Raw genomic sequence first — 101,554 nt, 5'->3', positions numbered from 1 at the left:
AGTACCGCATCGAAGCAGAGTAATCAATCCAGCGGAAAAGGCCCAGCAGTACCTACGCCGCGCTCGACGCGGCCGCGGCATTGAGAGGGCCGGCGCTGTGCTGGTCAATGAGGAAAATATGAGCAAATCACCAAGCGGAGCTTCATCTGCTACTTATCGTAAAGCCGTCAACGGCATTGCTAGCGCAGTAGGTCAAAAGCCGTCTCACTCCAAGTATCCTTCCGAGGATTTCGAAGCTGCACTTGAATTAATTCCAGATGCTCTCAAAGAGAAAGCGCTGGAATGGTACATCCGCGGTATCAAACGCGGGATGGCTAAGGCCACAGATCTGATGGCAGAGGGGACGATTTACGTGCAAGATGGCACGGTCCGAGCTCCCGCTACGATGGAGGTGAAAGTGCGCACAAAACTCCGCGGTGGCGAGTGGGATCGACATTCAGTAGAGGTCCAAGCAAACGAGATCGGCTTCGAATAAGCGGTCACGGAAAACCCGGTGCCCGCGCGGCGCAAAAATCCGGCTGGCGCCGGCGCGAGGGAAAGGATCGCCTACCGTGAACAAATTTGAGTTAAGTGAACCACTAGCGATGGGCACGAAACTGGTCGCTTCGGAAACTAGTTTTGCGTTGCTCGTTCCGACATCTGCGGCGCCGGTTGGTGGTAACGACGGCAACGTTCGGGTCAATTCAGATTTGTTGAAACAACACTTAACAGCGTGGGCCCAGAACTGGAGTACCTGTCAAATCTTGCGGAAATCTATGCCTGGGGTAAGCTTCGCGGTCGCAGGTAAATCTAGCATGCATATCAGTAGTGCTGGAGTTAGCTTTCATAATTTGCGTGTCACTGCTGACTCAGAATTAGCAGCTATTCAGGGAGTGTTGACTTACGCTGGGGAGCGTGGGTTAGATCTGCAGAAAAAAGCACGGGCGATCACGTCCCACACTGGCGCCTCCGGCCATGAGGTACTTGAGCGATTCTCGAAGTTCAAGAGCGGTGCGTACCTCGGTACAAGCCGTAATCCGGCAGTCGTTGCCGAGTTAAGACTCGCCTTGGATTTAGTACGCGCAAAGATAAAGTTGGACATAAATAGCAGCCGTCACCGAGTCAAAGTTTGGTTCGGCAAGCAAGCCGCCGACGAATTTATGAAAGACATCCGGCTGCATGGGCTGGATGTCTTTTGCGAGCAGACAGATTTCGTAATAACCTGGCTTGGACGTGACTGAGCCAAAGTCTAGGAAAAGAACAGCAGTCGTGACTATTGCGACCTGCGGGCAATAGTTAACGTATATTACTTCGCCGCAGTTTTCATTCGGAGGCCCAGATGCGTAGCAAACTTGTGTTGTCGGTTTCATTTGTGCTGTCGGTGTTTTGTGTGTCCGAATCTTTCGCCGCGCCAGGAAGTAAGGGCAAGGATTACGACGAGCAAACGATACGTGTGAAGGATGGCTCAAGCGTCGATGTAATTGGTGTTTGCACGACCAAAAACACTCAGCCTGGAAACACCTCAAGCGTCGTCGTATTCAAAGACGATGTAGAAGTGGGACGGGATGGCGGGGATCGTTACTCTAGCGAATATCGTTTTACGATCGACCAACCTGGGACGTACCGGCTCAAGGCAGTTTGCTCCAACACGCGCGCCGATGCTGATACGTGCAAGTTGAAGATTTCGAAAACGGCGATACCGGTGTATTGAATGAGAGCATCCCGGTCGATGCTCGGCCGGGACGACAAGGAAAAGAGCATGCCGATTACACCTGATGAGATGGCCGCTCGCGCATTGCGACGTGGTGACGAATCACTATTTGACGCTAGCCAGGAATGGCATCGAGCGAACTGGCACGAGGACCCCACGATCAATCCGCCGCCGGCTACCGATTGGGCGCATCGCGCGGCACGGGGAATTGTCCAGGAGCTGAGCGACGACCACGGCGCCTATTTGGAAGAAGCATTTCACATGGAGCGCGTAGGCGAAGAAGATCGCCGGGCAATCATCGAAACGATGGCAGCGATCATCCGTCGCGCTGCTGTCGAGAGTGCTGGGCAATAAGTCAAGGAAAAGCCGCGCAAAGCCCAACGAGTAGATTTGCCACGCACAGAAAAGAACGACTATTGATCCAACTGAAAGTTTCCAAACATAAGTGTTGCAAAATTTCATGCTTCGCCGTTGATGGTTTCAGTCGACTGTCGATAACTGTGGAGGGCAGATTTCATTGAGGCAGTTGCCATTTTGGGCTTTTTATTTGGCGGTGTTCTGTACTTGGCGAAACGTGCAAGAGCGGGAACTCTCGCTTTAAGCGTTACCGGCGCATACGTTTTTGCGATGGAAGCATTTTTTATACTTTCGCCAGAAGAACGGGGTTTGCGACTCATGAGAGCTGCTGTTGATGCTATTTTGTTCGGCGGATGCCTTTTACTCTCGCTAGCTATTCTGGCGCCGCTTGCGCTAACGCTTGAAGAAACGCCGTGAACACCCTGAAAGGAATGGAAAAATATAGCGCACGGGCTAATGCCGTCGCTTGCGAACAGGTGGAAGCTATATTCGATCAGCTGCGAGGAAAATAATGACAAATGCTGAACATGTTGCGATTGGCCTTGACATAGTTGGCTTCTTCCTCGTTACTACAGATCTCTACGGCAGCCGACTTGAAAAGCTGGGAGAGAATTTCCACTCGAGCGAAACGACCCGGTCACTAATTCGGCCAATTACGTTTGGAGGCGCGCTGGCCACTCCGGCATACGGCTTCCTAGGTACTGTAGCCCTCTATATCGCAATCCTGGCCACTGGTGGAACATTCAAACATCTACTGTCTTTGTTTGGTTTCTATTTAGACGATGTGTGGCGCGAACTCGGGTGGCTGCATCGCCTTGCAAATACCGCCGTAATGGGGATAGTGGCTTTCTATGCTTGGCTATTTGCTTTCGGGGCACTTACTGTCGCACTAGGCGTGCCATTAACTCTTTTCTACAAGGCGTCAGAAAGACTCGGTTTCAAGCGTGCGCTCATTGTGTTGGGCGCTTTGTGTTTCGTAGCCTCAAAGGTTCTGACCATTGCAGCTACTTCTCAATAGGTTGAAACAGTTCAAGGAAAATATGAAGAAAAGCAAAGTAGTCCCCCCAGCTTATCTCGGCTCTGGTGGTGAGTTACGCCTGGCGCAAGAAGTGCAAATGAGTGTCACCGGGGAGTTTTAATTCGTCTAGAACGAGGTGGGCAAGTGCCGGGGTGGTCAAGTGCGATGCCTGCTACGGAATTTGCGAAATGTGGGAAAACAATCCAAGACACAGCGTCCTCCGACCTTAAACACTATTTGGCTACGTGAGCGGAAAAGAGTTCAAATGAATATTAAATGGGAACTTTGTTTTGTTCGCCCGTCAGTTACCTCTGGTGCAGAGGTAACTTTCTTTCATCCGCAAGCTGAAAGTTGCAAAAGTTTTCGCAAGCTCAAAGATTTCCTTGCACAGCGAGGTGTGAAGGCTGGAGTTCTCGAAAGTAGTCTCGAAATTCGAGCGATCTCCCTTCTACTGGCTGACGGCTGGGAGCCGTTTGGTGTCGGTGGCGGCGGCGGGAACTGGTCTACAAGCTTTCCGGACGTCGGTGCGACCGGATATGCATTTCGACGGCAACTTGCGGCACAGTGAAAAGGCCAAGGAAAAATGCCTCAGTACGCTGGGAGACTTACTAAAAATGAAAACAAAATCTGAAATTGGCGCGATCATTTTGTGTTGTAGCCTCGCGGTCACGACTGGAATCCTGATTGCAGCAGCCTTGTCTGGCAAGCAAGATCGCCAAAGACAGCAGGACCTCGAGAATGCGGCGAACATTCCTGCTGTCCTCGACAACTCCAAAAGACCAGAGATTGCCGTACACAATGGGGATGTCGCACGATCTAATGCGCAGTTGTCGCCATCTCTTGCCGCTGCGGCCACCGCAAGAACTCAATCCGAGCTTTCAGCAGCGGCAGCTGTGGGGGCAGAAGAGGCGAAGGCTGCAGCTATGGAGGGAAGTACCGGGGTAAACCAATACGGCGTTTCAAAAGCCGAGGTGGCTGCTGCCCGGGCCGAAAGCCTGAAATGGATGACCGAACATTGCGTTCCTCAGCGTAATGTTTGCCGTTGAGTTGTTTAGCATTTGCAGGCTCCGTTAATTCCATGCCCAACATTACGCCTCTCCAAATCGTTTGGGTTTCGGCAACCTGTAAAGAGGCTATGACCATCGAAGGAGCGAATGACCACGTTTTCAAAGAATCTTGGAACGAAGTTCCCATCGTCGAGCGTGCGCTTCCTTACCTCGGTGAAGCAATTTTGGACGTCGAGGGCACGGCAGGCTATCGCGGACAAGTGCACGGACGTTACAGCGCTTGCCTCGGTGGCGCAGCTGGGCTAGTAAGTAAAACCGTGCAGCGCAACGATATAAAAAACTAAAACATGTGAAGGCGCTCGCGTATTCTCAAGCATACGGCTTGCCAATTAGAAATAAGGGAAAATCTTATGTCGCAAACTCTTCCGTCATCGGGTACAACAGCGGAAAGCTTACCCGTGCGCAGAAAGGTCGGGTTACTTGTTCGTGCTCTGGTAGTGTGCTCGGCCATTGGCAACGCAGTGCCAGCGACCGCGGCATCCTGCGTTCCGCCCGACGCCGCTGAGCGCGCCAAAAAGGAGTTTAGCGGCGGCTCCCTGGTGCGACTCCCCGAGCTGTCGAAACGGAAGGTCTTGGGCACGTGGCTGCGGCGTCCGGGCGAAACCACTAGCATCGAGAAGGTAGGCAATCGGTACTTCATGGTTTCTCGCAATCGCTTCTGCGATACTGGCAGCGTAGGCTGGCCACTGACGAAGCATGGCGAGCAGTACCTGGACGAGAACCGCGATCAGTACAGGGTGCTGCGAGATGGCCAGCTCGGCGTTTTCGACGACCAAGGGCCGGTCGAAAAGTACAAAGCCAACGAAGGCGTTTGGCCAAATGGGTGAGAAACGGTCGATTTTGACGGTCGCAGTTCTCACGTGGTTGAGAATTACCGGTTGGCAAGAGCTATCTGCTCCCCAGTGCAGGAATCAGCTGCATGTGCATGGGAAGCTCCATTGTGCATGGGTTTGACGATTGACGGATGACAGTCGCGGAAAACTGGGAGAGGCCCATGTGGAAAATGTCGATGACACTTACGTTAAGCATCGTGGGAACAGTGCCGGTTGTGGCGTTAGCCGATCAGATCCCAGACGGGACGTTGGTGCGTCGGCTGGACGACAATGCCGTCTGGGTGATCCATGACGGACACAAAGAACTCATACCCAACATGGCTGTATTCAACGCGCGCGGATACAGGCCGCAGGACATTCGCCGTCTACCGCCCGAAGAAATTGATCCCATCCCAAGTGTAATTCCGCATAACTCGATTATCAAATATCGCGATGGGACGCGCCCGGATATCTATTGGGTACAGTTGGGCATAAAGCATAAGATCCCTGACATGACAGCGTTTAACGCCCTTAATTTCAAAATAGAGGACGTCGCGCGACTTGCCGACAAAGAGATAGATGCCATCCCGCCCGGGCCAGATGTTGTTGTTCCACCGAAGAAATCAACAACTTGTGGCTACACCGGCTGGCTCTTTAGCATTATTCCGATCCACCAAACTTGCGGGACTGGAGAGGGACCAGTGGGAACCAGCTGCCCATGTGGGCGCGAATGGGGCGAAAGAGAATGATGTGACGGATGCAAACGACGAGGAAGGCCGGTACGATACAGGTCGATTTCGCTCGGAAATCTTCCGGGCGCTGGCGAGTTGGTGCACCACCTAAGTGAACTAGGCAAAACACAAAGGAAAACCGTGATTCGCAAATACTTGATCCCCGTACTTACTGTTACACTCGTCGTCCTCACGGGCTGTGACCAGTCCGACAGTTTGTTCTCCTCGAACGCTGCCAATGCTGCGGCGAGGAAAGCACAAATTGACAAGGATTGTGGGACCTCCGAAGAAGAAACAAAAGCATGGTTTGCGTCACATAAGACAGGCTGGGCCGAGCATGTTGAGGCTGGACTGAAGCGCATTCGTGAGCATCAGTAGCGAGACAAAATCGCGATATCAGCAAAAAAACCTAAGCATTACAAAATAATTATAGGGATGGTGGAATGAAAATACTGAAATGGCTCATGGTAGTGGTCGTAGGAGCACCTTTAGTCCTAATCGGTAGTGCATATATCCGCAACAAAGCTGTTGGACCGGAAGGCTGGGCTATGGATAACACGATAGACAAGCTTCGAGCGCAGATGAAAGACCCAGAGTCAATGGTCATACGCAGTTCGTACATTGTCCATCACGCGGAAGCCAACGGTGACGAGGACGTAATTGCGATCTGCGGCGTGGTTGATGCCAAAAACTCGTTCGGTGGCTATACGGGTGGCACTCGATTTGTTTCACGTAGCGCATCAAACCGGAAGTTTGACACATTCGACACGCACGAGGTCATTCTCGAGAAGCCACAGGAACAGCGCGAGGCTGAAAGTGTTCATATGCTCAGCGGCTTCGATCATGTCTACTGGAACCCGCAGTGTGTTGATGGAGCACACCCTGCGGTGCGGCCTGCGACTTAAGCATGGCTTCTGCGCCGACCTACCTTGGCTGACTGTCAAGACCTCATCCTAAAAGGGATCGGAAAACATTATGGTGCCGTTAGAGGCACACTGACTTGCGGCCAGATGCCGCATCAGGCAACAAAAGTGAGGTATTTCGTGGCAGACCAAAATAAAGCAATCGATACATTGTTAGATTTTATGAAAAGTTCGACGGTCCCGCTTCCAGTACGAGTTGGTGCGGCCGTAGGTTTAGGCTTTGCTGGAGGCGCCGCCGCACGCGCCGCGTTGATTGACTTCGCCAAAAGTTCTACTGCCCCCTTGGAAGTCCGAGTCGCCGCTGCGACTGCACTGGGACACGCAGCGAAATGCTGAGTCATCGGAAAAATTATGGGACAGCATGAACTTACGACTTTCTCGTTCACGTCGCTCACCGCGGAACGTTGGGATAGCTTTCCGGAAACTGCGACGATTTCAAAACAGATTGGTAATGCAATTCTTGCGCAGAGTGAGGTGAACAAGGATAACGTCGGTTTGTACACTCCGCCGGACGAGATTCGAGAGGTAAAGCTAACAATTGCTGCCTTAGATCAAATTAGGTGCATGTGGCATGGACATCGTGAACCTGGACGCCGTTCTCCTCCGACAGTGCCTCTCCGCTACTTCGTAACCGGCTTCGGCCAAGCAAACGGTAAGAGTTGGGCGAACGTGGAAGTGCATCCCGGGATCAATAATTGGGAAGCACCTTAAGGCAGAAAACAATGACTACCATTGCCCGATATATTCGAGTTCTGCAAGAGTCTCGCACGAGCTGCGGGATCGCGTGCGTTGCAACGCTTGCCCGAACCACGCATCAAAGAGTATTCGAGGTCGCAGTGCAGGAGCTTCATTGAAGTGAGGGAGAACGTTCGTTCTACACGAACTTTAAGGCTATGAGACAGCTGCTCGCAGCTTTCGACCTTCAAGCCGGTCGCAAGGTAACAACCCACGACTGGGAACGGCTGCCCGAGAGGGCCATCGCAGCGATCCATCATCGCATCAAGGGTGAGGTGGAGTATTGGCACTGGGTCGTCGCTCTGCGTCTAGGACGAAAAGTGAAAAGATTCTTTGAACCGACTCGGGACGTTCAAGATGAACTCGACGTCTATCTGCGAAGGGTATTCCTAAGCTATTTTGCTGAGACGAACATTCATCCGCATCCTGTGTACGTAAGCTACGACAACAAAGGCGGAAAGGTGACGGCCAGTGTCACGTTGAGGTGGCAGCGCAAGTCAGACTATAAAGATGGTCAACACACCGCACATTTCGACTATCAGGAGACTCGAACGAAAAACGGCCGTGAGTATCACTGGTACTGCACTTCAGGCCTGCCAGGTGGGTAAGCATTCCAAGGAAAACAGTATAAATCGTTTTAATCTGAGCTACCCAGAGTCGATATGGCTCTTCCAGCACGTGACAATGGAGAATCGATCATGAGAAAAATGGCTACGGGATTTACTGACGTTCCGATCAACTGGACATCCAGCGCCTCTCAATCATTCCATGTGCCTATAGCCTGTCTCATGGTTTTGAACTGCGCGGGAGGTGTAGATAAGTATGTCGAACAAGATCGACTTCGTTTGCAAATGTGGTTGAATGGGCCAAGTTTTTCTGGAATGATCTCGCAGGTTTTTGTTCCAAAGCACGGTATTCAAGATGCGAAGGTGGCGGCAGCTGTTTGGGTCATGCCGGGTACCTATGACGTTAGTTTGGTTTGGTGTTCAGAAATCGGCGTAAATGGAAGCGTGTCGTTTGACTTCAAGGGAGGTCCTCTTCTTATCGAGGACAATAATAAGGCGCTGGGATTAAACATGCGGAACGCTGCTGCACGTTGCGAATGTCTACTGCATTTTGCTCAGCCAAGGACAGTCGATGTTAAGAGTCGCTTTATGACTGATTCCCTGACCGACTGGGCAAAGATTGACGTCGATTTTCGAGCGGTTCCGTCTGGGGCCGTGCAACCCTACTCCACTGGCCAAGTTCTGGATGGCGATCTTATTCTAAATTTGACGTCCATACCTTTAGATCAATCTGGCTCTGGCTCAACTATTGTTTCTATTGTGCCCACAAATCATGATGGAGTAGGTCGATTTCTGGAAGTCGACGTATCCTAAAGGAAAAAATGGTCACGCGAAAGCGCTGGGTCCTCAAGTACGTCGCCGGCAACCCCGCGATGTTCACCGGCGTGCGCACTGGCGCTTCTGGCCCGGGTCGACGCAGTGATGTCGTTGAGGCTGCAGAAAAGGTAGCGGCCAATGGTTGGCGAGTTTAGGTCGAGCACGCTGTTACCGGCGAGCGGATCTTCAAAAGCGAAGTTGAGAAGGCCTACAGGCAGTCAGCCCAGTCGGCGGCCTAAACGGGAAACCCATGAGCATCGAAAGTACAGTGATCATCACCAGCGCCGTCGTATGGTTCGCACATGGGTGGTACCTGAATGACCGGCTAGCAAAGGTACACGCGATGCTTGATCGTGTCCTGGAACAATTCCACGGCTTGCGGACCTACCTGTATGATATCGATTCGCAATTTGATGACGAGCGCGAAGTCATTCGAAGACGGAGAATCGATGTTCGCCGGGGCTAATGACATGGAGCTGTTGAGGCGCAAAAAGTCCATCGGTAAGCGCACATTGGACACTCCGTTCGTTGAACCTACTAACTGACCGGAAAAGACACATGACACCGATGACATACCAAGACAGTTTACGTCTTCTTGTATGGGACAAGGCCGCGCTCGCATTGGTTGGAATTTTGTTCGGCGGCCTCCTTACCCATATCTTAAATATGTGCTCCAAATCGCGTGATCGCCACCTATTGGCCATTGATGATTCGGCCCGACGTAAGCGAGAGGCGTCACTTCGAATTATTGATGGACAAATCGATCTTCTCCAGCGCCGACTTGATGAGTTTCTTTGGCCTTTAACGCTGTATCTTATGATCGACGGTGCCGTCTGGAAGAAGGTGCCAGGTCTACATGTGAGTGCCGAGAACATGCCAACTGAAGCTGGTCGGCTCGTTGAGTCACAGTGCTTATTGCCCAATCACTATCGAGCGGTCGAGTTGATTGAGAAGAATTTTCATTTGGTTGCCGGAGAAGATGAGTTGAGAGGCCCCATGATCGACTACGTGCAACACGTAGCGATATTCAGGGCGCTCAGAGAAGCCAACCTTACCTTGAACCCAATAGATGTAGATGAACCGCCCCGGCTTTTGTGGAGGTCGGTTAGTGTGAGTCAGGCCGGGATTGCACTGAAATGTTTGAGGCGCTCCCTAAAGTGGGCCTAGCCTGATCTGGTCAAGGTAGTCCGCCCACCGCTGCATCATCTCTTTACGCGCTGGTAGGTGTGCCGTCCGGTTATACGCGCGCCCGTTCGGATCGATCACCGAGTGCGCTAACTGGTGTTCGATGAGATCAACACGCTCCCCAAGCACTTCGTCAAGTATCGTTCGCGCCATCGCACGAAAGCCATGTGCGGTCATTACTTCGTTCTCGTACCCCATGTTCCGCAGCGCCGCGTTGACGGTGTTTTCGCTCATGCAGCGTTCGTCCGTGCGTATACTTGGTAGGACGTACCTGCCATGGCCTGTCATCGGTTTCAGGCCACGAAGGATCGCGAGGGCCTGCTTCGAAAGGGGGACGATATGATCGAGCCCCATCTTCATCTTCTCACCTGGGATCCGCCATTCAGCCGCATCGAGGTCGACATGCGCCCACTCCGCCGAGCGGAGTTCACCTGGACGAACGAAGAGTAGGGCTGACAGCTTGAGCGCTGCGATTGCATAGGGATGACCGTGATACGCATAGATCGCCGTCATCAGCTTGCGGACGTCCTGCGGTTCAGTAACCGCAGCGTAGTGCTTCGTCTTGATCACCTTGAGGGCGCCCTTCAGATCCACGGTGAAGTCTCGCTCGACCATTCCGCTGGCAACCGCAAAGCGGAAGACCTGGCCGCAGATCTGTTTGACCCGGTGGGTGGACTCTCCGACGCCGCGCGCCTCCATCTTCCGCAAGCACGCGAGCATATCGGTCGCCTTGAGTGAGGAGATCGGGGCGTTGCCGATCGTGGGGAAGATGTTGCGCTTGAGGTAGCCGTGCACTTTATCCTGCGTCGTGGCGGCCCGGCTTGACGCAGTCTTCTCCAGCCATAGTTCGGCGACCTGTTGAAATGTCTGTGCAGCCCTGGCAAGCTTGGTTTGTTTCGCTTTGCGCTTTTCGTCGCCTGGGTCTAGACCGTCTGCGAGCATCGTCCTCGCCTCGCTGCCGCGGCCCCGCGCTTTGGCCAAGGAGGTTTCCGGGTAGGTGCCGAGTGCGAGAGTTTTTCGCTTGCCAAGGAATCGATAGTCCATCCGCCAGTACTTGCCCGCCGAGGTAACGAGCAAGTACATACCGTCACCGTCCGTATACTTAGCCGCCTTGCCGGTCGGTTTGACCGTCCTGACGAATGTGTCCGTGAGTGCCATTCCACCTCCAATCAGTCGTGTGACGGTATACGACTTTACTCATCTGGCGTATACCGTCACAGATACCGTCAAAGCTCTGCGCTGGTCAGCGCTGACCTGAGACAAACTGAACAATAAAAACCCGCCGCGTCATAGGGAAGACGGCAGGTTTGGGGACGGTAGGGAAGGGCGAGAGACGATCTGATGGTGCCCGGAGCCGGGATCGAACCGGCACGCCATTGCTAGCACGGGATTTTAAGTCCCGGGTGTCTACCAGTTTCACCATCCGGGCAGCGCGCAGGATTCTAGCACAGCCAAGGCCTGTCCAGGGTCGAAAATGCAACGTTGACGATCCGGAGAGCGTCAGAAGGAGCGCAACGACCGGTTCGCCGGCGCCGGCCACCGGTCGGCCGAGCCGAACGGTGCGAACAAAACGCTCGCGACGGCCACGACAGGGTGCACGCGCGGCGGGCCGTGGCGGCGCTGCACGGGGCGCGTCAGTACGCGCAGGGCCACGTCGATCGGTACGCCGTCCTCGTGCAGCAGGCGCGCGGCGCGGGCGATGCCATGTTGCGGGCTGGCATCGAGTACGGCGTCGATCAACAGGGCGGAAATGCGGTCGCGGCGGCGGTTCATCGATCCTTCTCCAACAGCTGAGTGCGGATAATTGTGCACCCGTTCGGCCAGCCTTGTCACCGCGCTTGGTGTAGCATGCGGGTCGATACGCGTGCGGCCGTCACCGCGCGCCAGGACTCAAGCAAGGAAAACCATTGGACATCACGATCAACGACGAACTCCGCTCTTTCATCGATCCCCTTACGCCCGTCGAGTACGCGGCGCTCGAACGCAGCCTCCTGGCCGACGGGTGCCGCGATGCGCTCGTGCTGTGGCGCGACGTGCTGATCGACGGCCATAATCGATACGACATCTGCAAGAAGCACGGCATCCCGTTCCGCACCGTCGCCAACGACAAATTCGACTCGCTCGAAGACGTCATGCTGTGGGTGATCGACAATAACCTCGCGCGCCGCAGCGTGTCCGACTTCCAGCGCGGCATGCTGGCGCTGCGCAAAAAAGAGATCGTCGCCGCGCGGGCCGCCCAGCGCGCCGCACAGCAGCCGCCCGACGCCGCGCCGGAACAGGCCGCGCCCGACGCTGCCGACGACCCGTCCGATCCGCCGTGGAGCACGCGCGAGGATGTCGCCAAGGCCGCGCGCGTGTCGGCGAACACGCTGAGCCAGATCGAGCGCATCCGCAAGACGGCCGCGCCGGAACTGGTCGACGCGGTGCGCAGCGGGACCATTTCCGTCAGCGCCGCGGCCAGCGTCGCGTCGCTGCCGCCGGAAGCGCAGGTCGCCGCCGTCGCCGGTGGCCGCAAGGAATTGCAGCAGGCAGCACGCCACGTGCGCGAGCAGAAGGCCGGCGCGAAGCCGAAGAAGGAGACCGTGTCCGATTCGCCGGAAGACCAGGTCAAGGCATTGCGCAGCCAGGTCGGCGAATTGAAGGACCGCGTCGCTACCCTGATGACGGAAAACGAGGTGCTGCGCCAGAAGCTGGCAGCGCTCGGCGCCGCCTGATCCCGGAGTCCCCATGACGATGCCCCGCTTGACGCCGTTTGTTGCCGCCTGCGCCGCGCTGTGCGTGCTGGCTCAGCCCATCCATGCGCAAGCGGCGTCACCGCAACCTGCGGACACCGCGGCGGCCTTCGCGCCCGCGGACCTCGCGCGCATGCGCGCGACGGCGCGGCGCGTGACGATCCTGCGCGACACCTGGGGCATCCCGCACGTGTTCGGCAAGACGGATGCGGACGCCGTGTTCGGCATGCTGTTCGCGCAGGCCGAGGACGATTTCAACCGCGTCGAGCTCAATTACATCAACGCGCTCGGGCGGTTGGCGGAGGTGGAGGGCGAGAAGGAAATCTGGCGCGACCTGCGCATGAAGCTGTACATCGACCCGGTCGAGCTGAAGGCGACCTATGCGGCGAGTCCCGCCTGGCTGAAGGCGCTGATGGATGCGTACGCCGACGCCTTGAACTGGTATCTCGTCACGCATCCGCAGGTCAGACCGAAGCTGATCAGGCGGTTCGAGCCCTGGATGGCGCTTGCGTTCAGCGAGGGCAGCATCGGCGGCGACATCGAGACCATCAGCCTGAAAGGACTGGAGGCGTTCTACGGCAAGGCGCCGCAGCCTGCCGTCGCACGGGCCGACGCCGGGCCTGGGTTCGATCCCGAACCGCGCGGGTCGAACGGGTTCGCCATCGCACCGCGCCGCACGGCGGACGGGCACGCGCTGTTGATGATCAATCCGCACACGTCGTTCTACTTCCGCCCCGAGATCCATATGGTCAGCGAAGAAGGCCTCAATGCGTACGGCGCCGTCACGTGGGGCCAGTTCTTCGTCTACCAGGGTTTCAATGACCGCATCGGCTGGATGCACACGTCGGGCGGCGGCGACGTCATCGACGAATACCTGGAGACGGTGAGCTCGCACGATGGCCGCTGGACCTACCGCTACGGCGGCACAGAACGCGCCGTGCGTGCAAAGACCATCACGCTGCCGTACCGCACGGATAAAGGCATGGCAAGCAGCACCGTCACCGCCTACTTCACGCACCACGGTCCCGTGATCCGCGCGCAGGACGGCAAGTGGGTGTCGGTGAAAATGATGAACGATCCGATGCACGCGCTGATGCAATCGTACGGCCGCACGAAGGCGCGCGACTACGCGGCGTTCTACAAGGTCATGCAGTTGCGGACGAATTCGTCGAACAACACGGTGTACGCGGATGCGGACGGGAATATCGCCTACTTCCACGGGAACTTCATCCCGCGCCGCGACCCGCGCTTCGACTGGACGAAGCCCGTCGACGGCAGCGACCCCGCGACGGAGTGGCAGGGCTTGCACGACGTGGCGGAAACGATCACCGTGTTCAATCCGAAGAGCGGGTACATCTCGAACACGAACAACTGGCCGTGCACGGGCTTCGGTGAGAGCAGCCCCGATTGTTCGAAGTATCCGCCGTACATGTGGTCGCTGCCGCAGAACCCGCGCGGCATCCACGCGGAGCGCGTGCTGCACGACGCGCACGACCTCACGCTCGATGGCCTCATCGCGAAAGCCTACGACAGCTACTTGACGGCGTTCGAGCCCCTCGTGCCGGCCGTCGTGAAGGATTGGGACGCGCTGCCGGACGCCGATCCGCTGAAGGCCCGCCTGGCCGCCCAGGTGGCGCTGCTGCGCGGCTGGGACCTGCGCTTCTCGACGACGTCGGTGCCGACGTCGCTCGCGGTGTACTGGGGACAGGACATGGTGAAGCAGTCGTCGGCCCGCGCGAAGGAGGCCCACATGCCCGTGATCGATTTCGTGCAGACCCGTCTGACGCCGCGCGAGCGCCTGGACGCGCTGGCGCGCGCGAGCGACAAACTGCAGGCGGACTTCGGCGACTGGAGAACGCCGTGGGGCGAGATCAACCGGTACCAAAGGCTGTCCGGCGCCGTGGACCAGCGCTACGACGACAGCAAGCCGAGCCTGCCCGTCGGCTTCACGTCGGCGAACTGGGGTTCATTGGCGTCGTTCGGCATGACGGCGCCGCAGACGACGAAGCGCATCTACGGCGACCGCGGCAACAGTTTCGTCGCGGCCGTCGAATTCGGGACGCGCGTGCGCGCGAAGAGCATCCTCGCGGGCGGCGAGAGCGGCGACCCGGCGTCGCCGCATTTCGCGGACCAGGCGGCGATGTACAGCCGCGGCGAATTCAAGGACGTCCTGTACTACCGGGCGGACATCGAAAAACACCTCGAGCGCACATACCATCCGGGCGACTGAGCCGGCTGGCGCGGGGCCGGGCCGGATTGCTATAATCGCCGGATCGTACAACGGTCATCCGGTCAGGCAAGCAGTGGCAAAACTCTATTTCAGGTATTCGGCGATGAACGCCGGCAAATCGACGTCGCTGCTGCAGGTGGCGCACAACTACGAGGAGCAGGGCCAGAAGGTCCAGTTGTATACGGCCGCCATCGACGACCGCTACGGCGTCGGCCAGATCACGTCGCGCCTCGGACCGCACCGTCAGACCGACGTGTTCGACAAGACCACCAACTTCCTGGAACGGACGCCCGCCGTGGCGTGCGTCCTCGTCGACGAAGCCCAGTTCCTCACGAAAGAGCAGGTCGTGCAGCTGCACCAGGTGGCCCAGGTGCGGGGCGTGCCCGTGATCTGCTACGGCCTGCGCAGCGATTTCCGCGGCGAGCCGTTCCCCGGCTCCGCGTATCTGCTGGCGCTGGCCGACGACATCGAGGAAATCAAGAACATTTGCACGTGCGGCAAGAAGGCGACGATGAACATCCGCGTCGACGCCGAGGGGCGCCGTCTGCGCGAAGGGGAGCAGGTCAGCATCGGCGGCAACGAGAGCTATCGCCAGGCCTGCGGACGCTGCTTCTACCTGGGCTGACGCGGCGCGACCATGTCCTGGCCGGCAATGTGCGCCGCGCATCTGCCCGTCTGGGCCTGCGGCCTGGGCGAGATCGCGCTGTACCTCGCGCCGTCGATGGCGCTCGCGTTCCTCATTTGGCTCGTGACGCGGCTGCATCCCGCGTTCTTCCTGCTCAGCGCCGTCGGCACGTTCTGCCATGAACTCGCGCATTTCGGCGTCGGGCTGCTGCTCGGTGCGGAGCCCGTCGGCTTCACGATCATCCCGCGCGGCAAGGGCCGTACGTGGGAGCTCGGTTCCGTCACGTTCGCCAACCTGCGCTGGTATAACGCGGCGCCGGCGGCGCTCGCGCCATTGCTCGTCCTGTTCGTGCCGCTGGCGGTGGCGTGGTGGCGCACGCGCACGGCATGGCATTTCGGTCCCATCGACCTGGCGCTGACGTTGCTGCTGGCGCCGCAGTTCCTGTCGTTCTGGCCATCGCCCGTGGACTGGAAGCTCGCCGTGCGCAGCTGGCCTTATCTATTGATCATCGGCGCGGTCGGCGCGGCGTTGTACTGGTACCCAGGCACATTGTTTCGATTTGTAAAAGCGTAGGCGTGGCGACCCCTGCCAGACTTAAGCTCGGCTGAAATGGCGTACAAGCCGGCTCTGCGCCGCTGCGCTATCCTGTAGAATGGGTCGCATCCGCCGTTGCGTCGGCGCGATTGCCGGCCCCCCGCCTGGCAATCGCCAATCATTCCCCCGTCCGGAGAACCGAAGTATGAAGAAGCAGATGTTGATGGTCGCGCTGGCGTTTGCCATGTCGGCCCACGTGGTCACGGCGCAGCCCGAAAAGGTTGCGGCTGTCCAGACCGACAAGGCCGCCATCGTCCAGCTCAAGCCATCCGCCGCCCAGACCCAGGCCGCCCTGTGGGCATCGCGCGTGCTGTCGCGCTACCACTACAAGGCATTGCCGCTCGACGACGCGTTGTCCGCGAAGATCTTCGACGCCTATTTCAAGGCGCTCGACAGCGAGAAACTGTACTTCACGCAGGCCGACGTCGACAGCTTCGCGCCCGTCCGGACCAAGCTCGATGATGCGATCAACAACGAAGACCTGACGGTTCCGTTCCAGATCTACAACCTGTACCAGCAGCGCTTCTTCGACCGCATGGCCTATGCCCGCGAGCTGTTGAAGGGCAAGTTCGACTTCACGACGGACGAAACCCTGCAGATCGACCGCGAGAAGGCGCCCTGGGCGAAGAACGAGGACGAAGCGAAAGACCTGTGGCGCCGCCGCGTGAAGAACGACTGGCTGCGCCTGAAGCTGGCCGGCAAGGACGAGAAATCGATCCGCGAGACGCTGGATAAACGCTACGAAGGCTATCAGAACCGCCTCAAGAAGCTGAACAACGAAGACGTGTTCCAGATGTTCATGAACGCGTATGCGATGGCCATCGAGCCGCACACGAACTACCTGGGCCCCCGTTCGGCCGAGAACTTCGACATCGCCATGCGCCTGTCGCTGGACGGCATCGGCGCCGTGCTGCAGTCGCGCGACGACTATACCGTGATCCGCGAAGTCGTCCCCGGCGGCCCGGCCGACAAATCCGGCAAGCTGAAGGTCGGCGACCGCATCGTCGGCGTCGCGCAGGGCAACGGCCCGTTCACGGACGTGATGGGCTGGCGCATCGACGACGTCGTGCAGCTCGTGCGCGGCGAGCGCAACTCGACCGTGCGCCTCGACGTGCTCCCGGCCGACGCCGGCCAGGACGGCAAGCACACGACCGTCTCGATCGTGCGCCAGAAGATCAGCATGGAAGAGCAGTCGGCCAAGAAGAAGATCATCGAAGTCACCGACAACGGCGTCAAGCGTCGCATCGGCGTGATCCAGCTGCCGACGTTCTACCAGGACTTCGAAGCGCGCCGCAAGGGCGACAAGGACTTCAAGAGCGCCACCCGCGACGTCAAGCGCATCCTGGGCGAACTCAAGAAGGAGAAGGTCGACAACGTCCTGATCGACCTCCGCAACAACGGCGGCGGCTCCCTCATCGAGGCCGTCGAGCTGACGGGCCTGTTCATCGACAAGGGCCCGGTCGTGCAGCAGCGCAGCGCCGAAGGCCGCGTCGAAGTCGAGAGCGACTCGGATGCCGGCCTCGCGTGGGACGGCCCGATGGGCGTGCTGATCAACCGTGGTTCGGCGTCGGCGTCGGAAATCTTCGCGGCCGCCATCCAGGACTACGGTCGCGGCCTGATCATCGGTGAGCCGAGCTTCGGCAAGGGCACCGTGCAGACGCTGATCAACCTCGACCGCTTCTCGCAGAACGACAAGGTGAAGTACGGCGAACTGAAGATGACGATTGCCCAGTTCTTCCGCATCAACGGCGGCACGACGCAGCTGCGCGGTGTCACCCCCGACATCAAGTTCCCCGTCACGTCGGACGACGACAACTTTGGCGAATCGTCGTACGAGAACGCGCTGCCGTGGGTGCAGATCAAGCCGGCCATGTACATGCAGGCTGGCGACCTGAAGGAACTGGTCAACCCGCTGCAGAAGAAGCATGACGCCCGCGTCACGAAGGACCGCGACTTCCTCGACATCGAGCAGGACATCGCCGAGGGGCAGAAGCTGCGCAAGGACAACGTCATCTCGCTGAACGAGGCCGTGCGCCGCAAGGAGCGCGAGAACCAGGAAGCGAAGGCCCGCCTGCGCGAAGCGCGCCTGACCGGCAAGGACAATCCGGACGAGCCGGTCGCCGGCCCGGGCAGCAAGGAACAGCGCGGCAAGGTGCCGATGCCCACCGCGCCCCGCAAGACCAACGTGGCGCTGAAAGGCGCGGGCGCCGACGACGGCTTGCAGGGCGACGAGCGCAGCCTCACGGCCGAGCTCGCTGCCGAGAAGGCCGCCAAGAACGCGAAGGACGTCTACCTGCAGGAAGCGGCCCACATCCTGGCCGACGAGTCGGGCATGTTGAAAGCCGACACCCGGCTGGCGTCGCGTGCGATGCCGTACTTGTCAAGTTTGAAATGATTTGCTGGCGTATGAATTGTTAACTATGCAATAAACATTTCCGTCGTTTCATCCGAAACGAATGGCTGAAGACGAGGCTCCCCTAGGGGCCTCGTCTTTTTTTTATGCCGTTCAATTGAAAATTGTGATTTTTACAGCTGTGATACATTGACTCAGCAGTTAAATTAAAAATAACTTTTTAGACTGAGCAAGGAGTTCATTATGGCAATTCGTTATCTCGTCGCGGCGCTCCTCGTCGGGGGCGCATTCAGTGCAAGCGCTGGTGTCCTGCCTCTGGCCGTGGGCAATCCGTCGTATGCATCCACTGCCGGCGGCAACGCCCTGGTGGGCGTCTACAACGGTCGCCGCGTCGCCGTGGCCGGCGGTACGCCGTCCCAAGCGGTCTACACGCCTGCGCCCGCGCCTGTGGTCTACGCGCCCGTGCCTGCAGCCGCAGCGCCCGCACCTGCAGTGACGGCACCTCCGGAGCAGACGTCGGGCGGCAGCCAGGGCAAGGGCGCCATCGTCACGCTGCCGACCGGGGCCGGCAACCAGGGTCCTGCCATCGTGCAGCTGCCGATCCCGGCGCAAGCCGCGCACGGTGGCGGCGACGTGGGTGCGGCCCCGCCGCCGGTGACGCTGCCGTCGGGCCCGACCGCCGCCGTGCCCGAGCCGTCGTCCATCGCGCTGATGATGGCCGGTATGCTGGGTGGGCTCGGCGTCGCCCGCCGTCGCAAGCGCTGATTCGCCGAGATCATGCCTGGGCCGCCTCGTAGAGGGCGGCCTTTTTTTTCGTCCGCTTTTTGCGCCGGTGATTTCGGGTACAATCTTTTGAACGGTCGTGCTTTTTTGGCCGGCATAATAAAGGAGACAAGATGGACCTGACCTATACCGGCGACGATCTGGCATTCCGCGACCAGGTACGCACCTTCCTCGAGGCCGAGCTGCCGGCCGACCTGCGCCACAAGGTGCATCACCACCTGCGCCTGCACAAGGACGACTATGTGCGCTGGCACCGGATCCTCGCACGCCAGGGCTGGGTCGCACCGGGCTGGCCGCGCGAATACGGTGGCCCGGGCTGGACCCCGGTGCAGCGCCACATCTTCGAGGAAGAATGCGCCCGCGCCGGCACGCCGCCCGTGCTGCCGTTCGGCGTGAACATGGTCGCGCCCGTGATCATGGCGTTCGGCAGCCAGGCCCAGAAGGATTACTATTTGCCGCGCATCCTCTCGTGCGAGGACTGGTGGTGCCAGGGCTATTCGGAGCCCGGCGCCGGCTCCGACCTCGCGTCGCTGAAGACCACCGCCGTGCGCGACGGCGATCACTACGTCGTCAACGGCCAGAAGACCTGGACGACGCTCGCCCAGCACGCCGACATGATCTTCTGCCTCGTCCGCACGGACCCAGGTGTGCGCAAGCAGGAGGGCATCTCGTTCCTGCTGATCGACATGCACGCGCCCGGCGTCACCGTGCGCCCCATCATCATGCTGGACGAGGACCACGAGGTGAACGAGGTCTTCTTCGACAACGTGCGTGTGCCCGTGGCGAACCTCGTCGGCCAGGAAAACCGCGGCTGGACGTACGCGAAATACCTGCTGGGCCACGAGCGCACGGGCATTGCCGCCGTCGGGCGCTCGAAGCGGGAACTCGCGCGACTGAAGGCGCTCGCGCTGCGCGAGCACAAGAATGGATTGCCGCTCCTAAACGACCCGCTGTTCGCCGCGAAGGTCGCCGACCTGGAGATCGAGCTGATGGCCCTCGAGATGACGGTGCTGCGCGTGCTGGCGCAAGCGGACAAGGCGCCGGGACCGGAAGCGTCCGTGCTGAAGGTGCGTGGCACGGAGATCCAGCAACGCGTGTCGGAGCTGATGGTCGAAGCGGCGGGCCCGCTGGCGCTGCCGTTCGACCCGGCCTATCTGGAAGGCGAGCGCGAACACAGCATCATCGACGACGACTTCGCCGCGCCGCTGCTGCCGCACTACTTCAATTTCCGCAAGACGTCGATCTACGGCGGGTCGAACGAGATCCAACGCACCATCATCTCCCAGATGATCCTGGGCCTGTGAGGAAAGACATGGACTTCAACTTCAAGGAAGAGCAGCTGCAACTGGCGGACGCGCTCAAGCGCTGGATCGCGCGCGACTACACGTTCGAGGCGCGGCGCGCCATTGTGGGGTCGCCGGCCGGTGTATCGGACGCCGCCTGGGCCACGCTCGCCGAACTCGGCCTGACGGCACTGCCGCTGCCGGAAGCGCAGGGCGGCTTCGATGGTGACGCCGTCGACATGTTCGTCGTCATGCAGGAACTCGGCCGCGGCCTTGTGGTCGAACCGTATTTCGCGACCATGTTCGGCGCCGACTTCCTCCGTCGCGGGCAAGCGCACGACGCGTTGCTCGAACGCGTGGCGGCCGGCGAGCTGAAACTCGCTTGCGCGCTGGGCGAACGCCAGTCGCGCTACGACTTGCGCGACGTCGCCACGCGTGCCGTGCGCGATGGCGACGGCTGGCGCCTGGATGGCGAGAAGAAGGTCGTGCTGCACGGTGCGCAAGCGGGCGTGCTGATCGTGTCGGCCAGGACGGCCGGCGCCCAGCGCGACGAGGACGGCATCACGCTGTTCGCCGTCCCCGCCGATGCACCGGGTGTCACGGTGCGTGACGTGCGCATGCTCGACGGCCAGCGCGCCGCCGACGTGCTGCTGCGCGACGTGCGCGTTGGTGCAGACGCCGCGATCGGTGCGGAAGGGCAGGGCTGGACCATCCTCGAAGCGGCGGCCGACTACGGCGTCGGGCTGCTGTGCGCGGAGGCCGTCGGGGCGATGGATGCGCTGTTCGGCGCCACGCTCGAGTATTTGAAGACGCGCCAGCAGTTCGGCGTCCCGATCGGCAAGTTCCAGGCGCTGCAGCACCGCATGGCCGACATGTACGTGCACCTGGAGCAGGCGCGTTCGATGGCGCTGCTGGCCGCCGTGCGTCTCGCGGACGATGCACGCGGCGGCAGCGCGGCCGAGCGTCGTCGCGCCGTCGCCGCGGCGAAGTACCGCGTGGGGCAGGCCGCCCGCTTCGTCGGGCAGCAGGCGATCCAGCTGCACGGCGGCATGGGCGTGACGGACGAGTTGCCGGCGTCGCATTATTTCAAGCGGCTGTCGACGATCGAGCTCACGCTGGGCGATTGCGACCACCACCTGGCCCGCTTCATCGCACAGCCGGACTTCGCGACCGAGGAGGCGGCATGAAGGCATACTGGTATTTCGAGGATTTCGAGCCCGGCCAGGACATCGACCTGGGCACGTGCACCGTCACGGAAGACGAGATCCTCGCGTTCGCGTGCCGGTACGACCCGCAGCCGTTCCACGTCGACCCGCATGCGGCCGCTGACTCGATCTTCGGCACCGTCATCGCCAGCGGTTGGCACACGTGCGCGATGATGATGCGCCTCGTCGTCGACGGGCTGCTGGGCAAGTCGTCGAGCATGGGGTCGCCCGGCCTGGACGGCGTGCGCTGGCTCGCGCCCGTGCGCGCGGGCGACACGCTGAACGTGCACTACCGGACGGTGCAGGTGAAAGCGTCGGCGTCGAAGCCGGACCGCGGCGTCGTCTGGTCGCAGTGGGTGGCCATCAATCAACACGGCGAGACCGTGTGCACGGTCGACGGCATGGGCATGTTCGGGCGCCGGCCCGGTACGGAGGCACGGGATGTCTGACGCGCTGCACGAAGTGTGCGGGGTCGCGGCGCTGCAAGCCCTCGTCGGCACGCAGCTCGGTCACTCGCGCTGGTTCGAGGTCGGCCAGGACCGTATTTCCACGTTCGCCGACGCCACCGACGACCACCAGTGGATCCACGTCGACCCCGAGCGCGCTTCCCGCGAATCGCCGTTCGGCACGACGGTGGCGCATGGCTTCCTCACCTTGTCGCTGCTGCCGGCTATGCTGGCCGACGTGCTCGTGATGGTCGACGCGAAGCTCGTCGTGAACTATGGCTTGAACAAGGTGCGCTTTCCTGCGCCCGTGCCCGCGGGCAGCCGCGTGCGCGCGGGCATCGTGCTGGCGGCGCTGGAACAGGAAGGGGACGCGAGCCAGCTCACGCTGGAAGTGACGGTGGAACGGGAAGGCGGCACGAAACCCGTGTGCGTGGCTGAATTCCTCGTGCGCCGCTATGCGTGAGCGGCGTGCGCGCCGTCAGGCGACGCAGTCCATGCCGCCTGCGCGGAAGCGGTCGCGCCCCTCGGCCTTGGCCTGGTAGAGCAGGGCGTCGGCCACCTGGATCAGGTCGGCCGGCATGCTGTGTTCGCCGGGCACCATGCAGGCGATGCCCATGCTCGCGGTCAGACGCGCCGCCGTCGGCGACGCGGCGTGTGGAATGGCCATGTGTTCCAGCTCGGCCATCAGGCGGTTCGCGACACCGGTCGCGCCGCGGCCGTCCAGCTGCGGCAGCAGGATCGCGAATTCCTCGCCGCCGTAGCGGGCCACGAGGTCTTGCGTGCGCGCGGCGGCCCGGCGCATCGCCGCCGCGAACTGCACGAGCGTCGCGTCGCCGGCCTGGTGGCCATAGTGGTCGTTGTACAGCTTGAAATGGTCGATGTCGACGAGGACCAGGGCCACCGGCAGCCCGGCGCGTCCGCAGCGGCGCCATTCCGCGTCGAGGCGTTCGTCGAACGCGCGGCGGTTCGCGACCCCGGTCAGCGCGTCGGTCAGGATCAGGGCGCGCAGCGCGTCGCGCTGGCGTTTGACGGTGAGCTGGGTGCGTACGCGCGCGCGCACGACGGCCGCATTCACGGGCTTGCTGATGAAGTCGGCGGCGCCCGCGCCCAGCGCGCGCGTCTCGTCCTCGGGCGATTTCAGTGCCGTCACGAAGATCACGGGGATGTCGCTCGTTTCCGGCGCGGCGAGCAATTCCTTGCAGACGGCGTAACCGTCCATGCCGGGCATGACGGCGTCCAGCAGGATCAGGTCGGGCCGCTGCGTGCGGGCGATCTCGAGCGCGCGCGGGCCGTCCATCGCGAACAGCACCTCGTGCTCGTCCTGCAAGGCGCCGTGCAGGATCTGGATGTTTTCCATCGCATCGTCGACCACGAGGATGCGGCCGTTCACGGCCATGTCGGTCAGGCTCATGCATCCTCCTTCATGTCCAGCAGCGCGCGCACGAGTTGCGCCGCCTGCTCGAAGCGCAGGGTCGCGACTGCGTCGGCCAGCGCCGCCACCTGGTCGGGCGCGACGTTGCCGAGGGCGGTGCGCAGCGTCTCGAACTGGGCCATGGCTTTCATGTTGTTATTGTGGAGTAAATCGAGCAGCTGCGCCAACTCGCGCCGCAAGGTAGCGCTATCTTCCTCCGGGGAGGCCGGCGGCATCGTGTCCGGGCCCGGCGTTGCTGGCGCCGCTTCCGGTGCGGGGAGGTCGCGCGCCGCGTCCAGCACGACGGCCAGCGCGGCCTCCAGGCGCGCGAGGCGCAGCGCGAGCGCCGCCGCGTCCTCGCTGCGCAGCGCCTGTTCCAGCTCCAGCGCCTGACCGGCAACGTCCGTCGCCCCCAGGTTGGCCGCGACGCCGCGCAGACGGTGCGCAGCCTGGCCGGCCCCGGTGCGGTCGCCCGCGTTGAGCAGAGCGCGGATTTCGCCCACGGCGCCGCCCTGTGAACGTTCGAAGCGCTTGAACAGGACGGCAAAGCTGGCGAAATTGCCGCCGAAGCGGGGCAGCGTCGCCTTCAGGTCGATTCCCGGAATGCGCGCGGGGATGGCCATGGCGGCGGCGGGCAGAGGGTGCTCCGCATCGCCCGGCGCCGAGGCCGCGCGGCCCGTCAGGCGGCGCAGCATGGCCACCAGTTCGTCCACGTCGATCGGTTTGGCCAGGTAGTCGTTCATGCCGGCGGTCAGCGCGCGACGGCGGTCCTCGTCCAGCGCATTGGCCGTCATTGCGATCACGGGCAGCCGGTCCAGGCCCAGCGCGCGGATGGCGCGCGTCGCCTCGAAGCCGTCCATCACGGGCATCTGCAAGTCCATCAGCACGGCGTCGTACTGGGCGGCGCCTTCGGCCAGCATGCTGACGGCGACGCGGCCGTTCGCGGCGAAGTCCACGCTGGCGCCCGCGTGCACGAGCACGTAGTTCGCCACTTCCTGGTTGAGGAGATTGTCCTCGACGACGAGCACGCGCATGCCGGCGAGGCGCCCGCTGAGCGGCGCTGGCCGCCCCGGCGCCGGGGCCGGGGCGCCGCTCTGCAATTCCGCCAGTGCGTCGGCCAGCGCGCCCGGCGTGAACGGTTTCGCGAGGACGGCGTCGATACGCAGGTCGGCCGCGAGGGCGTCGAGGCGTTCGCGTTCCGGGTCGGCCGCGAGAAGGGCGCAGCGGGGCAGGGCGATCGCATGGTCGGCCCTGGCCAGCGCGATCACGGACGCGCCGTCCAGGTCCCCGAGGACGCTGTCGATGAAGGCGAGGTCGAACGGGCCGCCGTCGCGCAGCAGTGCGAGCGTGTCGGCGCCGCTGGCGGCCGTCTCGACCCGCCAGCCGCGGCCGCGCAGCGCCTGCGCGAGGGCGAAGCGGCTGCTCGCGTTGTCGTCGGCGACGAGAACACGCAGCGGCGGCGACGCCGTGGCCGCGGCCGGCGCCGGCGCGGCATCCGGCGCGATGCCGAACGGGGCGGCGAAGCGGAACGTGGCGCCGCGCTCCGGCACGCTGTCGACGCGCAGGTCTCCGCCCATCAGCCGGACGAGGCGCCGGCTGATCGCGAGACCCAGCCCCGTGCCGCCGTACTTGCGGCTCGTGGAACTGTCGGCCTGCGAGAACGCCTCGAACATGCGTTGCTGCTGTTCCGGCGGGATGCCGATGCCGGTATCGCGCACGGTGAACGCAAGCGAGACGCTGTCGGCGTCGTGCGCCGCCACCTCGATCGCCAGCACGACTTCGCCCCGCTCCGTGAACTTGATCGCATTGCTGACGAGGTTCAGCAGCACCTGGCCGAGGCGCATCGGATCGCCGACGAGGCGCGCGGGCACGTCCGGGTGCACGGCGAACACGGGCTCGATACCCTTGTTCCAGGCGCTCGTGGCCGACATCGCGGCGATGCTGGCGAGGACGTCGTCCAGCGCGAAGGTCGTCTGCTCGAGCACCAGCTGCCCGGCCTCGACCTTCGAATAATCGAGCAGGTCGTTCAGCATCGACAGCAGCGAGCGCGCGGCCATCTGCATCCGGGCGACGTAGCCCCGCTCGCGCCGTTCCAGGTCGGCCTCCTCGAGCAGGCGCGCGAGGCCCATGATGGCATTCATCGGCGTGCGGATCTCGTGGCTCATATTGGCGAGGAATTCGCCTTTCGCGCTGCTGGCCGCTTCCGCCGCGCGCAGCGCGTCTTCCAGGCGCGATTGCGTGCGCTTCAGTTCCGTGATGTCGGCGTGCAGCATGTAGAAACCCTGCACGCGGCCCTCGGCATCCACGTCGGGGATGTAGCTGCCCCACGCCTGGATCAACTTGCCGGAATGCTTGCGGTACAGGCGGCGTTCGAAGAACTGGCGTTCGCCGCGCAGCACGGCGTCGAGGTGCGGACGCACTTCGTCGATCTGCTCCTCGTCCATGAGTTCCTCCATCGGGTGGCCGATGACATCGGCGGCAGCGCGCCCGAGCCAGTCCAGATAAGGCTTGTTGGCGAAGCGGCAGCGCAGATCCGCGTCCCAGTAGCCGACGAGCGCGGGCAGGTGGTCCGTCACGGTGCGGATCATGCGTTCGCTCTCTTCCAGTCGGCGGCCGGCGGCGCGCAGGGCGGCGGACGTCTCCTCGCGCGCCGTGATGTCGCGGATGGTGCCCTGCACGATGCCGCGCCCGCCGATGTCGACGCTGTTGAGCAGCACGTCGGCGTGGAATTCGCTGCCGTCGCGGCGGCGGTAGATCCATTCGAAGCGGCTGCCGCCCGCGTCCAGCGCACGCCGCATCGCGTCATTCCACAGTTCGTCCGAGCGGCGCCCGTTCTGCTGGAACTCGGGCGAACTGCTCGCGGGCGCCATCGCGAGGAAGTCCTCCACGCTGGCGCAGCCGAACAGGTCGACGGCGGCCTGGTTGGCGCTGAGGAAGCCCGCGCCGTAGGCGATCAGCACGTGGGCGTCGCCCGACCCTTCGAACAGCGTGCGGAACAGTTCCTCGTTGTCGCGGTTGCGCTGTTCCTGGCGCTTGCGCTCCGTGATGTCGAGGACGACGGCGTTGATGCCGACGAGTTCCCGGTCCGGCCCGTACACGGGGTAGTAGCTGCAGATCCAGTGGCGCATGACACCCGGCGCGGCCGGGATGTCGCCGCTGTCCTCCACGTCGATCAGCGGCCGCCCCGTCGCCAGCACCTGACGGTACGGCTTCTCGATGCGGACACCCAGGTCGCCCAGCAGTTCGGGCAGCGTGTGGCCGATGTGCGCGTTGGCCGGCAGGGCATTCACGGCCGCGAGGTAGTCGTTGATCATCACGATTTTCAAGCTGCGGTCGAGGAATGCGAGGCCGACGGGCGCCGTCGCGTACACGGTCGCCAGCATCGCGGAGGAGCGCTGCAGCTCGTTGGTGCGTTCCGCGACGAGCGACTCGAGGCCGGCGCGGTATTGCTGCAGCTCGCCCTCGACCTTGCCCAGCGCGCGCGCGACGGTCGCCGCCTCGCGGATCTCCAGCGGCGGGATGACGAGCGCCTCGCCGCGTCCGAGGGCGGCGGCCGGTTCGGTCAGCGCCCTGACCGAACGGGCGATCGCGTCGCCGATGCGCCAGGCGAGCCCCAGGCTGATGGCCAGCATCAGGGCGATCCATGCGACTGTCGTGGCAGGATCGGGGCCGAGGATCTCGCGCGCCGCGTGGCGCGGGAAGCCGATCGTGACGGCCCAGTCGTGGCCCTGCGTGCGTGCGTAGGCGGCGTACATCCTGTCGGGGCCGTGCGCAACCAGTTCGACGATGCCGACGGGCGTGCGGGCCAGCGCCCGTGCCAGCTCCGGCTGCATCGGGTCGCCGATGCCGTACGGCGTGTGGCCACGGTAGGCGACGAGGCGCCGGTGATTGTCGTAGACGAGGGCGTTCCAGTGCGGCGGCAGGTTTTGATCGGTCAAGAGGTCGGTCAGGCGGCGCGGCCGCAATTCGACGGTCAGCGCGTACGCCACCTTGCCCTCGCGCCAGACCGGGACGGAGATCGAGATGACCCACGGCTGCGTGCCGTCGCCGCGGTGCAGGCCCGACGTGACGGCATCGCCCGTCGCGAACACGTTGCGCACGTCCGCCTCGTTGCCGTGCGCGGGGAGTTCGCTGCCGAACGCGTGGCGCGTATCGAGCAACGTGGTGCCATCCGGCCCGCTGACGGCGACGGCGTACGCGGGAAATTCTGGGCGCAGCAGCCGGCGCGCTGCCGCGTGGAACGATGCCAGGTCGCCGTGCGCGAGGTTCGCCTGGTTCGCCATCGTGCGCGCGGCCGTTTCGCCATTGGCCAGGTCGCGGTCGACGGCGGCCGCGAGCGCGCGCGCGATCATCTCGGCGTCCTCGGCGATGTGCGCCTTCTCGCGCTTGTCGGCGTCCGTCGCGAAGACGAGGTAGCCGAGGAGGATCGGCAGCGCACACGCCAGCACGAGCGTCACGAGCTTGGCGCGTATGGAAGGTAGCGAACGACGTGGTAACAACTGCACTGCAAGCTCCGCGATCGGTGCGCAGCCCAAGCGGCGCCAGGAAACATGGTAGCCCAGCAACCGCTCACGGCAAAGCACCCTAATTCGGGGGCAGAGCACCATATTGCGGATTCGATATTCATAAGTGCCTGTTTTATTGAAGATTTAACGTGACGGTCGGTGAAAACGCGTGCTCTGCCCCCGAATTGGCAACCTTGCTTATGGTTTAGCCATGCCGAATCGTCATGCAGTCGCGTGGGCGATACGTTTTTCCATACGTAAAGTCATTCTCTAGGTTAATTTTTCGTTCCACTGGCATACAATGAAGGACTAGTCCTACGTTGATCGAAGAGGTGGTATGGCGCGGCCCGAAAAAGTCCGACTTGGCGAAATCCTGGTGCAACAAAAGCTGCTGTCCGAGGACCAGCTGAACCAGGCACTGGCCGACCAGAAGCGCACCGGCCGCAAGCTGGGCCGCGTGTTCGTCGAAAGCGGTTTCGTCACCGAGGAGCAGATCTCCGGCGCGCTCGCTCGCCAGCTCGGCATCCCTTACCTCAACCTCAAGTTCTACAACATCAACCAGGACGTCGTGCGCCTGCTGCCGGAAACGCAGGCCCGCCGCTTCCGCGCGCTCGTGCTGGAAGACCGCGGCGAGACGGTGCTCGTCGGCGTGTCCGACCCGACCGACCTGTTTGCCTACGACGAGATCGCACGCCTGCTGAAGAAGGCCGTCGAACTTGCGGTCGTCAACGAGACGGAAGTGCTGCAGGCCATCGACCGCATCTACCGCCGCACGGGCGAGATCACGGGCCTCGCGCGCGAGCTCGAACAGGACCTGGGCGACACGACGTCCGTCGACTTCAACGCGCTGTCCGCGAACTCCGGCCTCGAAGAAGCGCCGGTCGTGAAGCTGCTGCAATCCGTGTTCGACGACGCGGCCCAGGTCCGCGCGTCCGACATCCACATCGAACCGCAGGATGGCCGCCTGCAGATCCGCTTCCGCATCGACGGCGTGCTGCACCTGCAGACGGAAGCCGACATCAAGATCGCCACGCCGCTGGCGCTGCGCCTGAAGCTGATGGCGGACCTCGACATCTCGGAAAAGCGCCTGCCGCAGGACGGCCGCTTTGCCGTCAAGGTGCGCAACCAGCGCATCGACGTCCGTATCTCGACGATGCCCACGCAGTATGGCGAATCCGTCGTCATGCGTCTGCTGAGCCAGGTCGGCACGACCTTGCGCCTGGACGCGATCGGCATGCCGGCCGCACTGGTGGAACGCTTCCGCGCGATCGTCCAGCGCCCGAACGGCCTCGTGCTCGTGACGGGCCCCACGGGTTCCGGCAAGACGACGACGTTGTACAGCGCGCTCGCGGAGCTGAACTCCGTCGAGAAGAAGCTCATCACGGTCGAGGATCCGATCGAATACCGCCTGCCCGGCATCAACCAGGTGCAGGTCAACGACAAGATCGAGCTGAATTTTGCGCGCGTGCTGCGCTCCGCACTGCGGCAAGACCCGGACATCGTGCTCGTCGGCGAGATGCGCGACCAGGAGACGGCGCAGATCGGCCTGCGCGCCGCAATGACGGGCCACCTCGTGCTGTCGACCTTGCACACGAACGATGCGGCATCCACGCCGCTGCGCCTGATGGACATGGGCGTGCCGCGCTACATGGTGAGCGGTTCGCTGCAGGCCGTGCTGGCGCAGCGTCTCGTGCGCGTGATCTGCGAAAGCTGTTCGGAGCCGTATCAACTGCCGGCGCCGGAACGCGCGTGGCTGCGCGCGGAACTGGGCGACCGCGCCGAGACGGTGCCGTTCTTCCACGGGCGCGGCTGCTCGCACTGCAACGGCACCGGCTACCGCGGCCGTACCGGCGTGTACGAACTGCTGGAGATGACGCGCGCCGTCCACGAGGCCGTCAACCACCCGGACCCGTCGCACTTCCTGAAAGTGGCGCATGCCGAGATGCGCGGCGAGACGCTGCGCCGCGGCGGCGTGCGCCTGGCGATCCAGGGCCGCACGACGGTGTCGGAAGCCATGCGCATCAGTAACCAGATGGAAGACTGATAAGCCGCCATGCCGTTTTTCGCTTATAAAGGCCGCAACGCGCGCGGCGAGTTGATGCAGGGCGTGCTGGAAGCCGCCGACAGCGGCGCCTGTGCCGACCAGTTGTTCGGCACGGGCGTGACGCCGCTCGACATCACGCCGACCACGCGCAAGGCGACGACGGGCGGCAGCGCCGCGGGCGCCGGCGGCAGCCTGTGGGAGCGCTTCACGCGCAAGAAGGTCACGTCGATCGACGTGCAGCTGTTCAGCCGCCAGATCTACACCTTGCTGAAATCCGGCGTGCCGATCATGCGCGGCCTGGCCGGGCTGCAGGAATCCGCGACGAACAAGAGTTTCGCGCGCGTGATCCAGGACTTGCGCGAGTCGCTCGACTCGGGCCGTGAACTGTCCACGGCGATGCGCCGCCACACGGAATGCTTCACGCCGTTCTACCTGTCGATGGTGCGCGTGGGCGAAATGACGGGCCGCCTGGAAGACGTGTTCCTGCGCCTGTTCGACCACCTCGAATTCGACCGCGACATGCGCGAGCGCGTGAAGACCGCGATGCGCTACCCGACGTTCGTCATCATCGCGATGGTGGCGGCGATGGTCGTCGTGAACGTCTTCGTGATCCCGCAGTTCGAGAAGGTCTTCAAGAGCTTCCATGCCGAACTGCCGCTGATGACGCGCATCCTGATCGCGACGTCGCGCTTCACGGTCGACTACTGGCCGCTGATGGCCGGCGCGGCCGCCGCCGCGTTCTTCGGGTTCCGCGCGTGGGCGCGCACGGACGCGGGGCGCCTGACGTGGGACCGCTGGAAGCTGCGCTTCCCCATCGCCGGCAAGATCATCCACAAGGCCACGATGGCCCGCTTCGCGCGCAGCTTCGCGCTGTCGATCCGCAGCGGCGTGCCGATCGTGCAGGCGCTGACGGTCGTCGCGCAGACGGCGGACAATGCCTACCTGACCACGCGCCTCGAGCAGATGCGCGATGGCGTCGAGCGCGGCGAGAGCATCCTGCGCACGGCGACGAACGCCAACGTGTTCACGCCCATCGTCCTGCAGATGATCGCCGTCGGCGAGGAATCGGGTTCGCTCGACGACTTGATGGACGAGATCGCGCAGATGTACGAGCGCGAAGTCGACTACGAACTCAAGACGCTGTCCAGCCAGATCGAACCGATCCTCATCACCTTTCTCGGTGCGATGGTGCTCATGCTGGCGCTGGGCATCTTCCTGCCGATCTGGGACCTGGGCAAGGCGGCCCTGCATCACTGATGGAGACGATCATGGCTTCTCACGGCTCGACACGCGCGCGCGGCTTCACGCTGTACGAGTTCGCGATCGTCGTCATCATCACGGCAGTGCTGTCCACGGTGCTGCTGCACCGCCTGGACGGCTACCGTCGCGCGGCCGAAGAGGTGGCGGCGCGGCAGACGGTCGCCGCGCTGCGCGTCGCATTGCAGGTCGAGGCCCAGCGCGCGCTGGCCCAGGGACATCCCGACACACTGGCGACGCTCGCCGAGCAGAATCCGATGCGCCTGCTGGCCCGGCCGCCGGCCGATTATCTTGGCGAATTCGCACTGTCCGAGGCGCGCCGTGTGGCACAAAACGGGTGGGTGTTTGACCCACGCGACAAAACCCTTGTCTATCTCACCTCAGAACGAGAAAAGTTTGCCTCAGGCAAATCGGAATTGCCCAGGTTCAAGGTAGAATTGACCCGAAATCCTGCAGACGCAGGGAAACCCATGATGAGCCTCGCCCTGAACGAAGTCGGTGCGCAAGGCGGTCGTAAATAACATAACCCACGCGGCAGGGACGCCGCACCTTAATCGGAGAGAGCATGAAAGTGAGCATCAAGAACAATGCGCAGGGCGGCTTCACCTTGATCGAATTGATCGTCGTGATCGTGATCCTGGGTATCCTGGCGGCGACGGCATTGCCGAAGTTTGCCAGCATGGGTGGCGATGCGCGTTACGCGAGCCTGAATGCCGCGCGTGGTTCCCTGAGTGCGACGGCAGCCATGGCGCATGCCAAATATTTGGTGGATCCGTCCGTGGCGAAGGCGCTGTCGCTGACGGTCGAAGACACGACGATGACGCTGAACGCGAGCGGCTATCCTGTGGCGGACCTGAACGTCGCCGCGGCTGCCGGCTTGAAGGATGGCATCGACTACAAAGTCTACACGGCGCATAGCGTTGCTACCGACCCGCCGGTCGCCACGAACACGATCTCGCTGGTGCCGAACAGCATCGTTGGTACGACAACCGCGACGACCTGCTACGTCAGCTACGATCCGACCACCTCGCCGCCGACGATCAAGGCCAACGGTTCTGCGACTAACTGCAACTGATCCGGCAATCACAAGTCGATCGGGACCGCAGCACGCGGTCCCGATCGTCGTTTACGCGTCAGGAATCACGCGGTGTCGGACGAATGCGGCGTATTGACCACACCCATTAGTAGTTCCACACGGAAAACCGAAAATATTCTCTCCAAGTAAAATTTTGGTATCGGATTTTCCAAGCACTTGAATATAATCAAGCCTCTAGGTCACTTATCTCGACACCGTCACGGATCGCCACCGCCACGCATGGGTTTTTTCAGTAAAGCACAGAACAACGCAGCCTGGCTGGCCCTGGTGCCGCAGCGCGACGGGATCGCGGCGGCCAGCGTGCGCCGTGGCGCCGACGCCAAGCCGGCCGTGACGCACGCCGTCTTCTTTCCCGGGACCCCGTCCGCCGACGCCGTCGAGAAAGCCGGCAAGGAGCTGCACAGCGCGAACTACCGGTGCACGACGGTGCTGGCGGGCGGCGACTACCAGTTCATGTCCGTCGAATCGCCGAACGTGCCGCGCGACGAGCTCAAGAGCGCGATGCGCTGGCGCCTGAAGGACATCCTCGACTTCCCGGTCGACGAGGCCACGTTCGACGTCCTCGACGTTCCCCTCGACCCGAACGCCGTCGCGCGTCCCCAGCAGAGCGTGTTCGCGATCGCCGCGCGCAACGGCGTCGTCGCCGCACGCCAGAAAATGTTCAACGATGCCAAGGTCAAGCTGCGCGTGATCGACATCCCCGAGATGGCCCAGCGTAACGTGTCCGCGCTGCTGGAACCGGAGGGCCGCGGCGTCGCCATGCTGTCGTTCGGCGAAGACGGCGGCCTGCTGACCGTGTCGTGGCGCGGCGAGCTGTACCTGTCGCGCCGCATCGACGTGACCGTGGCGCAAATCCTCGACGCGGACCACGACCGCAAGCACCAGAGCTTCGACAAGATCACGTTGGAACTGCAGCGCTCCCTCGACAACTTCGAGCGCCAGTTCTCGTTCATCAGTGTCGCCAAGCTCGTGCTGGCGCCGACGGGCGCGACGGGCCTGGAAGAATACTTGTCGAGCAACCTGTACACGCGCGTCGAGACGCTCGACCTGGCGACGTTGTTCGACCTCGAACGCGTGCCCGATCTCGCTGACCCGGCACGCCAGCAGCGCTTCTTCGTCCCGATCGGCGCGGCGCTGCGCATGGAAGAAGGTGCGGCATGAGCCAGCAGATCAACCTGTTCAACCCGCAGTTCCAGCCGCAGAAGAAGCTCTTCACGGTCAAGGGCATGGCGTGCGTGCTGGGCGTGCTCGTCGTGGGTATCGCCGTGGCCGGCGTGTTCGCCAAGGTGCGCGTCGCGCGCCTGGAGACGGAAGTCGCGCAGGGCGAGGCGAACGTGCAGAAGGCGCAGAAGCGGCTGGAAGTCGCGACCGCCGAATTCGCGCCGCGCACGAAGGATGCCCGCCTGGAGGCGGAGCTGGCGGAAGCGCAGAACGAGCGCGACGCGCTGCGCCGCGTGGCCGACGTGATCCAGCGCGGCGACCTCGGTAACACGCAGGGCTATGCCGAATATTTCAAGGCGCTGGCACGCCAGAGCGTCGACGGCCTGTGGCTGACGGGCGTCTCCATCACCGGCGCCGGCATGGACATCGGCGTGCGCGGCCGCGCGCTCGACGCCGCGCTCGTGCCGGGCTATCTCGCGCGCCTGCGCAATGAACGCATCCTGCAGGGCAAACCGGTGGGGAGCATGCAGATCGGCCAGGCGGCCACCGTCAAGGTCCACGGCGCCGACGGCAAGGACGCGGACGCGCCCGCGCCGTACGTCGAATTCAGCCTGCAGTCGGCCGCGGGAGGCCAGCAATGAAGCGGCAGTGGCTCCAGTTCGTGGCGCGCGTGGAAGCGCTGCAGCCGCGCGAACGCTTCATGGCGTTCGGCGCCGTCCTCGTCGTCGTCGTGTACCTCGCGAGCGCCGTCGTGTTCGGCCCGTTGGCGCGCAAGGAAGCGGCGCTGAAGGCGACCCTGCAGCAGCAGGCCGTCACCATCGACGGCATCGACGCCGACATCGCGGCCAAGGCGCGCGCCTACGCCAACGACCCGAACGACGCGCTGCGCAAGCGCCTGGGCGAGGTGCGCGCCGAGACCGCGCGCACGAGCGAGGAATTGCGCACGATGCAGAAAGGCCTCGTGCCGGCCGACCGTATCGCGCCGCTGCTGGAAACGATTTTGCGCGCGAACGGCCGCCTGAAGCTTGTCTCGCTGAAGACGCTGCCCGCGACGACGCTGAGTGACACCGCAGCGTCGGCATCGGCGACGCCGGCTGCCACGCCTGCACCGGCTGCTGCAGCGCCGGCCGCCACGCCGGTCGTCGTGAAGGCACCTGATCTGCTGTACCGCCACGGCGTCGAGCTCACGCTGCGCGGCAGCTATCTCGACATGGTCGACTACATGCATGCGCTGGAAACGCTGCCCACCCAGCTGTTCTGGGGTAAGGCACAGCTGGATGCGGAAGACTACCCGAACGTGCGTCTCACCTTGACCCTGTACACCTTGAGCCTGGACCCGAAATGGATGAAGCTGTGATCACGACGACCACCCGCCGCGCCGTCGGCGCCGCGTTGTTTGCCTTCCTGCTGTGCGGCGCCGCCGGTGCGCAAGGCTTGCAGGATCCGACGAAGCCGCCCGCCGCGGCGATCCCCGCGGCCGCAGGCCCCGTTGCGGCGAGCGCCGGGCCGCAGTTGCAATCGATCCTGATCGCGCGCGAGGCCGGCGGGCGCCACGTGGCCGTCATCGATGGCGAGACAGTGCGCCTGGGCGAGCGCTTCCACGGCGCGAAAGTCGCGCGCATCGGCGAGAACGAGGTCGAACTGGTGCGCGGCACCGAACGCCAGGTGCTGCGGCTGTACGCGGACGCCGAGGGCGTCCCTGGCGGCCGCACCGCGCGGCGCTGACAAAGGATGAGGATGAACGACAAGCGTATCCCGATGCGGACGGTGGCTGTCATCGCCGCCATGCTGGCGCTGGCCGGCTGCCAGACCACGCCCAGCACGACGACCTACGACAAGATCAAGGGCGAGCTGGCGAGCGGCGCGAGCAAGCGTCCCGCCGCCGCGCCGGCCGTCGACGCGGCCGTCGCCGACGCGCTGCTGCCGCCGGCTGCCACGCTGGCCACGCAGTTGCCGAAGGCGCGGCCTGCACTCGAAGAACGGTTCAACGTCTCCTTCAACAACGTGCCGGCGCAGCAGTTCTTCCGCTCGATCGTCGCTGGCACGCGCTACAACATCCTCGTGCATCCGGACGTCGCCGGCACCATCACGGCGAACCTGAAGGACGTCACCCTGCAGGAGACGCTGGACGCCGTGCGCGAGATGTACGGCTACGACTACAAGATCGAAGGCAAGCGCATCTCCATCAAGCCGCTGACGATGCAGACCAAGATGTTCCACGTGAACTACCTGGTCGGCAAGCGCGCGGGCATGTCGATGACGCGCGTGACGTCGACGTCCGTGTCGAACGCCGTGGGCAATAACGGGAACAACCAGAACAACAATAACCAGGGCGGGCAGAACCCGTTCGGCGGCCAGAACAACCAGAACAACAACGGCAACAACGGCAATAACCCGAACGGCCAGGGCGGCGGGCAGGGCGACAGCACGGATGTGTCCACGCAGTCCGCGAACGATTTCTGGGGCGACCTGAAACTCGCGATCGAGGCGATCGTCGGCTCGAAGGAGGGTGGCCGCAGCGTCGTCGTCAGCCCGCAGTCGGGCGTCCTGGTGATCCGTGCGATGCCCGACGAGCTGCGCAACGTCGACGCGTACCTGAAGGCCACGCAGCTGGCCGTCGACCGCCAGGTGATCCTGGAGGCGAAGATCCTCGAGGTGGAGCTGAACGACAGCTACCAGAGTGGCGTCAACTGGGCGTCGTTCGCATCGATCAAGAGCGGCCATGACAACCGCGTGTCGACCGGCATCGTGAGCCCGGGCGCCACATTGACACCGTTGCCGTTCGGCGGCGGCCAACCGGGCACGATCTCCGATCCGAGCACGGGCCTGTCGGCCAGCAGCGGCTTCTCGCTGTCGAACGCAGCGGCGACCGCGGGCTCCATGTTCGGCCTCGCCGTGCAGACGGCGAACTTCGCCGCGCTGATCTCGTTCCTCGAGACGCAGGGCACCGTGCACGTGCTGTCGAGCCCCCGCGTGGCCGCGGTCAACAACCAGAAGGCCGTGCTGAAGATCGGCACGGACGAATTCTTCGTCACCGGTGTGCAGACGACCACGAACTCCACGACGACGGGCAACACGGTGTCGCCGAGCGTCACCTTGCAGCCGTTCTTCTCCGGCGTCGTCCTCGACGTCACGCCGCAGATCGACGAGAAGGGCAACATCCTGCTGCACGTGCACCCGTCCGTGAGCCAGGTCTCGACGATCAACAAGTCCGTCAACCTCGGCAGCGCGGGCAGCCTGAGCCTGCCGCTCGCCGCATCCGCGACGTCGGAACTGGACAGCATCGTGCGCGGCCAGGACGGCCAGGTCGTCGCCATCGGCGGCTTGATGCGGCAATCGTCGACGGCCGACGATTCGCAACTGCCGGGCACCGGCAGCGTGCCCGTGCTGTCCACGCTGTTCGGCGCGAAGAAGCGCGTGAACCAGAAGCGCGAACTCGTCGTGCTGATCAAGCCGACGATCGTCGAAGGCGTCAACAACTGGAACGACGACCTGCTCGACACGAACCGCCGCATGGACCAGCTCGACCCGCGCACCCGGGGGAACCGCTAGATGTACACGGCGCACTTCGGCCTGCGCGAGCTGCCTTTCGGGATCACGCCCGACACCAGCTTCTTCTTCGGCAGCCCGCATTCGCAGGAAGCCTTGAACACGCTGCTCGTGGCGGCGCGCACGGGCGAAGGCTTCATCAAGATCACGGGCGAAGTCGGCACCGGCAAGACCCTGTTGTGCCGCAAGTTCATGGCGACCTTGGGTTCCGAATTCGTCACCGCCTACATCCCGAATCCGTACCTCGAGCCGCGCACGCTGATGCTGGCGCTCGCGGACGAGTTGGAAGTCGCGTACGACAAGGACGCCGACCAGCACCAGGTCCTGAAAGCCATCACGCACCGGCTGCTGCAACTGGCGGGCGACGACAAGCGCGTGTTGCTATGCCTCGACGAGGCGCAGGCGATGCCCGTCGAGACCTTGGAAGCGCTGCGCCTGTTGACGAACCTGGAGACGGAAAAGCGCAAGCTCCTGCAGATCGTGCTGTTCGGCCAGCCGGAACTGAACCGCAAGCTGGAACTGCAATCGATCCGCCAGCTGGCGCAGCGCATCACCTTCCACTACCACCTGGGCCCCCTGTCGCGCGACGATCTCGATTACTACGTGGCGCATCGCCTGCGCGTGGCGGGGTATGATGGCGCGCGCCTGTTCTCGCGCGGCGCCGTCGCGCGGCTGTACGCGGCCAGCGGCGGCGTGCCCCGCCTGGTCAACATCCTCGCGCACAAGAGCATGATGCTCAGCTACGGGCAGGGACGCCAGCAGGTCGCGCGTGCGCACGTGAGCGCGGCCGCGCGCGACACGCTCGCGACGAGCCGGCGCCGCGTGTGGCCGTGGGCCGCGTTGGCGGCCGGTCTCGTGGCCGCGGCGGCGGGTGCGGCGTGGGCGCTGAGTCATTGACGGGGACCGCGAATGAGCCTGATTAACAAGATGCTGCAGGACCTGGACGCGCGCGGCACGCCGAAAGATGGCGCGCTGCCGGGCCAGGTGAAGCCCGTCGAGCGTGCACCGGCGCGGCCGCAGGGTCGCGTCATCGCGCTGGCCGTCGGCGGTGCCGTGGCCGTGCTCGCGCTGGGCTGGCTGGGCTGGAACCAGCTGCACCGCGCGGCCAAGCCCACGCCGGTGGCCGTTGTGGCGAACCCGAAGACGGCGCCTGTCGTGGTCAATGTGCCTCGCTCCGTGACGGGCCCCGTGCAAGCGGCGAGCGTGCCGGCGGCGAGTGCCCCCGCGCCCGCGCCCGCGCCGGTCGTCGCGCCTCCGGCCCCCGCACCCGCGCCGGTCGAGGCGGCACATGCCGCTGCGGCCGATGCGGATGCCCCGCCCGCAAAACACATGACGCGCGCCGAACGTCGTGCCGAGCGCAAACGTCTCGCGCGCGAGCGCAAGGAAGAGGAAGCGGCGGCGCGCACGCACGCGAAGGCGGAGAAGGCCGCCGCCGTGCGCGCGCAGGACGTCGCGCCGATGGAGCCGGACAGCGAGCAGGCGCGCGAGGCGCGCCGGGCGATGGCGCAGGCGCTGGCGGCGCGCGGAAAGTCAGTCAAGAAGAGTTCCGCGGCGATGGTTGCCGCCGCGCGCGCGGCGGCGCGTGAAGAGGGCACCAAGGGCAAGCACGGCGTCCAGGGCCGGCAGGAAACGGCCGCGCAGCGCGCGGAAGGCGAGTACCGGCGCGCATTGGTCAGCCTGCAGGAAGGGCGCACGCTCGACACCGTCGCGTCGCTCGAGCAGGCATTGAAGTACGATCCCGCACACGAGGCGGCGCGCCAGACGCTCGTCGGCCTGCTGATCGAGGCGAACCGCACGGACGAGGCGATGCGCCAGCTGCAGCTGGGCCTTACGCTCGATCCGCGCCAGCCCGCGATGGCGATGCTGCTCGCGCGCTTGCAGATCGAACGGGGCGGCAACGGCATCGACACGTTGACGCGCACCTTGCCGCACGCGGGCAACGATCCGGACTACCACGCCTTCCTGGCGGCCGCGCTGGCACGCCAGCAGCGCCACCGCGAGGCGGCCGAGCAGTACCAGCTGGCCGTGCGCGCCGCGCCGTCGAACGGGGTGTGGTGGATGGGCCTCGGTATCTCGCTGCAGGCCGAGAAGCGCACCGGCGAGGCGCTCGACGCGTTCCAGCGTGCGCGCGCGAGCGGTGGGCTGTCGCAGGAATTGCAGGGCTTCGTCGAGCGGCGTATCCAGCAGCTGTCGCACTGACGCGGCGGCTGCGCCGCCGCGTGCATCACACCTTGGCGAGACGCTCCAACGCGAGCGCCAACGTCTCGTCCTTCTTCGCAAAGCAGAACCGCACGATCCCCGACTCCGTCGGCCGGCTGTAGAACGCCGAGACGGGAATCGCCGCCACCTTGATCTCGCGCGTCAGCCATTGCGCGAACGCCGACTCGGACAGGTCCGAGATCCCGTCGTAGCGCACGCACTGGAAATACGTGCCGTCCGCCGGCAGCAGGGTAAAACGCGTGCCGGCCAGCCCGGCGCGGAACAGGTCGCGCTTGCGCTGGTAGAACGCGGGCAGGTCGCGCCACGGCGCGGGGTCGCGCATGAACTCGGCCAGGCCAGCTTGCATCGGCGTGTTCACACTGAACACGTCGTACTGGTGGACCTTGCGGAATTCCGTCATCAAGGAAGCGGGCGCCGCCACATAGCCCACCTTCCACCCCGTCACGTGATAGGTCTTGCCGAAACTCGACACGACGAACGCGCGCTCCGCCAGCACCGGATGGCGGCTGACGGACGCATGCGGCTGGCCGTCGTACACCATGTGTTCGTACACCTCGTCCGACAGGATCAGGATGTCGGTCCCCGCGACGATGTCGGCCAGTGCGTCGAGGTCGGCCTGGCGCAGGATGGTGCCCGTCGGGTTGTGCGGCGTGTTCACGACGATCATCCGGGTCCTGGTCGTGACGGCCTGCGCGACGGCGTCCCACGGCACGCTGTAGCCGGATGCGTCCACGCGCATGGCGACCGGCACGGGCACGCCACCGGCCAGCGCGATCGCCGGCTGGTAGCTGTCGTAGCAGGGTTCGATGACGATCACTTCGTCGCCCGGATGCACGGCACACAGGATCGCCGTGATGATGCCCTGCGTGGCGCCGGCCGTGACGGTGATCTCCGTGTTCGCATCGTAGGCATGGCCGTACAGCGCGGCGGCCTTGGCGGCGATGGCGTCGCGCAGCGCGGGGAGGCCCGTCATCGGCGCGTACTGGTTGTGGCCCGCGCGCATGGCCGCGTCGACGGCGTCCAGCAGGCGCGGGTCGCAGGCGAAGTCGGGGAAGCCCTGGCCCAGGTTGACGGCGCCGTGCTCGCTCGCGAGGGCGGACATCAGGGTGAACACGGTGGTGCCGACGGCCGGCAGGCGCGATTGCAGGACGGGTGTGGTCATGGCGCGGAGGATGTGAAAAGTGATCGGGTCATTCTACCGTGGCCGGGGCCTCGGTCTTGACCCAGGCGTCCGGCGTCATGATGCGGAACAGGTTCTCGCGCGCGGCGCGGCGCGCCAGTTTCAGCAAGGCCTTGTCCTTCGTGACGAGGACGGCGGCGTCGGCGTCGCGCGCGATCTCGAGGAATTTCTGGTCGTCGCGGTCCGTGCAGACGGGCAGGCGTAGGGCGCGCGACGTCGGTGCCACCACCTCGATCAGCGCATCGAACGCGGCCGCCGCCTGCGGACGCGTCGCGTCGTCGAGCGGCAAATGCGAATAGTGGAGGACGATCCGGTATTCGTCGCGGCAGTCCGCGCGGGTGACGGCGCGCACCGTGCCGGCCTCCAATGCGGCGAGCAGCGGCGCCCAGCGCGGGTCGCGGAAAACGAACAGGTCGAGGCAGACGTTGGTGTCGATGACGATGGGTTTCGTTGAAGCAGGTATCATGTCAGCAATTTTACCCGCTGTACGTGTTTCCATACCTAATGCTGATCGTTCTTTCGCCCGCCAAGTCCCTCGACCTCGATCCACCGCCCACCACCCGGAAGCGCACGACACCCCGTTTCATCGACGATGCCGCCGCACTGATCCGCGTCTTGAAACCCAAGTCGCCGGCGGAGATCGGCGCGTTGATGGACATCTCCGATCAATTGTCCGTGCTGAACGTGACGCGCTACGCCGACTGGCACCCGGACCATGCGACGGCGCGCCAGGCCATCATGTCGTTCGATGGCGACGTCTACACGGGCCTCGCGGCGCGCACGCTCGACGCACGCGCGCTCGCGTTCGTGCAGGCACGCGTGCGCATCCTGTCCGGCTTGTACGGCGTGCTGCGTCCGCTGGATGGCATGCACCCATACCGCCTGGAGATGGGCACGCGCCTCGCGAACCCGCGCGGCAAGGATCTGTACGCGTTCTGGGGCGAGCGCGTGACGGCCGCGCTGAACGCGGACGTGAAGGATGCAGGCGCGTCCGTCCTCGTGAACCTCGCGTCGGAAGAATACTTCAAGTCCGTGAAGCCGAAGCTGCTGGACGTGCCCGTGATCACGCCCGTGTTCGAGGACTGGAAGAACGGCAAGTACAAGATCATCTCGTTTTTCGCGAAGCGGGCGCGCGGCATGATGGCGCGCTATGCGGCCGAGAACGGCATCACGGACGTCGAGCGCTTGAAGGACTTCGATGTCGACGGTTATGCGTTCGACGCGGCCGTGTCGACGGACAAGGCGTGGGTCTTCCGCCGCCGGATCGAAGCCTGACGCCGGCCGTACCGCTGGAGACGGGATGAGCACATATCGCCGGTTCAACAGCCTGATGCGGACCACGTTCCTCGGCACGAGCGACAGTGCCGGTCGTGCGCTGGACGCCGTGCCGGGCGAGCTGATTCGACCCGAGGGCGTGCGTCGCTACCTGATCGCCATCCCGGACGACGCGCCGCCCGAAGGTAGGCCGCTCGTCATCGTGCTGCACGGCGGCGGCGCGTCGGCGGCGCAGGTGATGGGGCGGGCGTTCCCGCCGTCGCCATTGTCACTGCTGCTGGAAGTCGCCGCGCGCGAGCCCTTCGTCGTCGTGGCGCCCGATGCAGGCGAGGGCGGATGGGCCGATGGCTGCGCCCGTTCGGCCCGCGCAGCCGGCCGGGACGACGTCGCGTTCGTCGATGCCATCATTGCCCGCGCCATCGTGGAGCACGGCGTCGATCCGGCGCGTGTCCACGTGGTCGGGGTGTCGCGCGGCGGCTGGATGGCATACCGGATCGCGAGCGCCATCCCGCACCGGCTCGCGGCGTTCGCGGCCATCCTCGCCCCGATGCCGGAATCCGGACCGGGCAGTGCGCCCGAGGTGGCGCTGCCCGCCCTCATCGCCGGCGGCACGGCCGATCCGCTGCTGCCTTACCGCGGCGGCAAGTATCGCTATGCCTTCAATTTCATGGGGCGTTTGAGGAGCATCGACGACAGCGTCGCCGTCTGGCGCTGTCTCGGCGGGTTGGACGATGCGCCCGCGACGTCGACGATCGTCCCCGGCAGCGGGCAATGCGGGACCAGCGTGACGCGCACCGTCTGGGGCGCCGATCCGGCCGGCATGCAGGTGGAGCTGTACCGCATCGACGGTGGCGGCCATGCGGAGCCGAGCCGGCTGAAACGCTACCCGTCCTTCATCAACTGGTTGACGGGCCGGCAGAACGGCGACGTCGAGATCGCGGAAGCCGCCTGGACGTTCTTCAGGGAAAAAAGAAACGCCCGCATGAGCGCGGGCGTTTGAGGATTACTGCACGGCGTCTTTCGGCGCCGGTTTCGGGCCGGCCTTAGCCCAGAATTTCCACCACGGCGCGTCGCCGTTACCCTTGCCGCCCGTGAAGCGGCTGTCCGGATAGTTGGCCGTAAAGATGCGCTGCGTGTCGTCGCGCAGGTCGAACATGCCCAGCTTGTCGTAGCAGCGGATCATGATGAACAGCGCTTCCTCGCGCGCGGGCGCCTGGCTGAATTGCGTGACGGCGCTCTGGGCGCGGTTCAGCGCAGCCAGGTAGGCGCCGCGGCGGTAGTAGTAGTTCGCCACGTGCACTTCGTACTGCGCCATTGCACCGATCAGGTAGTTCATGCGGGCGATCGAGTCCGGCGCGTACTTGCTGTTCGGGAACTTGTCGACCAGTTCCTTGAACGCGGCAAACGCTTCGCGCGTCGCCTTCGGGTCGCGCTCGGTCGGGTCCTGGGAATAGATGAAGCTCAGGAAGCCGATCTGGTCGTTGAAGTTGATGAGGCCGCGCAGGTAGTACATATAGTCGACCTGCGGATGGTTCGGGTGCAGCTTGATGAAGCGTTCGACGGCCGCCAGCGCCTCCGCCTGGTCTTGCGCCTTGTAGTGCGCATAGGCGATTTCCATCTGTGCCTGCGCGGCGTAGGTGCCGAACGGATAGTTGGATTCGAGGCGTTCGAACAGCTTGATGGCGGCTTCGTAGTGGCCGCCCGACATTTCCTCTTGCGCGTCAGCGTATAATTTCGATGCTGACACGTTCTTGTTTTCGTCGGATTTATCCGGTAACAAACCGCAAGCTGACAAACTGAGCAGGACGCTAGTCACAACCACCAAAGACAATTTTTTTTGCATAAGCTCTATTGCAAGAAAGTTTTACCGAGATTCAACGAACGGCTGATTATAGCCGATGGGACTGACGTGATATTAACTGCTGCGCCGAATTCGGCGGAAAACCTTTTCGACCCCGACCTGGACGAGGACCTCGACGCCGAGCTCGACGCCGGATTTCACTCCGGCGCGGGTGCCCCGGACGACACGCCGATCACTCTGGAACTGGGCCCGGAACACTGCGGCCAGCGCCTGGACAAGGTCGTGGCGGGCCTGGTGCCGCAATTCTCGCGCAGCCGCCTGCAGCAATGGTTCGACGAAGGCCACATCATGGTCGACGGCAAGCCCGCGAAGGGCAAGAGCACCGCGTACGGCGACGAGACGATCGTCGTCGTGCCGCAGCCCGCGCCGGAGGATACCGCATACACGCCGGAAGCGATCGCACTGGACATCGTCCATGAAGACGACGCCATCATCGTCGTCAACAAGCCGGCCGGCCTCGTCGTGCATCCGGGTTCCGGCAACTGGTCCGGCACGTTGCTGAACGGCTTGCTGCACCATTGCCCGCAACTCGTGTCCGTGCCGCGCGCCGGCATCGTGCACCGCCTCGACAAGGATACGAGCGGCCTGATGGTCGTGGGCAAGACCCTGGAAGCGCAGACGGACCTCGTGCGCCAGCTGCAGGCCCGCACGGTGAAACGCGAATACCTGGCCCTCGTGTGGGGCACGCCGCGGCCGTACGGCACGATCGATTCCGCAATCAGCCGCGACCCGAAGGACCGCGTCAAGATGGCCGTGTCGAACAGCCCGTCGGCCAAGCCCGCCATCACGCATTACGAGTTGCTGGAGACCGGGGAGCTGGACCGCCGTCCCGTCAGCCTCGTGCAATGCCGCCTGGAGACGGGTCGCACGCACCAGATCCGCGTGCACATGCAGTCGCTGGGCTACAGCCTCGTCGGCGACACCGTGTACGGCAAGCAGCACCTGCGGTCGTTCTTCCACCGGCAGGCGCTGCAGGCGCGCCGCCTGGGCCTGACGCATCCGGCCACGGGCGAGCACATGGAGTGGGTCGTGCCGCTCGCCGACGACTTCGCGGAACTTTTGGAGCAGGCCGGGATCGAAGAACCGGAAGCGCTGTGATGTCCTTGCCCCCGTCCTTGCCCCCGTCCTTGCCCCCGTCCTTGCCCCCGTCCTTGCCCTTGTCTGATGCCGACCTGATCGATCCGGCCGCGCCGGACCAGTGGCCCGATCTGCCCGACGCGTTCGGAGCCCTGGCCACGACGCGCCGCGGCGGCGTCAGCGTGGGCCCGTATGGCGACAACCGCGACGGCGGGGGTCTCAACCTGGGCCTGCAGACCGGCGACGACCTGGAGCACGTGCACGCCAATCGCGCGCGGCTGGCGGCACGCCTGCCGGGCCGGCCCGCGTGGATCGCGCAAGTGCACGGCGCCGACGTCGTCGACGCGGCATCCGTGCAGCCGGGCGGGCCCGTGCTCACGGGCGACGCGAGCATCGCGACGGTGCCGGGCGTCGTGTGTGCAGTGATGACGGCCGATTGCCTGCCCGTGCTGTTCGCGGACCTGGGCGGCAAGGTCGCGGGCGCCGCGCACGCGGGCTGGCGCGGACTGGCCGCCGGTGTGCTGGGGCAGACCGTGGCCGCGATGCGTGCGGCCGGGGCGGGCGAGATCACCGCATGGCTCGGGCCCGCGATCGGACCGCAGGCGTTCGAGGTCGGCGGCGACGTATTGGCTAGGTTCGAAGCGGCGCTGCCGGGGCAGGCGGCCGACGCGTTCAAGCCGTACCCGGGTCGGCCGGGCAAGTATCTGGCCGACATGAATGCGTTGGCGCGGCGCATGCTGGCCCGCGACGGCGTCACGCGCGTGCATGGCGGCGGACGGTGCACGGCCACCGAAGCCGACTGGTTTTATTCCTACCGCCGCGACGGCGTCACGGGCCGTCAGGCCAGCCTCATCTGGCTCAAATAGGCGCGACTCAGTGCGTGCCGCGACTGCCGCCGCCATCGGTGCAACCGTGGGCGACGGCCCCATCCGCATGACCTGCCACCGGCGTGATCATGGCCCCATCAGGCGCGCGCAAGGCCGTCTCTGCCTTCCGCGTGCGCCGGCGGCGCGATCCCGCAAGGTAAAAAACGATTGAGAATGGCAACACGCCATAGCCGAAAAAAGTCATAATGCCGCCAACCACAGTCGGCTCCGTCGCCGCCATCAGGGTCACGACGTACATCCATCCTATGGCCACGATCCACATGCGATGCTCCGGTTGCTGTCGATAAAACGATTCTACACAATGGACGCCTTATGAATACGCCTGATGCTACCCCACAGATGCTTGCCGCTCCCTGGATGGCGCCGTTCGCGCAATTCAATGACCCTTCCGCCTGGCAGTCGTGGATGAAGCTCCCCGACGGCGCCGACGGCACGGCGGCGTTCGCGCCGGTGGCGAAGATGCTCGGGGACATCGGTGCCGGACTGTCGCAGGCGAAGCTGGAAGCGCTGCGCGACGACTACATGCAGAAGGCGCTGAAGCTGTGGCAGGACTTCGTCACGGGCAAGCTGCCGTCGTTCACCGACCGGCGCTTCGCCGCGCCCGAGTGGACGGCGAATGCGATGTCCGCGTACAGCGTCGCGTCCTACTTGCTGAACTCCGAATTCCTGCTGGCGCTGGCCGACGCCGTCGAGGCCCCGCAGCGCGACAAGCACAAGATCCGCTTCGCCGTGCAGCAGATCGTCGACGCGATGTCGCCCGCGAACTTCCTCGCGACGAATCCGGAAGCCCAACAGAAAATCATCGAGACGAAGGGCGAGAGCCTCACGAAAGGCTTGCAGAACATGCTGGCCGATTTGCAGAAGGGCCGCATCTCGCAGTCGGACGAATCCGCGTTCGAGGTCGGACGCAACGTCGGGATCACGCCGGGCACGGTGGTCTTCGAGAACGCCTTGTTCCAGCTGATCCAGTACACGCCGACGACGCCGACCGTGCACGAGGTGCCGCTGCTGATGGTTCCGCCGTGCATCAACAAATACTACATCCTCGACCTGCAGCCGGAGAATTCCCTCGTCCGCTACCTCGTCGAGCAGGGCAACACCGTGTTCATGGTGTCGTGGCGCAACCCTGACCAGGGCCTCGCGGGCACGTCGTGGGACGATTACGTGGAGCAGGGCGCCATCCGCGCGCTGGACGTCACGCGCGCGATCACGGGCCAGGACAAAGTGAACGTATTCGGCTTCTGCGTGGGCGGCACGATCGCCGCGACGGCGCTGGCCGTGCTGGCCGGACGCGGCCAGAAGCCGGCCAACAGCCTGAGCCTGTTCACGACGTTGCTCGATTTTTCCGACACCGGCGTGCTGGACGTCTTCGTCGACGAGACGCAGGTGAAGCTGCGCGAACAGCAGCTCGCGCGCGGCGGCCTGATGCCGGGACGCGACCTGGCGACGACGTTCTCGGCGCTCCGTCCGAACGACCTCGTGTGGAACTATGTCCAGCAGAACTACCTGAAGGGCAAGACGCCGCCCGCGTTCGATATGCTGTACTGGAACGCCGACAGCACGAACCTGCCGGGCCCGATGTATTGCTGGTACCTGCGCAACACCTACCTCGAGGACAAGCTGAAGGTGCCCGGTGCGCTGACTGTGGCCGGCGTGAAGGTCGACCTGGGCAGCATCGATTGCCCGACCTTCCTGTACGGCTCGAAGGAAGACCACATCGTGCCGTGGGAAGCGGCGTTCGCGTCGACGACCCTGCTGAACCCGAAGAAGCCGAAGAACAACCGCTTCGTACTGGGCGCGTCGGGCCATATCGCGGGCGTCATCAACCCGGCGTCGAAGAACAAGCGCAGCTACTGGGTCAATGAGAGTCGCACGCGCCCGAAGACGGCGGCCGACTGGATGGCGGACGCCGTCGAGAAGAAGGGCAGCTGGTGGCCCGAATGGGCGCAATTCCTGGCCGAATTCGGCGGCGACGACGTCGCGCCGCCGGCGCAGCCGGGCAGTGCGCAATTCCCGCCGGTCGAGCCCGCACCGGGCCGTTACGTCAAGGCACGCGCGGATTGAACAGGGGCTCGCGGACGCTTGTGAAAAAAATCATTCAGTTGCTCAGCGAATAATTGCTGCACCTGCGTTCGCAACGTGGTATTTTTAGCGGATATCCTCTTGGAATCGGAGACGCCACGGGACGATCCCCGCGGTCGCCGCATAATAAATGCGCTACGGCGCTGTACATGGAAATGAGATGAGTAGTGTTAAAAAAAGCACTGAACGCCTGATCAAGAAATACCCGAACCGCCGGCTGTACGACACCCAAACCAGTTCTTACATCACCTTGTCCGACGTGAAGCAACTCGTGCTCGATTCCGACGAGTTCACGGTCGTGGATGCCAAGACGAACGAAGACCTGACCCGGAGCATCCTCCTGCAGATCATTCTAGAAGAGGAAGCGCACGGCGTGCCGATGTTCTCGAGTGGTGTGCTGTCCCAGATCATCCGCTACTACGGCCACGCGATGCAGGGCATGATGGGCTCGTACCTGGAAAAGAACGTGCAAGCGTTCACGGACATCCAGAACAAGTTCGTCGGCTCGGCAGCGGGTGCACTGGAAGGCAAGCCGTTCAGCGCGGAGATGTGGACCCAGTTCATGAACATCCAGGGCCCGATGATGCAGGGCATGATGAACAACTACATCGACCAGAGCAAGAACCTGTTCCTGCAGATGCAGGAGCAGATGCAGAGCCAGAGCAAGGCGATGTTCGGTGCGTTCCCGTTTGGAGTGCCGCCGGAAAAGAAGTGATCGCAGCGGGCGGCGTGCCGGGGCAGGGCTCCGGCGCGTCCGCCTTGCGCAAACGAAGACGCCACCCTCGGGTGGCGTTTTTTTTCGTCGGTGCATCGTCCGGCGCCGCCGGACGGCGCCTCGGTCAGCGCGGCGCGGCTTGCTGGGCGGGAGCGGGCGCTGCCGCCGGTGCGGTCGCCTTTGCCGGCTGTTCGGCCGATTTGTCGGCCGGCGTCGATTCGCCATCCCACCAGCGCTGGGCGGCCGCGCGGTCGAACGGCGCCAGGGCGGCCGTCTCGATCGTCACGTTGTTCAGCACCGGGTAGGCGGCCTTGAACAGGCCGATGTCCTGGTCGGCGAGGTTGTCGATGGCGACGTCCCACGTCCCGCCGGACATGCCCGCGATGGACTGGTCCAGCAGCGGCACGACGGGGCCGGCGCGGAATTCGTCGCCCACGCGGTCGCGCAGTTTCGCCGTCACGCGGCCGATGTAGGTCACGGAATTCGGCTTGACGTTCAGCTTGGCGACGAGGGGCACGCTGAACATGCCGTTGATCGGGAAGGCGCGCGCCATGCCGAACACGTCCATCACCTTGTATTCGCCGGCGACGAGCGCGAGGCGCAGCAAATACAGGTCCTGGCCGTTCGCCTTCAGCGCGTCGACATCCTTGTCGATCTTGAAGTTCTGGCGGTCTTCCTTGCTCTGTGCGCCCGGTTTTTCGACGTGGACGACGTACGGCACCGGTTCGAAGCGGCTGCCGTCGGAGCGGGAGACGACGACCGTCATCAGGACGATCGATTTGTCCTTGGTGTCGATGGCCTTGGTCTGCTTGTCGAACGCCATCGGATTGACGGTCGCACAACCGGTGACGATGCAGCTGGCGACGAGCGCGCCGAGGAAGCGAGTGAGTTTCGTGATCATGTTTTGGAGCCCACGCGGCAGGGCGTTGTTAGTATGAGGAAACGAAGATTAGCACACGGGCAACGTGCGGAAATACGCACATCGTCACGGCATCGTTAAATGATTGTCACGTTCAGTCTGCGGCATTTCGATCGCCATGGTGCTCTCCGCGCCCACTTGCTGTAAAATCGCGGATTGCCCAAAATTTTTGCCGCACTTTGACAATGCAAGAACTCCGCCGCAATCCTCTTCCCGCCACCACCGATGCCACCGGCAACGCGACGCCTCCGAAGGTCGGTTTCGTCTCGCTCGGCTGCCCGAAGGCGCTCGTCGACTCCGAACAGATCCTCACGCAGCTGCGCGCGGAAGGCTACGAGACGGCGAAGTCGTATGCCGGTGCCGACCTCGTGATCGTCAACACGTGCGGCTTCATCGACGCGGCCGTGCAGGAATCGCTGGATGCGATCGGCGAGGCGCTGGCCGAAAACGGCAAGGTCATCGTCACCGGCTGCCTGGGTGCCAAGAAGGATGCATCCGGCAGCGACATCATCACGAAGGTGCACCCGAAGGTGCTCGCCGTGACGGGCCCGCACGCCGTCGCCGAAGTGATGGAGTCCGTGCACATCCACTTGCCCAAACCGCACGACCCGTTCATCGACCTCGTACCGGACCACGGCGTCAAGCTCACGCCGAAGCACTACGCGTACCTCAAGATTTCGGAAGGCTGCAACCACCGCTGCAGTTTCTGCATCATCCCGTCGATGCGTGGCGACCTCGTGTCGCGTCCCATCCACGACGTGTTGCAGGAAGCGGAGAACCTGTTCAAGGCGGGCGTCAAGGAGCTGCTCGTGATCTCGCAGGACACGAGCGCGTACGGCGTCGACGTCAAGTTCCGCACGGGCTTCTGGAACGGCCGTCCCGTCAAGACGCACATGACGCAGCTGACGGAAGCGCTGGGCCAGATGGCCAAGCAGTACGGCGCGTGGGTGCGCATGCACTACGTGTATCCGTATCCGCACGTCGATCAGGTGATCCCGTTCATGGGCGAGAACGTGCTTCCTTATCTCGACATCCCGCTGCAGCACGCGCACCCGGACGTGCTGAAGCGCATGAAGCGCCCGGCGAGCGGCGAAAAGAACCTCGACCGCATCCAGGCGTGGCGCAAGATGAACCCGGACCTCACGATCCGCTCCACGTTCATCGCGGGCTTCCCGGGCGAGACGGACGCGGAATTCGAATACCTGCTGGACTTCCTGAAGGAAGCGCAGATCGACCGCCTCGGCTGCTTCGCGTACTCGCCGGTCGAGGGCGCGACGGCGAACGAGATCGCGAACCCGGTGCCGGACGACGTGAAGGAAGAGCGCCGCGCGCGTGTGATGCTGCTGCAGGAAGAAATCTCCGCCAAGCGCCTGCAGGCGAAGGTCGGCAAGACGATCCGCGTCCTCGTCGACGAAGTGGGCCCGCGTGACGCGGTGGGCCGCTCCGCTGCCGACGCGCCGGAAATCGACGGCGTCGTCCACATCAAGCGCGCCCTCACGCCGGGCAAGGCCAAGCCGGCCGTGGGCGAATTCATCGACGTCGTCGTGACGAAGGCGGACGCGCACGACCTGTGGGCGACCGTCGCCTGACCTGCTTGCGAACGGAGGTGGCGGCGTGACGAAGAAGTCCATCGAGACGACGCTGACGCACAGCGACTACGAGCCTCCCGCAGGCTTCGCCGCGTATCCGACGGCGATCCACCACGCGTCGACGGTGCTGTTCAAGGACGTGGCCAGCATGCGCGCGGGCGACTGGCGCAACAAGACGGCCTATACGTACGGCCTGCACGGCACACCCACGACGTTCACCCTGGAGGCGCGCCTGGCCGCCATCGAAGGGGGCGAGCACTGTCTGCTGGCGCCCTCGGGCCTCGCCGCGATCTCGATGATCCTGCTGGCGCTGTTGAAGGCAGGCGACGACGTGCTGCTGCCCGATAACGTGTACAACCCCACGCGCGAGCTGGGACGCTGGCTGGCGAACGATTTCGGCGTCTCAGCGCGCTTCTACGACCCGCTCGTCGGTGCGCGCATCGCGGACCTGATCCAGCCGAACACGAAGCTGATCTGGACGGAGGCCCCCGGGTCCGTGTCGATGGAGGTGCCGGACCTGCCCGCGATCTGCGCGGCCGCGCACGCGCGCGGCATCCCCGTCGCGCTGGACAACACGTGGGCCGCGGGCCTCGCGCTGCGCGGCTTCGACGTCGGCGCCGACGTCGTCATGCAGGCGCTGACGAAATACCAGTCGGGCGGCTCGGACGTGCTGATGGGCGCCGCGATCACGCGCGACCGTGCGCTCAATGACCGCATCGCCGCGTCGCACATGCGGCTCGGCATGGGCGTGGGCGCGGACGATGTCTACCTCGTGCTGCGCGGCCTGGAAACGATGAAGCTGCGCTTCGACGCGCACGATGCCGCGGCGCGCAAGGTGGCGGCATGGCTGAAGGGCCGGCCGGAAATCGCGAAGGTGCTGCACCCGGCGTTTCCCGATTGCCCCGGCCACGACGTGTGGCGGCGCGACTTCACGGGCGCCGGTGGGCTGTTCTCCGTCGTGTTCGATGCGCGCTATGCGAGCGAACAGGTCGACCGCTTCGTCGATGCGTTGGCGTTGTTCGGCATCGGCTACAGCTGGGGCGGGACGCACAGCCTCGCCGTGCCGTACCGGATGCAGGGCATGCGGCGCAACTGGACGGATGCCGGCGCGCTCGTGCGTTTCAATATCGGGCTCGAAGGCGTCGACGACCTCATCGCCGATATCGAGCAGGCATTAAGCAAGCTCTGAGCACCGGTCACACCGGCATCGCGCGATTGTTGTTCAGGTCAAGGAAGCCGCGAATGATGCGGTACGCCATCCACACCCACGCGCCCGCGCCCACGAGCCAGGCCAGCGGTATCCCGATGATCGTAATCGCAAGGAACAGCGCGATGCCCATCCACAGCACGTAGAACCAGAACGACCGGATCATCCACGTGTGGTGCGTGTAGACCATCGTCCCGGCCGTGTCCGGCCGCCGGATGTAATTGACGATCAGCACGAGGATCGACAGCGTGCCGAGCGAAAAGAAAAAAGTGAGCGCGTGCGCGACATACAGGATGCGGGCGAACTGCTTCGCATCCTCGATGCCGCGCTCGTAGACGAGTTCCTGGGCCATGGCTTCTCCGGAAAGTGGAGGCCGCGGCACGGCCTCGCATCAGAAGTAATAGCCGATATTAGCATTGAACCGATGACCGGACGATTTGGCGCCACCGCCGGCGCCCAGCGCATTGCCGAAGCCCGGTGACAGGTAGGGCTGGTTCGTCGCGTTCGAGACGTCGATCATGGCCACCCAGCCGCCCGACGAGAACGTCGCGCCCGTCACGTTCTGGTAGCTGTCCGCGTAGCCCGCGGCCGATTTGCGGATGCGGCTCCAGTCGTTGTAGACCATGAACTGGCTGAAGGGCCCGATCGAGCCGGGAATCTTGTACGTGACGTTCGCGATGTCGATGTGGCCGCGCGCCGCGAGACGGTTCGTGAAGCCGAATGCACCGATCAGCACGCAGTCGTTGTCGCATGCGCCGTACCAGTTGCCGGCAACGGAACCGTTGCCCGTGAAGTCGTTCGCGTACTTGACCGTCTCCAGCTGGACACCGAGATTGCCGAACGTGCCTGCCACGTGCACGGCGCCGGCCCGGCGGTTGCCGTCGGACAGCGCGGGGCTCGTCGCAGCGAGCCGTCCCGCCAGCGCCGAGGCGCCGATTTCCACCTTGCCGCCGGCGAGCGCCAGCGGGTAGGCGACCCGCGCGACGGACGTGTTTTTCTCTTCGCGGCCGTAGCTCGTCATCAGGTGGTTGCTGTAGCGGACGGAATCCAGCCCGTCGAGTTCGCCGACGCTGCGGGTCCAGGACAGCAGGTGGCGGCCATCCGACGGGAAGAAGGCGGCGTCGATGTTCAGGTCACCGATCTTGCGCAGGTAGTGCAGGCCCAGCGCGTACGTGTCTTCGTAGCCCGCGTACCACGCGATCGATTCGAAGAAGTTATTCGAGGCATACGGCAGGATGCCGAAGGGCATGCGGTCCTGGCCGACGTGGAGTTCGCCCTTGTCGGCGAAGCGATAACCGGCCCACAGGTATTCGTTGAACAGAATGTCGGCGCCTTTGCCGGCACCGGTCTGGCGGCTCGTGTAGTGGTAATACCGTTCGCGACCCGCGGCGAGGAATCGGCCGTCGTCGTACTTGAAGCCGAGGCGCGCGGTGTCGAATTCGAGCGTACCCTTGCGCTGGTCGTTCCAGCTGAGGGCTTCCACCCACATGCGGATGGCGCCGTCGAATGTCAGCGCGTCCGCGCCGGCGGGGCTCGCGTCTGCCGCGGATGCGCCCCCGGCCGCCAAGGCGAGGCAGGCGCCCGCGATGGCGCAGGCGAGGGGGCGGGTGTGTTTGAACTTATTCACTGATTTGTTTCCTGGTGGTGCGGAGAAGAACGGGATTGCCCTGGGCTGCCGTGGGCGCTTCGGCGTCGATATGGAATTCGCCGACGAGCGACACGAGCAGCGCGGCCTGGTCGTGCAGGCTTTCGGATGCTGCCGCGGCCTGCTCGACGAGCGCCGCATTCTGCTGGGTCGTGCCGTCCATCTGCGCGATGGCCTGGTTGACCTGGGCGATGCCGCTGCTCTGTTCGGTGCTGGCGGCGCTGATCTCGACGACGATGTCGGTGACACGCCGCACGCTCGCGAGGATTTCTTCCATCGTGCGTCCGGCCTCGCCGACGAGGGTGCTGCCGGCGCCCACCTTCTCGACGGAGTCGCCGATCAGGCCCTTGATCTCCTTCGCGGCCGACGCCGAGCGCTGCGCCAGGTTGCGCACTTCGCTCGCGACCACCGCGAAGCCGCGGCCCTGTTCGCCCGCGCGGGCCGCCTCGACGGCCGCATTCAGCGCGAGGATATTGGTCTGGAAGGCGATGCCGTCGATGACGCCGATGATGTCGACGATCTTCTGCGACGATGCCTTGATCGAGCCCATCGTATCGACCACCTGGGCCACCACGGCGCTGCCGCGTGCCGCGATCTCCGACGCGCCTTGCGCGAGCTGATTGGCCTGGCGTGCATTGTCGGCGTTCTGGCGGACCGTCGACGTCAACTCTTCCATCGACGCGGCCGTCTCTTCCAGCGCGCCGGCCTGCTGCTCGGTGCGGGCCGACAGGTCGGCGTTGCCCTGGCTGATCTCGGTGCTGGCCACCGCCACGCTGTCGGAGCTGTGGCGCACCCGCGCCAGCACGTGCTGGAGCTTGGCGACGAAGTCATTGAAGCCGCCGGCGATCTTGGCGAGCTCGTCGTTGCCTTTGACGTCCATGCGCGCGTTCAGGTCGGCGTTGCCGCCGGCGAGGCCGGCCATGGCAGCGGCGAGCACGCGCAGGGGCTTGGTCAGGCGGTTCAGCACCGCCACCAGCACGGCTGCCGCCGCGACGGCGCACAGGACGGACACGAGCAGCGTGTAGGTGAGCAGGTCGCGCGAGGCTGCGGTGACCACGCGTTGCGGGAAGCTGAGCTCGATCGCCCACGGCGGAATGTCGGCCGCCAGCTGGATCGGTTGCAGCAGGTGGACCTGGCCCTGCGTGTCCGCATACTCGTAGGTCTGGCCCTGGCGCACGGCTTCGAGGCCGGCAGCGGGGATGTCGGCGGCCTTCTTGCCGGTGAGGGCCGGGTCGGGATTGCTGGCGTACAGGCCGCCGTTCGAGACGAGCGCCAGGCGGCCGCCGTCGATGACCTTCATCGACGCGAGGATTTCGCCCAGGCGCGCCAGGCCGAAGTCGACGCTGACGACGCCGCGCACTTCGCCCTTCGTGATGATCGGAACGTTAAACGACGTCATCGCCACCGGCTTGCCGTCGATGGGATACGTATGCGGCTCGGTCATATACGTCTTGCGCGTGTTCTTCGCGATGTCGTACCAGTCGTCGCCGTGCGGCTTGTGCGTGAAGACGATGGGTTCGACGTGCAGGCCGCCGCCGGCCTGGCGCGAGTAGTAGGGCATCGCGCGGCCGGTGTCGTCGTATTCCGGTTGCTTGCCGGCGTACTCGGCATCCTTGCCGTCGAGCGCGTTCGGTTCCCACGTGACGGTGGAACCGTTCAAGTCTTCCGAATCGAGGATCGTCGCCTTGACCAACTCGTTCACCTGGTCGCGGGTCAGCGGCGCGTCGGCCCCGCGCGTCGTGCGCATGGCGCGTGCGACGCCCAGTACGGTCGTCAGGTGCGCGCCGAGGCGCGCCTGGACCGCGGCGGCGGCTTCGCGGGCGGTCGTGCGCGCGAGCTTCATGCTCGATTCCTCGGCGCTGCCACTGCTGCGGATGCCGGTGACGGTCGAGGTGGCGGCGAGGCTGAAGATCACGAGCACGGTCGCGGTGAGGCAAATCTTGGCGTTCAGGCTCAGTGAGCGCAGAGCGGCAAGGCGTGGTGAAGCGGGCTGCGGCTGCAGCATTCGGCTGGATGTCATGGGGGGGCTCGGAGCGTGTCGCTGTAAGAAGTAATTCCGTGCGGAAATTCTAGAGCGACCGCCGCCGCGCCGATCAAGAATGATCCTCAAAGACGCGCGTAAACATCGGAATGTGGATCTGAGGCAACACTTTCAGTCGCTTTCGATGACAGACCGTAAATTAAACGCACGACCGTGCGCGCGAATCACGCCATGCGCGCAGTTTGTTGCACCCAGGTGACCAGACGGTTCGCATCCATCGCGCCGGCCTGGCGGGCGATCTCACGGCCACCCTGGAACAGCGCAATGGTCGGGATGCTGCGGATGCCGTAGCGCGCGGCGAGGTCTTGCGACGCTTCCGTGTCGACCTTCAGCAGCCGGACGCGCGGCTCGAGGTGGCCGGCGGCCTGGGCGTAGGCGGGTGCCATCATGCGGCAGGGACCGCACCACGCGGCCCAGAAGTCGACGAGGACGGGGATGTCGTTGCGTGTGACGTGCTTGTCGAACCGGGCGGACGACACGTCGGTGGGCTGTGCCGTGAACAGCGCCTGGGCGCATTTGCCGCAGACGGGCTGCTCGGCCAGGCGGGCGGCCGCGACGCGGTTGACGGCGTCGCAGTGCGGGCAGACGATGTGCAGGGAATCGGCCATGTTACCTCCTGTGCAAGTGCGTATCGCGTATTGTAGCGGCGGGGCGCCGCGTGCGCCGTCCACCATGCCTTCCGGCATAGAATCGGATGCCGGGCGCATGCCCTCCAACATGGGTTCAGATGAGCGAATTGCAATCCACTGCGAGTGGCCGGCCCTTGATCGGCTGTGCCGGCTGGGGCATCCCGAAGGAAGCGGCCGCCGCGTTTCCGTCCGAGGGCAGCCACCTCGAACGCTATGCGGCCGTGTTCCCCGCCGTCGAGATCAACTCGTCGTTCTACCGGCCGCACCAGCCGCAGACCTATGCCCGCTGGGCTGCCAGTGTGCCGGCCGCATTCCGCTTTTCCGTCAAGCTGCCGAAAGCGATCACGCACGAGGCGCGGCTGCGCGACGCCGACGACCTGCTCGACCGCTTCCTGCGCGAAGCGGGGGAACTGGGGACCAAGCTCGGGTGCGTGCTCGTCCAGCTGCCGCCCAGAAGCGTGTTCGAGTCCGATGTCGTCGCCGACTTTCTGCCGCGGCTGCGCGCGCGTTTTCCCTGCATGCTCGCGCTGGAAGGACGGCATCCGACGTGGTTCGGCGACGCCGCGACGGCGCTGCTGCGCGAACACGGCGTCGCGCGCGTGATCGCCGATCCGCCGGCCGGCCAGCCGGGACCGCACGTGCCGACGACGGCCGCGTCGTACATCCGCCTGCACGGCACGCCGCGTGCCTATTATTCGGCGTACCCGCCCGCATTCCTGCGCGACGTCGAGCAGCGGATCGCGGCGCTGGCGCGGCCCGACGCCGACCTCTGGTGCATCTTCGATAACACGGCCGAGGGCCACGCGGTGCCGAATGCACTGGACGTGCTGCGCGGCGTCGACGAATCATGGTCAGCGCGACATTTCGCTTCTACGGCGAGCTGAACGACTTCCTCGCACGCGAGCGGCGCGGTCACGCGTTCACGACGCCGTGCGCGCGCGCGGCCACGACCAAGCACATGGTGGAAGCGCTGGGCGTGCCGCACACGGAGGTCGAACTCGTGCTCGTGAACGGCGCGCCCACGGGCCTTGACGACATCCTGGAAGAGGGCGACCGCGTGGCCGTCTATCCGCGCTTCACGACCTTGCCCGTGGCCGACGTGGCGCGGCTCGCCCAGCGCCCGCCCGGGCGCGTGCGCTTCGTTGCGGACGCCCATCTCGGCGGCCTCGCGCGGCTGTTGCGCATGGCGGGCTTCGACACCATCTACCGCAACACGCTGCACGACGCCGAGGTCGAGGCGATCGCGCTGGAGGACGGGCGCGCCGTGCTGACGCGCGACCGGGCACTGTTGAAGCGCCGCGGCGTCGACTACGGCTGCTATGTGCGGGCGCTGAAGGCGGAAGAACAGCTACGTGACGTGTTCGACCGCTTCGGCCTGGCCGAGCGCGTGCGGCCGTTCACGCTGTGCCTGTCCTGCAACGCGCCGCTGCGGCCCGTGGCGAAGGCCGACGTGATCGACCGGCTGCCGCCCCGCGTGGCCGCGGCGCACGATGAATTCAGCACGTGCGCTTGCTGCCACGGCGTGTTCTGGAAGGGCTCGCACTGGCAGCGGATGGCGGGCGTGCTCGCTGCAGTCGCCGGCGATGCCGCGCATTGAGATACACTAGTGAACCCATGTTACAACACGTATCGATACCCATCCGCACCGAATGTCCTCCTGGCGCCTGTGTCTGCGAGCGCGAGGTGCTGCTGGCCGACCCCGACGCCGACCTGCGCCCGCTGCGCCTCACGCGCGCGGAGGAGCAACGGCTGCTCGAGCGCATCGATGCCGTCGCCAGTTACGACGAACTCCGGCGCCTGCAGGACCGCATCCGCGCCAACCTCGGTGTCGAATTGCGGATCGTGCCGGGCCCGAACGAGGTGCGCACGTTGCGCGGCATCCTGATCGTGCTGGAAGACCGGCCGGGCCTGTGCAAGAAGGTGCGACAGTCCGTGCCCGCGGCCGTGCGCAAGGTGCTGGACCGGCATCCGGAGATCACGTATGCGATCCTGGATGCGCATGGCTTGTTCGGCGGGTCGTAAAAAAACAGCCGGCGAACCGGCTGCGAAAAGACTTTGCAAGTGATGCGGGTGTTCAGGCCTGCTTGCGCCGGCGCGCCCAACCCACACCGGCCGCCCCGAGGCCGAACAGCGCCAGCGACGCCGGCTCCGGCACGCTGGTCACGTCGCCCGTGAGCACGATGAACGTGCCGCCGCCGCCGCCGCCGGCGGACACACCGCAGCAATAGCCACTCGTACCGCCGCCGCCGATGATCAGTTGCAGCTGTTCGCCTGCCGTCAGTGCGAGCATGCCGCTGAGTTCGGCGCCATAGCCCCCGGAATCGGCGTCGCCCTGGCCGCCTTGTGCGCCATCGACGACGAACGAATACATGCCGGTGACCGGCACCGCCCACAGGATCTCGGAACCCGTGTAGGAGAATGTGATGCCGTTGATCTTGATGAAGCCGTCGTTGCCGGTGCTCACGACACCGTCGCCGGTGATCGTGGGATTGCCGTTCACGCCCGCCGTCATCATGGCCGACATTACCATCGCGTCGATATAGGAGCCGCCGCCGCCCCCGGCCGCCGTGGCGCCGGAACCGCCGCCACCGCCCGAGTAACCGCCGCCGCCGCCGCCGCCCTGCCAGCCGCCACCGCCACCACCACCGTAGCCGCCGTTGCCGAACGGCGTGTTATTGCCGCCCTTGCCGCCGGCCCATGATGGGCCGGTCTTGCCGCCGGCACCCGCTTGTTGGATCGATCCGACGCTACCGGCGCCGTCCGTGCCATTGCTGAGCCAGCCGGCGCCGCCGCCGCCGTCGAACGAGCCGCTCGTGGCGCCTGCGCCGCCCGCACCGCCAACGCCTCCGGCCCCGCCGCCAGGACCGCCGCCGTTGCCGCCGGACGTGCCGGCCTGGCCGCTGCCGCCCGGGGTGCCGCAACAGTAACCGGCACCGCCGCCGCCACCTGCCGCGAACAGCAGGACGTCCGCCGACGCCGTCGTCGCGGACAGGGACAGCGCCAGGCCGGCGCACGCGGCAATGCCGCGCAGTGTCATCTTCCTCAAGGTGCTCATTCAGGTCTCCTCGCTTGGTGAACTCAGGAATTTTGTTGCGAGATATGGATGAGCAAAGAGCATGCCATTTCAGGTATGTATCGTTAAATCAGTTATTTATAAAAAACTTCTGAAGATTATTTGATTTTATGTAAAAGAAACCGACAGTTACAATCTGTTGAATATCCAAAATCAATATGTCACAAACACGCGCGGTTACGGGTTCGAGAGCGTTTCGAATTCGACCACCGTCGCACCGACCGCATCCGCGAACGCCTTGTCGTGTGTGGACATGAACACGACGGAGGTCTCGCGCCGCGCGGCCAGCAGGGCGACGAGCACCGCGCGCGCGTCCGCATCGAGCCCGTTGGACGGTTCGTCGAGCAGCAGCACGGCGGGATCGCCGATCCAGGCCGCGGCCAGCATCAGCTTCTTCTGCGTCCCCAGCGACATGGCGCCGCAGCGCGTGTCGAGGTGGCGGCCGAGGCCGAAACGCGCGACGATGTGCATCGCGTCGTCCGGGGCGGCGCAGCGCTTGGCCCAGGCCACGAATGTCAGCAGCTCGCGGCCCGTCACGAACGGGTACACGGGGCACTCGTCGGGCGCGTACGACAGGCGCGCCTTCGCGGCGGCCGGCTGCGCGCGCAGCGAATGGCCGTCGATGACGATGTCCCCGTCGTCGGCGTCGTCGACGCCCGCCAGGACCCGCAGCAAGGTCGACTTGCCGATGCCGTTCGGGCCGCGCAGCGCATACGCGCCAGCGGCGAACCGGCCCGTCCGTTCGTGCAGCACGGTTCGCGATCCATACGATTTGCACACATTATCGAAGCGCAGCAAGGTGGTCTCCTAAAGCAGGCACGCGATCGTCGCCGCCGTCCAGCAGCCGGCCCCGACGGTGGCAAGGACGACGGCGTGCCGTTCACTGATCAATTGGGGTGCGCGCAGTGCGCACAGCAGGACCGCGTTCGACGCGAGCGCGGCCAGCAACTGCGCGGGCGCCGCGGCGCCGATGGCCCACGCGAACGCCGTCAGCGCGGCAAGGAACGGCAAGGCCGCCGCGAATACGGCCAACAGGTCGAATGGGCGCCGCCAGTTTGCCGCGACCGGCAGCGCGCCCACGAAGCCCATGCTGGCCCGGTGCGCCTGATGCAGCCCGCGAAACAGGCCGCTGAACGCAAGGGCGCAGCAGGCCTCGGCCAACAACACGGTGGGAAAACTGCGGGCATCGCGGTCGAACAGCGTGACGAGGCCCACGGCCGCCGCCACGATGGCCGCGGCGGTCAAACCCTTGGCGACCAGTTCGTCGCGCCGCTCGCGCAGCAGCACGGCGAGCGATATCTGCAGCGCAGCGCCATGCCGTCCGCCCGGCGCCGGCAGGCGTGCGCGGCGCGCGCGCAGCGGTCGTGCGCGCCGCCGCGTGCGTGGGCGTGGTGCGAGGACCAGCGCGCCGGCCGCCGCCACGCCGACCACGACGTTGGCCGCGAGCGCGAGCTGCGTGCCGAATGCGGCACCGGCCACCAGGGCGCCCATCGCCACGCCCGTCCACGCGCCGTACCGCCGCTCCAGCACGGCCCGTTGCGCGACGAGGGCCAGCAGCACGACGTCGCACAGCAGCACGGCGTGTGCAGCGGGCGCGCCGCGGCCAGCCGCGAGTCCGAACGCGCTGGCCGCGACGAGCAGCAACGGTGAATCGGCCAGCAGCAGCACGGCCAGGTCGACGCGGCGGCGTTCGCGCGGCGTGAACGGAAGCGACCCGGCGAATGCCATGAACGGCCCGCCCGCGATCTGGTCGCGCTGCATGGCGGTCCATGCCGCCGCCAACGCCTGCAGGCCAAGGAGATAACCGATCCGCCACGCGGCGCCATGGCCGGGCGTGAGCAGCGTGAGCAGGGGACGCGCAAGCGTGTCGAGGTTGCCGAATGCGGAGGCGTTGGCCGATGCCAGCACGCCGGCCGCGAGCGTGACGGCTTGCCAGCGGCGCAGCAGCAGGCGTGCCGTGCTGACGGCGTACCAGCGCAGGCGCAGGCGAAGGAACGGGGAGCGGATGGTGGTCTCCTGGGATCGGGTGGCCGGATTATCGGCGACTTTTGTCACTACAGCAATCCATTGGCGCGTCCGTCCACGGTCGTATATGCTTGCGGGCATCGTCATCAAGGACTGCCCATGAAGATCGTCATCGCCCCCGATTCGTTCAAGGAAAGCCTCACCGCGCTGCAGGTCGCCGACGCCATCGCGACCGGCATGCGCGAGATCTGGCCGGACGCCACGTACGTCAAGGTGCCCGTGGCGGACGGCGGCGAAGGCACGGTGCAGGCGATGATCGATGCGACCGGCGGCCGGCGCATTGACGTGCGCGCGACGGGACCGCTGGGCCAGGCCGTGGACGCGTTCTACGGCGACGCGGACGGTGTGGCCGTGATCGAGATGGCGGCCGCCAGCGGCCTGGAAGGCGTGCCGCCCGACCTGCGCGATCCGCGCACGGCCACGAGCCGCGGCACGGGAGAGCTCATCCGCGCGGCGCTGGACGCCGGCGCGCGCAAGGTCGTGCTGGGCGTGGGCGGCAGCGCGACGAACGACGGCGGCGCCGGCATGCTGCAGGCGCTGGGCGTGCGCCTGCTCGATGCGGACGGCCGGGATCTCGGCCCCGGCGGCGCGGAACTGGCGCGCCTCGAGCGCATCGATGCCTCCGGGCTCGACGCGCGCGTGCGCGAGGCCGAATTCCACATCGCCTGCGACGTCGACAATCCTCTGGTCGGCCCGCGCGGCGCGTCCGCCGTGTTCGGCCCGCAGAAGGGCGCGACGCCGGACATGGTGTGCCAGCTGGACGCCGCGCTCGCGCACTTCGCCGACGTCATCCGGCGTGACCTCGGCCAGGACGTCGCGCAACTGCCCGGCGCGGGTGCGGGCGGCGGCATCGCGGCCGCGATGGTCGTGTTCCTGCAAGGACGGCTGCGGCCCGGCATCGAGATCGTCACGGAGGCCGTGGGGCTCGATGCGCACGTGCGCGACGCCGACCTCGTCGTGACGGGCGAAGGCCGCATCGACGGCCAGACCGTGAACGGCAAGACGCCGATGGGCGTGGCGAAGATCGCGCGCCGCCACGGCAAACCGGTGGTCGCCATCGGCGGCAGTCTCGCGCGCGACGCCGATGCCGTGTACGCGGCGGGCATCGAGGTGGTCGTCGCGGCCGTCGCGCGGCCGTGCTCCGTGGCGGAGGCGCTCGGCGCGGCCGATGAGAATCTGCGTCGCGCGGCGCGCAATCTCGCGGCGGCGCTGGCATTGGGCGCGCGCCTGCGCCAATGAGCGGGGCGGGCTATGATGTCGGGTACACAACGCCCGACAGGAGCCCCGTTTGAACGACATCCTTCCCGACGACGAGTCGTACTGGTCCACCATCCGCGCGCAGTACTCGCCGTCGCGCGACTTCATCAACCTGGAGAACGGCTACTTCGGCATGCCCGCCGACCCCGTGCGCGCTGCGCTCAAGCGCTACCAGGACGAGGTCGACCGCGACAACGCGTTCTTCCTGCGCACGCGCTGGAGCGCGCGGCTTGCGCACGTAAAGTCGCTGCTGGCCGAGTTCACCGGCGTGGCGCCCGACGAACTCCTCATCACGCGCAGCGCCGTCGAATCGCTGAACATCCTCTTGCAGGGCTATCCGTTCGACGCGGGCGACGCGATCCTGATGGCGCAGCACGACTACGACTTCAGCCACGACGTCGTCCGGATGACGGTTGCGCGCAAGGGCCTGGAGGTGGTGGAGCTCGACGTGCCGTACGACCTCGAAGACGAGGACGCCATCGTTGCGCTCTACGCCGACGCGATCACGCCGCGCACGCGCGTGCTGCTGATCACGCACGTCGTGCACCGCACGGGCCGCATCATGCCCGTCGCGCGGCTGGCCGCGCTCGCGCGCGAACGCGGCATCGACGCCATCGTGGACGGCGCGCACGCGCTCGCGCAACTGGAGTACACGCTGCCGCAGCTGGGCGCGCCGTTCGCCGCGTTCAACCTGCACAAATGGGTCGGGGCGCCGTTGGGCACGGGCTTGCTGTACATCGATCGCGAGCGCATCGCCGACATCGCGCCGCTGTACGGCGACGTGTCGTTCGCGCGCACGAACATCGACAAGCTGGGGCAGGTGGGCACCGTGCCGCCGGCGCCCATCATGGCCGTCGAGGATGCGCTCGCGTTCCACGCCGCGATCGGCGGCAAGGCCAAGGAAGCGCGCCTGCGCTGGCTCGCGCGGCGCTGGATGGACCAGGTGCGCGACGTGCCGGGCGTCCGCGTCTACACGCCGCGCGATCCGCGCCTGCATTGCGGGCTGGGCGCGTTCGGCATCGACGGCGTGCCGGCCGCGGAGGTCGTGCGCCGGCTGATGGACGAGCATCGCATCTTCACCGTCGTGCGCCGGGTCGGCGACGTCGACGTCGTGCGCGTCACGCCGCACCTGTACACGAGGCCCGAGGACCTCGATGCGCTGGCGGCGGCGGTCCGTCAGTGGGCGCCGCCCAGGTAGGCCGCGACGACTTTCGGATCGTGCTTGAGACTCTCGGCCGGTCCGTGCACGGCGATGCTGCCGTTTTCCAGCACATAACCGTAGTCCGCGACGTTCAGCGCGGCCTGCGCGAACTGCTCGACGAGCAGCATCGTGACGCCTTCCGTCTTCAGGCGCGCGATGATGCGGAAGACCTCGTCGACGAGGATGGGCGCCAGGCCCATCGACGGCTCGTCCAGCAGCACGACGTCGGGATTGAGCATGACGGCGCGCGCCATCGCCAGCATCTGCTGCTCGCCGCCGGACAGGGTGCCGGCCAGCTGCAGCCGGCGCTCCTTCAGACGCGGGAACAGTTCCAGTGCGCGTTCCAGGTCGTGCGCCACGTCGCCTTTCGGCCGCGCGCGCGTGAAGCGGGGAAAGGCGCCCAGCAGCAGGTTGTCCGTCACCGACATCGTCGCGAACACGCGCCGCCCTTCCGGCGAATGGGCGAGGCCGGCGCGCGCGATGCGGTGCGAATCCAGGCCCGTGATGTCGCGGCCCGCGAGCGTGACGGTGCCGCCGCGCGGCTTGATCATGCCGGAGATGGCGCGCATCGTGGTCGTCTTGCCTGCGCCGTTCGAGCCGATCAGGGTGACGAGCTTGCCCTTCGGGACCTCCAGCGAAATCCCGTGCAGGACTTCGACCTTGCCGTAGGCCGCGTGCAGGTTGGCGATCGTGAGCATGGGGTCTCCTCAGACGGCGGCGGGCGCGCCGGCGCCGCCCAGGTAAGCTTCGATCACGCGCGGGTCGGACTGCACCTGCGCCGGCGTGCCCTCGGCGATCTTCTGGCCGAAGTCGAGCACCGTGACGGTGTCCGAGATCGTCATCACGACGTCCATGTGGTGCTCGATGAGGACGATCGTGATGCCGTGGTCGCGGATCTTGCGGATGATGGCCATCAGCTCGCGGATGTCCGGCGCCGTCAGGCCCGCGGCCGGTTCATCCAGCAGCAGGAGGCGCGGATCGAGCGCCAGCGCGCGGCCGATCTCCAGCAGGCGCTGCTTGCCGTACGGGAGGTTGCGGGCTTCCTCGTCCGCCAGGTCGGCCAGGCCCACGAAGCGCAGGATGGCGCCGGCCCGCGCCCGCGCGGCCAGTTCCTCGCGCAAACGGCGCGGCGTGTGCAGCATGGCGTCGAACACGTTCGACCGGAAGCTGTGGTGCAGGCCGACGAGGATGTTTTCCGTGGCCGTCATCTCGCCGAACAGCTGCACGTTCTGGAACGTGCGCGCGATGCCGCCCAGCGCGATCTGGGCCGGCGTGCGGCCCGTGATACGGGTGCCGGTGAACACGACGTTCCCGGCCGTCGGCGTGTAAATGCCCGTGAGGACGTTCATCATCGTGCTCTTGCCGGAACCGTTCGGGCCGATCAGGCCGTGCACGGTGCCGCGCGCCACGGTGAGATCCACTTGGTTCAGCGCCTTCAGGCCGCCGAACTGCATCAGCACCTGTTCGACGCGCAGCAGCTCGCTGTCCGATTCTTTCGCCGCGCCGGCGCCCGCGAACGGATCGGCGCCGCCGTCCGCGAGCGCGTGCGCATGCGCGCGGCCCCGTCCCATCAGGCTGCGCAGGAAGCCGACGATGCCTTCCTGCAGGTAGTAGACGACGAACAGTGTCATGAGGCCGAAGATCGTCAGGCGCCAGTCGACCATGCTTTGCAGCTTGTACGAGACGGCGGCCAGCGCCAGCGTGGCGAGCACGGGAATGGCCGTGCGGCGCAGCGTGGTGCGCCTGCGCGCGAGCAGCAGGCCCGCGCCGGCCACGGCGAGGATCGCGGCGCCGACGGCGATGCGGCGGAACAGGTCGATGTCGGACAGGAGGCTCGGCAGCATCACGACGATCACGGCGCCGAGGAGGGCACCGCTGCGCGTCTTGCGGCCGCCCATGATCACGGCGAGCAGGAACAGGATCGTCAGCTCGAAGTTGTACGTGTTCGGCGAAATGTACTGCTCCGAATAGGCATACAGGCTGCCCGCCAGCCCCGCGAAGCCGGCACTGATGACGAAAGCGTAGACCTTGTAGCGGTACACGGAGACGCCCATGCAGTCCGACGCGATGGGACTGTCGCGCAGCGCCTCGAACGCGCGTCCGATGTGCGATTTCAGCAGGCGATGCACGAGCAGCAGCGACACGACCATCAACGCCGCGACGGCATAGTAGTACTCGACTTCCGTCAGCTCGTGCCCGGCCACGCTTGGCTTCGTCAGCATGATGCCCATCGGGCCTTCGGTGAGGAAGGTCATCTCGTTGATGAGGATTTGCACGATGGTGCCGAAGGCCAGCGTCACCATCGCGAGATACGGGCCCGTCACGCGCAGCGCGGGCAGCGCGAGGATGGCGCCGAACAGCGCGGCACCCGCAACGCTGGCGGGCAGGGTGAGCCACCACGCGGCGCCGAGCTTCATCACGAGCACGCCCGTCACGTACGAGCCCACGCCGAACAGGCCGGCATGGCCCAGCGACACCTGGCCCGTGTAGCCGACGACGATGTCGAGGCCGAACAACAGGATCGCGTAGATCAGGATCGTCTCGACGAGGTGGATGTAGTACGGGTTCGCGACCAGTACGGGAAACCCGGCCAGCAGCGCGATGCCGACGATGGCACCGCCGAGGATCAGCTTGTTCATCGTCACACCTTCTTGATCGCGGCCTTGCCGAACAGGCCGGACGGCTTCACCGCGAGCACGATCAGCAGCAGCACGAGCCCCGGCACTTCCTTGTAGCCGGTCGACAGATAAAAGCCCGTCGCCGTCTCCGCGATGCCGAGGATGATCCCGCCGACGATGGCGCCCATGCCCGACGTGAGGCCGCCGATGATGGCGACGGCGAACGCCTTCAGGCCCAGCGACGCGCCCATCGTGGCGCTCGTGAGCGTCAGCGGCGCGATGAGCGCCCCGGCGAAAGCGGCTGTCGCGGACGACAGCGCGTACGAGAACGTGATGACCATGCCGGTATTGATGCCCATGAGGCCCGCCGCGTCGCGGTCGTTCGCCGTGGCGACGACGGCTTTGCCGTAGATTGATTTGCGGTTGAAGATCTCGACGGCGAACATGATGGCGAGGGCGCCGATGATGACGGCGACCTGCATCGGTTGGACATTCGCTCCGAGCACGGTGAACGGCTCGGACGACAGCGGCGAGGGGAATGGCAGGACGTCCTTGCCCCAGATGTTCTCGGCCACGTTCTTGAAGATGATGGCCAGCGCGATCGTCGACATGATCCAGCCGAATTCCGACTTGATCTTGATCGCCGGCCGCACGGCGATCCATTCGACGAAGATGCCTTGCAGCGCGCCGAACACGACGACGACGGGAATCATCAGCCAGTAGCCGAGGTAAGGACCGCCGTGGATGGTGCCGACGAGCGACAGGCCGACGAGCGCGCCCAGCATCAGCGCCTCGCCCTGGCCGAAGTTGAGCGTGCCGGATGTGGCGAACGTCAGTTGGTAGCCGAACGCGATCACGGCGTAGATCATGCCGAGCGCGATGCCGGACACGACGAGCTGCAGGAGGATTTCCATGATGTCACCCCAAGGCGGCCGCGCGCACCGTCCGGGGAGGCGCGCACGGCTTCATGCAATGCTGCACAACACCGGCGGCATCCAGCCGCCGGACGGTCCGCTTACTTGGCCAGCACGACGTGGCCGTCGCGCACTTCGCCGAACTTCGTGTTATCGAAGTTGATGGCCTCGTGGTCCGTATGCGAGTAAGGCTTGTTGTACGTGGCGACGACACCTTCGACCGGCGCCTTGAGGTTTTCCAGCGCGGCGGCGATCTTCGGTCCTTCCGTGCTGCCGGCCTGTTGGATCGCGGCGGCCAGCAGGTACACGGAGTCGTAGCCCTGCGCGGCCGACACGGCGGACGGCATCCGGCCGCCCGGCGGGTTGTACGCCTTCACGTACGCGTCGATGAAGGCCTTGCGCTTCGGCGTGTCGGGGTTCTGGATGAAGGTCTGCGGCATGCGCGTGCCGTCACCGTTCTTGCCCGCGTTGTCGATGAAGTTGGCCATCGCCAGGGTCCAGCTGCCGACGATGGGCACCTTCCAGCCCAGCTTCTGCATGCCGTTCGCGATCTGCGCGAGCTCGGGGCCGATGCCGTAGGTGAGCACGACGTCGGCGCCGGCCTGCTTGGCGCGGAGGAGCTGCGCCGTCATGTCGACGTCGCCGATGTTGTACTTCTCGACGGCGACGGGTTTCACGCCCTTCTTGTCGAGCACCTTCTCGAGGTCTTCGCGGCCCAGCTGGCCGTAGTTCGTGGAGTCGGCGAGGATCGCGGGCTTCTTGAAGCCGCGGCGTCCGAGAGCTTCTTCGACGATCATCGCGGACTGGATCGTGTCGTTCGCGGAGTTGCGGAAGATGTAGTTCTCCGGCTGGTTGGCGAACTGCTTGGTGACGATGGAACCGGTGGCCACGTTGTTCATGACGGGGATCTTCGCCTGCTGGTAGAAGCGCTGCGAGGCGAGGGCGACGCCGGTATTGATGTAGCCGACCGTGGCGACGACGTGTTCCTTGTTGATGAGCTCCTGCGCGACCTGGACGCCGCGCTCGTTCTTCGCTTCGTCGTCGCGTTCGACGAGCTCGATCTTGCGGCCCAATACGCCGCCCTTGGCATTGATCTCATTGACGGCCAGGCGCACACCGTCGCGCATCGACACGCCCATCGGCGCCGAACCGCCCGTGAACGGGCCCGACACGCCGATCTTGATCGGCTCCGCCGCCATGCCGGACATCGAAAAGCCCAGTGCTACCCCTGCAACCAATGCCTTTACCTTGAAATTCATTGCCGTCTCCGTAGTCATCATGTTGTCGTTTTACGCTGGGACGCCGAGACCGGCGCCGGGCCCATCGAGGCCGATTGTAGAATGGCAATCAGACAACAGCAAACGATTGATGTGACGCGTTGCAACATGCGTCATTCATGCGAAGACGTAAGGAAAGCGTCAGCAAGCGCGGGTACTGGACGAAAAAAAGGCCGCGCCGAAGCGCAGCCCTTGTCGACGAAGCGGCAATGCTCAGCGGTGTCCGCGCCAGCCGCCGCGGTGGCCCCAGCCGCGGCCGCCGCTCCAGTGATTCCAGCTGAAGCCGAGGCCGATCGTGATGGGCGGGTACCAGAGCGGGTCGGCGTACACGGGCGCGTACGGCGCGTAGATCGGTGCCGGCGCGTAGACGGGCGCCGGTACGTACACCGGCTGCGTCACGACCGTTGTCGGGGCCGGCGAATAGGTCACGCGGCCGGTGTCGCCCGAGGCGCGGGCGGCGGCACCGGTGCCTGGCGCGACCGGCGTCACGGACACGACTTGCCAGCCGTTGGGATCGGGCTGGGAATAGGCGCGCGTGCCGTAGTTGGCCGGCGCCGGGTAATAGGTGGCGCAGCCGCTGACGGCTGCTGCGAGCAAAGCGATAATGGCGAGCGATTTCATGGCGGTTCTCCTCACGTGCCAACTATACGGATTCCTGCGTCGCGCGTGTGGGAATTTACAGGCTGTTACACCCGTTAACTTGGGGGAACATGCTGAGGCGGCCGGCAGGCCGGGCCCGTTGGTGATATCGTTGCATGTTTGCCTCTGCAGCCGCTTTCCGATGTCTTCTTCCACGCACTCCCGCGCCCGCCCGGCCGGACTGTCGGCGTATCTGCCGTACGCCGCCCTGCTGATGTCGCTCGTCTCGCTGACGACGGGCGCCTCGCTCGCCAAGCACCTGTTCCCCGCCGTCGGCGCGGCCGGTGCCACCGCGATGCGCCTCACGTTCGCCGCCGTGATCCTTGCCGTCGTGTTCCGCCCGTGGCGCGCGGGCCTGCGCGGCGACGGGCGCGCGCTGCTGCAATACGGCCTGTCGCTGGGCGCCATGAACCTCAGCTTTTATACGGCGCTGGCCTACGTCCCGCTCGGCGTCGCCATCGCCGTCGAGTTCACGGGGCCGCTCGTCGTCGCGGTGGCGACGTCGCGCCGGCGCCTCGATTTCGTATGGATCGGCGTCGCATGTGCCGGCCTCGCGCTGCTGCTGCCGCTGCGTGGCGGCGCGGCGGACGTCGACTGGCGCGGCATCGCCTGCGCGCTCGTGGCCGGTGCCTGCTGGGCCGTGTACATCCTCGCGGGCAAGCGCGCAAGCGCCGCGTACGGTCCGGCCGCGTCGAGCTGGGGCACGGTGATCGGCGCGCTGATCGCGGCGCCGGTCGGCATCGCGCACGCAGGTGCCGCGCTGCTGGCGCCGTCCGTGCTGCTGTTCGGCGTCGCGGTCGCCGTGCTGTCCAGCGCGATCCCGTATTCGCTGGAGATGGTGGCATTGCGCCGCCTCCCGGCGAACACGTTCAGTACCTTGCTCAGCGCGGAGCCAGCGATCGGCGCGGTGATGGGTCTCGTGCTGCTGGGCGAACACCTGGACGTCACGCAATGGCTCGCGATCGCCCTGATCGTCGCGTCGTCGATCGGCGCGGCGACGAGCGCCGGCCTGGCCGCGCGCCGGCGCCCCGCGGACGCGGCGCCGCCCGCGCCGCTGTAGACACCGACGCGGCAGCGATCGCGCGGCCGGCGTACAGTAACGTTTTTTATCGCAACGATAACGAAGGGAAGACCATGCAACGACGACAATTGGGCCCGGACGGCTTGAGCGTGCCGGAAATCGGCCTGGGACGCTGGCAGCTGGGCGGCGGCTGGGGCAACGACTGGAACGACGACGTCGCACAGCAGACGTTGCAGACGGCGGTCGACGCCGGCGTGCGCTTCATCGACACGGCCGACGTGTACGGCGACGGCGCCAGCGAGCGTTCGATCGGCCGCTTCCTCGCCGGTGGGCAGCACCCCGACGTCGTCGTCGCGACGAAGCTGGGCCGCGCAGGCATTTACCCCGACGGCTACACGCGCGCGTCGCTGCGCGAAGCGACGCAGCGTTCGCTGGAGCGCCTCCGGGTGGATGCGCTCGACCTCACGCAGCTCCATTGCGTGCCGACCGACGTGCTGCGCCAGGGCCATGTGTTCGACTGGTTGCGCGAGCTGCAGCAGGAAGGCCTCGTCAAGCGCTGGGGCGCCAGCGTGGAATCCGTCGAGGAAGGCTTGATTTGCCTGCAGCAGGAAGGACTGGCGTCGCTGCAGGTGATCTTCAACGTGTTCCGCCAGAAGCCCGCCGAGGAATTGTTCCCGCGCGCGGCGGATAACAAGGTCGGTATCATCGTGCGCCTGCCGCTGGCGAGTGGCCTGCTGGGCGGGAAGATCACGCGGGCGACCACGTTCGCGCATGACGATCACCGCCATTTCAACCGCGACGGCGCCATGTTCAATGTTGGTGAGACGTTCGCGGGACTGGAGCTGGAGCGCGGCGTCGACGCGGCCGAGCAGGTGGCGCGCCTCGTGCCGGCGGGGATGACGATGGCGCAAATGGCGCTGCGCTGGATCCTCGACCACCGCGAAGTGTCGGTGGTGATCCCGGGCGCGAGCCGCCCGGACCAGGTGACGGCGAACGTGAGCGCGGCTGACATCGCACCGGTGCCGGCCGCGCTGCACGAGCAGCTGGCCGGCGTGTACCGCGCCCACGTGCGCGACTTCATCCGCGGGCCATACTGACCCGCACCGGTCCCGCGCGCGCGGGACCGGCTGCATCACGTGACGGCGTTACAGGGCGACGTCGACGCGGGCATACCACGAGCGGCCGTTAATGCCGAACGGGCAGGTCTCCCAGCAGTACGTGAAGCCCAGTTGCGGGAACGGCGCGGCCTTCACCGGATCCCACTTGGTCGGGAACGTGTTGAAGATGTTGTTCGAACCGACGGTGATGCTGGTCGACTTGGTGAAGTTGTAGCGCGCGGTGGCGTCCACGATCCACTTCGCGTCCCAGGTCTGGACGAACGGGGCGGTGAAGCCCTGGCCCTGCACGGCGCCGTAGTAGTTGGCGCGCACGTTGCCGTTCCACTGGCCGTGCGTGTAGTCAGCCGCCAGCACGTGGTGCTGGCGCGGCTGGCCACGTTCGATCAAGGTGACCTGCGAATCGTCGAACAGCTGGGCGCCCGTCAGCACCGGGGAATCGGAGTGGCGGCCGGAGACGGTCGTGCGGTTGAAGTCGAGCTGCCCGGACAGCACGAGCGTGTTACCCGGCCAGCGCGTCGTGTGCTCGGCGACGATATCGAGACCCTTCGTCTGCGTGTCGATCGCGTTCGTGAAGAACTGCGCCTGGCCCACCTTCAGCGGATCGAGGATCGCCTTGATCGGGCACGCGGCCGCCGTTGCGCATGCGCCCGATTCCGGCGCGATGTTCGACGAGAACACGATGCGGTTGTCGATGTCGATACGCCACAGGTCGGCCGTCAGCGAGAAGTTCGAGGCGGGGCGCAGCACGACGCCGACGCTGGCGTTCTTCGACGTTTCCTGCTTCAGGTTCGGGATGCCGAAGGCCTTCGTGACGGCGCTGCCTTCGCGTGCCGTCAGCGTCTCCGTCAGCACGCCGGCGGCGTTCAGGTTGGTCGACACGGAGCTGTAGAACTTCTGCTGCACGCTGGGTGCGCGGAAGCCCGTCGACACCGTGCCGCGGAAGCCCACCTGGCGGCTCGGGTCATAGCGCATCGACAGCTTGCCCGTCGTCGTGCTGCCGAAGTCCGAGTATTTTTCCCAACGTGCGGCGGCGCCGATCAGCAGTTGCGGCGTGATGTTGTGCTCGACGTCGGCGTACAGCGCGATGTTGTGGCGCGCGTCGTCGACGGCGGTGGCGGGCGTGTAGCCGGGGAAGCCCTGCGTGCCCGATGCGGCGGCGCCGCCGGTCTGGTCCGTGATCACGACGGCCGGGTTGTTCGTGCGGCCGTACTGGTACGACACGGGGTCGCCCGCGTCGATCGCATAGCCGTCGCGGCGCCATTCGAAACCGGTGGCGAAGTTGACCTTGTTGCCTGCGATGTCGAGCGGGCCGCGCAGGTCGGCGTTGAACGTCGTCTGCTTGAATTTCAGCTTGCCGGTGTCGGCTTCCAGCGGCGACTCGGCGTAGATGCCGTCGCCCGGCTTCGGCTCGTACCAGTAGCTGACGTTGATCGTGTTCTTCTCGTGGAAATCGAGTTCGCTGCGGCCGTGGTTGACGGAGAAGTCGACCTTCCAGTCGTTCGCCAGGTCGCGGCGGTAGCCAACCGCGAGCGACGCATCCTTGACGGTCGTCCGGATGTTCGGGAGGAAGCCGTTCGGGTACACGGCCGGCACGTTGCGGCCGTCGCCGGCGGAGCGGAAGAAGCCTGCCGAATCGCCCGTGCGGTGCGACACGCCGCCGAACACGTACACCTCGCCCTCGCTGGAGACGGGGATCGCCGAGTTCCACCAGAAGTACTGGTCTTTCGCGAGACTGTCGCCGATGCGCTGGGTCACGCGCGGCGGCGTCACGCGCAGGGAGTCCTCGCCGGCGCGGTTCGTCTCGCCGCGGTAGCGCGCTTCGGCGGTCAGGTTGATGTAGCCGCCGTCGCCGATCGTCCAGCCCTTGTTGACGCTGCCCTGGCGCAGTTCACCGCCGCCTTCGGTCGTGCCGCCGACGGTGCCGGACAGCTGCGTTTCGTTGGTCTGGTTCTTCAGCACGATGTTGATCACGCCCGCGATCGCATCCGACCCGTATTGCGCAGCCGCGCCGTCGCGCAGCACTTCGATGCGCTGGATCGCGGACATCGGGATCGCGTTGATGTCCGTGCCGGCCGAGCCGCGGCCGATCGTCTGCTGCACGTTGACGAGCGCCTGCTGGTGGCGGCGCTTGCCGTTCACGAGGACGAGCAGCTGGTCCGGCCCGAGCGAGCGCAGGGTGGCGGGACGGATGATGTCGGTGCCGTCGCTGATGAACGTCGTCGAGAAGTTGAAGGACGGGTCGAGCGTCTGCAGCAGCTTGCCCAGTTCCACCGGGCCGGCCATCGCCATGTCCTTGGCGCCGATCAGGCCGACGGGCGCCGCCGAGTCCAGTGCCGTGCGCGCGGTCGAGCGCGAGCCGAGGACGACGACGGACGACATGCCGCCATCCTTGTCCGACTGCGCGGGTGCGGCGGCCGGTGCGGTGACGGCGGGAGCGGGATCGGACGGTGTGTCCTGGGACCAGGCGGGGACGAAAGCAAGGAACAGCGAGGAAGCGAGCAAGGTGCGGGTGAAGACGGGTACGGCGCGGTGTTGAGTCATCCTGAATCTCTCGTCGATAGTTGTCGTTGTGCGAACCTGGCTGCACCAGTTTGGTGCTGGGCGGCCGTGGTCCAGTGTAACGATCGCTCGACGGTATTCACAATCGTCACCTGTCTATACTGTTGTTAAATGGATGCATACATGACAATCTTGCTTGCTGATCTAGACGAAATACGGCTATTCTGGGGAAGATGCGAGCATTGTCGGCCTCTGGAATGCGATGTGTGAGCATGAGAATTCCTGATATGCATATATGCGGAATGTCACAATCTTGCCTGGTCTCAGATGCGCGGTGCATAGAATCGTGCCGTGGCGCTGTCGACGAGATCCACGGCCATCACCCCAACGAGCGGACCCTCGAATTCACTGTCAACAAGAACCAGGTCCCTGTCTCGCTCGGCTGCCGTCCGCAGTATTGGCAGCTGCCGAAGGGAAACGGGGCCGGCGAGATGTACCTGGTGTATGCACGCGATGGCAAGGTCCTCGGGACCAACCCTATCCCGATGGACCGGCAGGCCTTGAGCGGCCATGAGGAAGCGGCGTTCGTGCGCGGTCGCTGAACTGCCGCTTCCTTCGCCCTCGCTCGTTCGTCAGGCAGAAACGTCGATCGTGGCGCCAGGTGCCGGAGTCTGCGTGGCCGACGCGGACGCGCCATAAGTCAGCGCCGTGTCCTGCGTGCTGGCGGCGGCGGCGGCGGTGGAGGGGGCGGCCGCTTGTCCCTTGTGCCCGTGGTGGGGGCGGTGCGCGCCCTGGCTCGCGCCTGCCGCGTTTTTGCCATCGTCGCGCAGCTTGGCGAGCGCCTGTTTGGCCGCATCGGCATCGCCGCTGTCGAGCGCCTTGCCGAGCGCCGCGATGTCCTGGTCGCGCTGGCTCGTGCCTGTCGTCGCGCCGGTCGTCGACGACGATGCCGTGCCGGCACGCTGGCGGTCTTTCTCGAGGGCGTCGAACGCGGTCTTGGCGCTCGTCAGGTCGCCGCTGTCGATACCGTCGACGAGGGCTTTCATCGCGCGGCCGCGCGACATGCCGTCGGTCGTCGTCGAAGACGTTTGCTGGTAAGTCTGGCTGGTGGAAACTGCGGATACGGCCATGGTCTTCTCCTGTCAAATGAATGGCGGCACCGACGGCGTCGATGCGTCGGGCGCCATGCATTTAACGTCATGGCTCGGTGAAGCTGTTGGGTATGGCCGGCGCTTTTACCTGGCTTTACATGGATTGCAGACTGTCCATGCTCGGGCAATCATCCCAGGACGGCCAACACCCCATCCAGCCCCGAGAAATTCAGCGCGACGTCGGCCTGCGCCCGCACGACGGGCTTGGCGCGGAACGCCACGGACAGTCCCGACACGCCCATCATCCTGAGGTCGTTCGCGCCGTCGCCCATGACGATGGCCTGCTTCGTGGCGATGCCCAGCTCCGCGCACACGCGTTCCACGGTGCGCTTCTTTTCTTCCGCATCGACGATGCCGCCGACGACTTTACCGGTCAGCACGCCGCCCGCCGCTTCCAGCACGTTCGCGTGCGTGTAGTCGAGGCCGAGGCGCGTCTTGAGGCGCTCCGTGAAGAACGTGAAGCCGCCCGACACGAGCAGCGTCTTCAGGCCCGCGGCCTGCACGGCCTGCAGCATCGCTTCGCCGCCCAGCGAGATGCGCAGGCGCTCTTCGTACACGCGTTCCAGTGCGGACGTCGGCAAGCCTTCCAGCAGCGCGACGCGGCGCGTGAGGCTTTCCGCGAAATCGAGCTCGCCGCGCATCGCCGCTTCCGTGATCGCCGACACTTCGGCCTTCAGGCCCTGCATGTCCGCGATCTCGTCGATGCATTCGATAGTGATCAAGGTGGAGTCCATGTCCATCGCGACGAGCTTGAAGTCGGCCAAGGTGAGGTCCGCATCGACGAACGTCGCGTCGATGCCGGCGCCGTGGGCCGCGTTCTCGACTTGCGCCTTCAGTTCCGGCGTGAAGTCGAAGCCGTCGCAGCGCAGCGCGTGCGCGTGCAGTTCGGTGGTGCGTGCCGGGCGGGCGAGGGCAGCGATCTGTGCGAGTGCGGGCTGGGTGGCCCCAGGGCCCTGGAGGACGAGCTTCTTGGACATGGTGTGTTGTGTGTTAAGCGAGGAGTTGTTTGATGGTCTGCTTGACCTGGTTCACGCGCGCCGCCAGGTCCGGCATGGTGGCCGTGATGCGCAGCTTGTCCTGGCCGGCCAGCTTCACCTGGCGGTTCTTCTGGATCAAGGTGATGATCTTGATCGGGTCGATGGGCGGCTTTTCCATGAACTGCAGGCTGGCGGCATCCGCGTGCGCGTCGATCTTGACGATGCCGACGGCCTTCGCGGCGATCCGCAGGCGGTGCGTCTCGATCAGCGCCTTGACCGCATCCGGCAGCTTCCCGAAGCGGTCGATCAGCTCTTCCTGCATGTCGTCGATGCGGCCCTGGTCTTCGCAGTTCGCGAGGCGTTTATAGATCGACAGGCGCTCGTGCACGTCGCCGCAGAAGTCGGCCGGCAGCAGCGCGGGCACGTGCAGGTTGATTTCCGTCGTCGACGACAGCGGCGCGCTCATGTCCGGCTCGCGGCCTGCCTTCAGCGCCTTCACGGCTTCGTTCAGCATGTCGGAGTACAGTTGGAAGCCCACTTCCAGCATCTCGCCCGACTGGTTTTCGCCCAGCACCTCGCCGGCGCCGCGGATTTCCAGGTCGTGCATGGCGAGGTAGAAGCCGCTGCCCAGTTCTTCCATCGCCTGGATCGCGTCGAGCCGGCGCTGCGCCTGTTTCGAGAGTCCGAGCACGTCGTTCACGAGCAGGTAGGCATAGGCCTGGTGGTGGGAACGGCCCACGCGGCCGCGCAGCTGGTGCAGCTGGGCGAGGCCGAACTTGTCGGCGCGGTGCATGATGATCGTGTTCGCCGTCGGCACGTCGATGCCCGTCTCGATGATCGTCGTGCACAGCAGGATGTTGTAGCGCTGCGCGACGAAATCGCGCATGACTTTTTCCAGGTCGCGCTCGTGCATCTGGCCGTGTGCGACGGCGATGCGCGCTTCCGGCAGCAGCTCGCGCAGCATCGCGAGCCGGTTCTCGATGGTCTCGACTTCGTTGTGCAGGAAGTAGATCTGGCCGCCCCGTTTCAGTTCGCGCAAACAGGCTTCGCGGATGACGGAGCCGTCCTCGCCGCGCACGAACGTCTTGATCGCGAGGCGCTTCTGCGGCGCCGTCGCGATCACGGAAAAGTCGCGCAAGCCTTCCAGCGCCATGCCCAGGGTGCGCGGGATCGGCGTGGCGGTCAAGGTGAGCACGTCGACCTCGGCGCGCAAGGCCTTCAGCGCTTCCTTCTGGCGCACGCCGAAGCGGTGCTCCTCGTCGATGATGACGAGCCCCAGGCGCGTGAACTTCACGTCCGGCGACAGCAGTTTATGCGTGCCGATCACGATGTCGACGGTGCCGTCGGCCATTCCCTTGATCGCGTTGTTGATCTCCTTGCCGGTACGGAAGCGCGACAGCTCCGCGATCCGCACGGGCCAGTCGGCGAAGCGGTCGGAGAACGTCTGCGCGTGCTGCTCCGCCAGCAGCGTGGTCGGCGCGAGGATCGCGACCTGCTTGCCGCCCATGACGGCGATGAACGCGGCACGCAGCGCGACTTCCGTCTTGCCGAAGCCGACGTCGCCGCACACGAGGCGGTCCATCGGCCGGCCCGACGTCATGTCCTGCATGACGGCGGCGATGGCTGCGCGCTGGTCCGGCGTCTCGTCGAAGCCGAAGCTCTGGGCGAAGTTCTCGTAGTCGGTGGCGGAATATTCGAACGCGTGGCCCTGGCGCGCGGCCCGGCGGGCGTACAGGTTGAGGAGTTCCGCCGCCGTGTCGCGCACCTGTTCCGCCGCCTTGCGCTTGGCCTTGTCCCACTGGCCCGAGCCCAGCGTGTGCAGCGGCGCATCGTCCGGCGAAGCGCCCGAGTAGCGCGAGATCACGTGCAGCTGCGATACCGGCACATAAAGCTTGGACTCTTTAGCGTATTCGAGGTGCAGGAATTCCGTCTCGCCTTCGCCCAGGTCCATGCTGACGAGGCCCAGGTAGCGGCCGATGCCGTGGTTGATGTGCACGACGGGATCGCCGATCTTCAGCTCGGACAGGTCGCGCACCATCGACTCGACCTGCGAGCCCGCTTCCTGTTTCTTCTTGCCGGCGCGGCGGCCGGAGCCGGCGTACAGCTCCGTCTCCGTGATGAACACGAGGTGGCCCGCGCGTTCCTCCATCAGCTCGAAGCCGGCCTGCAGCGGCGCGACACCAAGCACGACCTTCGCATCCGACGCGCGCAGGCCGTCGAAGCCTTCGACGGGGCCGAGGTCGAACTTGTATTCGTTGAAGTATTGCTGCAGGGTCTCGCGTCGGCCCGCCGATTCCGCGCAGATCATCACGCGCTTGCCGGCCGCTTGCATGAGGTAGGAACGCAGGTTCGCGAGCGGATCGTCGAGGCGGCGGTTCACCGCGATGTCGGGGATGGGTGCAGAGAGTTCGGAAGCGCCCGCGCCCGCGTCGCGCGCGATGGCCCAGCGGCCGTGGGGCTTGGCCCGCACGAAGAAGTCCTCGGTGCCGAGGAAGATCTCCTTCGGTTCCAGGATCGGGCGGTCGCGGTCCGTCTTGAGGAATTTGTAGCGCGATTCCGTGTCGGTCCAGAAGCGCTGGATGGATGCTTCGATGTCGCCGACCAGGGCAAGCGATGCGTCGTCCGGGAGGTAGTCGAACAGGGTGGCCGTCTCGTCGAAGAACAGCGGCAGATAATATTCGATGCCCGCGGACGCGATGCCGTTGCCGATGTCGCGGTAGATCGGCTGGCGCGACGGGTCGCCTTCGAAGCGTTCGCGCCAGCGGCCGCGGAATGCGCTGCGCGCTTGTTCGTCCATCGGGAACTCGCGGCCCGGCAGCAGGCGCACTTCCTTGACGGGGTACAGCGAGCGCTGCGTGTCGGCGTCGAACGTGCGGATCGTCTCGATCTCGTCGCCGAACAGGTCGAGGCGGTACGGCAGCGCGGAGCCCATCGGGAACAGGTCGATCAGGCCGCCGCGCACGGAATATTCGCCCGGCGACATCACCTGCGTCACGTGCGTGTAGCCGGCGAGCGTCAGCTGCGCCTTGAGCTTCGCCTCGTCCAGGTGCTCGCCCTGGCGGAAGAAGAACGTGTACGCGGCGAGGAACGCGGGCGGCGCGAGGCGCACGAGCGCGGTCGTCGCAGGCACGACGAGAACGTCGCACTGGCCATTGCGGATTTCGTGCAAGGTCGCGAGGCGTTCCGAGACGAGGTCCTGGTGCGGCGAGAACGCGTCGTATGGGAGGGTCTCCCAATCGGGCAGCAAGTGGCACGACAGCTTGCCGTCCGCGAACCACGGGATTTCATCGAGCAGGCGCTGGCCGTCGCTGGCGTTCGCGACGATCACGGTCAGCATCTGCTTCTTGTCTTTCAGCGCAAGGGCGGCGACGGCGAGCGAATAGGCATCGGACGAGCCATGCAACTGGGGCAGGGCGAAACGGGTTCCGGGTTTGGGTAGGTGCTTGGAGAGATCGAAGGGCATTGACGCTGTGCGGTTCGGGATCGTCAGGACGAGCGTCCATTATAGTCGAACAACGTCACGGTTGCCCTGCGCTGGGCAGGCCGTCCGGCCCCGGTCGGCCGGACGGCGGCGATCAGTGATTGCCGGTGGTCTGCGCCGGTGCGGGGTTGGTGCCCTGGCCGGTCGCGTCCGAGTTGCCGGTGCCGACGGCGGAGGTGCCGGTCGGCGCATTGCTCGACGTACCGGACGCGCCGTTACCCGAGGTGCCCATGGTGCCGGATTCCGACGTGCCCGTCGCGCTCGACCCCGAGCTGCTGCCGCTGGACGTGGTGCCCGACGAGGAGCTGCCGGTCGCGTCGCTGTGGGTGCCGGTCGAGCTGCATGCCGCCAGGCCGAAGGCCATCAGGCCGCCGATGATAAGGGCTTGGTACTTTTTCATGTTGACTCCTTTGTAAAAAGTGACGCCATCATGGAGGCTGCGATGCCCTTTCGAAATAGGATGAATTCGTACAGAGATGTAGGACTGGACGGACGATCTCTTGAATTTGTGGCAATGCGGTTGGCGGTTCGCTAATGAAAAACGGGCCGCACGCGGCGGCCCGTCGGGGGAGAATCAAACCGTCAGAACAGCGTGTTCGACGGCTGCTGTTGCTGGGGTTGCGGCTGCTGCGGCGGCGTACCGGGCGGCGTACCGGGCGGCGTACCCGGCGGCGTGCCTTCGGCCGGCGGCGCTGCGTTCGGATCGGGCGCCTGGTCGAGGTCGATGCTGTTCAAGGTCGGCGTCTCGGCGAATTCCGCGTAGACCCAGTCGTCGTTCTCGCGCACGACGCCCTCCGGCTGCGGACGCTCGTCCTGCGGCGGCTTCTTCGCCAGCGCCACGCGCATGTAGTCGATCCAGATCGGCAGCGCGACGGTGGCGCCGAATTCCTTCCCGCCCAGCGATTTCGGATCGTCGTAGCCCATCCACGCGACGGCGACCACGTTGCCGCCATAGCCGGAGAACCAGCCGTCCATCGCGTCGCTCGTCGTGCCGGTCTTGCCTGCGATGTCCGTGCGGCCGAGGGCCTTCGTCGCTTCCGCGCCCGTGCCGTAGCGCGTCACGTCGCGCAGCATGCTGTCCGTGATGAAGGCGTTGCGCGGATCGAGCACGCGCTGCTCGTCCGTGTGCTCGGCGGCGGGCTTGGTCTCGGCGATGACCTTGCCGTCGGCATCCTCGATGCGCGCGATCAGGTACGGTTGCACGCGGTAGCCGCCGTTCGCGAAGACGGCGTAGGCGCCCGCCATCTGCAGCGGCGTCACGGCGCCCGTGCCAAGTGCCAACGTGTAGTTGTTCGGCTGGCGGTCGAGGTCGAAGCCGAACTTCGCGATGAATTCATGCGCGTACGGCACCGTGATCGCGCGCAGCAGGCGCACGGACGGCACGTTCTTCGACAGGGCCAGCGCGCGGCGCAACGTGATCGGGCCGTCGTACTTGTTGTCGTCGTTCTGCGGCGACCACGTCTTGCCCGCGTCTTCGCCCGGCATGTCGAGCGGCGCGTCGAGGATGCGCGTGCCCGGCGAATACCCCTTGTCGATGGCGGCCGAATAGATGAACGACTTCATGCCGGAACCGGGCTGGCGCCATGCCTGCGTCACGTGGTTGAATTTCTGGAAGTTGTAATCGAAGCCGCCGACCAGCGCGTGATAGGCGCCCGTATCGGCATCGATGGCGACGAACGCCGCCGCCACCGCCGGCACCTGCGTCACGCTCCAGTTGCCTTTCGCGTCTTTCGCCACGCGGATGATGGCGCCCGGCGTCAATCGCATCTTTTCCTTGGCGCTGGACGACAGGCCCGCCTGCGCGAATTTCAGGCCGGCGCCCGTGAGGTCGACCGTGTCGCCATCGACCGTTTCCACGCGCACCGTCTTGCCCGTCGCGGACAGCACGACGGCCGGGATCAGGCCATCGCTGACGGGCCGTTTGCCGAGCACCTCGTTGATCGCGTCTTCGCGCTCGGTCGGATCGGTCGGCAGCTCCATGCGGTCTTCCGGACCGCGCCAGCCGTGGCGCTGGTCGTAGGTCAGCACGTTGCGGCGCACGGATGCGTAGGCGGCGTCCTGCTCGGGCTTCAGGATCGTCGTGTAGACCTTGATGCCTTTCGTGTACGCGTCTTCCTTGTACTGGTTGTACACGGCCTGGCGCGCCAGTTCGGCCACGTATTCCGCGTGCGTGCCGAATTCCTGCGCGCCGCGCGTGTTGACGCGCAGCGGCTCGGTCAGCGCCTTCTGGTACTGCTCTTCCGTGATGTAGTCCAGCGCGCGCATGCGGCCCAGCACCGCGTGCTGGCGCTCGCGCGCCCGCTTCGGATTCGCGACCGGGTTGTGGCGCGCCGGGTTCTGCGGCAGGCCCGCCAGCATCGCCATCTCGGCGACGGACAGTTGGTCCAGCGTCTTGTTGAAATAGATGCGCGCGGCGCTCGAGAAGCCGTATGCGCGCTGGCCCAGGTAGATCTGGTTCATGTACAGCTCGAGGATCTCGTCCTTCGACAGCGCGGCCTCGATCTTGTACGCGAGCGCGACCTCGTTGATCTTGCGCGTCAGCTTCTTTTCGCGCGACAGGAAGAAGTTGCGCGCCACCTGCATCGTGATCGTCGACGCGCCGCCCGCGCCGAAGCCGCCGCGCAGGTTCGAGCCGACGGCGCCCATCGCGCGCTTCCAGTCGATCGCGCCGTGCTCGTAGAAGCGCGCGTCCTCGATGGCGAGCAGCGATTTCTTCATCAGGTCGGGGATCTTCTTGATCGGCACGAAATCGCGATGCTCTTCGCCGAACTCGCCGATGAGGACGTTGTCTGCCGTGTAGACGCGCAGCGGAATCTTGGGCCGGTAGTCGGTGACGGCGTCCAGCGGCGGCACATTCGGCAGCACGCGGAGCACGATGTAGCCGGCGACACCGGCGATGAACAGGACAATGATTGCGGCCAGGACGGCCAGTGCCGGGATCAGGAAGCCGCGCTGGCGGCGGGCGCGCGGCATTGCCGGCTTGCGGGTAGTTGCCAAAACTGAACTCTCTTGATGCGGGTCCGAAAACCCGTTGGAGGCCGTAAGTACGGGCGAAGAAAGGGAAACTGCGCAAATTATAATCCGCTTTTCTTCCACTACGGCATGTGAGATAGTCACGCTTTCGAGGCCTGCGCGGCGATCCCGGCAGTCCTGTTTGACAATACCCCGCCTGAAGGACACCCCGCTCATGCCGTACGACCCCAGCCCGCCCAACGTCAAGCCCTACATCCCGGCGTCCGCGCAGCTGCCCGAACTGACCTGGCGCGCGCTCATCATGGGCACCGTGCTCGGCATGGTCTTCGGTGCCTCCTCGCTGTACCTCGTGCTGAAAGTGGGCCTCACCGTCAGCGCATCGATCCCTGTCGCCGTCATCGCGATCACCCTGTTCGGCCTCGCCAAGAAGGTGGGCGGACGCGAATCGACGATCCTCGAGAACAGCATCACGCAGACGGCCGGCTCGGCCGGCGAATCGATCGCGTTCGGCCTCGGCGTCACGATGCCCGCCATCATGATCCTCGGCTTCGACCTGGAGATCTCGCGCGTCATGCTCGTCGGCGTGCTGGGTGGGCTGCTGGGCATCCTCATGATGATCCCCATGCGCCGCACGATGATCGTCGACCAGCACCGCGAACTGAAATACCCGGAAGGCACGGCGTGCGCCGAGGTGCTGAAGGCCGCGGCGACGGAGACGTCGCGCGAAGCCGCGGGCGAAGTGCGCGACGCCGATTCCGACGAGGCGAAGGAAGCGCGCATGCGCGCCTTCATCATCTTCGGCGGCTTTGGCCTCGGCTTGCTGTACAAGGTCCTCAACATCTCGCTGAAGCTGTGGAAGGACACCGTCAACTTCGTGTTCGACGCGCCGCTGAAGGCCGGTTCGGCCGGTGCCGAGATCTCGCCCGAGCTGCTCGGCGTGGGCTACATCATCGGCCCGCGCATCGCGATGATCATGGCGGGCGGCGGCGTGCTGTCGTACCTCCTGTTGATCCCGATGATCAAGTTTTTCGGCGACGCGCTGACGGTGCCGGTGGCGCCGGGCACGATGCTGATCCGCGACATGAGCCCGGACGACGTGCGCAGCGCGTACGTGCTGTACATCGGCGCGGGCGCCGTCGCGGCGGGCGGCCTGATCTCGCTCGTGCGCTCGTTGCCCACGATCTGGAACGGCTTGAAGGGCGGACTGGCAGGGATCGGGAAAAATGCGGGCAAGGCGTCGGCCGTCGACGCGCCGCTGCGCACCGAACAGGACATCCCGCTGAAATGGGTCGTCATCGGGTGCCTGGGCATCATCGCCGTCATCACGTTCGCCACGCCGCTGCACATGAACGTGCTGGGCGCGCTCTTGATCCTCGTGTTCGGCTTCCTGTTCTCGACCGTGTCGTCGCGGCTGACGGGCGAGGTGGGCTCGTCGTCGAACCCGATCTCCGGCATGGCCGTCGCCACGTTGCTGTTCACGTGCCTGATCTTCCTCGTGATGGGCTGGACGGGCGGGCGCTACTACGTGACGGCGCTGTCCGTCGGCGCCATCGTCTGCATCGCCGCGAGCAATGCGGGCACGACGTCGCAAGACCTCAAGACGGGCTTCCTCGTCGGCTCCACGCCGCGGCTGCAGCAGTACGCGATCCTGGTCGGCGCGTTGGCATCCGCCCTGATCCTGGGCCCGATCCTGTTGAAGTTGAACGAGGCGGGCACCGTGTACGTGCCGGCCGCGCAGGTGGCGCCGCACGTGACGACGGATGCGTCCCGGCTGACGGACACGATGCAGCTGCAAGGCCCGCAGGCCGCCAGCGACCACGCCACGTACAAGGTCTGGCAAAAGACCGACACGACGGGCGGCCCGGCCGGCAAATACCTCGTGCGCGCCGACGGTACGCTCGCCTACCTTGTCGACCCCGGCATCAACGGCCAGTTCCACACGCGCCCGGACGGCTCCGAAGTCAAGAAATACGACGCGCCGAAGGCCGTGCTGATGTCCTACATCATCAAGGGCATCCTCGACCACCAGCTGCCGTGGACCTTGGTGCTGTTCGGCGTGATGGTGGCCGTCGTGCTGGAGATGTCCGGCGTCGCGTCGCTCGCGTTCACGGTGGGCGTGTACCTGCCGCTCGTGTCCACGTTGCCGATCGCGATCGGCGGCATCATCCGCTGGCTCGTCGACCGCCGCAACAACACGCTGCCGCAGTACAGCGGCCTGTGCGCGGACGAGATGCAGGCCGCGGGCGACCGCAGCTCCGGCACCTTGCTCGCGTCGGGTTATATCGCAGGCGGCGCGTTGGCGGGCATCATCATCGCCATCACGGCCGGCGTGATGACGGACTTCGACAACGCGATGAACAAGTGGGCCGAGGCGATGAATCCGTTCTTCGCGGGCGCCAGCTCGGATCTGCTGTCGATCCTTCCGTATGCCGCCATCTGCGTGCTGCTGTACGTTGTCGGGCGGGAGAAGGCACGGTAGGGTGGACGGGTTTCCCGTGCACGCGTTCAGCAGACATCAGATGGACGGCACGGCAGGTCATGGGCCGCCGGAACGCGTGGACGGCGGAGCCGTTCACCCTACGCGTTGATCGTGCGGCTCATGGATTCCATCTCCGCCACGATCCACGCGCGGAAATGCTGCACCTTCGTCATCGCCTCCTTGTGCGGATTGACGAGCAGCCGATACCCATAACCGAACGGCGCGCTCTTGCACGCGAGCTGCAGCAGCGTGCCGGCGCGGATGTCCTCGAACGCGATCCCGTACGGTACGAGCCCGATCCCCTGGCCGGCGACGGCCGCCTGCGCCAGCACGCCCCAGTGGCTGTACATCCGCGCAAAGTCGTAATCGCCCTTCAGCGCCCGGTTCTCGTTCAATAGCTGCAGCCAGCCTTCCGGCGTGCGTTCGCACAGCAGCGGGAAGCGTTTCAGGTCGGCGAGGGTGAGGGCGTCCTGGCCGTCCGCCAGCAAGTCGGGGCTGTACACGGGCACGAGGCGCTCGCGGAACAGCAGCGCCGGGTCGCCATCCTTCACGGGCCCGTAGCGGATCGCCACGTCGACGGCGTCGTCCTCGATGTCGACCGGCGTGTCGTTGGAATCGATGCGCAGGTCCAGTTCCGGATGCAGCTTCGTGAAGCGCGACATCCGCGGTACGAGCCACTTGATGGCGAACGAGTGCGTCGTCGAGATGCGCAGCACGGCTTCCTCGTCGCCCCGCTGCAGCGCCGCCACCTTGCCGCGCAGGTCGGCCAGCATGCGCGCGACGACGATCGCCAGTTCCTGTCCCTTGGCCGTCAGCGCGATGTGGCGCGGATGGCGGACGAACAGGGGGAAACCGATCGCTTCTTCGAGCTGCTTGACCTGCAGGCTGACGGCGGCCGGCGTCTTGTGCAGTTCGCGCGCCGCCAGCTTGAAGCTGCCCCAGCGGGCGGCGCAATCGAAATCGATCAGGCCGGAGAGGCTGCGCAGTGGTTTCACCGCTCACTCCAGCATAAGTTTTTCTTATTCATAAGATTTATTTTTCTAGTTTGAACAATTGCGCTTCTGGTTACAGAATATAGCGGATTGACCACGACCGTGCCATGCCCACAGACCAAGGGGCGCGTCGAAACCCATCCGGTTTTTCCACGTGCGTAAGGAAAACTTCATGTCCAAGAACATTCTGGTGATCGGCGGTACCCGTTACATCGGGAGGCTGCTCGTACAACGGCTGCTGCGCGCGGGCCATCGCGTGACCATCGCGACGCGCGGCTATGCGCCCGACCCGTTCGGCGACCGCATCGCGCGCGTGCGCGTCGACCGGCGCAACGAGACGGCGATGCGCAACGCGTTCGCCCGTCTGGGCCCGTTCGACATCGTGTACGACCAGATGTGCTACAACCCGCTCGACGCCGCCATCTCCGTGCGGACGTTCGCCGGGAAGGTGGGGCGCTACGTGATGGCGTCCACGATCGACGCCTACCGCGCCCTCGGCTACGGCCACGACCGTCCGCTGCGCGAGGCCGACCTGGCCGTCGAGGCGCAACGCATCGACACCACGTATCCATGGCACGACCCGTGCCGCGCCACCGAGTGCTATGTCGCGGGCAAGGTGCAGGCCGAGGCCTATCTCGTGCGCGACGGCTCGGTGCCTCTGGTGACGCCGCGACTGGCGCATGTGCTGGGTGGCCCGGAAGATTTCACGGGACGGCTCGCGCACTACGTGGAACTGGCGCGCATGGGCGGGGTGCTGGAATACTCGGACGCGCAGGCGGCGCTGTCGTTCCTGCCGCTGCAAGGCGCGGCCGATTTCCTGGCGTGGGTCGGCATGCAGGATTTCACGGGGCCCGTCAACGCGGCATGCGACGGCCCGCTGTCGGCCGCGCAGTTGTACGAACGGGTGGGCGCCGTGCTCGATACGCCCGTGACGATGCGCCAAAAGGTGCCGCCGGAGCCGATGGGCCGGCTGTCGCCGTTCGACGTGCCGGGGGCGATGGTGCTGGACACGTCACGCGCGCAGGCGCTCGGGTACCGGTTCGGGCATTGCGACGACTGGATCGACGACACGATCCAGCTGCACGACCTGGCGTTCGTGTGAGCGGTGAGGGCGCGCCAAAAACGACAACGGCGGCCCGCAGGCCGCCGTCGCAGGTCACGCGCGGGCGATCATTTCACGCCGTGCATCAGTTTCTGGATCAGCGGTGCGATCAGGAACAGCAGCACGCCGGCGCCGATCAGGGCCCAGAAGCCGAACGTGTAGCCGGACAGCGCCGATGCCACGGTCATGCCTTTTTCGCCCGAGACGATCGACGCGAAGATGCCGGACAGGTTGTTGCCGATGCCGGTCGACAGGAACCAGCCGCCCATGCCCAGGCCGACGAGGCGGGTGGGGGCGAGCTTGGTCACCATCGACAGGCCGATCGGCGACAGACACAGTTCACCGATGGACTGGATCACGTAGACCATGAACAAGGTCCAGAACGGGATCTTGCTGTCCGTGCCGACGAGGTGCTGCAGCGCGAACATCAACAGCAGGAACGCGAGGCCGTTGAAGATCAGGCCGAGGCCGAACTTGCGCGGGATCGACGGGTTCTTGCGGCCCATCGCGGTCCACACGGCGGCGACGATCGGGGCGATCACGATGATGGCTAACGTATTGACGGACTGGAACCAGCCGGTCGGGAAGACCCAGCCGCCAAAGTCGCGGCGCACGATGTACTCGGCCAGGAACGTGAACGAGCTGCCCGCCTGTTCGAAGAAGCACCAGAACATCACGTTGAAGAAGAAGATGACGAGCATCGCGATCGTCTTGTCGCGCACGACGGCGCCACCGCGGATGCCTTCCACCAGCAGCATGATGGCGAGGATGATGAAGAGGACCGACAGCACGCCCTGCAGTTTTTCCGCGCCCAGCTTCAGGACGTAGTACACGACGGGGATGACGATGAACGAGCCGATGACGACGCCGATGACGCGCACGGGGTTCGCGAGCGGGCCGGTGGCGGCGCCGATGCCCTTCAGCATGCGGCGACCGATCTGGAACCAGATCAGCGACAGGATCATGCCGACGCCGGCCGCGAAGAACACGACCTTGTACGCGGGGACGCCGGTGCTGCCCGCCATGCTCTGTGCGAGCAGGCCGGTGAGGATCGGGGCGACGAAGCCGCCGCCGTTGATGCCCATGTAGAAGATGGTGAAGCCGGAGTCGCGGCGCTGGTCGGCGATGCCGTACAGCTGGCCGACCATCGCCGAGATGTTCGGCTTGAACATGCCGTTGCCGACGATGATCGTCGCAAGGCCCATCTTGAAGATGTCGGGATTCGGGATCGTGATCGCGAAGAGGCCGAGCACCATGAACGATGCGCCGACGAGGATGGAACGCTGGTAGCCGATGACGCGGTCGGCGATGTAGCCGCCGAACACGGCACCCGCGTAGACGAGGGCGAGGTAGGAGCCGTAGGTCAGGTTGGCGTCGGCCTGGCCCTCGCCGCTGCCGCCGTAGAACTGGGCGACGATGTAGAGCACGAGGGCCCAACGGATGCCATAGAAAGCGAAACGTTCCCAGAATTCCGTCATGAACAGCATCCACAGCGGCGCCGGGTGCCCCATGATCTGCTTGAATTCCGGTACCGCCCTCGGTTCCGCGGTAGTGGTAGTAGCTGCACCGCTCATGCGGTTCCTCCCCTAATCTTTATAAGAATGATTGCTTTTTCGGGACACGTCCGCCCTGGGTAAGGGTGGCGTTCCAGCGACGCATTTTAGTGGAAATCGTGCATATGGGGCCAGCTTTTTACAACTCTGCCATATGCGGAATCGGCATAAACGAAATGGGGGTCACAAAGTCGGGTGAGTTGTCGTATATTGGAGCAACAGTCACACCGATTTACAGCAGAGAAAAGGAATACACCATGAATTACGACGTTGTCGATACGCTGATTTCACCGGAAGGACGTCTGGAAGTCCTGTCGAAGGCCGAAGTGGCCAAGCTCCTCGATACGAGCCAGGGTGGCCTGTACCAGATCTTCCGCAAATGCGCGCTGGCGGTCCTGAACTCCGGCAGCTCGATCGACGACGGCAAGGAACTGCTCGAGCGGTACAAGGATTTCGACATCAAGATCATCCAGCGCGAACGGGGCATCAAGCTCGATATCCGCGGCGCGCCCGCCCACGCCTTCGTCGACGGCAAAATGATCAAGGGTATCCACGAGCACCTGTTCTCGGTCCTGCGCGACATCGTCTACGTGAATTTCGAAGTGACGGACAATCCGCGCTTCGACCTCACGCGCCCGGAAGGCATCACGGACGCCGTGTTCCACATCCTGCGCAACGCCAACGTGATCCAGCCCCAGCGCAATCCGAACCTCGTCGTGTGCTGGGGCGGCCACTCGATCAACCGGGTCGAATACAACTACTCGAAGCACGTGGGTTACCAACTGGGCTTGCGCGAACTCGATATCTGCACGGGCTGCGGTCCGGGCGCGATGAAGGGCCCGATGAAGGGCGCCACCATCGGACATGCGAAGCAGCGCCTGCAGGGCGGCCGCTACCTCGGCATCTCGGAGCCGGGCATCATCGCCGCCGAATCGCCGAACCCGATCGTCAACGACCTCGTGATCATGCCGGACATCGAGAAGCGCCTGGAAGCGTTCGTGCGCACGGGTCACGGCATCGTCGTGTTCCCGGGCGGCGCCGGCACGGCGGAAGAGATCCTGTACATCCTCGGGATCCTACTGCACCCGGAGAACGCGGAGGTGCCTTTCCCGCTCGTGTTCACGGGGCCGGCGACCGCGCGCGAATACTTCGAGCAGATCGACCACTTCATCGGCCTCACCCTGGGCGAGGACGCGCGCAGCCGCTACAAGATCATCATCGACGACCCGGACGCCGTCGCGCGCGAGATGCAGACGGGGATCCGGCAGGTACGCGAATTCCGCAAGTCGCGCAGCGACGCGTACTACTTCAACTGGGGCTTGCGCATCGACCCGGAATTCCAGAAGCCGTTCCGTCCCACGCACGAGAACATGCGCAATCTGTCGCTGCACAAGAACCAGGAAACGCACCTGCTGGCGGCGAATTTGCGTCGCGCGTTCTCGGGCGTCGTCGCGGGCAACGTGAAGGAAGAGGGCATCCGCGCCATCGAGCAGTTCGGCAAGTTCGAGATCCACGGCGAGAACGAGATCATGGCGCCGATGGATGCGCTGCTGCAGTCGTTCGTGGAACAGAGCCGCATGAAGTTGCCAGGCAAGGAGTACGTTCCCTGCTATCGCGTCGTCCGGTAGGGTGGACGGCTCGCCGTCCACGCGTTCAATCGGCGCGGGAACACTCGTGCGGCGGTTCAGAGGGTGTTTGAACGCGTGGACGGGGGACCCGTCTACCCTACGCGCAACGCTAACACCACAAATAAAAAAGGCGCGGACGACGAATCGTCCGCGCCTTTTTTCGTGATGCGTGACGCTTAATCTTCCTTGCGCAGGTGCGGGAACAGCAGCACGTCGCGGATGTTCGGCGAATCGGTGATGATCATCATGAGGCGGTCGATACCGATGCCGCAGCCACCGGTCGGGGGCATGCCGTATTCCAGCGCGCGGATGTAGTCGGCGTCGTAGTACATCGCCTCTTCATCGCCGGCCTGCTTCGCTTCGACCTGCGCCAGGAAGCGCGCCGACTGGTCTTCCGGATCGTTCAGCTCGGAGAAGCCGTTGGCGATCTCGCGGCCCACCATGAACAGCTCGAAGCGTTCCGTGATGCCTTCGCGCGAGTCCGACGCGCGCGCGAGCGGCGACACTTCGACCGGGTAGTCGATGATGAACGTCGGTTCCCACAGCTGCGCTTCCGCCGTCTCTTCGAACAGCGACAGCTGCAGCGCGCCCAGGCCCGAGATGGCATGCGGCTTGACGCCGAACTTCGCCAGTTCCGCCTTCAGGAAATCCATGTCGTGCAGTTGCGCGTCCGTGTAGTGCGGCGCGAACTTGTTGATGGCCTGGACGATCGTCAGGCGGTGGAACGGCTTGGAGAGGTCCAGCGCGCGGCCGCCGTACGTCAGTTCCGCGGTGCCGTGCGCGTCGATGGCGGCCTGGCGGATGACGGCTTCCGTGAAGTCCATCAGCCACTTGTAGTCGGTCCACGCGGCGTAGAACTCCATCATCGTGAATTCCGGATTGTGGCGGATCGACACGCCCTCGTTGCGGAAGTTACGGTTGATCTCGAACACGCGGTCGAAGCCGCCGACGACGAGGCGCTTCAGGTACAGCTCCGGCGCGATGCGCAGGAACATCTGCATGTCCAGCGCGTTGTGATGCGTGATGAACGGCTTCGCGGCGGCGCCGCCCGGGATCGGGTGCAGCATCGGCGTCTCGACTTCCATGAAGCCGTGGTCCTGCATGAACCGGCGGATCGACGAGATCGCGGCCGTGCGCGCCTTGAACGTGCGGCGCGTCTCTTCGTTCATGATCAGGTCGACGTAGCGCTGGCGGTACTTCGTTTCCTGGTCGGCGAGGCCGTGGAATTTGTCCGGCAGCGGACGCAGTGCCTTCGTGATCAGGCGCAGCGTGGTGACCTTCACGGTCAGCTCGTCCGTCTTCGTCTTGAACAGCGTGCCCTCGACGCCGAGGATGTCGCCCAGGTCGTAGTGGCGCAGCGCTTCCATCGCTTCCTCGCCCGTGTTGTCGAGGGTGACGTAGATCTGGATGCGGCCGTCGGCGCGCGGACCCGATGCGTCCTGCAAGGTGGCGAAGGCGGCCTTCTTGCCTGCTTCGCGCTTGAGCATCATGCGGCCCGCCAGCACGACGGCCTGCGGTTCCGCTTCCAGTTGTTCGCGCGTCCAGCCGCCGAACTGCTCGACGAGGTCGGCCGCCTTGTGCTGCGGGACGAAGTCGTTCGGGAAGGCGATGCCTTTTTCGCGGATCGCGGCCAGTTTCACGCGGCGCTCGGCGATGATCTTGTTGTCTTCGGCCGCCAGGTTCGTCGACGGCTCGTTGTTCTGTTGTTCTTGGTTCTCGGTGCTCATGTCAGTATCGGTCTGGTTTTGGAATTACGGGGTGCCGAGCAGCTCGCCTACGTCCAGCTCGTCATAGTGGGCGACGATGCGCACGACGTTGTCGAATTCGCGGAACGCGTCGGCGGGCAGCGTGGTGGTGATGACGACGGCCTTCATGCCCGCGCGCCGCGCCGCTTCCACGCCCATCGGCGCGTCTTCGAACACGATGCAGTCGGCAGGCGCAACGCCCAGCTTCTCGGCCGCTTTCAGGAACACGTCCGGATGCGGCTTACCGCGCGCGACGTCGGCTGCGCCGACGACGGCGTCGAAGTGGCGGCGCAGGTCCAGCTCATCGAGCGTGAAGACGATGTTCGCGGGCGGGGCGGACGTCGCCACCGCCAGTTTCACGCCGTCCGCGCGGGCGCGCGCGACGAAATCCTCGAAGCCCTGGATCGCGCGGCGGTGCGGGGCGTACATCTCGCGGTACAGCACGTCCTTTTCCTGCGCCAGCACGGCGATCTCGTCGTCCGGGAGGTCGGCGCCGAGGCGCTCGCGCATGATCTCGCGCGCCTGCGCGCCGGCCGTCTCGCGGAAGAACGCATCCGGGTCGTACGTCTTGCCGCGGCGCGCGAAGAACGCGAGCCACGACTCCATATGGAACGCCATGTTGTCGACGATGGTGCCGTCCATGTCGAAGACGAAAGCGGGCTTCGTCATGCCTTACACGCCCTGCTTGAGCGAGGCGGAGATGAAGTCGTCGAGGTCGCCGTCCAGCACGTTCTTCGTGTTGCCGGTCTCGAAGCCCGTACGCAAGTCCTTGATGCGCGACTGGTCGAGGACGTACGAGCGGATCTGGTGGCCCCAGCCCACGTCGGTCTTCGAGTCTTCCAGCTTCTGCTGTTCGGCCATGCGCTTGCGCAGCTCCAGTTCGAACAGCTTGGCGCGCAGCATGTCGAAGGCCTCGGCCTTGTTGCGGTGCTGTGAGCGGTCGTTCTGGCACTGCACGACGATGCCCGACGGCGCGTGCGTCAGGCGCACGGCGGAGTCGGTTTTGTTGATGTGCTGGCCGCCGGCGCCGGATGCGCGGTACGTGTCGATCCGCACGTCGGCCGGGTTGATCTCGATTTCGATCGATTCGTCCACTTCCGGGTACACGAAGATCGACGAGAACGACGTGTGGCGGCCGTTGGCGGAGTCGAACGGCGACTTGCGCACGAGGCGGTGCACGCCCGTTTCCGTGCGCAGGTGGCCGTACGCGTATTCGCCCTCGACCTTGATCGTGGCTGTCTTGATGCCGGCGACCTCGCCCTCGGACAGTTCCATCACCTCGGCCTTGAAGCCCTTGCGCTCGCAATAGCGCAGGTATTGGCGCATCAGCATCGACGCCCAGTCCTGGGCTTCGGTGCCGCCTGCGCCGGCCTGGATGTCGATGAAGCAGCTGGCGTGGTCCATCGGGTTGCTGAACATGCGACGGAATTCCATCGCCTCGATGACCTTCTTGATCTCCTCGGCGTCGCCCTCGACCGCCTCGATGGTGGCGTCATCGCCTTCTTCGCGGGCCATCTCGAACAGGTCGGACGCGTCCGACAAATCGGCGCGCGCCTTTTCCAAGGTGAGGACGACGCCTTCCAGCGCCTTCTTCTCGCGGCCCATCTCCTGGGCGCGTTTCTGGTCGTTCCAGATGGCCGGGTCTTCCAGTTCCTGGTTGACCTGCTCTAACTTCTCCGCTTTGCGGTCGAAGTCAAAGATACCTCCGAAGTTCGGCTTCACGGCTGGTCAGGTCGTTCAGCAGGGAGGAGAGGGCATTGATGCGTTCAGCTTCCATGGTCTTCTGGCAATATTGAGTTGGTTGAATCGAACCCTCGATTATACCCTACGCGCGCGTACCGGTCGTTTGCGCGTGCGCGCCGGCCTTGGCGGCGCCCGCGCGGGCGCCCGGCCTTCAGTGGGCGACGGCGTTGCACCACAGCGGCTTGAGGGGCGAGGCGTCCCTGCAGGCATTGGCCGGGGAGACGCCGCCGGCGGCGCCGGCGGCCGTATCGGCGGGCGACGTTGCCTTGCGTGCCACGCGGGTGTCGGCGGGTTCCGCTCCGGCGGGCGCCGGCGTGAAGTTGCCGCCGGCGGAAGCTACGCCGTTGCGGAAGTTCCCCGCCAGGCGGCCGGCGCGTGTCGTCAGCACACCCTTGCCTTGCGGGGTGGCGTTGAGCACGTCGCCGGCGTAGGACGTCATCTTGCCCGGCCCGAACGTCATCGTGCCTCGTCCGGACGCAAACCCGTTCGCGAAGTCGCCGTCGTACTGGTCGCCGCGCTCGCTCGTGAGCGTGCCGTGTCCCGATGGGAGACCGTCCTTGAACTCGCCCTCATAGGACGAACCTTCCGGGCGCTGCCACGTGCCGTTGCCTTCCGGCTTGCCGTCGCGCACCGGTCCGGTATAGGTCGCGCCGCTCTTGAACCGCAGGCCTGTTGGCATCGGACTCGACTGGGTCAAGTCCGCCAGCAGTTCGAGGTTTTCCAGAAGCAGGACATCGTATGGGCGTTGTTCTTTGGTATTGAATGCAACGGCGCTCCGGATGCTCAGGAGTGCATGGCGCAGGTCGTTCTTGCGCAGATTGAAGTCGGCAAGAGCACGGAACAATGCCGGGCTTCTTTCGTAGATCGTCGCCGTATCCAGCGCGGCGATGCCTTCGTCGATCGGCCCCGCTTCCGGCACGGCGGCGTACAGTGCGCCAAGACCGGAATACGCGCGCGGATTGAACGCGCTGGCTGCGATCGACTGGCGATAGAGGTCGCGCGCCTGTGCGACGTTCGTTTCCCATCCCTTGGCGCCGGTTGCGCGGAATTTGATCGCGGCGCCCGCCAGGATGTCGGCATGCAGCCCGAGCAGGCGTGCGTTGTGCGGAAAGCGTTGTTCCAGCGCGGCGACCTTGTCCAGTGCTTCGCGCACAGTGATATGGCCGAGCGTAAGCTCGAGGGCGAGTGCGTGCGCGTCCGGGGCGTTCGGGTTGGCGGCGAGGTTGATGGCGACCAGTTCCTTGGTGGCCAAGCTGCCCGACGGGACAAAACGGGGGATGACGTCGGCAAGCACGGCAATCGCGGCCGCACGGTCGATGGGGCGGACTTTCGCAGCGAACTTCGGCAGATCCAGCCCGTCCGGCCCGATGTCGAAACCACGCCTGGCCATACCTGTCAGGACGTATTCCCGCAAGGACATGTCGAGCTGATCGTAGGTCTGGTGGAAAGCGAAGCGGACCGCCTGGTCCTGCGACAATCCCATATTGTACAGACGCAGGTAGTGGGCCAATTGCCGGCGCAATTCGGGCGTGGAATTGAAATAATGGATCGCGAAGCGTGCGCGGCTGTAAACCCGGGCATTTTCCTCCTTGTCGACCCCCGAACCGCCCTCGTTCAGGCCGGTGCGGGTGAACAGGAAGCGCGTCGCGAAGCTGATATTCCCGAAGTGGTTGACGAGATCCCGCTCCCGTCCGTAGTTGCGGCTATGGTCGCCAAACCATACCTTCCCGTCTTCGATCTGCATCGACGACCAGTATTCCGACATGCCTTCGTTATACCAGAACGGGTAGGCGGTCGCTTCTTCGGAATAGGCCAGCAGAAAATGGTGGTATTCGTGCAGGAATACGGCGCGTGAATTCGAGATCCGGTCGCTCAGGAACCAGGAATCCGATACCTTGGCAACGGCCGCATAGCCATTGCGCGACAACTGGAAAATGCCTTCGAAATCCTTCTGAAGCTGCAGCGCGTCGGCATTGTCCCGCCCCACCGCCACGATGGTCAACGGCGGCCCCGGCAACGACGTCGCGCCGCGCAGACGGTTGGAGATATAGCGCAGATTTTCCAGATCGATGACCATCTGCCGGGCGACTTTCTCCGGTTGCTCCGTCACCACGCGGAAGTTTGCGCTGCTGACCTCGATCCAGTCTTCCTTCGTCACGTCGTCCAGCGAGGGCGTGGCGCGTGACAATGCCGGATGGGCCAGCGTCACGAGGAGGGTGGCTGAACAGAGGAGTCTGCGGAGCGTCATGTTATTGCATTTTGGAAACGATCATATGATATTAACACGATAATCTTACCATTTGGCAACTTTTCCTATGGCACGACGAATTCATCGGCGCCGGCACGGGGTCGGGTTTGCGTACGTGAACGCGTCTTGCCGCTCCGGACGGCCGTGATTTATGATGCAGCGCTGTTGCCAATGATTCTTGTCAGATCGTCCAGTCATGAAACGTCGTCTTTCCTTCGCATTCCGCCTGGTGTCGCTCGTTGCGTGCATGTCGGTCGCGTACGCGGCGCCCGTGCCCGAGGGCACGCACGCCACGCTCGCCATCCTGGAGACGACGGACCTCCATGCGAACGCCGTCGGCTACGATTACTACAAGCTGGCGGCCGACCCGTCGCTGGGTTTCGACCGGACGGCGACGTTGATCGCGCAGGCGCGGCGCGAGTTCCCGAATGCCGTGCTGCTCGACGACGGCGACACGATCCAGGGGAATGCGCTGGGCGATTACCAGGGCCTCGTCGCACCCGTGACGTGCGGCGAACTGCCGGCCATCTACAAGGCGATGAAACGGCTGGGCTACGACGGCGGCACCATCGGCAACCACGATTTCAACTACGGCCTCGCGTACCTCGCGCAAGTGACGGGCAGCCGCTTCGACGTGCCCGGCGCCGTGCGCCCGGCGAAGGCGTGCGCGGGTCCCGGCTTCCCGCTCGTGCTCGCCAACGTCTACAGCGTCAAGACGCACGCCCCGCTGTTCGCGCCGTACCGCGTCATCGAGAAGCGCGTGCGTGCCGAGGACGCGGCCGGCAATCCCGTGGCGGCGACCGTGAAAATCGGGATCATCGGCTTCACGACGCCGACCATCATGGCGTGGGACAAGCGCGCGCTGGAAGGCCGCGCCTACACGGCGGGCCTCGTCGAGACGGCGCGCCGCTACATCCCGGAGATGCGCCGGAAAGGGGCGGATATCGTCGTCGCGCTGTCGCACGGCGGCCTCGATGCGAGCCCGTATTCGCCGACGATGGAGAACGGGAATTACTGGCTGGCGCAGGTGCCCGGCATCGACGCGCTCCTGCTGGGCCACGCGCACCAGCTGTTTCCGAACCCGGCCAGCACCGTCGCGCAATTCGACCTGCCGCACGTGGATAAAGTGCGCGGCACCGTGTTCGGCGTGCCGGCGGTGATGGCGAATTTATGGGGCAAGAACCTCGGTGTGATCCGCTTCGAGCTGCGCCACGACGGCACGGGCTGGCGCATCGATCGTGACCGCACGGTCGTCGAGACGCGCGCCACGCAGCAGCCCGACAAATCGTATGTCGCGCCCGATGCCGCCGTGCTCGACCTCGTGCGGCCCGAGCACGAGGCGACGACCCGCTACGTGCAGACGCCCGTCGGCAGCACGGCGTTCCGCATGGCGACGTATTTCGCGGACGTGGGCGACCCGTCGGCCATCCAGGTCGTCAACGAGGCGCAGGCCGATTACGTCCGCCGCTACGTGAAGGCGAACCTGCCGCAATATGCCGGCGTGCCCGTGCTGTCCGTGTCGGCGGCATTCAAGGCGGGCGCCGCGGGCCCGGCCGATTACACGGACGTACCGCCGGGCAGCCTGGCGCTGAACAATGCGGCCGACCTGTACTTGTATCCGAATTCGCTGTACGCCGTAAAGGTCGATGGCGCAGGGTTGGCGGCGTGGCTGGAAAAGGCGGCGGGCCGCTTCAACACGATCGACCCGGCCCAGTCGGCGCCGCAGGAACTCGTCAACGCCGGCTTCCCCAGCTATAACTTCGACACCGTCACCGACCCGGATCTGCGCTACGAGATCGACGTGACGCGGCCGCCGGGCAAGCGCATCCGCGATCTGACCTGGCAGGGCAAGCCGATCGCCGCGGATCAGGCGTTCCTCGTCGCGACGAACAATTATCGGGCGAGCGGCGGCGGCAACTTCCCCGGCCTGGACGGCAGCCGCACGGTGATCGCCGCGCCGGACACGAACCGCGACGTGCTCGTCGCCTGGATCCGCGCCCATCCGCGGCTCACGCGGGCCATCGACGGCGCCGCGCGCAGTTGGCGCTTCGCACCCGTGCACACGGCAGGGCCGGTCGTGTTCCACGCGCCGCCGGGCCTGCAGGCGCTCGCGCGCGAGGCGGGTCTCGTCAACGTCACGCAGGTGCGCGCGGACGACGGGCAAGGAAAGGGATCGGCGTTGTACGCCGTCGACTTGTCCGGCGCTGGAGGCAAATGAGGCGGCTCAGCCGCGCTGGTTCCGGCCCGTGGCCTGGATTTCGCCGGCGGCGATCTCCGCCAGGTCGATGAGGCTTTGTACCTCGGCCGCGCGCAAGCGGCGCGGTTCGCGGTCGATCACGCACAAGGTGCCGAGCGGCTGGCCGGACTTGTCGCGCAGGGGCACGCCGGCATAGAAACGGATATGCGGTTCCTGCAGGACGAGCGGATTGTTGCGGAAGCGCTCGTCCGCCAGGGCGTCTTCGACGACGAACAGCTCGTTCTTGAGGATCGCGTGCGAGCAGAACGCCCAGTCGCGCGGCGTTTCCTGGGCGGCGAGCCCGACACGCGCCTTGAACCATTGGCGGGTCGACGTCAGCAGGGAGATGAGGGCGATCGGCGAGCCCGTCACGATCGATGCGAGGCGCACGAGACGGTCGAAGCGCAGTTCGGTGTCGGTGTCGACGAGGCCCGTCGCCGCGAGCGCGGCCAGGCGCGAGCGCTCGTTGGCGCCGACCGGATAGCCCGGCTGCAGCGCCGGCTGGTATTCCTTGTCCGTGCTGGGATTCGGGGTCGAGCGGGCGCCGTCGTCGCCATGCATCAGGCTCTGCACGAGGCTCATGCGCGTGCGGCGGTGGCCGCCCGGGGTCTTCCACGACTCGATCGCGCCGCTTTCCATCCAGATCTGCACCGTGCTTGTCGCCACGCCGAGCAGCCGCGCGACTTCGCTCGTCGTCAGAATCGGGTCGTCTTCTTGTACGTTGCTTTGCATATACATCCTCATTACCGTCAGTATAGCGGATTCGGACGGTATACATTTCCTAAAATCCAGTTGCCTTGAAGAACTTAACGCCAAGCCAACATTTTACATAAATTTCACATTCCTTGTGCGTCGGCTCAGTGAACGGCGTGCTTTTCCGGCTGCACGAGCACGAACGGGCTGACGACGGAGGCCCACAGCAATGTGTCTGAGGCCTGCCACGTAAGCGCCTGCACGTCCGACACTTTCGCGACCTTGCCTTCGTTCATCCAGCGGGTGATGGTGTCCTTGTCGTCGTGGGCCACGCGCAGGGCGACTTCGACGATGTCCAGCGCTTCGCTCACATAGACGACGGCGCCATGGGCGAAATGGCGCTCGAGTTCGGACCAGCGCACGCGGGCGGTCTCGCTATTGATCTTGTCGTGCAGCTCTTTGTCTTTCAGCGGATCGGTTTTCATGTTCTCTACATCAATCGAGGGATTCGACGGCGGGAAGCGGCGAACCCGCCCATGTTAACCGATATGCATGGCCCTTGCGGACATTGCCCACGAGTGCGGGGCGGAAGCACGCGAGATTCGTGCCCTCGGGCCGGCGCACGCTCGGGTAGATGACGCCCATCGAGCCGGCGTCCAGCAGCTCCGCCGCGAGCGCCTGCGACGCGACGTAGCTGCCGGGGTCGAGGGAGGCCTGCCAGGTGTCGGCGCCGCGCAGGTCGTGGAAGGGGGCGTTGAAGTCGGCCAGCAGTGCCTGGTAGCTGACGCTGTCGTCGAAGCGGTTGATTTCATGGTATTCGACGGCCTTGTGGAAAGCCACCTCGGCCAGCGCCGTTTCGGCGTCGAACGCGCAATACCACGCGCCGCGGTCGCCGTCGTTGAAGCGGCTGCCTTCCGGCCGCGCATACGTGTACGCGGCGTTGATGATGCGGAAGTTCGGCACGCCGAACACGAGCTCGTCCACGCCGATGCCGGGCAGCAGCCCGCACTCGCCGCGCAGGCGGTCATTGGTCGCGTTGTCGAGGTCGAACAGGTCGCGCAGCACGGCATCGCCGTCGGCGAGCGGCGCCAGCACGGAATCTTCGAGGTCGGCGAAGCGGGACGGGATCAGGCGGCACGTGTCGAATTGCCGCAGCGCCGTCAGGCGGGGGACGAGTTTCACTCACAGCCCTCCGCGGCGGGCATCGAGGAGGCGGCGCACGGTCTGCATCGCCAGCAGGCCGCCGCCGAGCATGTACGCGAGCGGCGTGCGGCCGTTGAAGACGGGATTCGTATTGGGCAGGTGGACCCATTCGTCGGCGAGCTTGTCGCCGTAGAGGATGTGCAGGGCCTTATAGATGCCGAGCAGATAGGAGATGCGCGTGATGCGGTCGACTTCGAGCACGCGCGCCGGATTTTTCTTCCATTCGTAGAACGACGAGGACGACAGGCCGCCCAGCAGTTCGCGCGCATCCTCGTCGCGCAGCTGCCACGCGCCGGCCAGGCGGAAAAACCCCTTCAAGGCGGATTCCGACAGCCGTTCACGCTCGGCGCGGGCGGACAAGTCGATGAGGGTCGCCGGCTCGAAGCGGCTCTTGGGGTAGGCGTAGGCGAAGTTCATGATGTTCTCCGATTTTGGATTATATATACTCCGCTTCCGGATGCATTGCAAGTGTCTTGTATAAACGGTATTGCCGTGCCAGAATTCAACGCTTGTCAAACCATCATCCTCGCAAACGACGAGAAAGGGGGCGCGATGCGTCTGCTGTCGATTGGGGTCATGTGCATCAGCATGCTGATGCTGGCGATGGCGAGCGCCGCCCGGCCGTCGAACGACGAGCTGAAGAAGCAGGTCGCCGCCACGGAACGGGCGTTCGCCGCCACGATGAAGGCGCGCGACCACGCCGCGTTCACGTCCTTCCTGGCCGACGAGGCCATCTTCCTGTCCGGGCCGACACCGCTGCGCGGGCGCGAGAGCGTTGCCAACGCGTGGCGCAAGTACTACGAGGGAGACCGTGCGCCGTTCTCGTGGGAGCCGGAGCAGGTGGAAGTGGTCGATTCCGGCACGCTGGCCTATAGCGGCGGGCCCGTCTACGACGCGACCGGCAAGGTCGTCGGCCGCTACAACTCGATCTGGCGGCTGGAGGCGCCGGGGCGCTGGAAGATCGTGTTCGATCGCGGTGAAGCGCCGCCGTGCAATTGCAAGAACTGATGGTGGGCACGGAGTGCCCCTACGATACTTTGGTAGGGTGGACGGGTTTCCCGTCCACGCGTTCAACCGGCCGGTGCTCGCTCGCGGGATGATTCTATCGTTGTTTGAACGCGTGGACGGCACAGCCGTCCACCCTTCTATGATGTCTGTCAAGCGAACAAAGCGTTTGCGGTCTCGTCCCTTCTGCACTGCTGTTTTT

Annotated in this window: 94 protein-coding genes and 1 tRNA gene; 56 read left to right on the top strand and 39 right to left on the bottom strand. The window is 65.2% G+C overall.

Going from position 1 to position 101,554, the window contains the following annotated elements:
• The 4 genes from NX784_RS25020 to NX784_RS25005 all read left to right on the top strand — a co-directional run.
• Window positions 1–475: hypothetical protein (locus NX784_RS25020; protein ID WP_258819398.1), on the top strand; the 475-nt coding region annotated here is incomplete at its 5' end.
• A 76-nt stretch (window positions 476–551) separates the two neighbouring features.
• Window positions 552–1,220 (top strand): hypothetical protein, encoded by a 669-nt coding sequence (locus NX784_RS25015; protein WP_258819397.1) that lies wholly within the window; start codon window positions 552–554, stop codon window positions 1,218–1,220.
• Window positions 1,221–1,318: 98 nt separating this feature from the next.
• Entirely contained in the window at window positions 1,319–1,690 is a 372-nt protein-coding gene (locus NX784_RS25010; protein WP_258819396.1) for a hypothetical protein, read from the top strand.
• 48 nt (window positions 1,691–1,738) lie between these two features.
• Window positions 1,739–2,044 carry a hypothetical protein gene (locus NX784_RS25005; protein ID WP_258819395.1) on the top strand — a complete coding sequence of 102 codons (306 nt, stop codon included), beginning with the start codon at window positions 1,739–1,741 and terminating at the stop codon, window positions 2,042–2,044.
• Window positions 2,045–2,148: 104 nt separating this feature from the next.
• On the opposite strand, the gene NX784_RS25000 is transcribed toward NX784_RS25005, so the two are convergent.
• Window positions 2,149–2,367: a hypothetical protein gene (locus tag NX784_RS25000; protein WP_258819394.1), complete on the bottom strand. Its 219-nt coding sequence runs from the start codon at window positions 2,365–2,367 to the stop codon at window positions 2,149–2,151.
• A 191-nt stretch (window positions 2,368–2,558) separates the two neighbouring features.
• Between NX784_RS25000 and NX784_RS24995 the strand changes: the two genes are divergently transcribed.
• The 11 genes from NX784_RS24995 (at window position 2,559) to NX784_RS24945 (ending at window position 9,882) form a co-directional block, all read left to right on the top strand.
• Window positions 2,559–3,065: a hypothetical protein gene (locus NX784_RS24995; protein ID WP_258819393.1), complete on the top strand. Its 507-nt coding sequence runs from the start codon at window positions 2,559–2,561 to the stop codon at window positions 3,063–3,065.
• Between the two features lie 265 nt (window positions 3,066–3,330).
• Window positions 3,331–3,633: a hypothetical protein gene (locus NX784_RS24990; RefSeq protein ID WP_258819392.1), complete on the top strand. Its 303-nt coding sequence runs from the start codon at window positions 3,331–3,333 to the stop codon at window positions 3,631–3,633.
• Complete coding sequence (locus NX784_RS24985) at window positions 3,602–4,111, top strand: hypothetical protein (RefSeq protein WP_258819391.1); 510 nt, start codon at window positions 3,602–3,604, stop codon at window positions 4,109–4,111. The genes NX784_RS24990 and NX784_RS24985 overlap by 32 nt, the downstream gene beginning before the upstream one ends.
• A gap of 89 nt (window positions 4,112–4,200) precedes the next feature.
• Window positions 4,201–4,416, top strand: a complete 216-nt coding sequence (locus NX784_RS24980) for a hypothetical protein (RefSeq protein WP_258819390.1) — start codon at window positions 4,201–4,203, stop codon at window positions 4,414–4,416.
• Between the two features lie 114 nt (window positions 4,417–4,530).
• Complete coding sequence (locus tag NX784_RS24975) at window positions 4,531–4,959, top strand: hypothetical protein (protein WP_258819389.1); 429 nt, start codon at window positions 4,531–4,533, stop codon at window positions 4,957–4,959.
• 167 nt (window positions 4,960–5,126) lie between these two features.
• Window positions 5,127–5,693 (top strand): hypothetical protein, encoded by a 567-nt coding sequence (locus NX784_RS24970; RefSeq protein WP_258819388.1) that lies wholly within the window; start codon window positions 5,127–5,129, stop codon window positions 5,691–5,693.
• Between the two features lie 425 nt (window positions 5,694–6,118).
• The gene (locus tag NX784_RS24965; RefSeq protein WP_258819387.1) at window positions 6,119–6,580 is read left to right on the top strand and encodes a hypothetical protein; all 462 of its coding nucleotides are present in this window, start codon (window positions 6,119–6,121) and stop codon (window positions 6,578–6,580) included.
• Window positions 6,581–7,491: 911 nt separating this feature from the next.
• A complete protein-coding gene (locus tag NX784_RS24960; protein ID WP_258819386.1) occupies window positions 7,492–7,941 on the top strand; it encodes a hypothetical protein in 450 nt (149 codons plus the stop codon).
• Window positions 7,942–8,031: 90 nt separating this feature from the next.
• The gene (locus NX784_RS24955; protein ID WP_258819385.1) at window positions 8,032–8,712 is read left to right on the top strand and encodes a hypothetical protein; all 681 of its coding nucleotides are present in this window, start codon (window positions 8,032–8,034) and stop codon (window positions 8,710–8,712) included.
• 253 nt (window positions 8,713–8,965) lie between these two features.
• Window positions 8,966–9,181 carry a hypothetical protein gene (locus NX784_RS24950; RefSeq protein WP_258819384.1) on the top strand — a complete coding sequence of 72 codons (216 nt, stop codon included), beginning with the start codon at window positions 8,966–8,968 and terminating at the stop codon, window positions 9,179–9,181.
• Window positions 9,182–9,273: 92 nt separating this feature from the next.
• A complete protein-coding gene (locus NX784_RS24945) occupies window positions 9,274–9,882 on the top strand; it encodes a hypothetical protein (protein ID WP_258819383.1) in 609 nt (202 codons plus the stop codon).
• On the opposite strand, the gene NX784_RS24940 is transcribed toward NX784_RS24945, so the two are convergent.
• The 3 genes from NX784_RS24940 to NX784_RS24930 form a co-directional block, all read right to left on the bottom strand.
• Window positions 9,868–11,058 carry a tyrosine-type recombinase/integrase gene (locus NX784_RS24940; RefSeq protein WP_258819382.1) on the bottom strand — a complete coding sequence of 397 codons (1,191 nt, stop codon included), beginning with the start codon at window positions 11,056–11,058 and terminating at the stop codon, window positions 9,868–9,870. The two genes, NX784_RS24945 and NX784_RS24940, sit on opposite strands and share 15 nt — an antisense overlap.
• 184 nt (window positions 11,059–11,242) lie before the next feature.
• Window positions 11,243–11,329 (bottom strand) — tRNA-Leu (locus tag NX784_RS24935).
• A 71-nt stretch (window positions 11,330–11,400) separates the two neighbouring features.
• Complete coding sequence (locus NX784_RS24930; RefSeq protein ID WP_258819381.1) at window positions 11,401–11,673, bottom strand: hypothetical protein; 273 nt, start codon at window positions 11,671–11,673, stop codon at window positions 11,401–11,403.
• A 134-nt stretch (window positions 11,674–11,807) separates the two neighbouring features.
• Here NX784_RS24930 and NX784_RS24925 point away from each other — a divergent pair, with 134 nt between their 5' ends.
• From NX784_RS24925 to NX784_RS24880, 10 genes are all read left to right on the top strand, one after another.
• On the top strand, window positions 11,808–12,614 hold the full coding sequence (locus NX784_RS24925) for a hypothetical protein (protein WP_258819380.1): 807 nt from the start codon (window positions 11,808–11,810) through the stop codon (window positions 12,612–12,614).
• A gap of 13 nt (window positions 12,615–12,627) precedes the next feature.
• Window positions 12,628–14,862 carry a penicillin acylase family protein gene (locus NX784_RS24920; RefSeq protein WP_258819379.1) on the top strand — a complete coding sequence of 745 codons (2,235 nt, stop codon included), beginning with the start codon at window positions 12,628–12,630 and terminating at the stop codon, window positions 14,860–14,862.
• A 73-nt stretch (window positions 14,863–14,935) separates the two neighbouring features.
• Window positions 14,936–15,487, top strand: coding sequence for a thymidine kinase (locus tag NX784_RS24915; RefSeq protein ID WP_258819378.1), 552 nt, complete (start codon window positions 14,936–14,938; stop codon window positions 15,485–15,487).
• A gap of 12 nt (window positions 15,488–15,499) precedes the next feature.
• Window positions 15,500–16,060: a hypothetical protein gene (locus NX784_RS24910; protein ID WP_258819377.1), complete on the top strand. Its 561-nt coding sequence runs from the start codon at window positions 15,500–15,502 to the stop codon at window positions 16,058–16,060.
• Between the two features lie 166 nt (window positions 16,061–16,226).
• On the top strand, window positions 16,227–18,476 hold the full coding sequence (locus NX784_RS24905) for a carboxy terminal-processing peptidase (RefSeq protein WP_258819376.1): 2,250 nt from the start codon (window positions 16,227–16,229) through the stop codon (window positions 18,474–18,476).
• Between the two features lie 201 nt (window positions 18,477–18,677).
• Window positions 18,678–19,199, top strand: a complete 522-nt coding sequence (locus NX784_RS24900) for a PEP-CTERM sorting domain-containing protein (RefSeq protein WP_258819375.1) — start codon at window positions 18,678–18,680, stop codon at window positions 19,197–19,199.
• A gap of 131 nt (window positions 19,200–19,330) precedes the next feature.
• Window positions 19,331–20,521 carry an acyl-CoA dehydrogenase family protein gene (locus NX784_RS24895; RefSeq protein ID WP_258819374.1) on the top strand — a complete coding sequence of 397 codons (1,191 nt, stop codon included), beginning with the start codon at window positions 19,331–19,333 and terminating at the stop codon, window positions 20,519–20,521.
• An 8-nt stretch (window positions 20,522–20,529) separates the two neighbouring features.
• Window positions 20,530–21,687, top strand: coding sequence for an acyl-CoA dehydrogenase family protein (locus tag NX784_RS24890; RefSeq protein ID WP_258819373.1), 1,158 nt, complete (start codon window positions 20,530–20,532; stop codon window positions 21,685–21,687).
• Window positions 21,684–22,154: a MaoC family dehydratase gene (locus NX784_RS24885; protein WP_258819372.1), complete on the top strand. Its 471-nt coding sequence runs from the start codon at window positions 21,684–21,686 to the stop codon at window positions 22,152–22,154. The genes NX784_RS24890 and NX784_RS24885 overlap by 4 nt, the downstream gene beginning before the upstream one ends.
• A complete protein-coding gene (locus NX784_RS24880) occupies window positions 22,147–22,614 on the top strand; it encodes a MaoC family dehydratase (RefSeq protein WP_258819371.1) in 468 nt (155 codons plus the stop codon). The genes NX784_RS24885 and NX784_RS24880 overlap by 8 nt, the downstream gene beginning before the upstream one ends.
• Window positions 22,615–22,629: 15 nt before the next feature.
• Here NX784_RS24880 and NX784_RS24875 read toward each other — a convergent pair whose 3' ends face one another.
• Window positions 22,630–23,562: a diguanylate cyclase domain-containing protein gene (locus NX784_RS24875; RefSeq protein ID WP_258819370.1), complete on the bottom strand. Its 933-nt coding sequence runs from the start codon at window positions 23,560–23,562 to the stop codon at window positions 22,630–22,632.
• Entirely contained in the window at window positions 23,559–28,067 is a 4,509-nt protein-coding gene (locus tag NX784_RS24870) for a PAS domain-containing protein (protein ID WP_258819369.1), read from the bottom strand. The genes NX784_RS24875 and NX784_RS24870 overlap by 4 nt, the downstream gene beginning before the upstream one ends.
• A 337-nt stretch (window positions 28,068–28,404) precedes the next feature.
• Between NX784_RS24870 and NX784_RS24865 the strand changes: the two genes are divergently transcribed.
• From NX784_RS24865 to NX784_RS24815, 11 genes are all read left to right on the top strand, one after another.
• Window positions 28,405–30,111: a GspE/PulE family protein gene (locus tag NX784_RS24865; RefSeq protein ID WP_258819368.1), complete on the top strand. Its 1,707-nt coding sequence runs from the start codon at window positions 28,405–28,407 to the stop codon at window positions 30,109–30,111.
• A 9-nt stretch (window positions 30,112–30,120) separates the two neighbouring features.
• Window positions 30,121–31,368, top strand: coding sequence for a type II secretion system F family protein (locus NX784_RS24860; protein ID WP_258819367.1), 1,248 nt, complete (start codon window positions 30,121–30,123; stop codon window positions 31,366–31,368).
• Window positions 31,369–31,379: 11 nt separating this feature from the next.
• The gene (locus NX784_RS24855; RefSeq protein WP_258819366.1) at window positions 31,380–31,889 is read left to right on the top strand and encodes a type IV pilin protein; all 510 of its coding nucleotides are present in this window, start codon (window positions 31,380–31,382) and stop codon (window positions 31,887–31,889) included.
• A gap of 44 nt (window positions 31,890–31,933) precedes the next feature.
• A complete protein-coding gene (locus tag NX784_RS28870) occupies window positions 31,934–32,443 on the top strand; it encodes a prepilin-type N-terminal cleavage/methylation domain-containing protein (RefSeq protein WP_307736130.1) in 510 nt (169 codons plus the stop codon).
• Window positions 32,444–32,683: 240 nt separating this feature from the next.
• Window positions 32,684–33,625 carry a type IV pilus biogenesis protein PilM gene (locus NX784_RS24845; protein ID WP_258819365.1) on the top strand — a complete coding sequence of 314 codons (942 nt, stop codon included), beginning with the start codon at window positions 32,684–32,686 and terminating at the stop codon, window positions 33,623–33,625.
• A complete protein-coding gene (locus NX784_RS24840) occupies window positions 33,622–34,266 on the top strand; it encodes a PilN domain-containing protein (protein WP_258819364.1) in 645 nt (214 codons plus the stop codon). The genes NX784_RS24845 and NX784_RS24840 overlap by 4 nt, the downstream gene beginning before the upstream one ends.
• Window positions 34,263–34,982 carry a hypothetical protein gene (locus NX784_RS24835; protein WP_258819363.1) on the top strand — a complete coding sequence of 240 codons (720 nt, stop codon included), beginning with the start codon at window positions 34,263–34,265 and terminating at the stop codon, window positions 34,980–34,982. The genes NX784_RS24840 and NX784_RS24835 overlap by 4 nt, the downstream gene beginning before the upstream one ends.
• Window positions 34,967–35,350, top strand: a complete 384-nt coding sequence (locus tag NX784_RS24830; protein ID WP_258819362.1) for a hypothetical protein — start codon at window positions 34,967–34,969, stop codon at window positions 35,348–35,350. Before NX784_RS24835 ends, NX784_RS24830 begins: the two co-directional genes overlap by 16 nt.
• Window positions 35,351–35,362: 12 nt before the next feature.
• A complete protein-coding gene (gene mshL, locus NX784_RS24825; protein ID WP_258819361.1) occupies window positions 35,363–37,177 on the top strand; it encodes a pilus (MSHA type) biogenesis protein MshL in 1,815 nt (604 codons plus the stop codon).
• Window positions 37,178–38,071: an ExeA family protein gene (locus NX784_RS24820; protein WP_258819360.1), complete on the top strand. Its 894-nt coding sequence runs from the start codon at window positions 37,178–37,180 to the stop codon at window positions 38,069–38,071.
• Window positions 38,072–38,083: 12 nt separating this feature from the next.
• On the top strand, window positions 38,084–39,373 hold the full coding sequence (locus tag NX784_RS24815; RefSeq protein WP_258819359.1) for a tetratricopeptide repeat protein: 1,290 nt from the start codon (window positions 38,084–38,086) through the stop codon (window positions 39,371–39,373).
• A 25-nt stretch (window positions 39,374–39,398) separates the two neighbouring features.
• Here the strand turns inward: NX784_RS24815 and NX784_RS24810 are convergent, their stop codons facing one another.
• Window positions 39,399–40,556 (bottom strand): pyridoxal phosphate-dependent aminotransferase, encoded by a 1,158-nt coding sequence (locus tag NX784_RS24810; RefSeq protein WP_258819358.1) that lies wholly within the window; start codon window positions 40,554–40,556, stop codon window positions 39,399–39,401.
• Window positions 40,557–40,584: 28 nt separating this feature from the next.
• On the bottom strand, window positions 40,585–41,040 hold the full coding sequence (locus NX784_RS24805; protein ID WP_258819357.1) for a putative toxin-antitoxin system toxin component, PIN family: 456 nt from the start codon (window positions 41,038–41,040) through the stop codon (window positions 40,585–40,587).
• Window positions 41,041–41,078: 38 nt separating this feature from the next.
• Between NX784_RS24805 and yaaA the strand changes: the two genes are divergently transcribed.
• Both yaaA and NX784_RS24795 read left to right on the top strand, forming a co-directional pair.
• On the top strand, window positions 41,079–41,849 hold the full coding sequence (gene yaaA / locus NX784_RS24800) for a peroxide stress protein YaaA (RefSeq protein ID WP_258819356.1): 771 nt from the start codon (window positions 41,079–41,081) through the stop codon (window positions 41,847–41,849).
• 25 nt (window positions 41,850–41,874) lie between these two features.
• Window positions 41,875–42,849 carry a CE1 family esterase gene (locus tag NX784_RS24795; RefSeq protein ID WP_258819355.1) on the top strand — a complete coding sequence of 325 codons (975 nt, stop codon included), beginning with the start codon at window positions 41,875–41,877 and terminating at the stop codon, window positions 42,847–42,849.
• 3 nt (window positions 42,850–42,852) lie between these two features.
• Here NX784_RS24795 and NX784_RS24790 read toward each other — a convergent pair whose 3' ends face one another.
• Window positions 42,853–43,692, bottom strand: coding sequence for an outer membrane protein assembly factor BamD (locus NX784_RS24790; RefSeq protein ID WP_258819354.1), 840 nt, complete (start codon window positions 43,690–43,692; stop codon window positions 42,853–42,855).
• A 66-nt stretch (window positions 43,693–43,758) separates the two neighbouring features.
• Here NX784_RS24790 and NX784_RS24785 point away from each other — a divergent pair, with 66 nt between their 5' ends.
• Window positions 43,759–44,808 carry an RluA family pseudouridine synthase gene (locus NX784_RS24785; protein ID WP_258819353.1) on the top strand — a complete coding sequence of 350 codons (1,050 nt, stop codon included), beginning with the start codon at window positions 43,759–43,761 and terminating at the stop codon, window positions 44,806–44,808.
• A gap of 59 nt (window positions 44,809–44,867) precedes the next feature.
• The gene (gene pgeF / locus NX784_RS24780) at window positions 44,868–45,653 is read left to right on the top strand and encodes a peptidoglycan editing factor PgeF (protein ID WP_258819352.1); all 786 of its coding nucleotides are present in this window, start codon (window positions 44,868–44,870) and stop codon (window positions 45,651–45,653) included.
• A 7-nt stretch (window positions 45,654–45,660) separates the two neighbouring features.
• On the opposite strand, the gene NX784_RS24775 is transcribed toward pgeF, so the two are convergent.
• Window positions 45,661–45,936 carry a hypothetical protein gene (locus NX784_RS24775; protein WP_258819351.1) on the bottom strand — a complete coding sequence of 92 codons (276 nt, stop codon included), beginning with the start codon at window positions 45,934–45,936 and terminating at the stop codon, window positions 45,661–45,663.
• A 50-nt stretch (window positions 45,937–45,986) separates the two neighbouring features.
• Between NX784_RS24775 and phaC the strand changes: the two genes are divergently transcribed.
• Together phaC and phaR are read left to right on the top strand one after the other, a co-directional pair.
• Window positions 45,987–47,738, top strand: coding sequence for a class I poly(R)-hydroxyalkanoic acid synthase (phaC, locus tag NX784_RS24770; RefSeq protein ID WP_370662971.1), 1,752 nt, complete (start codon window positions 45,987–45,989; stop codon window positions 47,736–47,738).
• Window positions 47,739–47,916: 178 nt separating this feature from the next.
• The gene (phaR, locus tag NX784_RS24765) at window positions 47,917–48,471 is read left to right on the top strand and encodes a polyhydroxyalkanoate synthesis repressor PhaR (protein ID WP_258819349.1); all 555 of its coding nucleotides are present in this window, start codon (window positions 47,917–47,919) and stop codon (window positions 48,469–48,471) included.
• 124 nt (window positions 48,472–48,595) lie between these two features.
• Here phaR and NX784_RS24760 read toward each other — a convergent pair whose 3' ends face one another.
• A complete protein-coding gene (locus NX784_RS24760; RefSeq protein ID WP_258819348.1) occupies window positions 48,596–49,372 on the bottom strand; it encodes a hypothetical protein in 777 nt (258 codons plus the stop codon).
• A 203-nt stretch (window positions 49,373–49,575) separates the two neighbouring features.
• Between NX784_RS24760 and rimO the strand changes: the two genes are divergently transcribed.
• Together rimO and NX784_RS24750 are read left to right on the top strand one after the other, a co-directional pair.
• The gene (gene rimO / locus NX784_RS24755) at window positions 49,576–50,979 is read left to right on the top strand and encodes a 30S ribosomal protein S12 methylthiotransferase RimO (protein ID WP_258819347.1); all 1,404 of its coding nucleotides are present in this window, start codon (window positions 49,576–49,578) and stop codon (window positions 50,977–50,979) included.
• Window positions 50,980–51,004: 25 nt separating this feature from the next.
• Complete coding sequence (locus NX784_RS24750) at window positions 51,005–52,168, top strand: cystathionine beta-lyase (RefSeq protein WP_258819346.1); 1,164 nt, start codon at window positions 51,005–51,007, stop codon at window positions 52,166–52,168.
• A 7-nt stretch (window positions 52,169–52,175) separates the two neighbouring features.
• Here the strand turns inward: NX784_RS24750 and NX784_RS24745 are convergent, their stop codons facing one another.
• The 4 genes from NX784_RS24745 to trxC form a co-directional block, all read right to left on the bottom strand.
• Entirely contained in the window at window positions 52,176–52,538 is a 363-nt protein-coding gene (locus NX784_RS24745) for a DUF4870 family protein (protein ID WP_258819345.1), read from the bottom strand.
• 39 nt (window positions 52,539–52,577) lie between these two features.
• Complete coding sequence (locus NX784_RS24740; RefSeq protein ID WP_258819344.1) at window positions 52,578–53,813, bottom strand: hypothetical protein; 1,236 nt, start codon at window positions 53,811–53,813, stop codon at window positions 52,578–52,580.
• Window positions 53,806–55,851, bottom strand: a complete 2,046-nt coding sequence (locus tag NX784_RS24735; RefSeq protein WP_307736129.1) for a methyl-accepting chemotaxis protein — start codon at window positions 55,849–55,851, stop codon at window positions 53,806–53,808. The genes NX784_RS24740 and NX784_RS24735 overlap by 8 nt, the downstream gene beginning before the upstream one ends.
• Before the next feature lie 185 nt (window positions 55,852–56,036).
• Window positions 56,037–56,480, bottom strand: coding sequence for a thioredoxin TrxC (gene trxC, locus NX784_RS24730; RefSeq protein ID WP_258819343.1), 444 nt, complete (start codon window positions 56,478–56,480; stop codon window positions 56,037–56,039).
• 119 nt (window positions 56,481–56,599) lie between these two features.
• On the opposite strand from trxC, the gene NX784_RS24725 reads away from it, so the two are divergent.
• From NX784_RS24725 to NX784_RS24715, 3 genes are read left to right on the top strand one after another with little or no spacing between them, the layout of a single operon-like run.
• Entirely contained in the window at window positions 56,600–57,385 is a 786-nt protein-coding gene (locus NX784_RS24725) for a DUF72 domain-containing protein (RefSeq protein ID WP_258819342.1), read from the top strand.
• On the top strand, window positions 57,349–58,098 hold the full coding sequence (locus tag NX784_RS24720; RefSeq protein ID WP_258819341.1) for a Mut7-C RNAse domain-containing protein: 750 nt from the start codon (window positions 57,349–57,351) through the stop codon (window positions 58,096–58,098). The genes NX784_RS24725 and NX784_RS24720 overlap by 37 nt, the downstream gene beginning before the upstream one ends.
• Before the next feature lie 17 nt (window positions 58,099–58,115).
• Window positions 58,116–58,523, top strand: coding sequence for a hypothetical protein (locus tag NX784_RS24715; protein WP_258819340.1), 408 nt, complete (start codon window positions 58,116–58,118; stop codon window positions 58,521–58,523).
• Window positions 58,524–58,575: 52 nt separating this feature from the next.
• Here NX784_RS24715 and NX784_RS28865 read toward each other — a convergent pair whose 3' ends face one another.
• The 3 genes from NX784_RS28865 to NX784_RS24700 all read right to left on the bottom strand — a co-directional run bounded on the left by NX784_RS28865 (window position 58,576) and on the right by NX784_RS24700 (window position 61,629).
• A complete protein-coding gene (locus NX784_RS28865; protein WP_307736128.1) occupies window positions 58,576–59,556 on the bottom strand; it encodes a PEP-CTERM sorting domain-containing protein in 981 nt (326 codons plus the stop codon).
• Window positions 59,557–59,751: 195 nt separating this feature from the next.
• Entirely contained in the window at window positions 59,752–60,327 is a 576-nt protein-coding gene (locus tag NX784_RS24705; RefSeq protein WP_258819339.1) for an ABC transporter ATP-binding protein, read from the bottom strand.
• 54 nt (window positions 60,328–60,381) lie between these two features.
• Window positions 60,382–61,629 (bottom strand): DUF6136 family protein, encoded by a 1,248-nt coding sequence (locus NX784_RS24700; protein ID WP_258819338.1) that lies wholly within the window; start codon window positions 61,627–61,629, stop codon window positions 60,382–60,384.
• A gap of 69 nt (window positions 61,630–61,698) precedes the next feature.
• Here NX784_RS24700 and NX784_RS24695 point away from each other — a divergent pair, with 69 nt between their 5' ends.
• Window positions 61,699–62,838, top strand: coding sequence for a glycerate kinase (locus NX784_RS24695; protein WP_258819337.1), 1,140 nt, complete (start codon window positions 61,699–61,701; stop codon window positions 62,836–62,838).
• A gap of 49 nt (window positions 62,839–62,887) precedes the next feature.
• Window positions 62,888–64,054 (top strand): aminotransferase class V-fold PLP-dependent enzyme, encoded by a 1,167-nt coding sequence (locus NX784_RS24690; RefSeq protein ID WP_258819336.1) that lies wholly within the window; start codon window positions 62,888–62,890, stop codon window positions 64,052–64,054.
• On the opposite strand, the gene NX784_RS24685 is transcribed toward NX784_RS24690, so the two are convergent.
• The 5 genes from NX784_RS24685 to NX784_RS24665 form a co-directional block, all read right to left on the bottom strand.
• Entirely contained in the window at window positions 64,033–64,755 is a 723-nt protein-coding gene (locus NX784_RS24685) for an ABC transporter ATP-binding protein (RefSeq protein WP_258819335.1), read from the bottom strand. The two genes, NX784_RS24690 and NX784_RS24685, sit on opposite strands and share 22 nt — an antisense overlap.
• A gap of 9 nt (window positions 64,756–64,764) precedes the next feature.
• The gene (locus tag NX784_RS24680) at window positions 64,765–66,696 is read right to left on the bottom strand and encodes a branched-chain amino acid ABC transporter ATP-binding protein/permease (protein WP_258819334.1); all 1,932 of its coding nucleotides are present in this window, start codon (window positions 66,694–66,696) and stop codon (window positions 64,765–64,767) included.
• 2 nt (window positions 66,697–66,698) lie between these two features.
• Window positions 66,699–67,589 (bottom strand): branched-chain amino acid ABC transporter permease, encoded by an 891-nt coding sequence (locus NX784_RS24675; protein ID WP_258819333.1) that lies wholly within the window; start codon window positions 67,587–67,589, stop codon window positions 66,699–66,701.
• Between the two features lie 101 nt (window positions 67,590–67,690).
• Window positions 67,691–68,848, bottom strand: coding sequence for an ABC transporter substrate-binding protein (locus NX784_RS24670; protein WP_258819332.1), 1,158 nt, complete (start codon window positions 68,846–68,848; stop codon window positions 67,691–67,693).
• 231 nt (window positions 68,849–69,079) lie between these two features.
• A complete protein-coding gene (locus NX784_RS24665) occupies window positions 69,080–69,487 on the bottom strand; it encodes a hypothetical protein (RefSeq protein WP_258819331.1) in 408 nt (135 codons plus the stop codon).
• Between the two features lie 160 nt (window positions 69,488–69,647).
• On the opposite strand from NX784_RS24665, the gene NX784_RS24660 reads away from it, so the two are divergent.
• Together NX784_RS24660 and NX784_RS24655 are read left to right on the top strand one after the other, a co-directional pair.
• Window positions 69,648–70,565, top strand: a complete 918-nt coding sequence (locus NX784_RS24660; protein WP_258819330.1) for an EamA family transporter — start codon at window positions 69,648–69,650, stop codon at window positions 70,563–70,565.
• A 74-nt stretch (window positions 70,566–70,639) separates the two neighbouring features.
• Window positions 70,640–71,623 (top strand): aldo/keto reductase, encoded by a 984-nt coding sequence (locus NX784_RS24655; protein ID WP_258819329.1) that lies wholly within the window; start codon window positions 70,640–70,642, stop codon window positions 71,621–71,623.
• 48 nt (window positions 71,624–71,671) lie between these two features.
• Here the strand turns inward: NX784_RS24655 and NX784_RS24650 are convergent, their stop codons facing one another.
• The 6 genes from NX784_RS24650 to NX784_RS24625 form a co-directional block, all read right to left on the bottom strand.
• Window positions 71,672–74,185: a TonB-dependent receptor plug domain-containing protein gene (locus NX784_RS24650; protein ID WP_258819328.1), complete on the bottom strand. Its 2,514-nt coding sequence runs from the start codon at window positions 74,183–74,185 to the stop codon at window positions 71,672–71,674.
• Between the two features lie 590 nt (window positions 74,186–74,775).
• On the bottom strand, window positions 74,776–75,273 hold the full coding sequence (locus NX784_RS24645; protein WP_258819327.1) for a hypothetical protein: 498 nt from the start codon (window positions 75,271–75,273) through the stop codon (window positions 74,776–74,778).
• Between the two features lie 149 nt (window positions 75,274–75,422).
• Window positions 75,423–76,271 carry a phosphoserine phosphatase SerB gene (gene serB / locus NX784_RS24640; protein WP_258819326.1) on the bottom strand — a complete coding sequence of 283 codons (849 nt, stop codon included), beginning with the start codon at window positions 76,269–76,271 and terminating at the stop codon, window positions 75,423–75,425.
• Window positions 76,272–76,284: 13 nt separating this feature from the next.
• Entirely contained in the window at window positions 76,285–79,734 is a 3,450-nt protein-coding gene (mfd, locus tag NX784_RS24635) for a transcription-repair coupling factor (protein WP_258819325.1), read from the bottom strand.
• Between the two features lie 112 nt (window positions 79,735–79,846).
• The gene (locus tag NX784_RS24630) at window positions 79,847–80,152 is read right to left on the bottom strand and encodes a hypothetical protein (RefSeq protein WP_258819324.1); all 306 of its coding nucleotides are present in this window, start codon (window positions 80,150–80,152) and stop codon (window positions 79,847–79,849) included.
• Window positions 80,153–80,334: 182 nt separating this feature from the next.
• Window positions 80,335–82,725 (bottom strand): penicillin-binding protein 1A, encoded by a 2,391-nt coding sequence (locus tag NX784_RS24625; RefSeq protein ID WP_258819400.1) that lies wholly within the window; start codon window positions 82,723–82,725, stop codon window positions 80,335–80,337.
• 214 nt (window positions 82,726–82,939) lie between these two features.
• Here NX784_RS24625 and NX784_RS24620 point away from each other — a divergent pair, with 214 nt between their 5' ends.
• On the top strand, window positions 82,940–85,204 hold the full coding sequence (locus tag NX784_RS24620) for an OPT family oligopeptide transporter (protein ID WP_258819323.1): 2,265 nt from the start codon (window positions 82,940–82,942) through the stop codon (window positions 85,202–85,204).
• 98 nt (window positions 85,205–85,302) lie between these two features.
• Here NX784_RS24620 and NX784_RS24615 read toward each other — a convergent pair whose 3' ends face one another.
• Window positions 85,303–86,199, bottom strand: a complete 897-nt coding sequence (locus tag NX784_RS24615; RefSeq protein ID WP_258819322.1) for a LysR substrate-binding domain-containing protein — start codon at window positions 86,197–86,199, stop codon at window positions 85,303–85,305.
• A 169-nt stretch (window positions 86,200–86,368) separates the two neighbouring features.
• Between NX784_RS24615 and NX784_RS24610 the strand changes: the two genes are divergently transcribed.
• A complete protein-coding gene (locus NX784_RS24610) occupies window positions 86,369–87,298 on the top strand; it encodes an NAD-dependent epimerase/dehydratase family protein (protein ID WP_258819321.1) in 930 nt (309 codons plus the stop codon).
• A gap of 68 nt (window positions 87,299–87,366) precedes the next feature.
• On the opposite strand, the gene NX784_RS24605 is transcribed toward NX784_RS24610, so the two are convergent.
• Window positions 87,367–88,872 (bottom strand): peptide MFS transporter, encoded by a 1,506-nt coding sequence (locus NX784_RS24605; RefSeq protein ID WP_258819320.1) that lies wholly within the window; start codon window positions 88,870–88,872, stop codon window positions 87,367–87,369.
• A 236-nt stretch (window positions 88,873–89,108) separates the two neighbouring features.
• On the opposite strand from NX784_RS24605, the gene ppnN reads away from it, so the two are divergent.
• Window positions 89,109–90,479 carry a nucleotide 5'-monophosphate nucleosidase PpnN gene (gene ppnN, locus NX784_RS24600; RefSeq protein WP_258819319.1) on the top strand — a complete coding sequence of 457 codons (1,371 nt, stop codon included), beginning with the start codon at window positions 89,109–89,111 and terminating at the stop codon, window positions 90,477–90,479.
• A gap of 176 nt (window positions 90,480–90,655) precedes the next feature.
• Here ppnN and lysS read toward each other — a convergent pair whose 3' ends face one another.
• The 4 genes from lysS to NX784_RS24580 all read right to left on the bottom strand — a co-directional run bounded on the left by lysS (window position 90,656) and on the right by NX784_RS24580 (window position 96,215).
• Entirely contained in the window at window positions 90,656–92,206 is a 1,551-nt protein-coding gene (gene lysS / locus NX784_RS24595) for a lysine--tRNA ligase (protein WP_258819318.1), read from the bottom strand.
• A gap of 24 nt (window positions 92,207–92,230) precedes the next feature.
• Window positions 92,231–92,893, bottom strand: coding sequence for an HAD family hydrolase (locus tag NX784_RS24590; RefSeq protein ID WP_258819317.1), 663 nt, complete (start codon window positions 92,891–92,893; stop codon window positions 92,231–92,233).
• 3 nt (window positions 92,894–92,896) lie between these two features.
• Window positions 92,897–94,001 (bottom strand): peptide chain release factor 2 gene (prfB, locus tag NX784_RS24585; RefSeq protein ID WP_258819316.1). Its coding sequence is split into 2 segments (ribosomal slippage): window positions 92,897–93,919 and window positions 93,921–94,001, totalling 1,104 coding nucleotides; the frame shifts between segments, so codons are not numbered across the junction.
• Between the two features lie 117 nt (window positions 94,002–94,118).
• Window positions 94,119–96,215 (bottom strand): MORN repeat-containing protein, encoded by a 2,097-nt coding sequence (locus NX784_RS24580; protein ID WP_258819315.1) that lies wholly within the window; start codon window positions 96,213–96,215, stop codon window positions 94,119–94,121.
• Window positions 96,216–96,462: 247 nt separating this feature from the next.
• Between NX784_RS24580 and NX784_RS24575 the strand changes: the two genes are divergently transcribed.
• Window positions 96,463–98,433, top strand: coding sequence for a bifunctional 2',3'-cyclic-nucleotide 2'-phosphodiesterase/3'-nucleotidase (locus NX784_RS24575; protein ID WP_258819399.1), 1,971 nt, complete (start codon window positions 96,463–96,465; stop codon window positions 98,431–98,433).
• Between the two features lie 6 nt (window positions 98,434–98,439).
• Here the strand turns inward: NX784_RS24575 and NX784_RS24570 are convergent, their stop codons facing one another.
• The 4 genes from NX784_RS24570 to NX784_RS24555 form a co-directional block, all read right to left on the bottom strand.
• Entirely contained in the window at window positions 98,440–99,183 is a 744-nt protein-coding gene (locus NX784_RS24570) for a GAF domain-containing protein (RefSeq protein WP_258819314.1), read from the bottom strand.
• 125 nt (window positions 99,184–99,308) lie between these two features.
• On the bottom strand, window positions 99,309–99,629 hold the full coding sequence (locus NX784_RS24565; protein ID WP_258819313.1) for a DUF2288 domain-containing protein: 321 nt from the start codon (window positions 99,627–99,629) through the stop codon (window positions 99,309–99,311).
• A 10-nt stretch (window positions 99,630–99,639) separates the two neighbouring features.
• Window positions 99,640–100,326, bottom strand: coding sequence for an RES family NAD+ phosphorylase (locus NX784_RS24560; RefSeq protein ID WP_258819312.1), 687 nt, complete (start codon window positions 100,324–100,326; stop codon window positions 99,640–99,642).
• Window positions 100,327–100,764 (bottom strand): MbcA/ParS/Xre antitoxin family protein, encoded by a 438-nt coding sequence (locus tag NX784_RS24555; RefSeq protein WP_258819311.1) that lies wholly within the window; start codon window positions 100,762–100,764, stop codon window positions 100,327–100,329.
• A 135-nt stretch (window positions 100,765–100,899) separates the two neighbouring features.
• Between NX784_RS24555 and NX784_RS24550 the strand changes: the two genes are divergently transcribed.
• Window positions 100,900–101,355 carry a YybH family protein gene (locus tag NX784_RS24550; RefSeq protein WP_258819310.1) on the top strand — a complete coding sequence of 152 codons (456 nt, stop codon included), beginning with the start codon at window positions 100,900–100,902 and terminating at the stop codon, window positions 101,353–101,355.
• Window positions 101,356–101,554: the final 199 nt, after the last annotated feature.

It is taken from the genome of Massilia pinisoli (assembly GCF_024753285.1).
Classification (GTDB): Bacteria; Pseudomonadota; Gammaproteobacteria; order Burkholderiales; family Burkholderiaceae_D; genus Telluria; species Telluria pinisoli.
This window is presented reverse-complemented; position numbering and strand designations above follow the sequence as displayed.

Coding starts and splice junctions, on each gene's coding strand:
- NX784_RS24830 (WP_258819362.1), top strand. CDS start 34,967: ATGGATGAAGCTGTGATCACGACGACCACCCGCCGCGCCGTCGGCGCC.
- trxC (WP_258819343.1), bottom strand. CDS start 56,480: ATGGCCGATTCCCTGCACATCGTCTGCCCGCACTGCGACGCCGTCAAC.
- mfd (WP_258819325.1), bottom strand. CDS start 79,734: ATGCCCTTCGATCTCTCCAAGCACCTACCCAAACCCGGAACCCGTTTC.
- NX784_RS24905 (WP_258819376.1), top strand. CDS start 16,227: ATGAAGAAGCAGATGTTGATGGTCGCGCTGGCGTTTGCCATGTCGGCC.
- NX784_RS24875 (WP_258819370.1), bottom strand. CDS start 23,562: ATGAGCCTGACCGACATGGCCGTGAACGGCCGCATCCTCGTGGTCGAC.
- NX784_RS24680 (WP_258819334.1), bottom strand. CDS start 66,696: ATGAACAAGCTGATCCTCGGCGGTGCCATCGTCGGCATCGCGCTGCTG.
- NX784_RS25000 (WP_258819394.1), bottom strand. CDS start 2,367: ATGAGTCGCAAACCCCGTTCTTCTGGCGAAAGTATAAAAAATGCTTCC.
- ppnN (WP_258819319.1), top strand. CDS start 89,109: ATGAATTACGACGTTGTCGATACGCTGATTTCACCGGAAGGACGTCTG.
- NX784_RS24555 (WP_258819311.1), bottom strand. CDS start 100,764: ATGAACTTCGCCTACGCCTACCCCAAGAGCCGCTTCGAGCCGGCGACC.
- NX784_RS24620 (WP_258819323.1), top strand. CDS start 82,940: ATGCCGTACGACCCCAGCCCGCCCAACGTCAAGCCCTACATCCCGGCG.
- NX784_RS24580 (WP_258819315.1), bottom strand. CDS start 96,215: ATGACGCTCCGCAGACTCCTCTGTTCAGCCACCCTCCTCGTGACGCTG.
- NX784_RS24865 (WP_258819368.1), top strand. CDS start 28,405: ATGGCGCGGCCCGAAAAAGTCCGACTTGGCGAAATCCTGGTGCAACAA.
- phaC (WP_370662971.1), top strand. CDS start 45,987: ATGAATACGCCTGATGCTACCCCACAGATGCTTGCCGCTCCCTGGATG.
- NX784_RS24665 (WP_258819331.1), bottom strand. CDS start 69,487: ATGAAATCGCTCGCCATTATCGCTTTGCTCGCAGCAGCCGTCAGCGGC.
- NX784_RS24960 (WP_258819386.1), top strand. CDS start 7,492: ATGAGACAGCTGCTCGCAGCTTTCGACCTTCAAGCCGGTCGCAAGGTA.
- NX784_RS24990 (WP_258819392.1), top strand. CDS start 3,331: ATGAATATTAAATGGGAACTTTGTTTTGTTCGCCCGTCAGTTACCTCT.
- phaR (WP_258819349.1), top strand. CDS start 47,917: ATGAGTAGTGTTAAAAAAAGCACTGAACGCCTGATCAAGAAATACCCG.
- NX784_RS24720 (WP_258819341.1), top strand. CDS start 57,349: ATGGTCAGCGCGACATTTCGCTTCTACGGCGAGCTGAACGACTTCCTC.
- NX784_RS24855 (WP_258819366.1), top strand. CDS start 31,380: ATGGCTTCTCACGGCTCGACACGCGCGCGCGGCTTCACGCTGTACGAG.
- NX784_RS25005 (WP_258819395.1), top strand. CDS start 1,739: ATGCCGATTACACCTGATGAGATGGCCGCTCGCGCATTGCGACGTGGT.
- NX784_RS24575 (WP_258819399.1), top strand. CDS start 96,463: ATGTCGGTCGCGTACGCGGCGCCCGTGCCCGAGGGCACGCACGCCACG.
- NX784_RS24930 (WP_258819381.1), bottom strand. CDS start 11,673: ATGAACCGCCGCCGCGACCGCATTTCCGCCCTGTTGATCGACGCCGTA.
- NX784_RS24970 (WP_258819388.1), top strand. CDS start 5,127: ATGTGGAAAATGTCGATGACACTTACGTTAAGCATCGTGGGAACAGTG.
- NX784_RS24645 (WP_258819327.1), bottom strand. CDS start 75,273: ATGGCCGTATCCGCAGTTTCCACCAGCCAGACTTACCAGCAAACGTCT.
- NX784_RS24900 (WP_258819375.1), top strand. CDS start 18,678: ATGGCAATTCGTTATCTCGTCGCGGCGCTCCTCGTCGGGGGCGCATTC.
- NX784_RS24735 (WP_307736129.1), bottom strand. CDS start 55,851: ATGACATCCAGCCGAATGCTGCAGCCGCAGCCCGCTTCACCACGCCTT.
- NX784_RS24810 (WP_258819358.1), bottom strand. CDS start 40,556: ATGACCACACCCGTCCTGCAATCGCGCCTGCCGGCCGTCGGCACCACC.
- serB (WP_258819326.1), bottom strand. CDS start 76,271: ATGTCCAAGAAGCTCGTCCTCCAGGGCCCTGGGGCCACCCAGCCCGCA.
- NX784_RS24675 (WP_258819333.1), bottom strand. CDS start 67,589: ATGGAAATCCTCCTGCAGCTCGTCGTGTCCGGCATCGCGCTCGGCATG.
- NX784_RS24655 (WP_258819329.1), top strand. CDS start 70,640: ATGCAACGACGACAATTGGGCCCGGACGGCTTGAGCGTGCCGGAAATC.
- NX784_RS24795 (WP_258819355.1), top strand. CDS start 41,875: ATGAGCACATATCGCCGGTTCAACAGCCTGATGCGGACCACGTTCCTC.
- NX784_RS24815 (WP_258819359.1), top strand. CDS start 38,084: ATGAGCCTGATTAACAAGATGCTGCAGGACCTGGACGCGCGCGGCACG.
- NX784_RS24880 (WP_258819371.1), top strand. CDS start 22,147: ATGTCTGACGCGCTGCACGAAGTGTGCGGGGTCGCGGCGCTGCAAGCC.
- NX784_RS25010 (WP_258819396.1), top strand. CDS start 1,319: ATGCGTAGCAAACTTGTGTTGTCGGTTTCATTTGTGCTGTCGGTGTTT.
- NX784_RS24885 (WP_258819372.1), top strand. CDS start 21,684: ATGAAGGCATACTGGTATTTCGAGGATTTCGAGCCCGGCCAGGACATC.
- NX784_RS24895 (WP_258819374.1), top strand. CDS start 19,331: ATGGACCTGACCTATACCGGCGACGATCTGGCATTCCGCGACCAGGTA.
- NX784_RS24985 (WP_258819391.1), top strand. CDS start 3,602: ATGCATTTCGACGGCAACTTGCGGCACAGTGAAAAGGCCAAGGAAAAA.
- NX784_RS24625 (WP_258819400.1), bottom strand. CDS start 82,725: ATGCCGCGCGCCCGCCGCCAGCGCGGCTTCCTGATCCCGGCACTGGCC.
- NX784_RS24840 (WP_258819364.1), top strand. CDS start 33,622: ATGAGCCAGCAGATCAACCTGTTCAACCCGCAGTTCCAGCCGCAGAAG.
- NX784_RS24590 (WP_258819317.1), bottom strand. CDS start 92,893: ATGACGAAGCCCGCTTTCGTCTTCGACATGGACGGCACCATCGTCGAC.
- lysS (WP_258819318.1), bottom strand. CDS start 92,206: ATGAGCACCGAGAACCAAGAACAACAGAACAACGAGCCGTCGACGAAC.
- NX784_RS24695 (WP_258819337.1), top strand. CDS start 61,699: ATGAAGATCGTCATCGCCCCCGATTCGTTCAAGGAAAGCCTCACCGCG.
- yaaA (WP_258819356.1), top strand. CDS start 41,079: ATGCTGATCGTTCTTTCGCCCGCCAAGTCCCTCGACCTCGATCCACCG.
- rimO (WP_258819347.1), top strand. CDS start 49,576: ATGCAAGAACTCCGCCGCAATCCTCTTCCCGCCACCACCGATGCCACC.
- NX784_RS24725 (WP_258819342.1), top strand. CDS start 56,600: ATGAGCGAATTGCAATCCACTGCGAGTGGCCGGCCCTTGATCGGCTGT.
- NX784_RS24945 (WP_258819383.1), top strand. CDS start 9,274: ATGACACCGATGACATACCAAGACAGTTTACGTCTTCTTGTATGGGAC.
- NX784_RS24965 (WP_258819387.1), top strand. CDS start 6,119: ATGAAAATACTGAAATGGCTCATGGTAGTGGTCGTAGGAGCACCTTTA.
- NX784_RS24890 (WP_258819373.1), top strand. CDS start 20,530: ATGGACTTCAACTTCAAGGAAGAGCAGCTGCAACTGGCGGACGCGCTC.
- NX784_RS28870 (WP_307736130.1), top strand. CDS start 31,934: ATGAAAGTGAGCATCAAGAACAATGCGCAGGGCGGCTTCACCTTGATC.
- NX784_RS24660 (WP_258819330.1), top strand. CDS start 69,648: ATGTCTTCTTCCACGCACTCCCGCGCCCGCCCGGCCGGACTGTCGGCG.
- NX784_RS24805 (WP_258819357.1), bottom strand. CDS start 41,040: ATGATACCTGCTTCAACGAAACCCATCGTCATCGACACCAACGTCTGC.
- NX784_RS24860 (WP_258819367.1), top strand. CDS start 30,121: ATGCCGTTTTTCGCTTATAAAGGCCGCAACGCGCGCGGCGAGTTGATG.
- NX784_RS24565 (WP_258819313.1), bottom strand. CDS start 99,629: ATGAAAACCGATCCGCTGAAAGACAAAGAGCTGCACGACAAGATCAAT.
- NX784_RS24910 (WP_258819377.1), top strand. CDS start 15,500: ATGTCCTGGCCGGCAATGTGCGCCGCGCATCTGCCCGTCTGGGCCTGC.
- NX784_RS28865 (WP_307736128.1), bottom strand. CDS start 59,556: ATGAGCACCTTGAGGAAGATGACACTGCGCGGCATTGCCGCGTGCGCC.
- NX784_RS24760 (WP_258819348.1), bottom strand. CDS start 49,372: ATGATCACGAAACTCACTCGCTTCCTCGGCGCGCTCGTCGCCAGCTGC.
- NX784_RS24790 (WP_258819354.1), bottom strand. CDS start 43,692: ATGCAAAAAAAATTGTCTTTGGTGGTTGTGACTAGCGTCCTGCTCAGT.
- NX784_RS24570 (WP_258819314.1), bottom strand. CDS start 99,183: ATGCAAAGCAACGTACAAGAAGACGACCCGATTCTGACGACGAGCGAA.
- NX784_RS24980 (WP_258819390.1), top strand. CDS start 4,201: ATGACCATCGAAGGAGCGAATGACCACGTTTTCAAAGAATCTTGGAAC.
- NX784_RS24955 (WP_258819385.1), top strand. CDS start 8,032: ATGAGAAAAATGGCTACGGGATTTACTGACGTTCCGATCAACTGGACA.
- NX784_RS24950 (WP_258819384.1), top strand. CDS start 8,966: ATGAGCATCGAAAGTACAGTGATCATCACCAGCGCCGTCGTATGGTTC.
- NX784_RS24630 (WP_258819324.1), bottom strand. CDS start 80,152: ATGAAAAAGTACCAAGCCCTTATCATCGGCGGCCTGATGGCCTTCGGC.
- NX784_RS24745 (WP_258819345.1), bottom strand. CDS start 52,538: ATGGCCCAGGAACTCGTCTACGAGCGCGGCATCGAGGATGCGAAGCAG.
- NX784_RS24670 (WP_258819332.1), bottom strand. CDS start 68,848: ATGAATTTCAAGGTAAAGGCATTGGTTGCAGGGGTAGCACTGGGCTTT.
- NX784_RS24550 (WP_258819310.1), top strand. CDS start 100,900: ATGCGTCTGCTGTCGATTGGGGTCATGTGCATCAGCATGCTGATGCTG.
- mshL (WP_258819361.1), top strand. CDS start 35,363: ATGAACGACAAGCGTATCCCGATGCGGACGGTGGCTGTCATCGCCGCC.
- NX784_RS24650 (WP_258819328.1), bottom strand. CDS start 74,185: ATGACTCAACACCGCGCCGTACCCGTCTTCACCCGCACCTTGCTCGCT.
- NX784_RS24995 (WP_258819393.1), top strand. CDS start 2,559: ATGACAAATGCTGAACATGTTGCGATTGGCCTTGACATAGTTGGCTTC.
- NX784_RS24610 (WP_258819321.1), top strand. CDS start 86,369: ATGTCCAAGAACATTCTGGTGATCGGCGGTACCCGTTACATCGGGAGG.
- NX784_RS24715 (WP_258819340.1), top strand. CDS start 58,116: ATGTTACAACACGTATCGATACCCATCCGCACCGAATGTCCTCCTGGC.
- NX784_RS24835 (WP_258819363.1), top strand. CDS start 34,263: ATGAAGCGGCAGTGGCTCCAGTTCGTGGCGCGCGTGGAAGCGCTGCAG.
- NX784_RS24820 (WP_258819360.1), top strand. CDS start 37,178: ATGTACACGGCGCACTTCGGCCTGCGCGAGCTGCCTTTCGGGATCACG.
- NX784_RS24685 (WP_258819335.1), bottom strand. CDS start 64,755: ATGCTCACGATCGCCAACCTGCACGCGGCCTACGGCAAGGTCGAAGTC.
- NX784_RS24845 (WP_258819365.1), top strand. CDS start 32,684: ATGGGTTTTTTCAGTAAAGCACAGAACAACGCAGCCTGGCTGGCCCTG.
- NX784_RS24920 (WP_258819379.1), top strand. CDS start 12,628: ATGACGATGCCCCGCTTGACGCCGTTTGTTGCCGCCTGCGCCGCGCTG.
- NX784_RS24605 (WP_258819320.1), bottom strand. CDS start 88,872: ATGAGCGGTGCAGCTACTACCACTACCGCGGAACCGAGGGCGGTACCG.
- NX784_RS24940 (WP_258819382.1), bottom strand. CDS start 11,058: ATGGCACTCACGGACACATTCGTCAGGACGGTCAAACCGACCGGCAAG.
- NX784_RS24775 (WP_258819351.1), bottom strand. CDS start 45,936: ATGTGGATCGTGGCCATAGGATGGATGTACGTCGTGACCCTGATGGCG.